The organism is Micromonospora sp. NPDC050980, from assembly GCF_040653835.1.
GTDB lineage: Bacteria > Actinomycetota > Actinomycetes > Mycobacteriales > Micromonosporaceae > Micromonospora.
The window spans coordinates 115,343-201,715 of record NZ_JBFAGS010000004.1; the positions used below are offsets into that span (position 1 = coordinate 115,343).

The 86,373-nt window shown below is 72.7% G+C and carries 87 protein-coding genes and 1 tRNA gene (1 of these 88 running past the window's edge); 32 read left to right on the plus strand and 56 right to left on the minus strand.

Annotated features, from left to right (window positions below; genetic code table 11):
* The 3 genes in view from AB0H28_RS08855 to AB0H28_RS08865 are tightly spaced (at most 57 nt apart) and all read left to right on the plus strand, a layout consistent with a single transcriptional unit that may run on beyond the window.
* Nucleotides 1–226: the 3' portion of an SGNH/GDSL hydrolase family protein gene (locus AB0H28_RS08855; RefSeq protein ID WP_358036154.1), read on the plus strand. The gene continues 587 nt to the left of window position 1, outside the view; the window shows 226 of its 813 coding nt (coding positions 588–813); its start codon lies beyond the left edge, outside the window; its stop codon occupies nucleotides 224–226.
* A gap of 57 nt (nucleotides 227–283) precedes the next feature.
* Nucleotides 284–1,546: an acetyl-CoA C-acetyltransferase gene (locus tag AB0H28_RS08860; RefSeq protein WP_358036156.1), complete on the plus strand. Its 1,263-nt coding sequence runs from the start codon at nucleotides 284–286 to the stop codon at nucleotides 1,544–1,546.
* Between the two features lie 40 nt (nucleotides 1,547–1,586).
* Nucleotides 1,587–3,071 (plus strand): CYTH and CHAD domain-containing protein, encoded by a 1,485-nt coding sequence (locus AB0H28_RS08865; RefSeq protein ID WP_358036158.1) that lies wholly within the window; start codon nucleotides 1,587–1,589, stop codon nucleotides 3,069–3,071.
* Nucleotides 3,072–3,660: 589 nt separating this feature from the next.
* On the opposite strand, the gene AB0H28_RS08870 is transcribed toward AB0H28_RS08865, so the two are convergent.
* The 3 genes from AB0H28_RS08870 to AB0H28_RS08880 form a co-directional block, all read right to left on the minus strand.
* Entirely contained in the window at nucleotides 3,661–3,981 is a 321-nt protein-coding gene (locus tag AB0H28_RS08870; protein WP_358036160.1) for a hypothetical protein, read from the minus strand.
* A 79-nt stretch (nucleotides 3,982–4,060) separates the two neighbouring features.
* Entirely contained in the window at nucleotides 4,061–4,894 is an 834-nt protein-coding gene (locus AB0H28_RS08875; RefSeq protein ID WP_358036162.1) for a Bax inhibitor-1/YccA family protein, read from the minus strand.
* Nucleotides 4,895–5,004: 110 nt separating this feature from the next.
* A tRNA-Leu gene (locus tag AB0H28_RS08880) sits at nucleotides 5,005–5,085 on the minus strand.
* Nucleotides 5,086–5,175: 90 nt separating this feature from the next.
* Here AB0H28_RS08880 and AB0H28_RS08885 point away from each other — a divergent pair.
* Entirely contained in the window at nucleotides 5,176–7,002 is a 1,827-nt protein-coding gene (locus tag AB0H28_RS08885; RefSeq protein WP_358036164.1) for a hypothetical protein, read from the plus strand.
* 31 nt (nucleotides 7,003–7,033) lie between these two features.
* Here the strand turns inward: AB0H28_RS08885 and AB0H28_RS08890 are convergent, their stop codons facing one another.
* The 11 genes from AB0H28_RS08890 to AB0H28_RS08940 all read right to left on the minus strand — a co-directional run bounded on the left by AB0H28_RS08890 (nucleotide 7,034) and on the right by AB0H28_RS08940 (nucleotide 15,991).
* Nucleotides 7,034–8,365 (minus strand): NAD(P)/FAD-dependent oxidoreductase, encoded by a 1,332-nt coding sequence (locus AB0H28_RS08890; protein WP_358036166.1) that lies wholly within the window; start codon nucleotides 8,363–8,365, stop codon nucleotides 7,034–7,036.
* Nucleotides 8,366–8,467: 102 nt separating this feature from the next.
* Nucleotides 8,468–9,028, minus strand: coding sequence for a hypothetical protein (locus tag AB0H28_RS08895; RefSeq protein ID WP_358036168.1), 561 nt, complete (start codon nucleotides 9,026–9,028; stop codon nucleotides 8,468–8,470).
* Nucleotides 9,025–10,389, minus strand: a complete 1,365-nt coding sequence (locus tag AB0H28_RS08900; RefSeq protein WP_358036170.1) for a DUF58 domain-containing protein — start codon at nucleotides 10,387–10,389, stop codon at nucleotides 9,025–9,027. Before AB0H28_RS08900 ends, AB0H28_RS08895 begins: the two co-directional genes overlap by 4 nt.
* Nucleotides 10,389–11,387, minus strand: coding sequence for a MoxR family ATPase (locus tag AB0H28_RS08905; protein WP_358036172.1), 999 nt, complete (start codon nucleotides 11,385–11,387; stop codon nucleotides 10,389–10,391). Before AB0H28_RS08905 ends, AB0H28_RS08900 begins: the two co-directional genes overlap by 1 nt.
* A complete protein-coding gene (locus AB0H28_RS08910; RefSeq protein ID WP_358036174.1) occupies nucleotides 11,387–11,968 on the minus strand; it encodes a hypothetical protein in 582 nt (193 codons plus the stop codon). Before AB0H28_RS08910 ends, AB0H28_RS08905 begins: the two co-directional genes overlap by 1 nt.
* Nucleotides 11,965–12,702, minus strand: a complete 738-nt coding sequence (locus tag AB0H28_RS08915) for a DUF4129 domain-containing protein (protein ID WP_358036176.1) — start codon at nucleotides 12,700–12,702, stop codon at nucleotides 11,965–11,967. The genes AB0H28_RS08910 and AB0H28_RS08915 overlap by 4 nt, the downstream gene beginning before the upstream one ends.
* Nucleotides 12,703–12,722: 20 nt before the next feature.
* Complete coding sequence (locus AB0H28_RS08920; RefSeq protein WP_358036609.1) at nucleotides 12,723–13,436, minus strand: uracil-DNA glycosylase; 714 nt, start codon at nucleotides 13,434–13,436, stop codon at nucleotides 12,723–12,725.
* A 19-nt stretch (nucleotides 13,437–13,455) separates the two neighbouring features.
* Nucleotides 13,456–14,187 carry a dienelactone hydrolase family protein gene (locus AB0H28_RS08925; RefSeq protein ID WP_358036178.1) on the minus strand — a complete coding sequence of 244 codons (732 nt, stop codon included), beginning with the start codon at nucleotides 14,185–14,187 and terminating at the stop codon, nucleotides 13,456–13,458.
* Nucleotides 14,188–14,448: 261 nt separating this feature from the next.
* Nucleotides 14,449–15,444: a hypothetical protein gene (locus AB0H28_RS08930; RefSeq protein ID WP_358036180.1), complete on the minus strand. Its 996-nt coding sequence runs from the start codon at nucleotides 15,442–15,444 to the stop codon at nucleotides 14,449–14,451.
* The gene (locus AB0H28_RS08935; RefSeq protein WP_358036182.1) at nucleotides 15,441–15,773 is read right to left on the minus strand and encodes a PadR family transcriptional regulator; all 333 of its coding nucleotides are present in this window, start codon (nucleotides 15,771–15,773) and stop codon (nucleotides 15,441–15,443) included. Before AB0H28_RS08935 ends, AB0H28_RS08930 begins: the two co-directional genes overlap by 4 nt.
* A gap of 68 nt (nucleotides 15,774–15,841) precedes the next feature.
* Nucleotides 15,842–15,991, minus strand: a complete 150-nt coding sequence (locus AB0H28_RS08940) for a hypothetical protein (RefSeq protein WP_358036184.1) — start codon at nucleotides 15,989–15,991, stop codon at nucleotides 15,842–15,844.
* Between the two features lie 187 nt (nucleotides 15,992–16,178).
* Here AB0H28_RS08940 and AB0H28_RS08945 point away from each other — a divergent pair, with 187 nt between their 5' ends.
* Complete coding sequence (locus tag AB0H28_RS08945) at nucleotides 16,179–16,352, plus strand: hypothetical protein (protein ID WP_358036645.1); 174 nt, start codon at nucleotides 16,179–16,181, stop codon at nucleotides 16,350–16,352.
* A 220-nt stretch (nucleotides 16,353–16,572) separates the two neighbouring features.
* Here the strand turns inward: AB0H28_RS08945 and AB0H28_RS08950 are convergent, their stop codons facing one another.
* The 7 genes from AB0H28_RS08950 to eno are packed head-to-tail and all read right to left on the minus strand — an operon-like array spanning nucleotide 16,573 to nucleotide 21,205.
* A complete protein-coding gene (locus AB0H28_RS08950) occupies nucleotides 16,573–16,950 on the minus strand; it encodes a Fic family protein (protein ID WP_358036186.1) in 378 nt (125 codons plus the stop codon).
* Nucleotides 16,947–17,150: an Arc family DNA-binding protein gene (locus tag AB0H28_RS08955; RefSeq protein ID WP_278107718.1), complete on the minus strand. Its 204-nt coding sequence runs from the start codon at nucleotides 17,148–17,150 to the stop codon at nucleotides 16,947–16,949. Before AB0H28_RS08955 ends, AB0H28_RS08950 begins: the two co-directional genes overlap by 4 nt.
* A 48-nt stretch (nucleotides 17,151–17,198) precedes the next feature.
* Complete coding sequence (locus AB0H28_RS08960; protein ID WP_358036611.1) at nucleotides 17,199–18,128, minus strand: Ppx/GppA phosphatase family protein; 930 nt, start codon at nucleotides 18,126–18,128, stop codon at nucleotides 17,199–17,201.
* A 37-nt stretch (nucleotides 18,129–18,165) separates the two neighbouring features.
* Complete coding sequence (locus AB0H28_RS08965; protein WP_358036188.1) at nucleotides 18,166–18,678, minus strand: amino-acid N-acetyltransferase; 513 nt, start codon at nucleotides 18,676–18,678, stop codon at nucleotides 18,166–18,168.
* Nucleotide 18,679: 1 nt separating this feature from the next.
* Nucleotides 18,680–19,237: a DUF501 domain-containing protein gene (locus AB0H28_RS08970; RefSeq protein ID WP_358036190.1), complete on the minus strand. Its 558-nt coding sequence runs from the start codon at nucleotides 19,235–19,237 to the stop codon at nucleotides 18,680–18,682.
* Between the two features lie 25 nt (nucleotides 19,238–19,262).
* A complete protein-coding gene (locus tag AB0H28_RS08975; protein ID WP_358036613.1) occupies nucleotides 19,263–19,892 on the minus strand; it encodes a septum formation initiator family protein in 630 nt (209 codons plus the stop codon).
* A 29-nt stretch (nucleotides 19,893–19,921) separates the two neighbouring features.
* Nucleotides 19,922–21,205, minus strand: a complete 1,284-nt coding sequence (eno, locus tag AB0H28_RS08980) for a phosphopyruvate hydratase (RefSeq protein WP_358036192.1) — start codon at nucleotides 21,203–21,205, stop codon at nucleotides 19,922–19,924.
* A gap of 211 nt (nucleotides 21,206–21,416) precedes the next feature.
* Here eno and AB0H28_RS08985 point away from each other — a divergent pair, with 211 nt between their 5' ends.
* Nucleotides 21,417–22,109, plus strand: coding sequence for a hypothetical protein (locus tag AB0H28_RS08985; RefSeq protein ID WP_358036194.1), 693 nt, complete (start codon nucleotides 21,417–21,419; stop codon nucleotides 22,107–22,109).
* Between the two features lie 13 nt (nucleotides 22,110–22,122).
* On the opposite strand, the gene AB0H28_RS08990 is transcribed toward AB0H28_RS08985, so the two are convergent.
* The 4 genes from AB0H28_RS08990 to mfd all read right to left on the minus strand — a co-directional run bounded on the left by AB0H28_RS08990 (nucleotide 22,123) and on the right by mfd (nucleotide 29,302).
* The gene (locus tag AB0H28_RS08990; protein ID WP_358036196.1) at nucleotides 22,123–23,742 is read right to left on the minus strand and encodes a DUF885 domain-containing protein; all 1,620 of its coding nucleotides are present in this window, start codon (nucleotides 23,740–23,742) and stop codon (nucleotides 22,123–22,125) included.
* Between the two features lie 90 nt (nucleotides 23,743–23,832).
* Complete coding sequence (locus AB0H28_RS08995; protein WP_358036198.1) at nucleotides 23,833–24,816, minus strand: nucleoside triphosphate pyrophosphohydrolase; 984 nt, start codon at nucleotides 24,814–24,816, stop codon at nucleotides 23,833–23,835.
* Nucleotides 24,813–25,568 (minus strand): hypothetical protein, encoded by a 756-nt coding sequence (locus tag AB0H28_RS09000; protein ID WP_358036200.1) that lies wholly within the window; start codon nucleotides 25,566–25,568, stop codon nucleotides 24,813–24,815. The genes AB0H28_RS08995 and AB0H28_RS09000 overlap by 4 nt, the downstream gene beginning before the upstream one ends.
* A gap of 47 nt (nucleotides 25,569–25,615) precedes the next feature.
* The gene (mfd, locus tag AB0H28_RS09005) at nucleotides 25,616–29,302 is read right to left on the minus strand and encodes a transcription-repair coupling factor (protein WP_358036202.1); all 3,687 of its coding nucleotides are present in this window, start codon (nucleotides 29,300–29,302) and stop codon (nucleotides 25,616–25,618) included.
* A gap of 205 nt (nucleotides 29,303–29,507) precedes the next feature.
* Here mfd and AB0H28_RS09010 point away from each other — a divergent pair, with 205 nt between their 5' ends.
* On the plus strand, nucleotides 29,508–30,416 hold the full coding sequence (locus AB0H28_RS09010) for a cyclase family protein (RefSeq protein ID WP_358036204.1): 909 nt from the start codon (nucleotides 29,508–29,510) through the stop codon (nucleotides 30,414–30,416).
* A 167-nt stretch (nucleotides 30,417–30,583) separates the two neighbouring features.
* Here AB0H28_RS09010 and AB0H28_RS09015 read toward each other — a convergent pair whose 3' ends face one another.
* Nucleotides 30,584–30,775 (minus strand): hypothetical protein, encoded by a 192-nt coding sequence (locus AB0H28_RS09015; protein WP_358036206.1) that lies wholly within the window; start codon nucleotides 30,773–30,775, stop codon nucleotides 30,584–30,586.
* A gap of 7 nt (nucleotides 30,776–30,782) precedes the next feature.
* Nucleotides 30,783–31,823, minus strand: coding sequence for a S66 peptidase family protein (locus tag AB0H28_RS09020; protein WP_358036208.1), 1,041 nt, complete (start codon nucleotides 31,821–31,823; stop codon nucleotides 30,783–30,785).
* Nucleotides 31,824–31,906: 83 nt separating this feature from the next.
* Between AB0H28_RS09020 and AB0H28_RS09025 the strand changes: the two genes are divergently transcribed.
* Together AB0H28_RS09025 and ppc are read left to right on the plus strand one after the other, a co-directional pair.
* Entirely contained in the window at nucleotides 31,907–32,941 is a 1,035-nt protein-coding gene (locus AB0H28_RS09025; RefSeq protein ID WP_358036210.1) for a hypothetical protein, read from the plus strand.
* A gap of 124 nt (nucleotides 32,942–33,065) precedes the next feature.
* Nucleotides 33,066–35,852 carry a phosphoenolpyruvate carboxylase gene (gene ppc / locus AB0H28_RS09030; protein ID WP_358036212.1) on the plus strand — a complete coding sequence of 929 codons (2,787 nt, stop codon included), beginning with the start codon at nucleotides 33,066–33,068 and terminating at the stop codon, nucleotides 35,850–35,852.
* A 68-nt stretch (nucleotides 35,853–35,920) separates the two neighbouring features.
* On the opposite strand, the gene AB0H28_RS09035 is transcribed toward ppc, so the two are convergent.
* Complete coding sequence (locus AB0H28_RS09035) at nucleotides 35,921–36,760, minus strand: hypothetical protein (RefSeq protein ID WP_358036214.1); 840 nt, start codon at nucleotides 36,758–36,760, stop codon at nucleotides 35,921–35,923.
* A gap of 55 nt (nucleotides 36,761–36,815) precedes the next feature.
* On the opposite strand from AB0H28_RS09035, the gene AB0H28_RS09040 reads away from it, so the two are divergent.
* Entirely contained in the window at nucleotides 36,816–37,958 is a 1,143-nt protein-coding gene (locus tag AB0H28_RS09040; protein WP_358036216.1) for a DNA recombination protein RmuC, read from the plus strand.
* A gap of 3 nt (nucleotides 37,959–37,961) precedes the next feature.
* Here the strand turns inward: AB0H28_RS09040 and AB0H28_RS09045 are convergent, their stop codons facing one another.
* Together AB0H28_RS09045 and AB0H28_RS09050 are read right to left on the minus strand one after the other, a co-directional pair.
* Nucleotides 37,962–38,366 (minus strand): hypothetical protein, encoded by a 405-nt coding sequence (locus AB0H28_RS09045; RefSeq protein WP_358036218.1) that lies wholly within the window; start codon nucleotides 38,364–38,366, stop codon nucleotides 37,962–37,964.
* Between the two features lie 37 nt (nucleotides 38,367–38,403).
* Nucleotides 38,404–39,390 (minus strand): 4-hydroxy-3-methylbut-2-enyl diphosphate reductase, encoded by a 987-nt coding sequence (locus AB0H28_RS09050; RefSeq protein ID WP_358036220.1) that lies wholly within the window; start codon nucleotides 39,388–39,390, stop codon nucleotides 38,404–38,406.
* A gap of 84 nt (nucleotides 39,391–39,474) precedes the next feature.
* Between AB0H28_RS09050 and xseA the strand changes: the two genes are divergently transcribed.
* Nucleotides 39,475–40,734 (plus strand): exodeoxyribonuclease VII large subunit, encoded by a 1,260-nt coding sequence (gene xseA / locus AB0H28_RS09055; protein WP_358036615.1) that lies wholly within the window; start codon nucleotides 39,475–39,477, stop codon nucleotides 40,732–40,734.
* Between the two features lie 13 nt (nucleotides 40,735–40,747).
* Entirely contained in the window at nucleotides 40,748–40,960 is a 213-nt protein-coding gene (locus tag AB0H28_RS09060; RefSeq protein WP_358036222.1) for an exodeoxyribonuclease VII small subunit, read from the plus strand.
* A 169-nt stretch (nucleotides 40,961–41,129) separates the two neighbouring features.
* On the opposite strand, the gene AB0H28_RS09065 is transcribed toward AB0H28_RS09060, so the two are convergent.
* Both AB0H28_RS09065 and AB0H28_RS09070 read right to left on the minus strand, forming a co-directional pair.
* Nucleotides 41,130–41,966 carry a hypothetical protein gene (locus tag AB0H28_RS09065; protein ID WP_358036224.1) on the minus strand — a complete coding sequence of 279 codons (837 nt, stop codon included), beginning with the start codon at nucleotides 41,964–41,966 and terminating at the stop codon, nucleotides 41,130–41,132.
* 90 nt (nucleotides 41,967–42,056) lie between these two features.
* Nucleotides 42,057–42,746, minus strand: a complete 690-nt coding sequence (locus AB0H28_RS09070) for a DUF4245 family protein (protein WP_358036226.1) — start codon at nucleotides 42,744–42,746, stop codon at nucleotides 42,057–42,059.
* A 160-nt stretch (nucleotides 42,747–42,906) separates the two neighbouring features.
* Here AB0H28_RS09070 and glpX point away from each other — a divergent pair, with 160 nt between their 5' ends.
* Together glpX and AB0H28_RS09080 are read left to right on the plus strand one after the other, a co-directional pair.
* Nucleotides 42,907–43,938, plus strand: a complete 1,032-nt coding sequence (gene glpX / locus AB0H28_RS09075; protein WP_358036228.1) for a class II fructose-bisphosphatase — start codon at nucleotides 42,907–42,909, stop codon at nucleotides 43,936–43,938.
* A gap of 23 nt (nucleotides 43,939–43,961) precedes the next feature.
* Nucleotides 43,962–44,972 carry a DMT family transporter gene (locus tag AB0H28_RS09080; protein WP_358036617.1) on the plus strand — a complete coding sequence of 337 codons (1,011 nt, stop codon included), beginning with the start codon at nucleotides 43,962–43,964 and terminating at the stop codon, nucleotides 44,970–44,972.
* Here AB0H28_RS09080 and AB0H28_RS09085 read toward each other — a convergent pair.
* Complete coding sequence (locus AB0H28_RS09085) at nucleotides 44,952–45,878, minus strand: NAD-dependent epimerase/dehydratase family protein (protein WP_358036230.1); 927 nt, start codon at nucleotides 45,876–45,878, stop codon at nucleotides 44,952–44,954. The two genes, AB0H28_RS09080 and AB0H28_RS09085, sit on opposite strands and share 21 nt — an antisense overlap.
* 140 nt (nucleotides 45,879–46,018) lie before the next feature.
* On the opposite strand from AB0H28_RS09085, the gene AB0H28_RS09090 reads away from it, so the two are divergent.
* Nucleotides 46,019–46,723, plus strand: a complete 705-nt coding sequence (locus AB0H28_RS09090; protein ID WP_358036232.1) for a TetR/AcrR family transcriptional regulator — start codon at nucleotides 46,019–46,021, stop codon at nucleotides 46,721–46,723.
* Nucleotides 46,724–46,767: 44 nt separating this feature from the next.
* Here AB0H28_RS09090 and AB0H28_RS09095 read toward each other — a convergent pair whose 3' ends face one another.
* The 6 genes from AB0H28_RS09095 to AB0H28_RS09120 all read right to left on the minus strand — a co-directional run bounded on the left by AB0H28_RS09095 (nucleotide 46,768) and on the right by AB0H28_RS09120 (nucleotide 52,113).
* Nucleotides 46,768–47,736, minus strand: coding sequence for an NAD(P)/FAD-dependent oxidoreductase (locus AB0H28_RS09095; protein WP_358036234.1), 969 nt, complete (start codon nucleotides 47,734–47,736; stop codon nucleotides 46,768–46,770).
* A 175-nt stretch (nucleotides 47,737–47,911) separates the two neighbouring features.
* Entirely contained in the window at nucleotides 47,912–48,571 is a 660-nt protein-coding gene (locus AB0H28_RS09100; protein WP_358036236.1) for a rhomboid family intramembrane serine protease, read from the minus strand.
* A 102-nt stretch (nucleotides 48,572–48,673) separates the two neighbouring features.
* Entirely contained in the window at nucleotides 48,674–49,375 is a 702-nt protein-coding gene (locus AB0H28_RS09105; protein WP_358036238.1) for a transglycosylase SLT domain-containing protein, read from the minus strand.
* Nucleotides 49,376–49,676: 301 nt separating this feature from the next.
* Complete coding sequence (locus AB0H28_RS09110; RefSeq protein WP_358036240.1) at nucleotides 49,677–51,083, minus strand: PhoH family protein; 1,407 nt, start codon at nucleotides 51,081–51,083, stop codon at nucleotides 49,677–49,679.
* Between the two features lie 263 nt (nucleotides 51,084–51,346).
* Nucleotides 51,347–51,775 carry a hypothetical protein gene (locus tag AB0H28_RS09115; RefSeq protein WP_358036242.1) on the minus strand — a complete coding sequence of 143 codons (429 nt, stop codon included), beginning with the start codon at nucleotides 51,773–51,775 and terminating at the stop codon, nucleotides 51,347–51,349.
* A complete protein-coding gene (locus AB0H28_RS09120) occupies nucleotides 51,772–52,113 on the minus strand; it encodes a hypothetical protein (RefSeq protein WP_358036244.1) in 342 nt (113 codons plus the stop codon). Before AB0H28_RS09120 ends, AB0H28_RS09115 begins: the two co-directional genes overlap by 4 nt.
* Before the next feature lie 264 nt (nucleotides 52,114–52,377).
* Here AB0H28_RS09120 and AB0H28_RS09125 point away from each other — a divergent pair, with 264 nt between their 5' ends.
* From AB0H28_RS09125 to otsB, 3 genes are all read left to right on the plus strand, one after another.
* A complete protein-coding gene (locus AB0H28_RS09125) occupies nucleotides 52,378–52,818 on the plus strand; it encodes a helix-turn-helix transcriptional regulator (protein WP_358036246.1) in 441 nt (146 codons plus the stop codon).
* 163 nt (nucleotides 52,819–52,981) lie between these two features.
* Entirely contained in the window at nucleotides 52,982–53,335 is a 354-nt protein-coding gene (locus AB0H28_RS09130; protein ID WP_358036248.1) for a hypothetical protein, read from the plus strand.
* A 69-nt stretch (nucleotides 53,336–53,404) separates the two neighbouring features.
* Nucleotides 53,405–54,229 carry a trehalose-phosphatase gene (gene otsB, locus AB0H28_RS09135; RefSeq protein WP_358036250.1) on the plus strand — a complete coding sequence of 275 codons (825 nt, stop codon included), beginning with the start codon at nucleotides 53,405–53,407 and terminating at the stop codon, nucleotides 54,227–54,229.
* 27 nt (nucleotides 54,230–54,256) lie between these two features.
* Here otsB and AB0H28_RS09140 read toward each other — a convergent pair whose 3' ends face one another.
* From AB0H28_RS09140 to AB0H28_RS09155, 4 genes are all read right to left on the minus strand, one after another.
* The gene (locus tag AB0H28_RS09140) at nucleotides 54,257–55,027 is read right to left on the minus strand and encodes an isoprenyl transferase (protein WP_358036252.1); all 771 of its coding nucleotides are present in this window, start codon (nucleotides 55,025–55,027) and stop codon (nucleotides 54,257–54,259) included.
* Between the two features lie 31 nt (nucleotides 55,028–55,058).
* Nucleotides 55,059–56,225, minus strand: coding sequence for a geranylgeranyl reductase family protein (locus AB0H28_RS09145; protein ID WP_358036619.1), 1,167 nt, complete (start codon nucleotides 56,223–56,225; stop codon nucleotides 55,059–55,061).
* 124 nt (nucleotides 56,226–56,349) lie between these two features.
* Nucleotides 56,350–57,195: a hypothetical protein gene (locus AB0H28_RS09150; RefSeq protein ID WP_358036254.1), complete on the minus strand. Its 846-nt coding sequence runs from the start codon at nucleotides 57,193–57,195 to the stop codon at nucleotides 56,350–56,352.
* Between the two features lie 40 nt (nucleotides 57,196–57,235).
* Entirely contained in the window at nucleotides 57,236–59,077 is a 1,842-nt protein-coding gene (locus AB0H28_RS09155; RefSeq protein ID WP_358036256.1) for a phosphoenolpyruvate carboxykinase (GTP), read from the minus strand.
* A gap of 443 nt (nucleotides 59,078–59,520) precedes the next feature.
* Between AB0H28_RS09155 and AB0H28_RS09160 the strand changes: the two genes are divergently transcribed.
* A complete protein-coding gene (locus AB0H28_RS09160; protein WP_358036621.1) occupies nucleotides 59,521–60,057 on the plus strand; it encodes a GtrA family protein in 537 nt (178 codons plus the stop codon).
* Nucleotides 60,058–60,120: 63 nt separating this feature from the next.
* Nucleotides 60,121–60,819 (plus strand): GtrA family protein, encoded by a 699-nt coding sequence (locus AB0H28_RS09165; protein WP_358036258.1) that lies wholly within the window; start codon nucleotides 60,121–60,123, stop codon nucleotides 60,817–60,819.
* Nucleotides 60,820–60,837: 18 nt separating this feature from the next.
* On the opposite strand, the gene AB0H28_RS09170 is transcribed toward AB0H28_RS09165, so the two are convergent.
* Nucleotides 60,838–61,407: a PH domain-containing protein gene (locus tag AB0H28_RS09170; RefSeq protein WP_358036260.1), complete on the minus strand. Its 570-nt coding sequence runs from the start codon at nucleotides 61,405–61,407 to the stop codon at nucleotides 60,838–60,840.
* Nucleotides 61,408–61,545: 138 nt separating this feature from the next.
* A complete protein-coding gene (locus AB0H28_RS09175; RefSeq protein ID WP_358036262.1) occupies nucleotides 61,546–62,427 on the minus strand; it encodes a biotin--[acetyl-CoA-carboxylase] ligase in 882 nt (293 codons plus the stop codon).
* Between the two features lie 72 nt (nucleotides 62,428–62,499).
* Between AB0H28_RS09175 and AB0H28_RS09180 the strand changes: the two genes are divergently transcribed.
* Nucleotides 62,500–64,083: an acyl-CoA carboxylase subunit beta gene (locus AB0H28_RS09180; RefSeq protein WP_358036264.1), complete on the plus strand. Its 1,584-nt coding sequence runs from the start codon at nucleotides 62,500–62,502 to the stop codon at nucleotides 64,081–64,083.
* Nucleotides 64,084–64,152: 69 nt separating this feature from the next.
* Here AB0H28_RS09180 and AB0H28_RS09185 read toward each other — a convergent pair whose 3' ends face one another.
* The 4 genes from AB0H28_RS09185 to AB0H28_RS09200 all read right to left on the minus strand — a co-directional run bounded on the left by AB0H28_RS09185 (nucleotide 64,153) and on the right by AB0H28_RS09200 (nucleotide 67,435).
* On the minus strand, nucleotides 64,153–65,019 hold the full coding sequence (locus AB0H28_RS09185; RefSeq protein WP_358036266.1) for a hypothetical protein: 867 nt from the start codon (nucleotides 65,017–65,019) through the stop codon (nucleotides 64,153–64,155).
* Nucleotides 65,012–65,512, minus strand: a complete 501-nt coding sequence (locus AB0H28_RS09190) for a SigE family RNA polymerase sigma factor (protein ID WP_358036268.1) — start codon at nucleotides 65,510–65,512, stop codon at nucleotides 65,012–65,014. The genes AB0H28_RS09185 and AB0H28_RS09190 overlap by 8 nt, the downstream gene beginning before the upstream one ends.
* Nucleotides 65,513–65,575: 63 nt before the next feature.
* Nucleotides 65,576–66,559, minus strand: coding sequence for a 2-dehydropantoate 2-reductase N-terminal domain-containing protein (locus AB0H28_RS09195; protein WP_358036270.1), 984 nt, complete (start codon nucleotides 66,557–66,559; stop codon nucleotides 65,576–65,578).
* Between the two features lie 132 nt (nucleotides 66,560–66,691).
* A complete protein-coding gene (locus tag AB0H28_RS09200; RefSeq protein ID WP_358036272.1) occupies nucleotides 66,692–67,435 on the minus strand; it encodes a M50 family metallopeptidase in 744 nt (247 codons plus the stop codon).
* A 298-nt stretch (nucleotides 67,436–67,733) separates the two neighbouring features.
* On the opposite strand from AB0H28_RS09200, the gene AB0H28_RS09205 reads away from it, so the two are divergent.
* On the plus strand, nucleotides 67,734–68,486 hold the full coding sequence (locus AB0H28_RS09205; protein WP_358036274.1) for a GH25 family lysozyme: 753 nt from the start codon (nucleotides 67,734–67,736) through the stop codon (nucleotides 68,484–68,486).
* 72 nt (nucleotides 68,487–68,558) lie between these two features.
* Here the strand turns inward: AB0H28_RS09205 and AB0H28_RS09210 are convergent, their stop codons facing one another.
* Together AB0H28_RS09210 and AB0H28_RS09215 are read right to left on the minus strand one after the other, a co-directional pair.
* A complete protein-coding gene (locus tag AB0H28_RS09210) occupies nucleotides 68,559–68,774 on the minus strand; it encodes a hypothetical protein (RefSeq protein WP_358036276.1) in 216 nt (71 codons plus the stop codon).
* Nucleotides 68,775–68,861: 87 nt separating this feature from the next.
* Nucleotides 68,862–70,904 (minus strand): protein kinase, encoded by a 2,043-nt coding sequence (locus tag AB0H28_RS09215; RefSeq protein WP_358036278.1) that lies wholly within the window; start codon nucleotides 70,902–70,904, stop codon nucleotides 68,862–68,864.
* Between the two features lie 91 nt (nucleotides 70,905–70,995).
* Here AB0H28_RS09215 and AB0H28_RS09220 point away from each other — a divergent pair, with 91 nt between their 5' ends.
* Nucleotides 70,996–71,208, plus strand: a complete 213-nt coding sequence (locus AB0H28_RS09220) for an acyl-CoA carboxylase subunit epsilon (protein ID WP_358036280.1) — start codon at nucleotides 70,996–70,998, stop codon at nucleotides 71,206–71,208.
* Between the two features lie 101 nt (nucleotides 71,209–71,309).
* Nucleotides 71,310–71,762 (plus strand): hypothetical protein, encoded by a 453-nt coding sequence (locus AB0H28_RS09225; protein WP_358036282.1) that lies wholly within the window; start codon nucleotides 71,310–71,312, stop codon nucleotides 71,760–71,762.
* 292 nt (nucleotides 71,763–72,054) lie between these two features.
* Here AB0H28_RS09225 and AB0H28_RS09230 read toward each other — a convergent pair whose 3' ends face one another.
* Nucleotides 72,055–72,309, minus strand: a complete 255-nt coding sequence (locus AB0H28_RS09230) for a hypothetical protein (protein ID WP_358036284.1) — start codon at nucleotides 72,307–72,309, stop codon at nucleotides 72,055–72,057.
* An 855-nt stretch (nucleotides 72,310–73,164) separates the two neighbouring features.
* Between AB0H28_RS09230 and AB0H28_RS09235 the strand changes: the two genes are divergently transcribed.
* From AB0H28_RS09235 to AB0H28_RS09245, 3 genes are read left to right on the plus strand one after another with little or no spacing between them, the layout of a single operon-like run.
* Nucleotides 73,165–74,241, plus strand: coding sequence for a S8 family serine peptidase (locus tag AB0H28_RS09235; RefSeq protein WP_358036623.1), 1,077 nt, complete (start codon nucleotides 73,165–73,167; stop codon nucleotides 74,239–74,241).
* A gap of 10 nt (nucleotides 74,242–74,251) precedes the next feature.
* Entirely contained in the window at nucleotides 74,252–74,908 is a 657-nt protein-coding gene (locus AB0H28_RS09240) for a Maf family protein (RefSeq protein WP_358036286.1), read from the plus strand.
* 9 nt (nucleotides 74,909–74,917) lie between these two features.
* A complete protein-coding gene (locus AB0H28_RS09245; protein WP_358036288.1) occupies nucleotides 74,918–75,571 on the plus strand; it encodes an O-methyltransferase in 654 nt (217 codons plus the stop codon).
* A 231-nt stretch (nucleotides 75,572–75,802) separates the two neighbouring features.
* Here AB0H28_RS09245 and AB0H28_RS09250 read toward each other — a convergent pair whose 3' ends face one another.
* The 3 genes from AB0H28_RS09250 to AB0H28_RS09260 form a co-directional block, all read right to left on the minus strand.
* The gene (locus AB0H28_RS09250) at nucleotides 75,803–76,558 is read right to left on the minus strand and encodes an ABC transporter permease (protein WP_358036290.1); all 756 of its coding nucleotides are present in this window, start codon (nucleotides 76,556–76,558) and stop codon (nucleotides 75,803–75,805) included.
* A 17-nt stretch (nucleotides 76,559–76,575) separates the two neighbouring features.
* On the minus strand, nucleotides 76,576–77,535 hold the full coding sequence (locus AB0H28_RS09255; protein WP_358036292.1) for an ATP-binding cassette domain-containing protein: 960 nt from the start codon (nucleotides 77,533–77,535) through the stop codon (nucleotides 76,576–76,578).
* A 94-nt stretch (nucleotides 77,536–77,629) separates the two neighbouring features.
* The gene (locus tag AB0H28_RS09260; RefSeq protein WP_358036294.1) at nucleotides 77,630–78,223 is read right to left on the minus strand and encodes a PadR family transcriptional regulator; all 594 of its coding nucleotides are present in this window, start codon (nucleotides 78,221–78,223) and stop codon (nucleotides 77,630–77,632) included.
* 133 nt (nucleotides 78,224–78,356) lie between these two features.
* On the opposite strand from AB0H28_RS09260, the gene AB0H28_RS09265 reads away from it, so the two are divergent.
* Both AB0H28_RS09265 and AB0H28_RS09270 read left to right on the plus strand, forming a co-directional pair.
* Nucleotides 78,357–80,111 carry a biotin carboxylase N-terminal domain-containing protein gene (locus AB0H28_RS09265; protein WP_358036296.1) on the plus strand — a complete coding sequence of 585 codons (1,755 nt, stop codon included), beginning with the start codon at nucleotides 78,357–78,359 and terminating at the stop codon, nucleotides 80,109–80,111.
* Between the two features lie 118 nt (nucleotides 80,112–80,229).
* Nucleotides 80,230–81,669 carry a GuaB1 family IMP dehydrogenase-related protein gene (locus tag AB0H28_RS09270; protein WP_358036298.1) on the plus strand — a complete coding sequence of 480 codons (1,440 nt, stop codon included), beginning with the start codon at nucleotides 80,230–80,232 and terminating at the stop codon, nucleotides 81,667–81,669.
* A gap of 10 nt (nucleotides 81,670–81,679) precedes the next feature.
* Here the strand turns inward: AB0H28_RS09270 and AB0H28_RS09275 are convergent, their stop codons facing one another.
* Nucleotides 81,680–83,329, minus strand: coding sequence for a DHA2 family efflux MFS transporter permease subunit (locus AB0H28_RS09275; protein WP_358036300.1), 1,650 nt, complete (start codon nucleotides 83,327–83,329; stop codon nucleotides 81,680–81,682).
* Between the two features lie 58 nt (nucleotides 83,330–83,387).
* Here AB0H28_RS09275 and AB0H28_RS09280 point away from each other — a divergent pair, with 58 nt between their 5' ends.
* From AB0H28_RS09280 to AB0H28_RS09290, 3 genes are all read left to right on the plus strand, one after another.
* Entirely contained in the window at nucleotides 83,388–83,915 is a 528-nt protein-coding gene (locus AB0H28_RS09280) for a MarR family transcriptional regulator (protein ID WP_358036302.1), read from the plus strand.
* 62 nt (nucleotides 83,916–83,977) lie between these two features.
* Complete coding sequence (locus AB0H28_RS09285; protein ID WP_358036304.1) at nucleotides 83,978–84,499, plus strand: MarR family transcriptional regulator; 522 nt, start codon at nucleotides 83,978–83,980, stop codon at nucleotides 84,497–84,499.
* Nucleotides 84,493–86,226 (plus strand): ABC transporter ATP-binding protein, encoded by a 1,734-nt coding sequence (locus tag AB0H28_RS09290; RefSeq protein ID WP_358036306.1) that lies wholly within the window; start codon nucleotides 84,493–84,495, stop codon nucleotides 86,224–86,226. Before AB0H28_RS09285 ends, AB0H28_RS09290 begins: the two co-directional genes overlap by 7 nt.
* Nucleotides 86,227–86,373 lie beyond the last annotated feature (147 nt).

Consider the following 86,373-nt stretch of genomic DNA (forward strand, 5'->3'; position numbering starts at 1 on the left):
GATGGCGCGGGCGCAGACGGTGGCTGTGCTCGACGCCGGGGGCACCGTGGTCGACCTGGGCGCCGAGACCGGGCCGGTGTTCCGGGCCGACGCCGGCACGCTCTGCCGCGACGGCTTCCACCCGTCCGCCGACGGCTACCGGGTCTGGGCACACGCCCTGCTTCCGGCGGTGGAGGCCGCCGCCGCGGTGGCGTTCCGGCACCACCGCCGACCGCCCGCGGGGTGACATTTCCCGCCGGCGCGTGGCTTCCACGGAAAGTTACCCACGGGTTAACGTTGGTTCATGCCGATTGAGTCGCCCCGCGACGCCGTCATCGTCGCCACCGCCCGGTCCCCCATCGGCCGCGCGTTCAAGGGTTCCCTGCGCGAGGTCCGCCCGGACGACCTCGCCGCCACCATCGTCCAGGCCGCCCTCGACAAGGTTCCGGCGCTCGATCCGACCACCATCGACGACCTCTACCTCGGGTGCGGCCTGCCCGGCGGCGAGCAGGGCTTCAACATGGCCCGGGTGGTCGCCACCCTGCTGGGGCTGGACGGGCTGCCCGGCGCCACGCTGACCCGTTACTGCGCCTCCTCGTTGCAGACCACCCGGATGGCGATGCACGCGATCCGGGCCGGCGAGGGTGACGTGTTCGTCTCCGCCGGCGTGGAGATGGTCTCCCGGTATGCGCGGGGCAACTCGGACACCCTGCCACCGGAGGCGCAGGCGCTGGTCGGCGGCGGCTGGGAGAACCCGCGCTTCGCCGAGGCGCGGGAGCGGTCGAAGGCCCGCGCGCAGGGCGGCGCCGAGGTGTGGACCGACCCGCGGGAGTCCGGCCGGCTCCCGGACATCTACCTCGCCATGGGTCAGACCGCGGAAAACCTGGCCCAGGTCTACGACATCACCCGCGAGGACATGGACGCGTTCGGCGTACGCAGCCAGAACCTGGCCGAGAAGGCGATCGCGGACGGCTTCTGGGCCCGCGAGATCACCCCGGTCACCACGCCGGACGGCACCGTGGTCGGCGTCGACGACGGTCCGCGTCCCGGGGTCACCCTGGAGGCGGTGTCCGGCCTGAAGCCGGTGTTCCGTCCGGACGGCCGGATCACCGCCGGCAACTGCTGCCCGCTGAACGACGGCGCCGCCGCCGTGGTGATCATGAGCGCGGAGCGGGCGGGTGAGCTGGGGCTCACCCCGCTGGCCCGGATCGTCTCCACCGGCGTCACCGCGCTCTCCCCGGAGATCATGGGCCTCGGTCCGGTCGAGGCGTCGAAGCAGGCGCTCAAGCGCGCTGGCATGACCGTCGACGACGTCGACCTGGTCGAGATCAACGAGGCGTTCGCCGCCCAGGTGATCCCGTCGTACCGGCAGCTCGGCATCCCGGAGGAGAAGCTGAACGTGGCCGGCGGCGCGATCGCGGTCGGCCACCCGTTCGGCATGACCGGCGCCCGGATCACCGGCACCCTGCTCAACGCGCTGCAGTGGCACGACAAGACCATCGGTCTGGAGACCATGTGCGTCGGCGGCGGCCAGGGCATGGCCATGGTGCTCGAACGACTGAGCTGAGGCCGGTTCGCCACGGCGCGCGCCGGGTACCGGAACCCACATGGCGACCGTCGTGGAACGCGAGCGCAAGTTCTCCGGCGATGACGGGTTCCGGCTGCCCGACCTGACCGGGTGCGGTGGCGTCGTGACGGTGTCCGACGCCACCGCCTCGGATCTGGATGCCGTCTACTGGGACACCGACGACCTGCGGTTGCTGCGCAGCGGGCACGCGCTGCGGCGGCGTACCGGCGGGCACGACGCGGGCTGGCATCTGAAGGTGGGCGCCGTCGGGGGTGCCCGGGTCGAGCACCAGTTGCCGCCCGGGGCCACGGACGCCGGCCCGCCGCCCGAGCTGGCCGCGTTGATCCGGGCCGCGTCCCGGGGCCGGCCGGTGACGCCCGCCGCCCGGATCGTCAACAGCCGCCGGGAGCGGCGGCTGCTGGACGCGGACGGCCGGGTGCTGGCCGAGGTCGCCGAGGACGACGTCCGGTCCGAGGATCTGGTCGACGGTGTGGCGCGGACTTGGCACGAGATCGAAGTCGAGCTGGTCGACGGCGACGAGGCTCTGCTCGACGCGGTGGCCGCCCGGCTTGCCGACGCCGGCGCCCGGGAGGTGCCGGTCAGCAAGTCGCAGCGCGCCGTCGCCGGGCGTCTGGCCGGCTTCGACGACACCCCGCCAGCCGGCCCGGCCGGGCCGGTCATCGGGTACGCCCGGGCGCAGCGCGACGCGATCGTCGGCAACCACGCGGCGGCGTACCAGGGGGACGAGGACGCGGTGCACGACATGCGTGTCGCGGTCCGCCGGCTGCGGGCCACGCTGCGCACGTTCCGCGGCCTGTGGGACCGGCGGGAGAGCGAGGCGCTCCGGACCGAGCTGCGGTGGCTCGGCGGCGAGCTGGGGCGGGTACGCGACCTCCAGGTGATGGCCGCCCGGCTCGACGCGGCGGTGCACGACCTGCCGGCCGAGCTGGTGCTCGGCCCGGTCCCGGCGCGCGTCGGCGAGCGGTTCACCGCCGGCCTGGCCGAGGCGACCACCGCGCTGCGGGCGGCCCTGGACGGCGACCGCTACCCCGACCTGCTGATCCGCCTGGACCGGCTGGTCGACGGGCCGACCGGCGTGGTCGACCGCCGCTGGGTGAACCGCCGGATCCGGCGCGCGGTGCGCCGGGCCGACGACCGGCTGGACGCGGCGCTCGCCACCGGCGGGCCGACCGGGGACGTCGCGCTGCACGAGGCGCGCAAGAAGTACAAGGCGGCCCGCTACGCGATCGAGGTCCGCGAACCGTCCGCGGGCCGCCCGGCCGCCCGGCTGGTCAAGCGGCTCAAGGCGGTCCAGGACCTGCTCGGCACCCACCAGGACTCGGTGGTCACCCGGGAGGTGGTGCGCACGCAGGCCCTCCAGGCGTACGCCGAGGGCGAGAACACGTTCACCTACGGCCTGCTGCACGCTCGTCAGGCCGAGGCTGCCGGGCACGACCTGCCGGCGGTGCTGCGCGCCCGGGACCGGGCCCGGCGCCGCAAGGTACGCCGCTGGCTGCGGCGCTGACTCCGGCACCGCCGCCCGGCTCATGGGAATCCAGTCTCGAGGACTGCCATCCGCGCCGTCTTGACCAGGACACGCGCGGAAGGCCGCCGTGCTCGACGGTGTGCTTCCGCCCGCCTTTCGAGCTGACGTCGGAGACGACTCAGGCCATGCCTGCCCGACCGCCGGTCCGCCGGCCGGCCCGTCCGCCCGTCCGCCCGCCCAGCGCGCCCGCCGATCCGCCCGCCGATCCGCCCGCCGGCCCGTCCGCCCAGCGCGCCCGCCGATCCGCCCGCCGATCCGCCGGGCGGGCTGCCCGACGTGGCGCAGACCTCGTGAGCCCGACGGTCGGGCACCGTCGTTCGGGGTAGGCGTAGTCGCCCGGGCAACGCCGACCCCGGCCGGCCGATCGTGGACGCGGGCCGGCGGCGACGCGCGGCCGGGTGAGTCGTTGCTGATATCAGCTCTCAAGGCAGCCGTCAGGGTAGATCTGCCCGGGAGCCCGGGCGACCGGCCGGGCGAGCTCCGACGCTCGGTGCCCTCCGCTTCGGCGGCCGGTCGTCCGAATGGCCGACGACGGCACCACGTTCAGCAGTCCGACCCGCCGGTCGCCCTAGAGGGCGGCGCGGGTACGGGTCACCGCATCGACGGCGCCGGCCAGCACCGGCTCCGGCGGGGCGGCCAGGACCAGATCGGCGGCGACCACCCGGAGCTGGTCGGGCAGGGCAAGGTCGCTGGGCAGCCGGGGCACGTCCCGGCGGGGCTCGCCGGCCGCATCGGCGGCCAGGTTGGCGACCTCCTGGACGAGCTTGTGCACCAGGTCCGCCCGGGACACGTTGCCGCCCTCGGCCGGCGCCGACCAGCGCGGCTGCTGCCAGTGCCCGACCTGTCGGACCAGCAGGGTCACCGCCCGGTCCAGCTCCGCTGCGCTCATCGCCGCCGAGTCTACGGGGGAAACGGCGACGCCCGCCGCCGCGGGAGCGGCAGGCGGGCGGCGCGGGCGGGCGGGACCGTCAGTCGTCGCCCTGGAGGTAGCTGAGCAGTCGCAGGATCTCCAGGTAGAGCCAGACCAGGCCGACCACGATGCCGAACGCGGCGGTCCACGAGTAGCGCTGCGGAAGCCCCATCCGGACCCCCTCCTCGATCTGCGCGAAGTTGAGCACGAAGCTCAGCGACGCCACCACGATGCAGACCAGGCTGAAGCCGATCGCGAGCGGGCTACCGTCACGCAGGTGGGTGTTCACCCCGAACAGCGCGAGCACCAGGTTGACCAGCATGACGCCGAACAGGCCGGCGATGATCGCCACCATGATCCGGGCGAACTTCGGCGTGGCCCGGATGATCCGCGCCTTGTAGATCATCGCCATCAGGAAGAAGACGCCGAAGCTGGCCGCCACCGCCTGGAGCACGATGCCGTCGTAGTAGGCGTCGTACGTCTTGCTGACCATGCCGACGAAGACGCCCTCGACGATCGAGTACGCCACCACGAGCGCCGGGTTCGCCATCCGCGAGAACGAGATGATCAGGCCGAGAACCAGGCCGACCACCGCGGCGCCGATCCAGGCCGCGCCGGTCAGCGCATCCGGCACCAGCACCCAGGCCGCGGCGGCCGAGGCGCCGAGGATGGCGAGCATGAGGACCGTCTTGACGACCACGTCGTCGATGGTCATGGGGGTGACGGCGGGCGGAGCCACCGGCTGTCCGTAGCCGCCCGGGTAGGGCTGCTGCGGCGCATACTGCTGGGGGTATCCGGGCTGACCGTACGGCCCGGGCGGGGCGTACCCGGCCGCCCGCTCACGCTCGGCCGCCTGGCCGAGCCGGGCGAGCACCGGGTTCGTGGACTTCACTTCGCTGGCCTCCCTCAGGGGGTCGTTCGCACGTAGACGTGCGCCTCCAGGGTAGACGGGGCGACCACACCGCGTGCGGCGCGAAGCTGTGGGAAAGCTGAGAGTTCGGGTGCCCGGGGCGGGGGTCGAACCCGCACGCCTCTCGGCAGCCGCTTTTAAGGCGGCCGTGTCTGCCGTTCCACCACCCGGGCGGGTGACACCGGCGCGTCGAGCCGCGGCGGTGCAGATCTCACCGTAGCGGCTCGGCCGCGACACGGCGTACCCCGCCGGTCGCGGCCGTTATGGTCGAGGCCGTGACAAGCGCCGTCCGCACCGCATCCGGACCGGACAACGACCGGGTGGCCCGCCCGTCGGCGGTCACCCGGTGGGTGACGGCCGCCACCCGCCGGCACCGCGCCGACCTGCTGGCCGGGCTGCTGTTCGTGGCGCTCGCCGGCTGGCTCACCCACGGCCTGTGGCCGGCCCCGGGCACCCGGATGCTCGCCCTCAACCCCGCCGACCAGACGCTCTACGAGTGGTTCCTGGCGCTCGACGCACGGGCGCTGCGCGGCGACCTCGGCCTGGTCACCGACCGGCTCAACGCGCCCGACGGGGTCAACCTGATGGCCAACACCTCGGTCCTCGCGCTCGGCGTGCTGTTCGCCCCGGTGACCCTGGTGTTCGGGGCGCCGGTCACGTTCGCCCTGCTGGTCGCCGGCAACCTGGCCGGCACCGCGCTCGCCTGGTATCTGCTGTTCACCCGGACGCTGCGCGCCCGCCGGCTCGCCGCCGGCCTCGGCGCGGCCCTGTGCGGCTTCGGGCCGGGCATGGTCTCGCAGAGCAACGGCCACCCGCACATGACCGCCCAGTGGCTGGCCCCGGCGCTGGTCTGGCTGGTGGTCCGGCTGCTGCGCGCCGCCGACCCGGCGGGCCGGCCGGACGGCCCCGACCGCCGCCGGGTGACCTCCTCGGCGGTCGGGCTGGCCGCCACCGTCACCCTCGGCGTCTTCGTCGGCGAGGAGGTGCTCTTCCTCACCGCGCTCACCCTGGCGGTGCTGGCCGTCGGATACGGGCTGGCCGACCGCGACCTGGCCCGTCGGGCGCTGCCCGGATTCGCCGGCGGGCTGCTCTGCGCCGCCGGGCTGGCGCTGCTGCTGCTGGCGTACCCGCTCCGGGTCCAGTTCGCCGGCCCGCTGGGCGTCGCGGACGGGATATTTCCCGCGGCCTACTTCTCCGCCGACCTGACCGGCTGGACCCGGCTGTCCGCGCTGACGGTCCTCGGCAGCCCGGACGCGGTGCGGCTGACCAGCGGTCCGGCCGAGTTCACCACGTTCCTGGGCTGGCCGCTGCTGCTGGTGGCGGCCGGCTGCGCCCTCTGGTCGCGACGGCGACCGCTGGTGCGCGCCGCCGTGGCGGGGGCGCTGGTGACGGCCGCGCTCGCGCTCGGCCCCGAGGTCGTGGTCGGCGGGGTGCGGACCGGCGTGCCCGGCCCGTACGCGCTGCTGGACGGGCTGCCGGTGGTGGACGGCGCATTGCCGACCCGCTTCGCCCTGGCGGTGCCGCCGCTGGTCGGCACCGTGCTCACGCTCGCCGTGCACCGGGCGCTGCGCGAGCCGGGCCCGGCCCGCCGGCTGGTGCCGTTCGCGGTCGGCGTGGCGCTGCTCACCGTCTTCCCGACGCCGCTGCCCACCATCGACCGGCCGCCGCTGCCCGAGTTCGTCACCGGTGGTCACTGGCGGCAGTGCGTACGCCCCGGCGGGGTGCTGGTGCCGGTGCCCACGGCCACCCCGCAGCAGCCCGGGCCGATGCGCTGGGCCACCGCCGCCGGGGTCGAGTTCGGCATGCCGGAAGGCTTCTTCATCGGCCCGTACGGCCCCGGCGGCACGGCGACCATGGGCACCTGGCAACGGCCCACCTCGGCCCTGCTCGCCGACGTGGCCCGGCTGGGGGTGGCGCCGACGATCGGCGACCGGCAGCGCCACCAGGCCGCCCTCGACGTCGACGCCTGGGGCGCGTCCTGCGTGGCGCTGGCCGACGACGCCCCGCACGCGGAACCCCTGCGCCGGACGCTGGAGGCGCTCCTCGGGCCCGGGACCCGGGTCGCCGACGCGTGGACCTGGCGCTTCTGACCCGGGCGGGACGGGCCCCTCGTCGGACGGCTCAGACGCGCGCCGCGCCGACCGGGGCGGACGCCTCGGAGAACTCCTCACGCGGGTCGTGCAACTGGCCCAGGGCGACCACCTCACGCTTGAGGAAGAACGCCAGCGACCAGTCGACCACCACCCGGACCTTGCGGTTGAACGAGGGGATCCGCGACATGTGGTACGTCCGGTGCATGAACCACGCCGGCCAGCCGGTCATCTTGATGCCGTAGACCTGCGCCACCCCCTTGTGCAGGCCGAGGCTGGCGACGCTGCCGGCGTGCTTGTGTTTGTAGTCGACCGGCTCCCGCCCGCGGACCACGTTCACGATGTTGTCGGCCATCCGGGCCGCCTGCCGCACCGCGTGCTGCGCGCTCGGCGAGCAGAAGTTGCCCGGCTCCTTGGTCAGGTCCGGCACCGCGGCGCAGTCACCGGCGCTCCACGCGCCCTCGACCACCCGGTCGCCGTCCACGATCTGCAGCGTCGGCCGGCAGGTGACCCGGCGCCGCTCGTCGCGGGGGAAGTCGGTGGCGTCCAGCATCGGCGACGGCTTCACGCCGGCGGTCCAGACGATGGTGTCGGAGGGGAAGCTGTCGCCGTCGGAGAGTCTGACCACCCCGTCGACGCAGGACTCCAACCGGGTGTCCAGGCGGATGTCCATGTTCCGCTTCATCAGCTCCTGCACCGTGTAGGCGCCCATGTCCCGATCGACCTCGGGCAGCACCCGCTGGGTCGCCTCGACCAGCACCCAGCGCATCTCCTCCGGCGTCAACTCCGGGTAGTAGCGCAGCGCGTCGCGGGCCATGTCCTCCATCTCGGCGAGCGCCTCGATGCCGGCGTAGCCACCGCCGACGAAGGTGAACGTCAGCGCGCGGCGGCGGACCTCCGGGTCGGTCGTGGCAGCCGCCACGTCGAGCCGGTCCAGCACGTGGTTGCGCAGGAAGATGGCCTCACCGATGGTCTTGAACCCGATGCCGTTCTCGTGCAGGCCGGGGATCGGCAGGGTGCGGGACACCGAGCCGGGCGCGACCACCACGTGGTCGTACGGGATCTCCCGGGCCGGGCCGCTGATCGGCTGCACCACTGCGGTCTTCCGGTCGTGGTCGATCCGGGTGACCGTGCCGGCCACCACCGTGCACTTGCGCAACTCCCGCCGCAGCGGCACCACAGCGTGCCGCGGGGAGATGTTGCCGGCCGAAGCCTCCGGGAGGAACGGCTGGTACGTCATGTGCGGCTGGGGGTCGACGACGACCACCTCGGCCTCACGGGAGCTCAGCTTCTTGGACAGGCGCAGAGCGGCGTACAGGCCAACGTGCCCGGCACCCACGACAAGGATCCGCTTCGGATTCACGTCATCCATCTTTCCCCGGGCGGCTCCGGTAATACCGCGCGAGACCCCCTTCTGTGACGGAGCACAACCGGTGTGACCTGCGCAACGCCACCTGACGTCCCGTCATCTGCGACGCCGCAGCCACCCCAACAGCGCGCTCAGCCCCACCGCGACCAGCAGCCCCGCCACCGTCACCGCCTGCGAGCCGTCGGTCCCGCCGACCCCGCCCAGCCAGGCCAGCACGATGCCCAGCACGGCGCTGGCCAGCACCACCCCGCCCGCGCGGGCCAGCCACCGCAACACCAGGTCCGGATCGATCAGCCCGTCGTAGGGCAGCAGCGCGGCGAGCGCGCAGAGGGTGTGCGCCAGATAGAGCAGCGTGGCCACCGCGAGCAGCCGCCACAGCGCCGGCGGCCGGTCGTAGCCGAGCGTGGCCAGCAGCCAGCCGGCGACCGTCGCCAGCGCGGCGAACGTCGGCCAGATCCGGCGCGGCCCGACCGCCGGCGCCACCGCGGCCACCGCCAGGGCCAGCAGCGCACGCGGGGCCAGCACCTGCACCGGGTACGCGAGCAGCAGGCCGGCCAGCACGACCAGGAAGATGCCGCCGCGCACCAGCAGCGGCAGCGCGCTGACCCGGGCGGCCTGATAGCGCAGCCCCCGAACCCGCTCCACCACACTGTTCATCGGGCCCCCACCCTGGGCGCCGTGGCCAGGCGGGACACGTCGCGCAGCACCTCGTCCAGGCTGCCCGCGCCGGCCCAGCGCACCACCGGCACCCCGTGCTCCCGGAGCTGGCCGATCATCGTGTCCCGGTCCAGCCGCCACAGCCGGTACGCCACCTCGGCCCACCCCCGGTCCTTCGGCACCGGCAGCTCGGCCGGCAGCGTGTCCACCGCGACCACGAACCGCCCGCCGCGGGCCAACCGGGCCAGCATCTGCGCCGAACGCTCGTCCAGCAGCGGGGTGAGCACCACCACCAGCGCGTCCGAGGAGAGCACCTGCGGGCCGAAGACCTGGTCGTACGGCTCGTGCGGGGAGGAGTCGGCCTGCACGTCCAGCAGCCACTCCAGCACCGTGACGTACTGCCGGCGACCGGTGGCCGGGCGTAGCCGCCGAGCGGCCGGGCCGTACTCCAGCAGCGCCACCCGGTCACCCCGGTGCAGGTAGTGCTCGGCGATCGCGGCGGCGGCCCGGACGGTGGTGTCGAGCACCGACGCCGGCCCGCGTACGCCGCCGGAGCGGCCCGCCTCGGCCAGCACGTCCAGCAACACCACCACCTCGGCGTCCCGGTCGGAGAGGGTGGCCGCGACATGCAGTTGACGGGCCCGCAACGACACCCGCCAGTCGATGCGGCGCAGCCGGTCGCCGGGCGCGAAGACGCGCACCCCGGCCAGTTCGCCGCCCTCCCCCGGCCGCCGCGACCGGTGGCCGCCGACCAGGCCGGCGGCCCGGGGCATCGCCTCCACCGCGTCGAACGGCTCGGTACGCGGATAGACCCGGGCCCGGATCGAGTCGGTGATCACGGCCCGGGACACCAGCAGCCCGTCGGCGACAGCGACCCGGACGCCGGCCGGGCCGAACGGGTGCCGGCCCCAGCGCAACGCGGTGCCGGTCAGTTCCAGGTCGACGGCGCTGCCCCGGGGCACCGAGGTGACGAACGGCCGGTCCGCGCCGCCGGAGCGGCTCACGTCCAGCCCGGCGCCGCCGAAGCCGACCTGCTCCACCCGCAGCCAGTGCGACATCCGGGTCCGGACCACCGCCACGTCGTACCCGATCTGGTCCGGGTTGGTGACCGCCACGGTGGCGGCCATCGGCGCGCCCTCGACCAGGTGGGTGTCGGCGACGGCCAACTCCAGTTCCGGCTGGCCGGTCGGCCGGCGGCGCAACCCGTACGCGGTGCCGAGCGCGAACGGCGTCGCCAGCACCACCAGGTCGATCCGGCCGAGCAGCACCGCCGCGACGATCAGCACGCCGGTGAGCAGCACGGCCCGGCCGAGCGCCCAGGTGGGCGCCCAGCCGCCCGCCGGCTCGGTCCCCGCGTCCATCAGCGCCCGGCGGCGTAGCTGGGCAGCGCGCCACTGGCCGGCGCCGGCGTCGAGTCGAGCACCTCGCCGACCACGAACGACGGGTCCACCCGGCGCAGCCACATCTCCGGCCGCAGCGTGACCCGGTGCGCCAGCGCGGGCGCCGCCACCGCCTTCACGTCCTCCGGCACCACGTAGTCACGGTTGGCGAGCACCGCCCGCACCCGGGACAGCAGCAGCAGCGCCAGCGAACCGCGCGGCGACGCGCCGACCAGCACGGACGGGTGCTCGCGGGTGGCCGCGGTGAGCGCCACGATGTAGCGGCCGATCGAGTCCTCGACGACCACGTCCTCCAGCGCGGCCTGCATGGCGCGCACCGTGCCGGCGTCCACCACCGGCTCGATCTCGGCCTCCTCACGGCGGCGGGAGATCCGCCGGCGCAGCACCTCCCACTCCTCGTCGTGGTCGGGGTAGCCGAACGAGACGCGCAGCAGGAACCGGTCGAGCTGCGCCTCGGGCAGCGGATAGGTGCCCTCGTACTCGATCGGGTTGGCGGTGGCGAGCACGTGGAACGGCTCGTCCAGCCGGTAGGTCACGCCCTCCACCGACACCTGCTTCTCCTGCATCGCCTCCAGCAGCGCCGACTGGGTCTTCGGCGGCGTCCGGTTGATCTCGTCGGCGAGCAGCAGGTTGGTGAAGAGCGGGCCGGCCCGGAAGGAGAAGTCGCCGCTGCGCTGGTCGTAGAGGAAGGAGCCGGTGACGTCGGCGGGCAGCAGGTCCGGGGTGAATTGGAGCCGGCGGAAGTCCAGCCCGAGCGCCTGCGCGAAGGACCGCGCGGTGAGCGTCTTGCCCAGGCCGGGCAGGTCCTCCAGCAGCACGTGGCCCCCGGCCAGGATGCCGGACAGCACCAGCTCCAGCGCCTCGCGCTTGCCGACCACGACGGTGCCGACCGCGTCCAGGACGGCCCGGGCGAGCCGGCCCACCTCGGCGGGGGGCATGCTCCGGTCCACGTCGTTCATCAGAGTTTCTCCAGTTCGGCGACGATCGCCGCGAGGTCGCGCGGCGACGGGGGTCGGCGGGCGGGGGTGCCGAGGAACGTCCACAGCGGTTCGCCCAGCAGGGCGCGGGCCCGCGCCGGGTCGGACTCGCGGGTCACGCCGTGGCGCTGGCGCAGCCGCTCGTCGGCCAGCTCACCGAGGCGGGGCAGCACCTGCTCGGTGAACCGTTCCCGGTCGTCGGCGCACCAGTCCAGCGGCCGTTCCCAGCCGTTGATGGCGGTCCGCAGCGCGTCCCGGGCGGACCAGTTCCAGGTGCCGGGCTCCTCACCGGTGAAGGTCCGGGCGCCGGCGCGCGGCGGCGGCGGGGGCGAGAGCGCGGCGGTGACCCGGCGTACGGCGAGCACGGCGAGCACGCCCGCCACGATGATCCAAATCGGCACCCGCAGGCCGACGGCGCGCAGGCCGACCAGGATCACCGCCACGACGGCGGCGGTCACCAGCACGGTCCGCAGCATCCCCCGCGACCGGCCGGGGGACGGTCGTCCGGCCCCGCCGGTGGGCTCCTCGCCGGAGCCGAGCAGGTCGTCGATGCTGGTGCTCATGCGGGGCCGGCCTCTCCCGCCGCCACGGTCGTCAGTTCGCCGCGCAGCCGGCGCAGCGCCGCCCGGGCCTGGTCGCGGGTGCGTTCGTCGACCGGGTGGGTGGCGTAGCGGGCCTCCCGGTAGACGTGCGCGAACCCGTCCAGCACGTCGGCGCTGACGATCGCCGGGATGCCCGCCTCGGGGTCGCCGCGCAGCAGCCGGCTGACCAGTTCGGTGGGGGTGTCACCGGTCTGCCGGGGCACCCCGGCGTCCTCGGCTGCCTCCTCCAGCCGGACCCAGCAGGCGATCACCGCGGTGCGCGGGTCGGTGGCCCGGTCGTCGAGTTCCTCCAGCCCGGCGTCCAGGGCGGCCACCACCTCGCGGGCGGTGCCCTCGGCGGTCCGCCGGGCACGCCGCACCGGCACCGCCCTCGTGGTCCGGCGCAGCGCGCCGCGCACCACGTTGACCAGGACGTAGCCGACGGCACCCAGGACGACCGCGGAGAGCAGCGCCACGGCGGCGGTGCCCAGCCAGTCGGGCACACCGCCCGACGTGGACTCACCGGCCTCCCGCGGTTCGACGGGTATCGACGGCGGCGCCTCGGAGGGATAGTCCGGGACGTAGGGGACGGTGTCCGCCGCGGGCGGGATCCGGCTGGCCCCGATGGCGGAGTGACCGGCGGCGAACGCGGCGACCGCGAGCAGCGTCGCCACCGCGGCGACCGGCCACCATCTGCGCAGCACGCCGTAGACCATCCCACCGCCTCAGGTGTTCCTCAGTCCACCCCGGCCAGGTGTTTCGCCCGGGTGAACACGTCGTCCAACATCGCCGGTGTGAGTCGGCCGGTGAACGTGTTCTGCTGGCTGACGTGATAGCAGCCGAGCAACGCCGGCACGGACTCGCCGGACCAGTGTGCCCCATGGCCGAACGCCGGTCGCGGTGTGGGCGGGCGTCGTCCGTACACCTGGCGGAGCACCGGCCACCACGCGGCCCAGGCGAACGCGCCCAGCGCGACCACGACGCGCAGGGTGGGACGGACCAGTTCGACCTCGCGGTGCACCCACGGCGCGCAGGTGTCCCGCTCGGCCGGGGTGGGTTTGTTGTCCGGCGGCGCGCAGCGCACGGCGGCGAAGACCCGGGTGTCCCGCAGCGTCAGGCCGTCGCCGGCGGCGACGCTCGTCGGCTGGTTGGCGAGCCCGGCCCGGTGCAACGCGGCGAACAGCACGTCGCCGGAGCGGTCCCCGGTGAAGACCCGGCCGGTCCGGTTGCCGCCGTGCGCGGCCGGCGCCAGGCCGAGGATCGCGATCCGCGCGTCCGGCGGGCCGAAGCCCGGCACCGGGCGCCCCCAGTAGTGCTGGTCGCGGAACGCGGCCCGCTTGACCCGGGCCACCTCCTCCCGCCACGCGACCAGGCGCGGGCAGGCGAAACAGTCGCTGACCGCGCCGTCGAGGTCGGCCAGGCCGGTCGCCCGCGCCGCGCGGGCGACCACGTCCGCCGGGGTACGCGACTCAGCCAAGCTTGGCCCGGAACAGTTCCAGGGTGCGGGCCCACGCGGTGGCGGCGGCCCGCTGGTCGAAGTGCTCCGGCCGGTCCTCGTTGAAGAACGCGTGCGCGGTGCCCGGGTAGTCGAACGTCTGGCAGGTGCCGCCGGCGGCCTCGATGGACCGGCTGACGCTCTGCACCCCGTCGGCGGCGGAGAGCCCGTCCGCCTCGGAGCAGTGGATGAGCGCCGCCTTGCCGGCGTAGCCGGCCCAGTCGGCGTGGTCCGCCGCGCTGGCGCCGCCGGGGTGGCCCGCCGCGCCGGTGGGCATGCCCTGCCAGGGCAGGCGCGGATAGAAGCCGGCGGTGGCGACGATCCGCTCGGAGCGCGTGCCGGACCACAGGGCCAGGCTGGCGCCCGCGCAGAACCCGGCGCAGCCCACCTTGCCGGCGACCTCGGGCCGGTCGGCCAGGTATTCGGCGGCGGCGGCGATGTCGCTGGCCGCCTCGTCCATCTGGGCGCTGTTCAGCATCTGCCGGGGCTCGGTCGGCTTGACGGCCGGCCCGCCGTGCCGGAAGTCGGGCGCGAGGGCGACGAAGCCGGCCTCGGCGAAGCGGTCGACCACCGCCTGGATGTGCGGCACCAGGCCCCACCAGTCCTGGATGACGATGACCGCCGGGCTGGCCACACCGCCGGAGGGTATCGCGAGATACCCCTCGCTCGTCCCTCCGTTGCCGGTGAAGCTCACCATCTCGCCCATGGGCCCGTCCTCCTTGCGGTCAGTCAACGTTGGCTGGTCGCACAGTTGGCTGTTACGTGCCGGTAGCGTGCCATGCGCTCACCGGCCCGGGGAAGACGGAAGAACAGTGGCATTCACCTCCTACGGACCGACCGGCCGGGCGGCCTTCCGCGTCCGTGGCGGAGTGCACGGAGACGCCGGTCGAGCTGACGTCGTCGACGACTCAGCTCGACCGGCGTGGGCTCGCGGACGCCCGGGGCGGACCGACCGGCGTGGCCGGGCTCAGCGCGCCGGCGTCGGCGCCGTTGTCTCCGGCGCGGCGGTCGCGGCCGGCGGGCCGGTCGCGGTGGGCGCGGGCGAGCCGCTCGCCGTGGGTGCGCCGGCGCCAGTGGGTGCGCCGGTGGCCGTGGGTGCGGGTGCCGCCGGCACCGGTGGACCGAACGGGGCCAGTTGCGGGCAGTACGGGTAGGCGTTGCGCGGCGCGGGCACGGCGCCTGACGTGTCAATGCAGTTGGGGAAGCCGAGCCGGATCGGCACGCCGTTCTGGTCGAAGAGTTGGGCGTCGCGGATCAGCCGGCCCTGCTGGTCGTAGACGAAGACGTCCTCGACCCGGTCCAACCGGCTGCCCACCGACGCCTCCCGGTAGGCGGTCGTCAAGTCGGAACTGGCGTTGCGGTGCACGTCGACGAGCACCGACATGGAGAAGACCACCAGCACGGCGGTGCCCACCAGGTGCAGTCGTCTCGGCCAGCCGGTGAAGCCGTCGGAGCGACGGCCGAGCCACAGCGACGCGACGACTGCGACGCCCAGCAGCACCAGCCCGCCCGCTGCGCTGCCCTCGAACCGGGGCAGCAGGCCGGACCGGTCACTGTCCGTCATGGCCCCGACGAGCAACGCCGCCAGCCAGGCGCGCAGCAGCCACCAGGCCGGGCGCAGCGAGCGGAGGAAGTCGGCCACCCGGGCGTGCCCGAACAGCGGGCCGAGCTGGCGGTCGAGCAGGCGTACCTGGGTGGCGGCCCGGTCCCGCGCGGCGGCCAGCCGGCGCAGGCGGGCCGGTCGACGTCCCGGCTCCGCGCCGGCCACGGTCCGCAGCTCCGCCGCGTACGCCTCCGGCGGGCCGAGCCGGTCGACGAGCGCGCCGTCGCCCTCGGCGGCCACCTCGGCGAGGTGTTCCGGAAGGTCCTCGGTCAACTCGTCCCGCAGCGCCGGCGGGAGGTCGGCGAGCGCGGCCCGCACCCGGTCGACGTAGTCCGTGATCTCCTGCCCCGTGACGGTCATGCCGCCATCCCCCGATCGTCGAGCAGTGCGTCCATGGTGGTGGCGAACGAGCGCCAGGTCTTGCCGGAGCGGGTGAGCTGGTCGCGCCCGGAGGCGTTCAGCGCGTAGTACTTGCGGTGCGGCCCGGACTCGCTGGGCACTACGTAGGTGGTGAGCAGGCCGGCGGCGAAGAGCCGGCGCAGGGTGCCGTAGACCGAGGCGTCGCCGACCTCGGTCAGGCCGGCCTCGCGCAGCCGGCGGAGGATGTCGTAGCCGTAGCCGTCGGAGTCCTTCAGCACGGCGAGCACGGCCAGGTCGAGGACACCCTTGAGAAGCTGCGTAGTATCCACGCTCCACACACTAGTACGCATTGCGTAATACCGTCAACAACGCCATACCATTTGGTCGAACTCCTTGATCACCGGAGCGGCGGGCGGGCGGTCCACCCGACGAAACGGTCGAACAGTTCCTGCGGGTTCGGGTTCTGTCGCAGCAGGTCTGCGGTGGCGTCGAACAGGCAGGTCGCCATGTAGATCGACAGGGCCACGCGGTCGCACCGGTAGTCCATCAGCAACAACAGTCGGGCCGGCTGGCACGGCCATGGGCCCGCGCACACCCGGCACAGCCAGCGCGGTCGCATCGGCACGTGCGGCCGGACGGCCCGGCGACCGCGATCGGGTACGGGAGAGATTTTCGGCGCTCTCATCCCCCGATCGCGTCGCGCGCTGTTGACTTCGTCAATAGTCTCCGTAGGCGTGTCGGAGATCCGGGCGATGCTCGGCAACGTGTCGCGCCAACGCGCCTCCGTGATCGCCAATCAGCGCAACTTCCCCGAACCGATCGCCGTGCTCGCGATGGGCAAGGTGTGGCGGAAGTCGGACGTCGAGAAGTGGGTACGGGAGCACCGGCCGGACCTGCCGTCCGACTGAACCACCCGAGATCTTGGAGCGAAACGGCCTCTGGAGGGGCGCTCAGCTTCCAAGATCTCCCCCATTCCCGGCATGCAGAAACCCTGCCCACCCAATGGGAGCCTTCCCGGTCCAGCCCGGCGATCATGAGGTGACCGGTGCTGGGCGTCCGGTTTGTCGCCGCCAAGTTCATGATCGACGAGGCGGTGCGGGGCACGGCGGTCAGGCGTTCTGCGGCTAGTCAGACGTAGAGCTTGCGGAGTTCGCGAGCCACGTCGGGAACCTCAGTCATCGTGCCGCTGGCGACCGACATCACGAAGGCCTCGGCCTGGTCGACGTCGACATCCTGGATCGACACCTCGTTGAGGGCCAGGAAGACGCGCAACGCCGCCCAGGCGAGCCGCTTGTTGCCGTCGATCAGCGCGTGGTTCATGCAGACCGAGTGCAGCAACGCGGCGGCCTTGCTCCAGAGATCCGGATACGCCTCTTGGCCGAACACCACGGTGGCCGGGCGGACCACCGCCGACGACAGCAGACCGAAGTCACGAACCTCCGGCGTCTCTCCCAGGACGATTGAGGCGATCTCCACGAGGTCGTCGACCTCAAGATAGTGGATCACTCGGCCAGTCTCCGCAGCAGTTCGGCATCACGCTCGGCAACCTCTCGCGCGAGATCTCGCACGCGAGCTTGGCGACTGCGCGCCGAAACGTACTCCTCCACGGCGACGACGATGGTGGCATTCATCGAACGGTGTTCCTGCTCGGCGAGATCTTTCAACCGTTCGTGCAGCCCGTCGGGAAGATTGACAGTAGTGACCATATGGAAATCATACCGGCCGTAGGCAGGGGCAGAACCCGTCCGAGGAGGCTACGCGAGGGTCCAGGCGATGCCGTCGAGGATGTCGTGCTCGGAGGCGACCACCGACGGCATGCCGGCCCGCTCCATGATCACCCGCAGCACCAGCGCGCCCGCGCCGATCACGTCGGCCCGGCCGGGGTGCATCACCGGCTCGGCCAGCCGCTGCTCCCGGGTGGCGCCGAGCAGGTAGGCGGTCACCGAAGCCACCCGCTCGTACGGGACGCGGGCGTGGTGGATGCGGCTCGGGTCGTACTCCCGGAGCCCTTCGGCCAGGGCGACCACGGTGGTGACCGAACCGGCGAGCCCGACCAGCGTGGCGGCCTCCCGGCCGGGCACGGCGGCCAGCGCCCGGTCCACCGCCGCCGCGATGTCCGCCTCGGCGGCGGCGACCTGCGCCGAGGTCGGGGGGTCGCCGTGCAGGTGCCGTTCGGTCATCCGGACGCAGCCGATGTCCACCGAGACCGCCCCGCGCACCCCGGCCTCCCGGGTGCCGACCACGAACTCGGTCGAGCCGCCGCCGATGTCGACCACCAGGTACGGCGGTTCGGCGTCGGCGGGCAGGCCGCGCACCGCCCCGGTGAACGACAGCCGGGCCTCCTCGTCGCCGGTCACCACCTCCGGCGGCACGCCCAGGGTCCGCTCCACCATGGCCCGGAAGTCGCCGGCGTTCGAAGCGTCACGCGAGGCCGAGGTGGCGCACATCCGCACCCGGTCGACTCCGGTCCTCTCGATCTCCGCCGCGTAGTCGGCGAGCGCCACCCGGGTCCGCTCGATCGCCTCCGGCGCGAGCCTGCCGGTCCGGTCGACGCCCTGACCCAGCCGCACGATCTCCATCCGCCGGCTGACGTCCACCAGCGGCGCCGACGACCCGGCGGACTCCTCCGGCAGGTCGGCGATCAGCAGTCGGATCGAGTTGGTCCCGCAGTCGATGGCAGCCACACGCGCGCTCACGCCGCCACCCTACGGCCCGGCCGGCTCACAGGCGCAGCAGCATCCGGGTGTTGCCGAGCGTGTTGGGCTTCACCCGCTCCAGATCGAGGAACTCGGCGACACCCTCGTCATAGGAGCGCAGGAGCTGCTCGTAGACCGGCTGCGGCACCGGGGCGCCGTCGATCTCGCGGAAGCCGAACGCGCCAAAGAACCCGGTCTCGAACGTCAGCACGAAGATCCGGGCGACGCCCAGCTCGCGTGCCGCGTCGATCAGCTCGGCGACGATCCGGTGCCCCAACCGGTGCCCCCGGCAGGACGGGTCGACCGCCACCGTCCGGATCTCGGCCAGGTCCTCCCACATCACGTGCAGCGCGCCGCAGCCGACCACCGCGCCGTCCGGCGTCACCGCGACCCGGAACTCCTGCACGTCCTCGTAGAGCGTCACGGTGGCCTTGCTGAGCAGCCGCCGGTCGTCGGTGTAGGTGTCCACCAGCCGGCGGATGCCGCGCACGTCGGCGGTCCGGGCGCGGCGGACCACGACCTGGTCGACGGTGGTCATCTCACTCCCCGGCGGGCACGTCCACGCAGGGGCCGGCGGCCCACCACTTCTCCACCAGCGCCAGCGTCTCGTCGCCGAACGGGTTCACCCCCGCGCCGGCGGCCAGCGCGTGGCCGAGATGCACGTGCAGGCACTTCACCCGGCCGGGCATCCCCCCGGCCGAGACACCGGCGATCTCCGGCACCTCGCCGATCGCGTCGCGGCGGGCCAGGTAGTCGACGTGCGCGGCCCGGTAACGGGCGGCCAGCTCCGGGTCCTCGGCGAGCCGGTCGGCCATCTCCTTCATCAGCCCGGCCGACTCCAGCCGGCTGCACGCCGCGGTCGCCCGCGGGCAGGTCAGGTAGAACAGCGTCGGGAACGGCGTGCCGTCGGCCAGGCGGGGCGTCGTCTCCACCACGTCGGGCAGGCCGCAGGGGCACCGGTGGGCCACCGCCCGGGTGCCGCGCGGCGGGCGTCCGAGCTGGGCGGCCACCGCGGCCAGGTCGGCCTCGGTGGCCGGCTGGCGCTCCGGCGGGGGTACGGAGTCCGCCGCCGGATCCTGCGGTGGTACGACGCTCACGGGTTGTGCCTCTCGAAATAACAACTCACTTGTCGGGGCGCTCGGCGTTGGCCGCCTGCACGCTCGACCACAGGGTGTCGTACCAGGGCTCGGGCGCGCTCGGCGCCCCCGGCTTCGCGCCCCGGCCGGCGTCCTTGGCCGCGCCCTCCGGGTCCCGCAGCACCACGAGCGCCGTCTCACCGGGCCGGACCATGAAGAAGCGCTCCCGGGCCTTGGTCTCGACGTAGGCGTCGTCCTTCCACTTGGCCGCCTCGGCGGTCAGGCGCTCGATCAGCCGCCGTTGCTCGGCCTGGGACGCCTCCATCCGCTCGATGTCGGCCTGCTGGTCCAGATAGACCCGGACCGGGTAGGTGTAGGCCAGGGCGAGCGCGATCAGCACCGCGAACAGCACTGTGGCACGGCCGGTGAAGCGCCGGGGTTGGGGTGCGGTGAGCCGCCTGACCGGGCCGCCGGCCGCGCCGCGCCGGGCCGCGCCCGGACGGTTCGCGGAGCGTACGCCCTCGGTGGCGCGGGACGCGCCGGGCGACCGCCCGGCGGCGCGCGGCTGCGCGCGGACACCGCCGTCGCGGGCGGTGGACCGGGCACCGCCCACCCGGCCGGCCTGACCCGGCCGACGGGCGGGCCGCTGGCCACCCGGTGTGCGGCGCTGCTGCATCGTCACACCCCTCCCCCTCAGCGCCGGCCTCAGGCCGAACGGTAACGCGGGAACGCGCCGGCGCCGGCGTACCGCGCCGCGTCGGCCAACTCCTCCTCGATCCGCAGGAGCTGGTTGTACTTGGCCACCCGGTCGGAGCGGGCCGGCGCGCCGGTCTTGATCTGACCGCAGCCGGTGGCGACCGCCAGGTCGGCGATGGTGGTGTCCTCGGTCTCGCCGGACCGGTGGCTCATCATGCACCGGAAGCCGGCCCGGTGGGCCAGGTCGACGGCGTCCAGCGTCTCGGTGAGCGAGCCGATCTGGTTGACCTTGACCAGCACCGCGTTGGCGGCCCGCTCGGCGATGCCCCGGGCGATGCGCTGCGGGTTGGTCACGAACAGGTCGTCGCCGACGATCTGGATCCGGTCGCCGAGCGCGGCGGTCAGCGTGGCCCAGCCGCTCCAGTCGTCCTCGGCCAGCGGGTCCTCGATCGAGACGATCGGGTAGTCGCCGGCGAGCTTGGTGTAGTAGTTGCTCATCTCCTCGGCGCTCTTCGCGCTGCCCTCGAACGTGTAGCTGCCGTTGTCGAAGAACTCGGTGGCGGCCACGTCGAGCGCGAACACGATGTCGGTGCCGAGCCGGTAGCCGGCCTTCTCCACCGCCTCGGCGATCAGGTCCAGCGCGGCGGCGTTGGTGGGCAGGTTCGGCGCGAAGCCGCCCTCGTCGCCGAGGCCTGTCGACAGGTCCTTCTTCTTCAGCACCGACTTCAGCGCGTGGTAGACCTCGGCGCCGGAGCGGACCGCGTCCCGGAACGTCGGCGCGCCGATCGGCGCGATCATGAACTCCTGGATGTCGACGTTCGAGTCGGCGTGCGCGCCGCCGTTGAGGATGTTCATCATCGGCACCGGGAGCAGGTGCGCGTTGGGGCCACCCAGGTAGCGGAAGAGGCTCAGCTCGGCGCTGCCGGCGGCGGCCTTCGCCACGGCCAGCGAGACGCCGAGGATGGCGTTGGCGCCCAGCTCGCCCTTGTTGTCCGAGCCGTCGATGTCGATCATCTTCTGGTCGATCAGCCGCTGCTCGCTGGCCTCGTAGCCGATGAGCTGGTCGACGATCCGGTCCTCGATGTTGGCGACGGCCTTCTCGACACCCTTGCCCAGGTAGCGGTCCTTGTCGCCGTCGCGCAGCTCGACCGCCTCGAACGCGCCGGTGGAGGCGCCGGACGGCACCGCGGCGCGGGCGATCGTGCCGTCGTCGAGCCCGACCTCGACCTCGACCGTCGGGTTGCCCCGCGAGTCCAGGATCTCCCGGGCGACAATTCCCTCGATGGTTGCCACTGAGTCGCTCCTCGTTTGTGTGTTCCGGTCCGGTTCGGGCCGCGACGGTGCGGCTGAGGCAGGTGTTGAACGCAGCGTATCGGTCCCCGCTCCTCCGCATGCCGGTCGGGGCGGGCCCCCGGCGTCGAATGAGACGGACATTCCCGGTTTACCGGTCGTCAACCGGCAACCGGTTTGCGAGAGGTTGCGTCGATCGACAAGGCTGGGCATCATGCCTGCCGCCTCGACGACTCGCCGCGTGCTCGCCGCCTCGATCATCGCGTCGCTCTCGGTCACCGGCTGCCAGACCCTGGACGACGCGGGCGTGGCGCTCGGGCGGGCCGATCTGGTCAACGACCTCGCCGCGCGGATGGACCAGGCGCTGGAACAGACCTGGGCCGCCGACTACCAGCTCGCCGGCGGCCAGACCGCCTCGATCGCCCAGACCGTCAAGCCGCTGCGCTCCACCTACACCTGGCCCGGCGGCAGGATCACGGTGACCCAGGAGGCGGTGACCCGGTGCGCGAGCACCTCCGCCCGCACCTCCTGCACGGTGTCCCCGCCGGTGCTCACCGCCGGCAAGCCGTCGGTGGTCGTCTACGACGAGGCCCGCAAGCAGGGCCTGGTCACCCCGCCCGCGGTGATCCGGCTGCTCACCGACGCGGCGCTGGAGCCCGACGCGGTCATCACCCAGGCCGACACCACCCTCGCCGGGCACCACGCCACCTGCGTGGACGTCGCCAACGCCGGGGAGCGTTTCGCCACCTGCGTGACGAACGAGGGGGTGCTGGGCAGCTTCACCGGCACGCTCGACGGCAAGGCCGCCGAGGTCACCCTGAGTCGCTACACCGAGACGGTCGAACCCGCCACGTTCGACGTGCCGGCCGGCGCCGGCGTGGTGGACCGGCGCACGAAGACGTCCTGACGCCCGCCGGCCCTCACACCCCCAGCAGCGTGCGCAGGTGCCGCGGCGGCGGGCAGTCGTGCGCCAGCATCGAGTCGTGCCAGTCGCGTGCCGCCACCCCCGCCGGCCGAGCCGCGGCGATGTCCGCCATCTCGCTGTAGCCGACGAAGTAGGTGGAGAGCTGGGTGGAGGTGAGCAGCGCGCGCCGCCATTTCCCGGTCGCCTCGCCCTCCTCCTGGAAGCCCCGCCCGGTCATCAGCGCCAGCGCGTCGGCCTCGGAAAGGTCGTCGCAGTGCACGAGCTGGTCGAGCAGCGCGTTGATGGTCATCCGGAGCTGCATCTTGAGCTGCTGCAACCGCACCGGCAGCCCACCGAAACCCAGCCCGGCCATCAGCTCCTCGGTGTAGACCGCCCAACCCTCGATGAACACGCCGGATTCGGTGAGCGCGCGCACCCGGGTCGGGCCGGCGTAGCGGCGGGCGTGGGCGAGCTGGAGGAAATGACCGGGCATCGCCTCGTGCACGGTCAGGTTGCGGATCATGTGGTCGTTGTATTCCCGGTAGAACGACTCGACCCGCCGCGCCGGCCAGTCCGCCGGGGTCGGCGCGATGCAGTAGAACGTCGGCACGTCGGCCGTTTCCAGCGGACCCGGCGCGTCGCAGTAGGCCACCGCCACGCCCCGGGCGAACTCCGGCATCTCCTGGATCACGCACGGATCGTCGACCAGGCTCACCAGATCGTGGTGGCGGACGAAGTCGCTCGCCTCGTCGAGCGTCACCGACGCCAGGTCCACTATGGTGGCGTCGTCCGGGTGCTCCGCGGCGAGCAGGCCCAGCGCGCGGCGTACCGTCTCGTCGTCGGCCGGACCACCGACCAGCTCGACCGCCGCCGCCCGGATCTCGTCGGTGACCCGGTCGAGGTTGGCCCACGCGCGGCGCTGCACCTCGGCGGCGCTCAGCTCGGTGTCGAGCGTGTGCCACAGCCGCGCCTCCCAGCGCCGCCGGCCCAACCGCGGGTCGCGACCCGGGCCGGCGTCCGCCGCCAGCCCCGCCCGCAGCCACCCCACGAACTCGTCGAGCGCGGCGATCGCGGCGGTGGCCGCCGGCCCCACCCGACCCCGCAGCGCCGGCGCCTGCGCGAGCAACGCCGGGACCTCGTCGCGAATCAGCGCCGCCGCGCCGGCGAACTGCCCGACCGCCGTCTCGGCGTGCACCCGCGGCATGTCCCGCAGCGTCGCGCGCGCGGTCGCCAGCGCATCGGGTACGGCATCGAGGCGCCCGGCGAGGTGGCCGAGTCGCTCGTCGACCGGGGCGTAGGGGCGGGCCAGCAACGCGTGCAGCAGCGGACCCGGGTTGTGCCGCAGCGGGTCCCACTCGTGGCCGCGGATCTCGGTGGCCTCGAACAGCCCGCGGTCGACCAGGCTGCTGAGCAGCGCGTGGTCGACGCCCTCGTCGACGTCGAGCACGTCCGGGTCGATCTCGGCGAGCGCGTCGGCCGCGTCGCGCAGCATCGCCTGGTCGGCGGCGAGCGCGTCGGCGGAGAGGTCGGGCAGGCGGTCGTCGTAGCGGTGGTCCCCGGCGGACGTGGCCAACCCGGGCCGGCTCTCCAGCAACGCCTCCACGATCCGCTCGGCGAGCGGTCCGAACGCTTCCATCCCCGAACCCTACCCACCATCACGCCTCGGCGCGGCTGCGAGATCTTGGTACGAAACGGTCCTTCCAGGGGCACTTCCGTACCAGGATCTTCAGGTTTCCGGCGTGGCGGGTTCGGCGGCGCGGACGGCGTCGGCGTAGGCCAGGGCGGCGCGACGCAACGCGGCCTCCGGATCGATGCCGGCCTGCCGGGCGGCGGCCACCGTGGCCAGCAGGCTCGCGCCGAGCCGGGCCTCCGGATCCACCTGCGACCCGGCCAGCGGCGGCGGCACGGCCAGCCCCACCCGGCCGGCGCGGTCCAGGATCTTCGCGGCCAGCGCGAGCGCGGGCTGACTCAACGCGATCCCGTCGAGCACCGAGGCGCGGGTCTTCTCCGCCCGCTTGATCCGCTCCCAGTTGGCCTCGATCTCCTCGATGGTGCCGGCCGGCTCGCCGGCGAACACGTGCGGGTTGCGCCGCACCATCTTGTCGACCAGGCCGCCGGCCACGTCGTCGACGGTCCAGCTCTTCCCCTCCGGGAGGTTCTCGGCCAGCCGGGCGTGCAGCAGCACCTGGAGCAGCACGTCCCCCAACTCCTCGCGCAGCGAGTCGGTGTCGTCGGCGCTTATCGCGTCGTACGCCTCGTAGCACTCCTCCAGCAGGAACGCGGCCAGGCTGCGGTGGGTCTGCGCCCGCTTCCACGGGTCACCTCCCGGGGAGGCCAGCCGGTCCATCACCTCGACCGCGTCGAGCAGCCGGGCGCCCGGCGGGTCCCAGGAGCCGTACATCAGCTCCAGCTCGGCCAGGGACGGTTCGCGGGCCAGCCGCAGCCCCAACTCCCGGGCGAGCGCATCGTCGCCGGCCGGGCCGGCCAGCCAGACCGCGCCGCCGTGCGTGGCGGCGGCGTCGAGCAGCGCCTGCGTCGCGCCCTCGGTCATCACGCGCACCTCGACGCCGGCCGTCCGCACCGCCCGGGTCAGCTCGCCGTCGACGCCGGTGAGGACCGGCGCGGAGCGTACGGCGTCCCAGGCGGCCGAGGTCAACAGGCCGGCCGGCAGCCGGGGCGAGGTGACCAGCAGGACGATGCGCGCGGTCATGCGCCGGGCGCCGCCGACGGCTCGACCACCGGCACCGACTCGCCGGTCTCCGGCTCCGGGGTGGAGATGTCGGTGACCGACGACCCCGGCTCGCCCAGCGGCACGGAGACCGCCGGCACGTCGCCCTTGAAGGTGAGCACCGGGAAGGCCAGCGGACGGTAGCGCGGGTTGACCGAGACGTCGTAGCCGTCGATCGCGTCGGCGAGCGCCTTGCGGGTGGCCAGCGCGGAGCGGAGCTGATCACCGTCGAGCTGGCCGGCGGCGTCGGCGTCGGACACGTTCGGCGGGATGGCGCCGGCGGCCCGGCCGGCGGCGATCACCGCGGCCAGTTCCTCCTTCGTGGGGGCGGTCGACTCACCGACCGGCACGCCGGAGACGCAGGTGTAGAACTCGGCGACCCGCTTCGGGTACGCCGCGTCGGCGGGCAGCCCGGTCTGCTGGGCCACCTGCTCTGCGGTCACCTGGTTCTTCGGCTGGTAGCCCCGGTCGGCGGAGAGCTCCCTGCACACGTCCGACAGCACCAGGGTGGCGACCACCTGGTCTCGGGGCGGCAGCAGCGCGTCGGCCTGCGGTGCGGTGGCCGGCTGGCTGGCCAGGCCGTCCCGGACCTCGTCGAGAATCGAGCTGACCTGATCCTCGGTGACGCGGTGGTCACCGATGTAGGCGGCGACCCCCGGCTCGGTGCGGCAACCGGAGAGGGCGACGAGGCCGACCGCCACGCTGGCGACGGCGACAAGACGGCGTACACGCATGCCGGTCACTCTCTCACGCCCCGAACCCGGCTGTGACGCCGCCCACCTCACCGCGCCCCCGCCTCCGCCGGGACCGGCTCACCCAGAACATCCTTGAGGAGCTGGGCGCACCACTGGAGCAGCGCCTGGTCGCGCAGCGGCTCGCCGCCGACCCGCCGGATGCTCGGCCGGGGCACGCTCACCTGGTCGAGCGCCTGCTTGTAGACCGAATCCGGGTGGTAGCGCTTGAGCCGCATCTGCTTCGAGTCGGGCAGCGGCAGCGGACCGAACCGGATGTGCTTGCCCTGCATCGACACGTCGGCCAGGCCGTAGCGGCGGGCCAGCAGCCGGAAGTTCGCCACCGCCACCAGGTTCTGCACCGGCGCGGGCGGCTCGCCGTAGCGGTCGGTCATCTCGGCCACCACCTCGCCCAGCCGCTCCGCGTCGCGGGCCTCGGCCAGCTTGCGGTACATCTCCAGGCGCAGCCGCTCCACCCCGACGTAGTCGTGCGGCAGGTGCGCGTCGATCGGCAGGTCGATCTTGACGTCGGTCTCCTCCTCGGTGCTCTCACCCTTGAAGGCGGACACCGCCTCGCCGACCATCCGGACGTACAGGTCGAAGCCGACGCCCTCGATGTGGCCGGACTGCTCACCGCCGAGCAGGTTGCCGGCGCCCCGGATCTCCAGGTCCTTCATCGCCACGTACATGCCGGCGCCCAGCTCGGTGTGCTGGGCGATGGTGGCCAGCCGCTCGTGCGCGTGCTCGGTGAGCGGCTTCTCCGGCGGGTAGAGAAAGTAGGCGTACGCGCGTTCCCGGCCCCGGCCGACCCGGCCCCGGATCTGGTGCAGCTGGGCCAGGCCGAGCAGGTCGGCGCGTTCCACGATCAGCGTGTTGGCGTTCGGGATGTCGATGCCCGACTCGACGATCGTGGTGCAGACCAGGACGTCGAACTCCTTCTCCCAGAAGCCGACCATCACCTTCTCCAGCGCCTCCTCGCCCATCTGGCCGTGCGCCACCGCGACCCGGGCCTCGGGCACCAGCTCGCGGATCCGGCGTGCCGCCCTGTCGATCGACTCGACCCGGTTGTGCAGGTAGAACACCTGACCGTCGCGCAGCAGCTCGCGGTGGATGGAGGCGGCCACCTGCCGGTCGTCGTACGCCCCGACGAACGTCAGCACCGGGTGCCGCTCCTCGGGCGGGGTGGCGATGGTGGACATCTCCCGGATGCCGGTGATCGCCATCTCCAGCGTCCGCGGGATCGGGGTGGCCGACATGGCGAGCACGTCGACCGAGGCGCGCAGCGTCTTCAGGTGCTCCTTGTGCTCGACGCCGAAACGCTGCTCCTCGTCGATGATGACCAGCCCGAGGGACTTGAACCGGGTGGCCGCCTGGAGCAGCCGGTGGGTGCCGATGACGATGTCGACGCTGCCGTCGGCCACCATCTCCAACGTCCGCTCGGACTCCTTCGCGGTCTGGAACCGGGAGAGCTGCCGGATGTTGACCGGGAACTGGCTCATCCGCTCGGCGAACGTGTTGTAGTGCTGCTGCACCAGCAGCGTGGTGGGCACCAGCACGGCCACCTGCTTGCCGTCCTGCACCGCCTTGAACGCCGCCCGCACCGCGATCTCGGTCTTGCCGTAGCCGACGTCGCCGCAGATCAGCCGGTCCATCGGGACGGTCTGCTCCATGTCCCGCTTGACCTCCTCGATGGCGGCCATCTGGTCGGGCGTCTCCTGCCAGGGGAACGCGTCCTCCAACTCCCGCTGCCACGGGGTGTCCGGGCCGAAGTTGTGCCCCTTGGACGCCTTGCGGGCGGCGTAGAGCTGAATGAGCTGGGCGGCGATCTCCCGGACCGCCTTGCGCGCCCGGGCCTTGGACTTCTGCCAGTCCGAGCCGCCCATCTTGTGCAGCGTGGGCTGCTCGCCGCCGACGTAGCGGGAGAGCTGGTCGAGCTGGTCGGTGGGGACGAAGAGGCGGTCGCCGGGCTGGCCGCGCTTGCTCGCCGCGTATTCGATCACCAGGTATTCCCGGCTGGCGCCGTTGACGGTGCGCTGCACCAGCTCGACGTAGCGGCCGATGCCGTGCTGCTCGTGCACCACGAAGTCGCCGGCCCGCAGTTCGAGGGGATCGATGGTGTTGCGCCGCCGGCTGGGCATCTTGCGCATGTCGCGGGTGGAGGTGCCCCGGCCGCCGGTGACGTCGTTGCCGGTCAGCAGCACGAACCGCGACGCCTCGTCGACGAAGCCCGCGGTCAGGCAGCCGCAGGAGACGAGCAGCTCGCCGGGGGCGGGCGCGGTGGGCACCTCCTCGGTGAGCCGGGCGCCGAGGCCGGCGTCGCGGAGCACCTCGACGGCCCGCTGGGCGGGACCGTGCCCCTCGAAGACGAGCGCGATCGACCAGCCCTCGCCGGCCCAACGCTTCAGGTCGTCGACCACCCGGGCGGTCTCGCCGTGATAGAGCGGGGCCGGCTGGGCGGCGAGGCTCACCGCGATGGCGTCGTCGGGCGTGACGTCGACCTCTGCGGGCGCGTCCTCCCACGGCTGCCGGGCCGGCGCGGCCTCTTCGACCATAATTCGGCCTCCGCGCCGGTAGCCGGCGCTCCGGACCGAATGAGGGTCGGCCTCGACCAGGCCGAACGGGGCGAGCGTCCACCAGGGCTGGCGCAGGGCGCGGGCTGTCGTGCGTACCTCGGCCAGGGTCTTGAAGGCGGCGGCGCCGAGGTCGACCGGGGCCTGGCCGCCGACGGCGGCTGCGGCCCAGCTCGCCTGGAGGAACTCCTCCGAGGTACGGACCAGGTCGTGCGCCCGGGTGCGGATGCGCTCCGGGTCGCAGAGCAGCACGTGGGTGCCGGCCGGCATGCAGTCGACGAGCAGCTCCAGCGCGTCGGCGCCGATCAGCGCCGGGGCGAGGGACTCCATGCCCTCGACCGGGATGCCCTCGGCCAGTTTGTCGAGGATCTCGGCCAGCTCGGGGTGTTCGGCGGCGAGCGCGGCGGCCCGCTTCCGCACCGACGGGGTGAGCAGCAGCTCGCGGCACGGCGGCGCCCAGAGCTGCGGCACGCCTTCGATGGTGCGCTGGTCGGCGACGGCGAAGGTGCGGATCTCCTCCACCTCGTCGCCCCAGAATTCGACCCGGGACGGGTGCTCGTCGGTGGGCGGGAAGACGTCCAGGATGCCGCCGCGCACGGCGTACTCGCCGCGCTTGGTGACCAGGTCGACCCGGGCGTACGCCATGTCGGTGAGCCGGCGGGCCACCTGGTCCAGGTCGGCCTCTTCGCCGGCGGCGAGCTGCACCGGCTCCAGGTCACCGAGGCCCTTGAGCTGCGGTTGGAGCAGCGACCGGACCGGTGCCACGACCACCCGCAGCGGCCCGCTGCGCCCCTGCGCGTCGGCGGAGTCGGGGTGGGCCAGCCGGCGCAGCACGGCGAGCCGCCGCCCGACCGTGTCGGAGCGCGGCGAGAGCCGCTCGTGCGGCAGCGTCTCCCAGGACGGGAAGACCGCCACCTGCTCCGGCGGCAGCAGGCTGCCCAGCGCCGAGACCAGGTCGTCGGCCTCGCGGGTAGTGGCGGTGACCGCGAGCACCGGCCGCCCGCCCCCCTGCTCGTCGGCGGCGACGGCGGCCACGGCGAACGGGCGCAGCGCGGCCGGTGCGGTGAGGTCGAGCCCGTCGACCTGGGCGGCACCGGAGCGCGCCAGGTCACGCGCCCGGGCCAGCCCGGGGTCGGCCAGGGCGGCGGCGAAGAGTCCGGTGAGCATCAGTGATCACTTCCAGCGCTTGACACACGACGACGACCCCGCGCCCAACCGGACGGGGGTCCCACCCGACCCTATCCCCTCCGACCCCACCCCCGGGTGCGCCGCTGATGCACGGAAAGAGTGGCCTTCGGCGCGCGGATGGGCGCTGTTTCCGTGAATCAGCGGCGCTTCTTGACGAGTGGCGAGGGGCGTGGTGGGTTGGGGTGTGGGTGAGGGTGAGTATCGGGCGGTCTTCGACGCCGAGGTGGTCTTTGTCAACGGGGGCGGGCTGCGTACCGACGGGTTCCGGCTGGACGTGCCCGGCCCCGGGATCACCGACGACGAGTTGAGGGCGCTGCTCGTGCGGCACCTCGGGCTGCTCATGGTCGGCGAGGTGCGGATCAGCAACCGGACCGTGGTCGAGGAGGCGCACAAGGGCGGGCGCGGCGTCGGCCGTGCGCCGTCCGGCGGGCGGCGGCTGGTGGAGCTGAGCCACGACATCACCGACGGCCTGGTCACGCTGCCCGGCTGGCCGGCCCCCCGGATCACCGACTGGCTGACCCGGGAGGCGTCCCGCGAGCGGTACGCGCCGGGTGTCGAGTTCCACGTCGGCCGCATCGACATGATCGCCAACACCGGCACGTACGTCGACACGCCGTCGCACCGCTTCGCCGACGGACCCGACCTGACCGGGGTACCGCTGGACCGGCTGGCCGACCTGCCCGGCCTGGTGGTCCGCGTACCCGCCGGCACCCGGGCGGTGGACCGCCTGCTGCTCGCCCCCTACCAGGTGGCCGGGCAGGCGGTGCTGCTGCACACCGGCTGGGACGCGCACTTCGGCACCGACCGGTATGCCGCACCGCAGGCGCCGTACCTGACCGGCGACGGGGCCTCCTGGCTGGTGGAGGCCGGCGCGGCGCTGGTCGGCATCGACTCGATCAACATCGACGACATGACCCCGGCGGCGGCCGGCGAGCGCCCGGCGCACACCGGGCTGCTGGCCGCCGGCATCCCGATCGTGGAGCACCTGACCGGCCTGGACGCGCTGCCGCCGACCGGTTTCCGGTTCACCGCCGCCCCGCCGCGGGTGGCCGGCATGGGCACCTTCCCGGTCCGCGCCTTCGCCGTAGTCTGACGGCTCCACCCGGTGAGTGGAACGCGATAGGTGTCAAACGGGAGCCGAGACACCCATGGCGTTCCACCGACGGCATCCAGGTGCAGCGGGTGGAACGTCATGGGTGTCAAAACCGTCTCGTGACAGCCATCGCGTTCCACCGACCCGCGTGGTGCGTGGCGAGGTGGTCAGGCGGCGTGGACGGCCGGCGAGGTCAGGCGGCGGAGCAGGCGCCGGGACGCGCGGGCCAGCACCCCGGACCGGGGCAGGTCTAGCGGCCACCGCTCGACCTCCGCGCCGGCGGAGAACTCCAGCAGCAGGCCAGACGCCGAGGTCGGGCCGACGTCCATCCGCCACAGGCCGACGCCGGCCTGGATCACCGCGCGGTCAGTAGCGCACCGCGATCCGCTGTTCGACCGCGTCGACCCGGATCTCCCCGCCGTACGGGATGATCAACTGCGGGTCGGTGTGGCCGAGGTCGACGTCGAAGACCACCACCGGGTCGTCGACGTACGGGCCGATCGCCCGCAGGATCGCCGCCCGCTGCTCCTCGCCCCAGGCCAGCCGCTCCGCCACCGACAGCGGCCGGTCGAAGTTCCATGCCTTGGGCCGGCCCACCACGATCGCCGGGAAGCCGGCGAGCAGGCCGCGCTCGCCCAGGTTCCGCACGATCCGGAACACCTCCTGAGCCGGCGGCATCTCCTGCGAGGTCTCCATGAGCAGCACCGCGCCGGCCAGTTCGGCGGCGGACGGCACCCGGCCGGCGGCGGCCAGCCAGTGCAGGATCTCCAGGTTGCCGCCCCAGGTGCCGCCCTGGACCATCCGGGCCGGCCCGTGCCAGCGCCAGCCCTCGCCCGGAACCATCGGCGGTTCCTCGGTGAGCGTCGCCGGGTCGCGCCAGTCGAGCGTCTCGTCGCCCCACTCGGCGGCCGGGGTCAGGTCGTACCAGTCGGAGGTGAACAGCGCCGCGCGCAGCGAGTCGAGGGTGAGCGGGTGCGGTCGGCCGGGCCGGCCGAGGTGCACCAGCACCGAGCCGCCGTGATAGGCGACGACCCCCAGCCGGTGCAGGTGGTTGAGCAGGTTGGTGTTGTCGGAATAGCCGAAGTAGGGCTTCGGGTTGGCCCGCAGCACCTCGTCGTCGAGGAACGGGGTGACCGTGATCAGGTCGTCCCCGCCGACGGTGGCGAGCACCGCGGTGACCGTCGGGTCGGCGAACGCGGCGGTCAGGTCGCGGGCCCGGTCCCGCGGGTCGGCGCCCATCTGCCGGGTGGTCGGATATTCCACCGGTTCCAACCCCAGCTCGTCGCGGAGGCGGCGCAGGCCCAGCTCGTACACGTGGGGAAAGAGACCGGGCAGACCGGCGGAGGGTGAGACGACCGCGACCCGGTCGCCCGGTCGCGGCTTGACGGGGTAGCGCGGCGTCGTCATGATCCGACGCTATCGGCGCGCACCAGCGATTTCCGCCGCACAAAACCCGCAAATAGGGCACATGCCAGCAATAGGCTGGGCCGGTGAACGACGAGCCGGAGCTGCGGACCCGGGACTGGCTGCCCCGCACGGCGGCGCTGGTGCTCGGCACCCTCGCGCTCGCCAGCGCGTTCATCGCCGCCTACGTCGGCGCGCTGCACAAGCCGGACCCGAAGGACGTGCCGGTCGCCGTGGTCACCACCGACCAGCAGGCCCAGGCCGTGATGTCGGCCGTCCGCGCCCGCACCGACACCATCAAACCCGTCGGGTACGACAGCCGGGCCCGCGCCGTCGACGGCCTGAACGACCGGTCGGTGTACGCGGTGCTCAGCTCCGCCCCCGGCGGGCTGACCCTGGCCGCGGCCAGCGCCGGCGCGCCCGCCGCCACCGAACTCGTCACCGACGTGTTCACCGAGGCCGCCCGGCAGGCCGGCCTGCCGCTGCAGGTCACCGACGAGGTGCCGGTCTCCGACGGCGACCCGCGCGGCCTGGTCCCGTTCTATCTGGCGGTCGGCGTGGTGCTCGGCGGCTACCTGGCGTCCACCGCGCTCGGCATCTCGCTCGGCACCAGCCCGCGCGGCCTGCGCCGGGCCGGGTTGCGGATCGCCACCCTCGCGGTGCACTCCGTCCTGCTCGGCATCATCGGCGCACTCCTGGTCGGGCCGGTGCTCGACGTGTTCGACCACGACGTCGGAACCATCGCGGTGATCGGCGCGCTGGCCGCGTTCGCGGCCGGAATGGTCGCGGCGGCCGTGCAGGCGTGGCTCGGGCTGCTCGGCACCGGCATCGTGATCCTGCTGCTGGTGGTGCTCGGCAACCCCGGCTCCGGCGGCATCTACGCGCCCGAGTTCCTGCCCACCTTCCTGCGCGGCATGCACCGCTGGAACGTGCCCGGTCTCACCACCGACCTGCTCAAGTCCGCGGTCTACTTCGACTGGCGCGGCGGCGGATGGGCGCTGGTCGGGCTGCTGGTCTGGATCGCCGTCGGCCTGGTCGGGCTGCTCACCGCCACGCTGTTCCGGGCCCGCCGGCGGGCCGCCCGGACCGGTCCGGGACGGCACGCGGTCGCCGGGGGGTGACCGGCCGGCGCGTCCCAGAGTGCAGATCATCACGCCGTCCCCCTCCTGCCGTCAGGGCTCACGCGGATACCATCCAGAGGAGTCGGACAGCGCTGTCCTTCGTCCTCGCGTAAGGAGCGCACCCGTGACCGACCAGCACGACCACGACGGCCCCGACGCCGCTCTCCGGGCCGACATCCGCCGCCTCGGCACGCTGCTCGGGCAGACCCTGGCACGTCAGGAAGGGCGCCCGCTGCTCGACCTGGTCGAGGAGATCCGCGCCCAGGTCCGCGCCGACGCGCCGGCCGCGGCCCAGCGCCTCGCCGGGCTCGACGTCACCACCGGCACGAAGCTGGCCCGGGCCTTCTCCACCTACTTCCACCTGGCCAACATCACCGAGCAGGTGCACCGCGCCCGCGACCTGCGCCGCCGCCGCGCCACCCACGGCGGCTGGCTGGACCAGGCCGCCAAGATGATCGCCGAGCGTGGCGTGCCGGCCGAGGAGATCGCCGCCGCGGCCCGGCGGCTCGCCGTCCGCCCGGTCTTCACCGCCCACCCCACCGAGGCGGCCCGCCGGTCCATCCTGTCCAAGCTGCGCGCGGTCGCCGACGAGCTGGACGCCGAGACCGCCAACGCGATCCTCTACGGCGCCAGCGACGAGGGCCCGGCCAACCGCCGCCTCGCCGAACTGCTCGACCTGATGTGGCAGACCGACGAGCTGCGGCTCGACCGGCCGGACCCGACCGACGAGGCGCGCAACGCCATCTACTACCTGCGCGACCTGCACGCCGAGGCCGCGCCGCAGGTCCTCGACGACCTCGCCGACACGCTGCGCACGCTCGGCGTGGAGACCTCGCCGACGGCCCGCCCGCTGACGTTCGGCACCTGGATCGGTGGCGACCGCGACGGCAACCCGTTCGTCACCCCGACGGTCACCCGCGAGGTGCTGCGAATCCAGCACGAGCACGGCATCGAGGCCACCGAGAAGGCGATGGACGAGCTGATCAGCGAGGTCAGCGTCTCCCGCCGGCTGCGCGCCGTCTCGCTCGACCTCTCCGCCAGCCTGGCCAAGGACCTCGACGCGCTGCCCGAGGTGGCGCCCCGGTTCCGCCGGGTCAACGCCGAGGAGCCCTACCGGCTCAAGGCCCGCTGCGTGAAGGCGAAGCTGGCCAACACCCGGGAACGGCTGCGCGCCGGCACCCCGCACGTGCCGGGCCGGGACTACCAGGGCTCGACCGAGCTGGTCGCCGACCTGGAGCTGCTGCGCGCCTCGCTGGCCCGCAACTCCGGCCAGCTCACCGCCGTGGGCCGGCTCGCCTCCACCATCCGTACGCTCTCCGCGTTCGGCCTGCACCTGGCCACCATGGACATCCGGGAGCACGCCGAGAAGCACCACGAGGTGCTGGCGCAGCTCTACGAGGCGGTGGGCGAGGTCTCCGACTACCCGTCGCTGAGCCGGCTGGAGCGCACCAAGCTGCTCGCCGACGAGCTGACCGGCCGCCGGCCGCTCTCCACCCAGGACAGCCCGCTCACCGAGTCGGCCCGCAAGACGTTCGACGTGTTCGGCGCGATCCGCGAGGCGCAGGACCGGTTCGGTCCCGAGGTCATCGAGTCGTACATCATCTCCATGACGCTCGGCGTGGACGACGTGCTCGCCGCCGTCGTGCTGGCCCGCGAGGCCGGCCTGGTCGACGTGCAGAGCGGGCGGGCGCGGGTCGGCATCGTGCCGCTGCTGGAAACGCCGGCCGAGCTGAACTCCGGCGGCGAACTCCTCGACGAGCTGCTGTCGCTGCCGGCCTACCGGGCGCTGGTCGCGGCCCGGGGCGACGTGCAGGAGGTGATGCTGGGCTACTCCGACTCCAACAAGGAGGCCGGCATCACCACCAGCCAGTGGTCCATCCACCGGGCCCAGCGGGCGCTGCGGGACGTGGCCGCCCGGCACGGCGTGCACCTGCGGTTGTTCCACGGCCGGGGCGGCACGGTCGGGCGGGGTGGTGGCCCCACGCACGAGGCGATCCTGGCCCAGCCCTACGGCACGCTGGACGGCGCGATCAAGGTGACCGAGCAGGGCGAGGTCATCTCGGACAAGTACACGCTGCCGGCGCTGGCCCGGGAGAACCTGGAGCTGACCGTGGCCGCCGTGCTCCAGGCCACGCTGCTGCACACCGCGCCCCGGCAGCCGGCCGAGATGCTGGAACGCTGGGACGCGGCGATGGACACGGTGTCGGAGTCGGCGTTCCGGTGCTACCGGTCCCTGGTCGAGGACCCGGACCTGCCGGCCTACTTCTGGGCGTCCACCCCGACCGAGTTGCTCGGCGCGCTCAACATCGGCTCCCGGCCGGCGAAGCGGCCGAACACCGGGGCCGGCCTGTCCGGCCTGCGCGCCATCCCGTGGGTGTTCGGCTGGACGCAGACGCGGCAGATCGTGCCGGGCTGGTTCGGCGTGGGCTCCGGGCTGGCCGCCGCCCGGGAGGCGGGCCTGGCCGACGTGCTCGCCGAGATGCACCGGAACTGGCACTTCTTCCGCACGTTCCTGTCGAACGTGGAGATGATGCTGACCAAGACCGACCTGAGCATCGCCCGCCGCTACGTGGAGACGCTGGTCCCGAAGAAGCTGCACCCGATCTTCGAGAAGATCGAGGAGGAGTACGAGCTGACCAAGCGCGAGGTGCTGGCGATCACCGCCACGCCGGCGCTGCTGGAGAACTCGCCGGTGCTGCAACGCACGCTCGCCGTGCGGGACACCTACCTGGAGCCGCTGCACCACCTCCAGGTGGCGTTGCTGCGGCAGTACCGCGAGTCCGGCGCCCCGGGGCGGGCGGTGGCGACCGCGCCGGGCGGCCGGCGGGCCCCGAACGACGGCACGGCGCTGGAGCGGGCGCTGCTGACCACGGTCAACGGCATCGCCGCCGGCATGCGCAACACCGGCTGAGGTGCAAGGAGGGGCCCCCGCTTAACGCATTCTGCATAGGCGGGGGCCCCTCTTAACACCTGCGCGGGTTAGAAGTCGCCGCCGCCGAAGTCGCCGCCGCCGAAATCACCGCCGCCGAAATCACCGCCGCCGAAATCACCGCCGCCGAAGTCGCCGCCGCCGAAGTCGCCGCCGCCGAAGTCGTTGCCGGCGTAGTCGCCCTGGCCGGCGAAGTCGTTGCCGCCCTGGTCGCCGAAGTCCTGGCCGTCGCCGAACCCGTCCTGGAAGCCCTCCTGGTAGCCGGACTCGTAGCCGTAGCCCGGGTCGGCGAACGCGGGCGAGAAAAGCGCGTCCGCGATCAACATGCCGCCGAGCACGCCGGCGCCCGCGCCCAACGCGGTCTTCCACCACGGCGTCGAATACCAGCCGGCCGGCACCGGCCGGCCCTGCAGGTGACCGCCCGGGTAGTAGTAGGGCGTCCGGCTGCCCGGCTGCGGGCCGGCCCGGAACGTCTGGCCCTGCACGGCGACCTCCCGCTCCTTGGTGAGCATGCCGGCGCCGCGGGCGGCCGCCAGCGGCGGCAGCTCCGGGCCCGGGTCGATGCCCATCGCCGAGCGCGCCGCCCGGATGTACGCCAACCCCTCCAGCGCGGTCTCCCGGGCCAACGCGAACTGGTGTGTCGTGCGCGCCTGCTCCAGCTGCGAGCCGGCCGCGTTGTAGCGCTCGCCCGCGTCGGCCAGCGCCTGGCGGACCGCCGGCTCGTCGCCGTGCAGGTTCATCAGCTGGCCGCCCAGCCGCTCGTACCAGCGCTGCGCCTCGGCGCGGGCGTCCGCCAGCTCGTTCGCCCGCCGGGACCTGCTTCCCCACCGCCAGAACACCAGCGCACCTCCGAGCATCAGCACCAGGAACAGCCACAGGGCAACGTCCATGGCTTCGAACGTACCCAGCGCGCGCACGTCGTACCCGTTTGGCAAGCTCTCCGGCATGAGCTTCTCGACGCTGGCCGTGGTGGTGCTCTGCCTCGCTGCGGGCGGCGCGGTGGGCTGGCTGGCGGCCCGGGCCCGCTCGGCGGCCGACGTGGCCCGGCTGGAGGCCACGCTGGCGGCCACCCGCGCGGGCGAGGGGCGGCTGGAGCAGTCCATGCGGGCGCTCAGCTACGAGGCGACCGCGCAGTCCCAGGAGGCAGTGGCGCGCGCGGTGGCGCCGCTGCACGACACGCTCCGCCGCTACGAGCAGCGCGTCGCGGAATTGGAGCACGACCGGGTCGACGCCTACGCCGAGCTGCGCGAGCAGGTCCGCTCGATGAGCACGGTCTCCGGCGAGCTACGCACCGAGACCAAGCAGCTGGTGGCCGCGCTGCGTGCGCCGCAGGTGCGCGGCCGGTGGGGCGAGCACCAGCTCCGGCGGATCGTGGAGGCGGCCGGCATGCTGGAGCACTGCGACTTCGACGAGCAGGTCACCGCCGCCACCGACCACCAGGGGGTCCGCCCCGACCTGGTGGTGCGCCTGCACGGCGGTCGCTCCGTGGTGGTCGACGCGAAGGCCCCGTTCGACGCCTACCTGACCGCGATGGAGGCGCGCGACGAGCGTGGTCGGGACGCCCAGCTCGACGCGCACGCCCGGCATCTGCGGGCGCACGTGGACAGCCTGGCCGCCAAGTCCTACTGGGCCGCGTTCGACCAGACCCCCGACTTCGTGGTGCTGTTCGTGCCGGCCGACCCGTTCCTCGACGTGGCGTTGCAGCGCGATCCGGCCCTCCTGGAGCATGCGTTCGCCCGCAACGTGGTGCTGGCCACGCCGGCCACGCTTGTCGCGCTGCTGCGTACGGTCGCCTACTCGTGGCGGCAGGAGGCGCTGGCGCGCAACGCCGCCACGGTCCACTCGCTGGCCCGCGAGCTCTATGCGCGGCTGTCCACGCTGGGCGACCACGTGGGCAAGTTGGGCAGTTCGTTGAGCGGGGCGGTGACGGCCTACAACCGGGCGGTCGGGTCGTTGGAGTCCCGGGTGCTGGTCAGCGCCCGCAAGCTGGCCGAGATGGGCGTCTCCGGTGACGAGCTGCCCGCCCCGGCGCAGGTCGAGCTGGCGCCCCGGCAGCCGCAGGCGCCGGAGCTGCGCTCCGAAGCCTGAGTTTCACCCCCGGCGGGCGGATTCGACCACGAACGGGGTGCCCTGCTGGCAGGTGGTCACCATGCCCGGCTCGGGCCGACCGGTGACCTCCACCTCGGCGCCGGCCTTGAGCAGGTCGCGCGGACCGCCGATCAGCAGGTGGTCGTCGAGCAGCAGGCAGTTCGGCTCGACCCCGGCCCGGATGGTGCCGCTGAGCGTGGTCTCGCCGACGCCCGGCGGCGTCGACGCACCGCCCTTCCAGGTCGGGTCCGGGCGGCTCGGGCTGACGCTGGGCACGGGCCCGGGCTGGCTGGTCGCCGGGGTGGCTCCGGTCGGGCCGGGGCCGGCAGGCTCGTCGTCCGGGGCGGCGCAGGCGGTCAGCGCGGCAGCGGCGAGCAGGGCGACGAACACCGTCCGAGGAGTCTTCATGTCGGTTGGACGCGCCGGGCGCCTGATCCGTTCCCGGTCAGCCGCGGGCCGCGGCGGCCTTCATGTCGCGCTTCAGCTCCTGCGGCAGCGAGAAGGTCAGCCGCTCGTCCGCGGTGGTGATCTCCTCGACGTCGGCGAAGCCGCGCTCGGCCAGGTGCGCCAGCACCTGCTGGACCAGGTCGTCCGGCACGCTCGCGCCGGAGGTGACGCCCACGGTGCGGGCCCCGGCCAGCCAGGCGTCGTCGATCTCGTGGGCGAAGTCGACGAGGTGGCCGGTGCGGGCGCCGGCGTCCAGCGCCACCTCGACCAGGCGGACCGAGTTCGAGGAGTTGCGCGAGCCGACCACGATCACCACGTCGCACTCCGGGGCGATCTCCTTGACCACGTGCTGGCGGTTGGAGGTCGCATAGCAGATGTCGTCGCTGGGCGGCGACTGGAGCAGCGGCAGCCGCTGCTTGAGCCGGGCCACCGTCTCCAGCGTCTCGTCGACGGACAGGGTGGTCTGGGAGAGCCAGACCACCTTCTCCGGGTCACGCACGGTGACCTGGTCGACGCTGTCCGGGCCGTCGACGAGCTGGATGTGGGCCGGGGCCTCGCCGGCGGTGCCGATGACCTCCTCGTGCCCCTCGTGGCCGATCAGCAGGATGTCGTAGTCCTGCTGGGCGAACCGCCGCGCCTCGTGGTGCACCTTGGTGACCAGCGGGCAGGTGGCGTCGATCGCCTTGAGCGAGCGCTCCTTCGCCTGGGCGTAGACCTCGGGGGCGACGCCGTGGGCGGAGAAGATCACGGTGGCGCCCTCCGGCACCTCCTCGTTCTCCTCCACGAAGATCGCGCCCTGGGCCTCGAGCGTCCGGACCACGTGCTTGTTGTGCACGATCTGCTTGCGGACGTAGATCGGCGCGCCGTAGAGCTTCAACGCCTCCTCGACGGTCTGCACCGCCCGGTCCACGCCCGCGCAGTAGCCGCGAGGGTTCGCCAGGAGCACGCGCTTGCCGGTCCGGGGAGTCGTCTGCGCATCAGTCACCCGACCATCGTACGTGCGCCCGCAGCGCCCTGCCCCGGCCTGTCGGCGCCGGGCCGTAGGGTGGGCGGGGTGAGCGCGGGTGAGGTGGGTCGGAACACGTCGCAGGAGCGGAACACGTCGCAGGAGCGGAACACGTCGCAGGAGCGGAGCACGTCCGACGAGCCGTGGCCGGTCCGGGTGGTCAGCCAGAAGGTCGGGGCCTGGATCGCCCGGCTCGGCTGGGTGTGGGTCGACGGCCAGGTGGCGCAGATCAGCCGGCGCCCCGGCGCCTCCACCGTCTTCCTCACCCTGCGAGACCCGTCGGCCGACCTCAGCCTGACCGTCACCACCAACCGTGACGTGCTCGACTCGGGCGCGCCGGAGCTGCGCGAGGGCGCCCGGGTGGTGCTGCACGCCAAGCCCGAGTTCTACGCCGCGCGGGGCACCCTCAGCCTGCGCGCGGACGAGATCCGCCAGGTCGGCCTCGGCGAGCTGCTGGCCCGGCTGGAGAAGCTGAAGAAGCTGCTCGCCGCCGAAGGGCTGTTCGACCGGGCGCGCAAGCGGCGGCTCCCGTTCCTGCCCGGCCGGGTGGGTCTGATCACCGGGCGGGCTTCGGCGGCCGAGCGTGACGTGCTGACCAACGCCCGGCGGCGCTGGCCGGCGGTCGAGTTCCGCACGGTCAACGTGGCGGTGCAGGGGCCGAGCGCGGTGCCCGACATCGTGGGCGCGCTCAAGGTGCTCGACGCCGACCCGACGGTCGAGGTGATCGTCATCGCCCGCGGCGGTGGCGGCCTGGAGGATCTGCTGCCCTTCTCCGACGAGGCGCTGTGCCGGGCGGTCTTCGCCTGCCGCACGCCGGTGGTCAGCGCGATCGGCCACGAGACCGATGCGCCGCTGCTCGACTACGTGGCCGACGTGCGCGCCTCCACGCCCACCGACGCGGCGAAACGGATCGTGCCCGATCTGACGGAGGAGGTGCGTCTCATCGGTCAGGCCCGCGCCCGCCTCGAACGGGCCGTGCGTCACTTCGTCGACCGCGAGCAGCACCGGGTCGATTTGCTGCGCTCCCGCCCGGTGCTGGCCCGGCCGCAGGTGATGGTCGAGCAGCGGGCCGTCGAGGTGACCGCGCTGCACGATCGCGCCGGCCGGTGTCTGGAGCACCGGCTGGGCGCCGCCGCGGACGAGCTGCGCCACACCCTGGCCCGGCTGCGGGCCCTCTCCCCGGCGGCCACGCTCGACCGCGGCTACGCCATCGTCCAGCGCGGCGACGGCCACGTGGTCCGCGCCGCCGCCGAGGTGGCCAAGGGCGATCCACTGCGGGTACGCCTCGCCGAGGGCGAGCTGACCGCCACCGTCGACGGCTGATGGAATGGGACCGATGACTGAAGCGACCGAGAACGAGCAGCTCAGCTACGAGCAGGCCCGCGCCGAGCTGGCGTCGGTGGTGGAGCGGTTGGAGGCGGGCGGCACCTCGTTGGAGGAGTCGCTGGCCCTCTGGGAGCGGGGCGAGCAGTTGGCCGGGGTGTGCCAACGCTGGCTGGACGGGGCCCGGGCCCGCATCGACGCCGCCCGGCAACGCCCGCCGGACTGACCCGGCCCGTCCGCAGGTGGCCGGGCCGGCGTGCCGCCCGGGCCGCCGGTGTGGGACCGGTCGAGTTCGGCCCGCGAGCGACCCGCGTCGGCGCGGAGCGGTATACCTCGGAGGAGGTGCCTCCGAGGTATACCGCCGAGGAGTGCCGTCCGCTCCGGACGGATGCCGGTCAGTTGAACAGGTTGTAGAGCTCCGGCGGCGCCTCGACGACCTGGTCGGCCGGGGGCTTCGTCGCGGCGGCGGCGTTGCCGTAGTCGGAGTAGGTGATCTTCACGTCCTGCGCGGCGGTCTGGCCGGCGGCCGGGATCTTGAGCACCAGCTCGCTGAGCCGGCCCTGCGGGTCGACCTCGGCGGTGAACGGCACCGACTGGGCCTGCGCCCCGAGCGCGGTGATCACGGCCGGGTCGAGCGAGCCGGCCTCGGCAGCCTTGGACACGTCGACGGTGCCCTCGTAGCCGCCGTCGCCGGTCTGCCGTACCTCGGTGACACCCCGGGTGAGCACCGCGCTGCCGGCCGGGTCGACCTTGTCGAAGTCGAAGCCCAGCGCCCGGTTGCCCTTGATCCGGTTCTGGTCGAGGTGCTGGTACTTGCCGGTGTTGAGGTTCTTCACGCCGGGGATCTGGCTAGCGGCGGTGCCGCCCAGCTCCAGCTTGACCCAGCTGTCCGGCTTGGCGTGGATGAGGTCCAGCTTCATCATCAGGTCCGACGACGGGTCACCGATCGTCATCCGCATCTCGGCGCTCTGGCTGGGCTCGTGCACCTGCCCCTCGGCGGTGGAGCCGGCCCCCGCCATGGTGAACCGGAAGTTGCCCTCCCGGATCGCGTTCGTCGAGTCGAGCAGCGCCTGCTTGGCCGCGCTCGTGGGCCCCGAGGCGCTGGGGGCGACGCTGCCGGAGGCGCTGGGGGTCGCGGACGCGTCGGAGGTCCCGTCGCTGTTGCAGGCCGCCATGCCGGGAATGAGCAACGCCGCGGCGAACGCGGTGGCGCTGAAGCGTCGAATCTTCACGTCAACCTCTTCGGGTGGGATCGTCCGGGCTCGTGCCCCTTCTCTTCCCTGAAGTGGCGTTGGGCAATCCCGGGTCACCCGATCGGGGCGTCAGCGCAGCGAGGTGGCCAGCCAGCGCAGCTCGCTCTCCCGCGCGTCGCCGACGACGATCACCGTGCGGTTCGGCTCCAGCAGGACGAGCGCCTGCTCGTTGCCGCGGGCGGTGTACCGCTGCCAGCTCAAGCCGTCCGGCAGGTCGACCGGGCCCTGCGGCTGCCCGTCACTCAACTCGGCCGGCAGCAGCTTCTCCGCTCCGACGTTGCTCTGCACGAGCTGCGCGCCCCGCCCCTCGGGCGTCACGTACCCGATCCGCAGCGTCGCGCCGTCCGCCTCGGTCCGGAAGCGGGCGTTGACCGTACGCCAGTCGGAGTCCAGCCCGGTCGGCTGGGCGACCGGAAAGGCGTTGGCCGACCGGGCCTGCTCGAACGCGGGCGCGGCATCGACGGTGACCGGTGAGTCACCGCCCAGGAAACCCCGGTAGAAGGCGATCAGCAGCGCGATCGGCACCAGCAGGACCAGCAGCGACAGCACCATGTCCTTCGGCGACCGCTCGGTGCGGGCCTTCTCCCGGTCCGGCGGTGGCGCCTGCCGCTCCCCCGCGTCCGCGGCCGGTGCGGACGGCTCCACCAGCGCGGGCGGGCCGTCCGGCGGCGATGGGCCGGCGGCGGGCCGCACCGGCGGCTGGCCGTCGGGCGGGGTGGCGTCGGGTGGTACGCGATCGGCAGGCTGTGCGGGTTCCACCCGGCCATTGTCGCAGCCGCACGGGGGAGGTGATCCTGGCCTCCTCCGCCCCGCCGGGGCGGCGAACCTGAGATCGTGTGAGGATCAGCGACAAAACCGGCGGCGGCGACGGCCGCACTTCCGCCGGTCCACCCCGCAACGTCGCGAGGAGGAGGCCGCCATGACAACCACCAGGACGCGGACGCCCCAGGATCTCGACCGTAATCTCGCCCTCGATCTGGTCCGGGTCACCGAGGCCGCGGCCATGGCCGCGGGCCGTTGGGTCGGCCGGGGCGACAAGGAGGGCGGCGACGGCGCGGCCGTCGACGCCATGCGCAAGCTGATCAACTCGATTCCGATGCGCGGTGTCGTGGTGATCGGCGAGGGCGAGAAGGACAACGCCCCGATGCTCTTCAACGGCGAGGAGGTCGGCGACGGGACCGGTCCCGAGGTGGACGTGGCGGTCGACCCGATCGACGGCACCACCCTGATGAGCAAGGGCATGCCGAACGCGCTCGCGGTGCTCGCGGTCGCCGAGCGCGGCGCGATGTTCGACCCGAGCGCGGTCTTCTACATGGAGAAGCTGGCCGTCGGCCCGATGTACGCCGACGTGGTCGACATCGACGCCGGGGTGGCCGAGAACATCCGCCGGATCGCGAAGGTCAAGGGCACCGACACCGCCGACGTGACGGTCTGCGTGCTCGACCGGTCGCGCCACGACGACCTGGTGAAGCAGATCCGGCGGGCCGGTGCCGGCATCCGGCTGATCTCCGACGGTGACATCGCCGGTGCCATCGCGGCGGCGCGCGGCGAGTCGGACGTCGACGTGCTGATGGGCATCGGCGGCACCCCGGAGGGCATCACCGCGGCCTGCGCGCTGAAGTGCATGGGCGGGGTGATGCAGGCGAAGCTCTGGCCGAAGGACGCGGCTGAGCGGGAGAAGGCGCTGGCCGCCGGGCACGACCTGGACCGGGTGCTGTTCACCGACGACCTGGTCACCGGTGACAACTGCTTCTTCGTGGCCACCGGCGTCACCTCCGGCGACCTGTTGCGGGGCGTGCGCTACCGGGCCGGCGGGGCGTACACCCAGTCGATCGTGATGCGCTCCAAGAGCGGCACGATCCGGGTCATCGACTCGTATCACCGCCTGGAGAAGCTCGCCCTCTACTCGGCTGTCGACTTCGACGGGCGCCCCCTGGCCGAGCAGGAGTGACAGCCGGGACCGCGGCGCCGCCGATGCTGTCGGCCGGTCGGCGGATCGCCGGTGTCGGGCTGGCCACCGCCTCCGGCGTACTGGTGGCGCTGCAGTCCCGGATCAACGGCGAGTTGGGCGTACGGCTGGCCGACGGGATCGCCGCCGCGGTGGTCTCGTTCGGTTCGGGCCTGCTGATCCTGCTGGTGCTGGTCCCCGCCACCCCGGGTGGCCGGCGGGGACTGGCCGCGCTGCGTGGCGCGCTGCGCGGCGGCGCACTGCGCCCGTGGCAGTGCCTGGGCGGGGTGTGCGGCGCGTTGCTGGTGGCGACCCAGGGATTGACCATCGGCGCGCTCGGTGTGGCCGTCTTCACCGTCGCGGTGGTCGCCGGACAGTCCGGCAGCAGCCTGCTTGTCGACCGGGCCGGTCTCGGTCCGACCGGCCGGCAACCGGTCACCCCGAACCGGCTGGCCGGCGCGGTGCTCACCGTGCTGGCCGTCCTGCTGGCGGTGGGCGACCGGCTCGGCGACCCGGGTGCCCTGGCGCTGGCTCTGCTGCCGCTGGCGGCCGGGGTGGGTATCGCCTGGCAGCAGGCGGTGAACGGCCGGGTCCGGGCGGCGGCGGGCAGCGCGGTGACCGCCACCCTGGTCAACTTCACCGTCGGCACGGTGGCGCTGCTCGCCACGTTCGCGGTGGAGGTGGCCGTGCGGGGCCGGCCGGCCGGCGGCCTGCCCGGCGAGCCGTGGCTCTATCTGGGTGGCCCGATCGGCATCGTGTTCATCGCGCTGGCCGCCGCGCTGGTCCGGTTCACCGGGGTGTTGCTGCTCGGCCTGGCCACCATCGCCGGGCAGATCGTCGGCGCGGTGCTGATGGACGTGGTGCTGCCGACCGAGGCGTCGCATCCCGGGGTGTGGACGTTGCTCGGCGCCGCGCTGACGTTGGTCGCCGTCCTCGTCGCCGCCTTCGGCGGTAAGGCGGGGCCCCCGGTTAACGCCTCGGGTAGAGGAGGGGCCCCCTCTCAACAACCCGCCCGGTCACGCGGCACGACCGCGTAAGCCGGTGACGATCTCGTCGACGATCCGGTCCAGCGGGGTCGGCTCGACACCGAGCGTGGCGGTGGCGGCGCTGGAGTCCAGCACGAACGGCCGGGCGAACTGGTGCGCGGTCTCGCGCAGTTCGCGGGCGAACGGGTTGACCGCGCCGGCCGCCCAGAGCAGCGGGTACGGCATCCGGGTCAGCCGGGGCGCGGGGGCACCGCCGCGCGCCGCCGTCCGGGCGGCCAGCTCGCCCATGGAGATCGCCGGCGGGCTGGGCACGTGCCAGGCCCGCCCCCAGGCCCGCGGGTCGGTGGCGGCGGCGACCAGGGTACGGGCGACGTCCGGAACGTAGGTCCAGGTGTGCGGCGCGTCCCAGTCGACCGGGAGGAACACCGGCTTGCCGGCGAGCACCCGGGGCAACACCATCATGGCCAGCGAGGTGCCGCCGACGCCGATGTAGTCGGAGCCGCGTACCTCGGTGATCCGGGCCCGACCGGCGTGGTGCGCGGCCAGGGCGTCGGACCACATCCGGTTGCGGACCCGGCCCTTGGTGCCGGTGGCGGCGAGCGGGGTCGCCTCGGTCATCGGCGCGTCGACCGGGCCGTAGCCGTAGAGGTTGCCGACGGTGGCGAGCACCGCGCCGCTGCGTTCGGCGGCGGTCAGCAGCGCGGCGGCCAACGGCGGCCAGTCCGTCGCCCATCTGTGGTAGGCGGGGTTGGCGCAGTTGTGCAGCGCGACCGCGCCTTCGGTGAGCGCGGCGAGCCGGTGGACGTCGCCGGCGTCGGCGGCGATCCGCTCGACCGCCGGGTGCTCGGGGCCGGTGCCGCGCCGGGTGACCACCCGCACCCGCTCGCCGCGCTCGGCGAGCAGGCGGGCGGTGGCGGTGCCGACGGGTCCGGCTCCGACGATCACGTGCAGGGCCATGGCGGGTCCACCTTCTCTGAAGCAGTACTCTAAACAGAGAGCGGCGCTCTCGAAAGAGAGCATGACTCGCGCGGGAGGGGAAAGTCAAGAGCGGTGCTCTCGATTTTGATTGCCGCTCTCATCCGTGGCAGAGTGCGGACATGGTCACTCCGTCGCTCCGCGCCCGGGTCCGCGCCGGCATGATCGAAGAGATCAAGGCCGTCGCCCGTCGCCACCTGGCCACCGACGGCGCCGACCTCTCGCTGCGCGCGGTCGCCCGGGACCTCGGCATGGTCTCCTCGGCGATCTACCGCTACTTCCCCAGCCGCGACGACCTGCTCACCGCGCTGATCCTGGAGGCGTACGACGCGCTCGGCGACGCGGTGGAGACGGCCGACGCGGACGCCGACGTCGACGACCTGCGCGGGCGCTGGTTCGCCGCCTGCCGGGCCGCCCGCACCTGGGCGCTGGCGCACCCCGCCGAGTACGCGCTGCTCTACGGCAGCCCGGTGCCCGGCTACGCGGCCCCCGACGACACCGTCGCGCCGGCCCAGCGCCCCCCGATGACGTTGCTCGGGATCCTGCGCGACGGTGTGACGAGCGGCCGGCTCGCCACACCGGACGAGGTCCTGCCCGAGCCGCTGCGCGGCGACGTGGCCGAGCTGGTCGACCAGACCGCCGTGGCGCTGCCGCCCGCGCTGATGGCCCGCGGGATGGCCGGCTGGACCCAGCTCTTCGGGCTGATCAGTTTCGAGCTGTTCGGCCGGATCAACCGGGCGCTGCCGCACCGCGACGAATACTTCGACCACCAGATCGGCCTGATGGCCGACCTGCTCGGCCTGCCCGGACCGCGCCTCAGGTGTTAAAAGGGGGCCCCGCCTCTACCGAAGGCGTTAAGAGGGGCCCCTCCTTACGTGCCGTCGGAGGAGTGGCCGGGGAAGAGGTGCGCGGTCGGGTCGATGGCTACCGCCGCGTTGTTCACCGCCGTGGCCGCCTCACCGAAGCCGGTGGCGATCAGGCGGACCTTGCCGGGATATTCGGTGATGTCGCCGGCCGCGTACACCCGGGGCAGGTTGGTGGCCATCGCGCTGTCCACCAGGATGTGCCGCCGGTCGAGGGCCAGTCCCCACTCGGCCAGCGAGCCCAGGTCGGCGGTGAACCCGAGCGCGGCCACCACGGTGTCCACCGGCAGCGTCTCGGCGGCGCCGCCGCGCACGGTCAGCTCGGCGCCGGTGACGTGTTCCTCGCCGTACAACCGGCTCACCTCGGCGTTGACCACGACCCGCACCGGCAGGCCGCGGACCCGCTCGACGGTGGCCGCGTGCGCGCGGAAGCGGTCCCGCCGGTGCGCCAGGGTCACCGACCGGGCCAGCGGGGCGAGCGTGGCCGCCCAGTCGAAGGCCGAGTCGCCACCGCCGACGATGAGCACGTGCCGGTCGGTCAACGCGGTGGGCTGCGGCACGAAGTAGACGATGCCGCCGCCGGTGAAACTCTCCGCGGCCGGCAGCGGTCGGGGGGTGAAGCTGCCCAACCCGCCGGTCACCACCACCGCCCCGCAGGCCAGCTGCTCCCCGCCGGCCAGGCCGAGCACCGGCCGCCCGTCGAGGTGGGACAGCTTCTCCGCGCGTACGCCGAGCAGGTATTCGGGGCGGTACGGCGCGGCCTGGGCGACCAGGTTCGCGACCAGTTCCCGGCCCTTGACGGCGGGGAAGCCGGCGACGTCGAGGATCAGCTTCTCCGGGTACATCGCGGTGACCTGCCCACCCGGCTCGGGCAGGGCGTCGACTACGGCCACCGAGAGCCCTCGGAACCCGGCGTAGTAGGCGGCGAAGAGCCCGGCCGGGCCGGCCCCGATCACGGCGACATCGACCTCGCGCATGGCGTACCGTCACTTTCCGCCCGGGACCAACCGGATGATTCCGCCAGGAACCAACCGGACACTTCCGCCAGGAACCAACCGGACACTTCCGCCGGGGATCAGCCGGAGCTGATGCCGACGGTAGGCGGGCGGACGGCCGCGGGCAAGCACGTCATGCCGACGGACGGGCGCGTCGTCAGGGCAGGGTGACCTGCGGTGACCCGAGCCGGTCGGACGTGCCGGTGTCGGTCCGGCGTCGGAACAGGATCGCCGCGACCACGCCACCGAGCAGCCCGAACAGGTGCCCCTGCCAGGAGATCAGCTCGTCGGTGGGGAGGATGCCCAGCAACTGCCAGCCGTAGAGCAGCCCGACCAGCAGCACCACGGCGAAGTTCCACCAGCTCCGCTCCACCACGCCCCGGGTGATCAGGATGCCCAGGTAGCCGAAGATCACCCCGCTGGCGCCGACCACGACCGAGGTGGGCGAGCCGGTGAACCACACACCCAGGCCGCTGACCAGAATGATCACCGCGGTGGACCAGAGGAACCGGCGGGTGCCGGCGGCCAGCACGAACGTGCCGAGCAGGATCAGCGGGATGCTGTTGCTGTAGAGGTGGTTCCAGCCGGCGTGCAGGAACGGCGAGAAGAAGACGCCGTCCAGGCCCTGGATGCGGTGCGGGATGATGCCGGCGGTGACGTCCAGGTTCAGGCTCAACCCGACGTCGAGCGCCTCGATGAGGAACAGCACCGGCACGACCGCGCACATCGCGACGAAGGCCCGGCCGAGCGACGCGTAGAACGCGTCGGTGCCGAACCGGTTGGGGTCTCCGCCGCGAGGGCTGTCCTGCCAGGTCACCCACCAAGAGCTATCAGTAAATGCGGCCGGCCGCCAGTCGAGGGGGCAACGACGGCGGCGGGACGCGCGAGCCTCCGCGCGTCCCGCCGCCGATCGGCCGGATCAGTACCAGCCCTGGCTCTGGGAGTGCTGCCAGGCGCCGCACGGGGTGTCGTAGCGCCCCTTGATGTAGCCGAGACCCCAGGTGATCTGGGTGGCGGGGTTGGTCCGCCAGTCGTCGGCCACCGAGCTCATCTTGCTGCCCGGCACGGCCTGCGGAATGCCGTACGCGCCGGAGCTGCTGTTCGAGGCCTTCGGGTTCCAGCCGCTCTCCTTCGTCCAGAGGCGGTCCAGGCAGGGGAACTGGTCGATCTCGAAGCCCTTGTCCAGCATGACGGCGCAGCCGATCTTCCGGTTGCCGCTGTATTCCGCGCACGAGGCGGGGATCGGTCCGGCGTACGGCTTGGCCTTGGCCTCCGCCGTCGCCTTGGCCTCGGCCTCCGCCGCGTCCCGCTCCTTCTTGCGGTTGGCGGCGGCCGCCTCGGCCGCCTTGGCCCGCTCGGCGGCTTCCTTCGCCGCCGCCGCGGCCCGCAGCTTGGCCTGGTATTCCGCGGCCCGCTGCTTCGACGACCGCAGGCGATGGTCGGCCTGCCGCTCGTGCTGGTAGGTGTATTCGGCCTGGTCGACCATGCGGCCGGCCTGCGCGGTCAGACCCTGCTGCTGGGTCTGACGATCTTCGCCCAGGTAGAAACCGCCGGCAACGCCCACGGAGAGCAGCGCAACAGCGGCCGTACGGGCGCCGAACCGGCTCCACAGCCGACTCACGAAGTTTCCCTTCGTCGGAGGCAGGGACACGACACCACACGTGGTCGGACTCGACCGCGCCCGGGTGCCGTGAGCGCCCCGACCCACCGGTCTCGGCCGGCGCACCGGCGCTCGTGGCTCCCGCCGTCCGTGGCGGAGAATGCTCGACGAGTTCCCGGTGCGAATGGGACTCCAGGCACTGGAGTTGTCGGTGACGCTCGATGGACACCATCGCGCACGGTGCGGCCAGTGGGAAACCGCAGGAGCCAAAAGTGATCTGCGCCACACCAACAATGCGGACGAAGTGGGGCGTAATGGGTCGTCAGGTCGGGATGTCCTCCAGCAGGTCGGTCACCATCGCGGCGATCGGCGAACGCTCCGATCGGCTGAGGGTGACGTGTGCGAAGAGTGGATGCCCCTTCAGCGCCTCGATCACCGCGGTCACCCCGTCGTGCCGGCCGACCCGCAGGTTGTCGCGTTGCGCCACGTCGTGGGTGAGCACCACCCGCGAGCCCTGGCCGATCCGGGACAGCACCGTGAGCAGGACCCCCCGCTCCAACGACTGGGCCTCGTCGACGATGACGAACGCGTCGTGCAGGCTCCGGCCCCGGATGTGGGTGAGCGGGAGCACCTCCAGCAGCCCACGGGAGGTGACTTCCTCCAGCACGTTCTCGTGCACCACCGCGCCGAGCGTGTCGAAGACGGCCTGCGCCCAGGGCGACATCTTCTCCGACTCCGAGCCGGGCAGGTAGCCGAGTTCCTGACCGCCGACCGCGTACAGCGGGCGGAAGACGATCACCTTCTTGTGCCGGCGGCGTTCCATCACCGCCTCCAGGCCGGCGCACAGGGCCAGCGCCGACTTGCCGGTGCCGGCCCGGCCGCCCATCGAGACGATCCCGATCGACTCGTCGAGCAGCAGGTCCAGCGCGATCCGCTGCTCCGCCGACCGGCCGTGCAGGCCGAACGCCTCCCGGTCGCCGCGAACCAGCCGCACCGTCTTGTCCGGCTGCACCCGGCCGAGCGCCGAGCCCCGCGCCGAGTGCAGCACCAGCCCGGTGTGGCAGGGCAGCCCCGCGGCGGCGTCGCAGTCCAGCGCTTCCCCCGCGTACAGCCGGGCGATCTCCTCCTCGGCCAGCTCCAGCTCGGCCATTCCGGTCCAGGTCGGATCGCTGGCCTGGCCGTGCCGGTACTCGTCCGCGCGCAGACCGACCGACGCCGCCTTCACCCGCAGCGGCATGTCCTTGCTGACCAGGGTCACCTCGCGTCCCTCGGCGGCCAGGTTGAGCGCCACCGAGAGGATCCGGGCGTCGTTCGACTCGTTGCGGAAGCCGGGCGGCAGCACGCCGTCGTCGGTGTGGTTGAGCTCCACCCGCAGCGTGCCGCCGGCGTCGTTGGCCGGCACCGGCCGGTCCAACCGGCCGTGTCGCACCCGCAGCTCGTCCAGCATGCGCAGCGACTGGCGGGCGAACCACCCCAACTCGGGATGGTGCCGCTTGCCCTCCAGCTCGGAGATGACCACCAGCGGCAGCACCACCTCGTGCTCGGCGAAACGGTGGAACGCCGCCGGATCGGAGAGCAGCACGGAGGTGTCCAGCACGAAGGCCGGGCCGGCTGGTCGAGGCTCCTCGGTGGCAGCGGCGGCGGCGCGCCGGCTGCGGGTGGTCCGACGGGTCGTGGCGGTCGCGGCCGGGGTCTGGTCGGCACCGGCGGGGGTACGGCGAGTGGTCACAGGCCTGCTCCGCGGATGGGCACCCGGCCACCCGAGTTCCGCCTCTTCCGGTGCCCGGCGGACACGGGGTCGGATGCGGGCCCCGTGCGCGAGGTCGCAGGTCCGGGCTGTCCGGCTGGCCCGGGAAAACCCCGCGCCATGCCTAGACGCTAATCCCCGGGGGCCCGCGCGGCTAGAGGTCCGGGTGGATCACCGACGAAGCCCGCGGGGAAGCGGCCGGGACGCCTGCCCCCGGCGGGCGTCCCGGCCGGTCGGGGTGGGGCTCAGCCGGAACGGCGGACCAGGGTGCCGCCCCTCGGCCCGGCCGCCGACGCGGTGAACGAGGAACCGGTGTACGTGGTGCCCGCGCGGGTGGCCGGTCCACCGCCGAGCTGAGCGGTCGCGGTGACCCGGACGGCCGGGGCACCGGGACGGGCGGTGACCGCGGCCGGCACGGCGGTGCCGCCGAACGGCGTGGACGCCCGCCCGCCCGACGTCACCACGGTCGGGGCGGGACCGGAGAGCGCCGAGGCGATCGCGGCCTGCGCGTCGCGGCGCCGGCGGTTCCAGGCGCCCCGGTCGCCGTCGAAGTAGCCCTGCCGGTAGCCGAACCGGTAACCGATCCGGTAGCTGAGCTGGCCGTGCAGCCGGCCGGCGGCGTAGCAGGTGGAACCGAGCACCAGGACGAGGACGACGGCGAGAAAGGGGCTCACCGCTCGTCCGCCCCGGGCAGCGGGTCGACCACCAGCAGGCGCTCCAGGTCGTCGGTGCTGACCTCCTCGACCAGTTCGACGCTGATCCGGCATCCGTCGAGGATCACCTCGGCGACGGACGCCCGGCGGATCTCGCCGGCGGAGTCGTAGACGCGCACGCTCAGCTCGGGACAGCCGAGGTGGGTGCGCCAGGCGTCCCACTCCGCCCGGTCCCCGACGCTCAGCGAGAGATAGCGGCAGCCTCGGGCGAGGTAGAGGCGCCACGGGGCGCTCAACCCGGCGGACACTCCGTCCGCGATCAACCCGAACGCCTGGGCACGGGTCGCGAGCTCGGTCACGAAACCCCCTCCGCAACTGCGGAGTGACGCATGTGAGCACTCGTCGTCTCAAGCACGTGACACACCGTAAGTTGTCTCATGAGCGTGACAGTATCAGCTTTTCGTCCGTTTGCCGCCGCACTCGCGTCTATCTATTCTGCCCGGGTGACATCCCTCGAAAGCGGTTCTGGATCGTTTACCGGGAAACCCGGATCAGCGTCACGTCGGCGTGACACCAGCGCGCCGAGTCACCTCGGAATGACCGACTGGTCGTACCGTCACGGGGTGAGTGAGACGGCCAACGCACGGAAGATCGCATTCGCCACCTTCGTCCGCCGGGCGCTCGACGACGCCCGGGCCATGCGGGCCTGGAGCGGCACCGAGGTCTCCCGACGCACCGGCGTCTCCCGCCAGACCATCAACCGCTGGGTCCGCGGCGACTGGGCCAGCGACCCGGAGGCCGAGCGCGTGGTCGCGTTCTGCGAGGGGCTGGGCCTCGATCCGACAGTCGCGTTCACGGCGCTCGGCTGGGACCGCACGACCGGCCCCCGCCCCGGCCCCACCCCGCCGCCGATGGACCCGGACGTCGAGGCGCTGCTGCGCCGACTGATCGACCCGGACGTGTCCGACGCGGAGAAGTTCCACATCCGAGAAACCATCCGCTACCTCGCATATCGCCCGACGCTTCCCGGGAATGCCCGAAATAGGGGGAAACAAGCCGGGTAGTTCCTCAGATGGCGAAAGAACCGAAGGTCAGTAGCGATCGTTTCCCCTCGGGGACGGATCGGACCCGCTAGCGTCCACGTTTGTACTGCTAAGGGCTCGTCATCGGCGGGGGGACGGGACACAGCCGAACCCAGCCCTGCGGGACAGAAGGAGGGGTCTGTCCATGACCCTGAAATGGTTGGCAGTCGTGGTCGCGGTGGTGTCGGTGACATCCTGCGTGACCGGCAACGTGGTGGTCGGCGTGCTGAACGGCGGGCAGCTTCCCCTGGTCGTCAATCTCCTCGCGCTCACCACGGCCGGCACAGCGGTGATCCTCGCCGTCGTCGCCGAGTTGCACGACCGGCTCAACGACCGAGTCAGCGCGCTCACCGAGTTCCTGGTGGCGCGGCTCAACGAGATCGAGGCGCACACCGGCGACCGGAACACCGGCTTCGTGGAGGGCTACCTGCTCAGCCACGGGCAGGAGGCGACCGTCGTGCCGTTCGGGCGCCGGGGAAGAGGAGCCGCCGAACGCTGACCGCCACGTCGTACCGACGTCACATCTCGGCCACGAATACGCCGCCCGGCGCGGGGTACGCTGTCGCGCGTGCCGCCGTTGAATCTGGGCAACCAGCCGCCGAAGACCCCGTTGGACGCCGAGAACGCCTGGCGTGCCACCGCCGCCCGCGCGGGTGACGTCGTGCTCTTCTTCGACTTCGACGGCACCCTGGCGCCGGTCGACGACGATCCCACCGCGGTGCGGCCCGCGCCGAAGGTGCTCGCCGCGCTGGAGGCGCTCGCCCCCCGCGTACGCCGGATCGCCATCGTCTCCGCCCGCCCGGTGGAGTTCCTCCGCGACCATCTCGGCGGGCTCACCGGCGTCGACCTCTACGGGCTCTACGGCCTGGAGCACAGCCACTCCGGCGGCGAGACGGTCACCGAGCCGGCCGCCCTGCCCTGGGTGCCGACCATGGCCGAGCTGGCCGCGCAGGCCGAGGCGGAGCTGCCGGCCGGCGCCCTGGTCGAGTTCAAGCGGCTCTCCGTCGCGCTGCACTGGCGCACCGCCCCGCAGCTCGGCGACGTGGTGCAGGAGTGGGGCCGGGCCCGGGCCGAGCGGCTGGGCCTGCGCTGCCAGGCCGGCCGGATGGTGCTGGAACTGAAACCCCCGGTCGACCGGGACAAGGGCATGGTCATCGGCGAGACGGTCCGGGACGCCGGCGGCGCCTGGTATTTCGGCGACGACGTCTCCGACATCAAGGCGTTCGCCGCGCTGCGCGCCCGCGCCGCCGGCGACCCCGACTTCCTCGGCGTCTGCGTGGCCGTCGCCAACCCGGAGACCGGTCACGAGGTGGCCGACGCCGCCGACCTCACGCTCGACTCCCCGGCCGCCCTGGGCGACTTCCTCACCGCCGCCCTTCCCCACCTCTCCTGACCGGCGGGGCCGGGACCGGACGGCGGGTCAGACGCCGTAGCGGCGCTGGCGGGTGGCGTAGGAGCGCAGGGCGCGCAGGAAGTCGACCTTGCGGAAGTCGGGCCAGTTCAGCTCGCAGAAGTAGAACTCCGAATGCGCGCTCTGCCAGAGCATGAAGCCGGACAGCCGCTGCTCGCCGCTGGTCCGGATGATCAGGTCGGGGTCGGGCAGCCCCTTGGTGTAGAGATGCTCCGAGATGTCGTCGACGTCGATCGTGGTCGCCAGCTCCTCCAGCGTGCCGCCCTGCGCCGCGTGCTCCAGCAGCAGTGAGCGGACCGCGTCGGCGATCTCGCGCCGGCCGCCGTACCCCACGGCGATGTTGACCTGGGCCCCGCCGTCGCGGTCGCGGGTGCGCTCGGCGGCGCCCTTGAGCGCGGCGGCGTGCTGCGCCGGCAGCACGTCGAGCGCGCCCACCATGCGCAGCCGCCACGGGTTGCCCTCCTCGGCCAGCTCGCCGGTGAGGTCCTCGATGATCTGCAGCAGCGGGTCCAGCTCGGCCGCCGGCCGGGACAGGTTGTCGGTGGAGAGCAACCAGAGCGTGACGTGCCCGACGCCGGCCGCGTCGCACCAGCGAAGCAGCTCCTTGATCCGCTCGGCGCCCATCCGGTGGCCGTCGTTCGGATCGACGAAGCCCATCTCCCGGGCCCACCTGCGGTTGCCGTCGCACATCACGCCGACGTGCGCGGGCACGGGCTTGCCCGCGAGCTTCGCCGTCAGCCGGCGCTCGTACACGGAGTAGAGAAGTTTCCGCAGAGTCATCACCTTGCAGGGTAGCGACCCGTGGGAAAGATCAGTGCCGCGGTGGCGCATCGCGGGACGGCAGGTCCGCTCCGGCCCGTCGCGGGCGCGGCACCGCGGCGGCGATCGCGGCCAGCGTGCGAACGTCCAGACGGCCGTCGCCGAGCCCCAGCTCCACCACCGTCCGGTAGACCCGCTCGTCCCGGCCGGCCGCGCCGACCACCGCGTCCACCACCCACCGCCGCCGGGCCAGCCAGGCCGCCGCCGAGCTGTGCCGCAGGTGCGTGCCGAGCCGGTCGCGCAGCGCCGCCGCGTAGCGGCGGGCCGCGTCGGCGGGCGCGCCGGCCGCCGACGCCCCGGCCAGCGCGCCGGAGCGCAGCGCGTAGAAGATGCCCTCGCCGGTGAACGGATTGATCAACGACAGCGCGTCGCCGGCCAGCACCACCCGGCCCCGCCCCGGTGCCGGGCGGTGGGTGGAGAGCGGCAGGTGGTGCGCCCGCAGGTCGGTCACCGTGGCCGGATCGGTGCCGGGCAGCAGCGCGGCCATCCGGTCCAGCAGGTGCGCGCGGGTCAGCGGCTCGCCGCGCAGCACCTCCCCGTACCCGACGTTCGCGCGCCCGTCACCGATCGGAAAGGCCCAGGCGTACGCGGGCCAGCGCGCCGCCGAGGTGACGATGAGCTGCTCGGGCGGGCCGGGCGGCGCGGGCGCGTAGCCCCGGATGGCGAGCGCCAGGTGCCGGTCCGGGTTCACCGGATGGCCGAGTGCCCGCCGCAGCACCGAACCGGCGCCGTCCGCCCCGACCACCGCCCGGGCGGCCAGTTCGCCGTCGAGCACCACCCGGTCGGCGGTCACCTCCACCCGGCGTACGGTGTGCCGGCGCAGCTCGGCACCGCCCTGGACGGCGGCCCGGACCAGGCGGGCGTCGAACACCTTCCGGGGCACCGTGTACGCCGGCCGGGGCAACGCCCGGGCCACCGTGCCGCCACCGGGCGCGACCAGGCGCAGCGCGGGCAGGGGCGGATAGCCCTCGACGGCGCCGGTCACCCCCAGCTCGGCGAGGACGTCCAGCGCGTGCGCGGCGACGCCGTCGCCGCACGCCTTGTCGCGCGGGAAGTCGTACCGGTCGAGCAGCAGCACCCGCGCCGCCCCGGCCCGCCGCGCGGCCAGCGCCGCCGCCGCCCCCGCCGGCCCCGCTCCCACCACCACGACGTCCCACACCGCACCACCCACCCGCACATCCTCCCCCGCCCACCCCCGCTCCCGTCCCCACCGCGCCGCCCCACCTCGTTGATCATGAAGTTGGCGGCGATGTCGATCTCCGTCGGTGCCGTCAACTTCATGATCAACGGGGAGGGGTGGCGCGGTGCAGGGACCAGAGGCAGAGGGCGGCGGCGGTGACCAGGGGTGCGCCGTCGCGGATCAGGCCGTCCACGCCGAGCAGCCACCAGCAGAGCGGGAGGTCGAGCGCCAGCACACCGAGCGTCACCACGACCAGCGCCCGCCGGGCCCAACCCTTGCCGCGCAGCAGGAACGCGGTGCAGAACAGCACCGCGTAGCTGGCCGCGATGCCGGCGCCGATCCAGCCCAGCACCGCCGGCACGGCGGCGAGCCCACCGTCCAGCAGCGAACCCGTCGCCACCAGCGCCGGCACCAGCATCAGCGGGCTGTAGGTGAACGCCGCCACCCGGGCGGTGAGCAGCCACCCGCTGGCCTGCGGACGCTTCGGCGCCACCTCGCGCCAGGAGATCGTCCCGCCCTCGACCACCAGACCCTTACGATGGCGGACCAGATGTGCGCGGACCGCGTCGGAGCGGTAGAGCAGCACCACCACGGCGACGCAGAGCGCGGTGAGCGCGGCGAAGCCGAGCAGGCCGGGCAGCGCGGGCACGCCGGCCCGGGGCACTACCAACCGGCCCACCGCGAAGATCGTGGTCACGGCCAGGATCAGCCCGAACGGCCGGGCCGCCACCCGACCGGAGTTGACGTGCCCGATCAACACCAGGAAGCCGAGCGACCGGAGCATCGCCCAACCGGTGCGGACGGCGAGGCCGAACTCCTGCTCCGGGGCGTACCAGTAATTGAGCAGCTCGACCACGACGGTGGCTCCCGCGGTCACGGCGAGCAGCGTGGTCAGCGCCCGGACGGCGGACGGCCGCCGGACCTCGACAGGTTCGGCGGCCGTCCTCATGGCATCCGGTCTTGCCCGGCGCGGGCAATCGGCACACCTGCTACTTCTGCGGCTCCGCGTCCAGCCGGGCGCGCAGCGCGTCCAGCTCGGCCCAGAGCACGCCGGGGAGCTTGTCCCCGAACTTCTCGAACCACTCGGTGACCAGCGGCAGCTCCTTGCGCCACTCCTGCGGGTCCACCTTCAGGGCGATGCGGACGTCCTCCGGGGTCATGTCGAGACCCTCGATGTCCAGCGCGTCCTGCGCCGGGACCATGCCGATCGGGGTCTCCACGGCCTCGGCCCGGCCCTCCAGCCGCTCGATGATCCACTTGAGCACGCGGGAGTTCTCGCCGAAGCCCGGCCAGAGGAAGCTGCCCTCCTGGTCCTTCCGGAACCAGTTGACGTAGTAGATCTTGGGCAGCTTCGCCTCGTCGCCGTCGGTGCCCTTGCCCATCTCGATCCAGTGCCGGAAGTAGTCGCCGGCGTGGTAGCCGATGAACGGCAGCATGGCCATCGGGTCGCGGCGCACCACACCCACCGCGCCGGACGCGGCGGCCGTGGTCTCCGAGGAGAGCGTCGCGCCCATGTAGACGCCGTGCACCCAGTCCCGCGCCTCGGTGACCAGCGGGACGGTGTCCCGCCGCCGGCCACCGAACAGGATCGCGTCGATCGGCACGCCGTTCGGGTCGAAGTAGTCCTCGGCCAGGATCGGGCACTGGGTGATCGGGGTGCAGAACCGGCTGTTCGCGTGCGAGGAGAGCTGCTCGCTCTCCGGCGTCCAGTCGTTGCCCTTCCAGTCGATCAGGTGCGCCGGCGGCTCACCCATGCCCTCCCACCAGATGTCGCCGTCGTCGGTGAGGGCGACGTTGGTGAAGACGGAGTTGCCCCGGTCCAGCGTCCGCATGGCGTTCGCGTTGGTCTTCCAGTCGGTGCCGGGCGCGACGCCGAACAGGCCGTACTCCGGGTTGATCGCGTAGAGGCGACCGTCCGGGCCGAACCGCATCCAGGCGATGTCGTCGCCGATCGTCTCGACCTTCCAGCCCGGGATGGTCGGCTCCAGCATGGCCAGGTTGGTCTTGCCGCACGCCGACGGGAAGGCGCCGGCGATGTGGTAGACCTTGCCCTCCGGCGAGGTGATCTTGAGGATCAGCATGTGCTCGGCGAGCCAGCCCTCGTCGCGCCCCATCACGCTGGCGATCCGCAGCGAGTAGCACTTCTTGCCGAGCAGCGAGTTGCCGCCGTAACCGGAGCCGTAGGACCAGATCTCCCGCGTCTCCGGGAAGTGCGAGATGTACTTCGTGTCGTTGCACGGCCAGGCCACGTCCTGCTGGCCCGGGGCCAGCGGCGCGCCGATGGAGTGCAGCGCGTGCACGAAGTCGGCGTCGTCACCCATCGCCGCCAGGACCGACGACCCCATCCGGGTCATGATTCGCATCGACGCGACCACGTACGGGCTGTCGGTGATCTCGACGCCGAACATGGGGCTCTCGGCCTCGACCGGACCCATGCAGAACGGGATGACGTACATGGTGCGACCACGCATGCTGCCGCGGTAGAGCTCGGTCATCGTCCGCTTCATCTCCGCCGGCGCCATCCAGTTGTTGGTGGGGCCGGCGTCCGCCTCGTCGACGGAGCAGATGAAGGTGCGCTCCTCGACCCGGGCGACGTCCGTCGGGTCCGTCCGCGCGTAGAACGAGTTGGGCTTCTTCTCGGGGTTCAGCCGGATCAGGGTGCCGTTCTCGACGAGCTCGTCGGTGAGGCGACGCCACTCCTCGTCGGACCCGTCCACCCAGACCACCCGCTCCGGGGTGGTCAGTTCCGCGACCTCACGAACCCAGGCGAGCAGTTTGGGGTGGGACGTCGGGGCCTGATCGATACCCCGAACAGCAGCCGGAGCAACCATGTCACATCTCCTTGTGGTCGACGCTGACCGATCTATGGGATGCACGAGTTCTGGCGGGCGAGGCGCCGCCGTTCGTGGAAACCTGGGATTGGGCTCAGCGTAAACCGGGCTGCCTCGCCAGTCAGTGGGACTGGTTGTGAAGAACTGCACAAGGTGCGGCCACGCTGCGGCATCACGATCTGATACCCGCTTTCGCGCGCAGTTTCACGCAAATCCTGCGGTGAACCTCCACCGGGCCGGTCCCTCGAAGCGCGATTCCGTGACCGGCTCCACACATTCGCCTCGCCGGTTACGCTGTGCTCACGGATATCCGGAACGGGTCACCGTCGCGCGACCCGGCGGACCGGTCCGGCGGCCGGGCGCCGAAGTTGCCGCGGCCCGACTCGCCGTTGCAGTCGGTCCGGGTTGGGCGCACCCGGTACTCTCGGCGGGTGGCCGCGACGATGACCGGGGACCAACCGGAGGCTCCGGAGACCCGTCGGGGTCCGATCGGAGCCCTGCTCCACCGCTTCGGTCACCTCATCCACGAGTTGAGCAAGTTCGCCACCGTCGGCGGCGTCGCCTTCCTCGTCGACTTCGCGCTCTTCAACTACCTGTCGAGCGGTCGCGGCATGCCACCGCTGGTCGCGAAGACCGTCTCCACCGTGGTCGCCGCGACCGTCGCCTTCGTCGGCAACCGGTTCTGGACCTGGCGGCATCGGCAGCGCTCCCACCCCGCCCGCGAGTACGCGCTGTTCTTCTCCTTCAACGCGGTGGGTCTCGGCATCGCGGTGGCCGTCCTGGCGATCAGCCACTACGGGCTCGGCGCGCTCTGGCCGCGGGTGTTCCAGACGCCGCTGGCCGACAACATCGCCAGCTTCGTCGTCGGCACCGGCCTGGGCACGCTGTTCCGGTTCTGGTCGTACCGACGGTTCGTCTTCGTCGAGGCGGGAACACTCCCCGTTCCGGCACCGAGCCACGACCGAGAGTCCGGGGCGTGACGCACCGCCCATCCCGATCCGCCGGGCCCAGCCGGCCCTGCCCACTGCCCTAAGGTGTTTCGCATGCCTGGAGTCCGTCTGCTGCCCGAGCGCTGGCAGAAGTTCATCCACGAGGCGCTCAAATTCGGCATCGTCGGCGGCGTCAACACCGTCATCAATTACGCGGTGTTCAATGCGCTGGCACTCACGGTTTTCCGGGACGGTCAACTCAAGGCGACCGTGATCGCCACCGTCGTCGCGACGATCACGTCGTATCTGATGAATCGTCACTGGACGTACCGGGATCGACCGAAATCCGCGCTACGGCGCGAATACATCCTGTTCTTCCTGTTCAACGGCGCCGGTCTGGTCATCGAACTCGGCGTCCTGGCCCTGGCCAAGTACGGCCTCGGCGTGCACGGCCTGCTGGCGTTGAACGTGGCGAAGACCTTCGGCGTCCTGCTGGCCACCCTGTTCCGCTTCTGGTCCTATCGGACGTTCGTCTTCCAGCCGGTGCCGAAGCACGCCGAGGAGACCTGGCACGCCGTCCCCCGGGACGAGTGGGACAACGTCGCCGAGATGGACCCGGTCGCCGAGCTGGCCGAGTCCGTCACCGAACTGGAGGAGGAAGAGCCGCCGCTGGGCGCGAACCGCCCCGGGGGCGAGTACCCGCCGCCGCAGGGTCGCCCGGCGCCCGCCGACGCCGCCCTGGGCAGCGCGCTCGGCGCCGACCTGGACGCCGAACTCGCCGCCGAGCTGCGTCCGCGCCGCGCCCGCCGCTGAGCGGGCGGGCCTTGCGCCTCAGGCCGGGTCGCGCGTCGACTTGCCCTCGGTCATGTCCGCCAGGATCTCGCGCATCTCGTCGTCACCCAGGCTGTGCTTGTCGTGGTGTGCCTCGACCAGTTCGTACAGCTTCGTCTGCACCCGGTCCACGTGCGGCACGTCGGTGAGCACCGACTGACCCCGCTCACCGGCGGACTCGATGGTCAGCGTGCCGCAGCCGAGGAGCCGCTCCACGAACCGTTGGTGCATGGCGTGGTCGTTGATCCGGGTCAGCGGCAGGTCCCGCCGGTTGCGGGAGAACACCCCCTCCTGCAACAGCACCCGCTCGTTCGTGAAGAGGTAGTGCGTGGTGCGCCAGACCAGGAACGGCCACAGGCCCAGCCACAACGTCAGCACCAGGCCGAGCCCGGCGACGGCGTAGACCGCGATCGTGCCGCCGTCGCCGTCGGGCAGCAGGAGCCAGGCGGCGACCACCGCCGCCACGGTGAGCGCCAGCACCAGGATCGGCCGGATCAGTGCCTTCCAGTGCGGGTGCAGGTGCAGCACGACATGCTCGTCCTCGGTGAGCACGTCTTCGGGAAACGCCACTTCGAACCTCCTCGCGGAAACCGGACGCGCTGACCGTAACCGGTCAGCGCGGCCCGGCGGCATCGGCCGCGCGGGCGGCTGCCGGATGTGAGAAGGGGCCCCTTCTCTACCGGAGGCGTTAAGAAGGGGCCCCTCCTTTCACCGGAGGTGGAGGACATCGCCGGCGGCCAGGCGGAGGGGGGCGCCGCCGTCGGTGGTGGCGACCAGGAGTTGGCCGTCGGGGTCGACCCCGGTGGCGGTGCCGTGCACCTCGCGGCCGTCCGGCAGCAGCACCCGCACCCGGCGGCCGACGGTCGCGCAGCCGGCCAGGTAGGCGTCACGCAGCCCGCTGGCCACCGCGTCGCCACCGGCGTCACGCCAGCGCTCGTACCACTCGGCGAGCGAGCGCAGCAGCGACCGCAGCAACGGGTCGCGATCGGTGGCGGTCGCGCCGGCGAGTTGGAGCGAGGTCGCCGGCAGGCCGGTCGGGTTCTCCGGCAACTCGTCGGCACGCACCGTCACGTTCAGGCCCACGCCGACCACGATCGCGGGCGGCTGGGCGTCGCCGTCGCCCGGCACCACCTCGGCCAGCACCCCGGCGCACTTCGCGCCGTCCACCAGCAGGTCGTTGGGCCACTTCAGCCGGGCGTCCAGCTCGGCCAGCAGGCGTACCGCCTCGACCAGCGCGACGCCGGCGAGCAGCGGCAGCCAGCCGTACCCGGTGACCGGCACCGGCGACCAGCCGCGCCCGGCGACCGCCTCGCCGGGTCGCAGCAGCACGCTGGCCGCGATGCCGGCGCGCGGCGGCGACTGCCACACCCGGCCCCGCCGCCCCCGGCCGGCGCTCTGCCGCTCGGCGACCACCACCAGGCCCTCCGGTTCGCCGGCCCGCGCCGCGGCCACCACGTCGGCGTTCGTCGAGCCGGTCTCGGCCAGCAACTCCAGGCGACGCCAGGGCCCGTTCGGCGCGACCAGCGCGCGCCGCAGCCGGGCCGCCGACAGCGGCGGGCGATCCAGGTCGGTGTACGGCGAGCCGGGCATCCGGTCAGCCTACGGCCCGGGTGAGGCGCACTGCACAGCGTCACCCGCCTGAACCATCGTTATATTCCCTGGGTGACTACCGAGACCGGGACCAACATCCACACGACCGCCGGCAAGCTGGCGGACCTGGAGCGACGGCTCGACGAGGCGGTGCACGCCGGCTCGGCGCGCGCGGTCGAGAAGCAGCACGCGCGGGGCAAGAAGACCGCCCGGGAGCGGATCGGGATGCTCCTCGACGAGGGTTCCTTCGTCGAACTGGACGAGTTCGCCCGGCACCGCTCCACAAACTTCGGCCTGGAGCGCACCCGCCCGTACGGCGACGGGGTGCTGACCGGCTACGGCACCGTGGACGGTCGGCAGGTCTGCGTGTTCGCGCAGGACTTCACCGTCTTCGGCGGCTCCCTGGGCGAGGTCTTCGGCGAGAAGATCGTCAAGCTGATGGACCTGGCCATGAAGATCGGCTGCCCGGTGGTCGGCATCAACGACTCCGGCGGCGCGCGGATCCAGGAGGGTGTCGCCTCGCTCGGCCTCTACGGCGAGATCTTCTTCCGCAACGTGCGGGCCAGCGGTGTCATCCCGCAGATCTCGCTCATCATGGGCCCGTGCGCGGGCGGCGCGGTCTACTCCCCGGCGGTCACCGACTTCACCGTGATGGTCGACCAGACCTCGCACATGTTCATCACCGGCCCCGACGTGATCAAGACGGTCACCGGTGAGGACGTCGGCATGGAGGAGCTGGGCGGCGCCCGCACCCACAACGCCCGCAGCGGCAACGCGCACTACCTCGGCACGGACGAGGACGACGCGATCTCCTACGTCAAGGCGCTGCTGTCGTACCTGCCGTCGAACAACCTGGACGAGCCGGTGGTGTTCGACGCGCCCGCGGTCCTCGACATCACGGACTCCGACCGGGAGCTGGACACGCTCATCCCGGACTCGGCCAACCAGCCGTACGACATGCACCGGGTGATCGAGCACGTGCTCGACGACGGCGAGTTCCTGGAGGTGCAGCCGCTCTACGCGCAGAACATGGTGGTCGGCTTCGGTCGGGTGGAGGGCCGCCCGGTGGGTGTGGTCGCCAACCAGCCGATGCAGTTCGCCGGCACGCTCGACATCGCCGCGTCGGAGAAGGCGGCCCGCTTCGTGCGCACCTGCGACGCGTTCAACGTGCCGGTGCTGACCTTCGTCGACGTGCCCGGCTTCCTGCCCGGCACCGGGCAGGAGTGGGACGGCATCATCCGCCGCGGCGCCAAGCTGATCTACGCGTACGCGGAGGCCACCGTCCCGAAGGTCACCGTGATCACCCGCAAGGCGTACGGCGGCGCGTACGACGTGATGGGTTCCAAGCACCTCGGCGCCGACCTCAACTTCGCCTGGCCGACCGCGCAGATCGCGGTGATGGGCGCGCAGGGCGCGGTGAACATCCTCTACCGCTCCGAGCTGGCCAACGCGGACGACCCGGCCGCGGTGCGTGCCGAGAAGATCGCCGAGTACGAGGACACGCTCGCCAACCCGTACATCGCGGCCGAGCGCGGCTACGTCGACGGGGTGATCCCGCCGCACGAGACGCGGACCCAGATCGTCCGGGCGCTGCGGGTGCTGCGCACCAAGCGCGAGACGCTGCCGCCGAAGAAGCACGGCAACATCCCCCTGTAGGTGTAAGGAGGGGCCCCCTGTTAACGCCTCAGGTAGAGCAGGGGGCCCCGCTTAACACGCGGGCCCGGCTCAGCAGCCGGGGTTGGCGGCGGCACACATCCGCTCGGCCGCCAACCGGGCCAGGCCCCGCAACTGCGACTCGCTGCCGTCCGACCCGTTCCGGAGCACGCTGACCAGATCACCGACCCGGACCACCGCCTGGGACGTGACGGACGTGCGGTCGTCGAGCGTCGCGCCGGTGTCCAGGTTGCGGACCTCGCCGACCGTGTGGCGCACCAGCACCGACTCGTCGCCGGCGAAGTCGCGGTCGACCTCCTGCCAGGAGTGGACGGCCTCCGCCCTGATCGTCGCGCCCCGCCATGCCGTGGGTCCGCTCGACCGCCACTGCCGGCACGGCCCGAGCAGTGCGGGCAGCCCGGCGAAGAGTCGGTCGGCCCGGTCCGGCGACACCCGGTAGAGGTCCTGCATGGCGAGCACCTGACCCTCCCGCTGGTCGGCTCCGCCCGGGCGCTCCCGGACGATGGTCACCGAACGCGAGTATCGGGACTGCTCCCATCGCGTCAGCAGTCCCTGGTCCTTCCGGCAGACCGCCAGCATCTCGTCCAGGCGGATCTCCTCGCCCAGACCTGCCTCGTTCCACGGCGTCACGATGGCCGGCCGCAGGTCCACCGGTTGCAGCAGCGCCCCGGCGGGCACCTCGGCGGCGGTCCAGACGGACACCGACGGAACGGCCGGCGCCGACGCCGGTGCGGTGGCACCTCGGCTCGTCACGAACGCGGCCCCGGAGGTGAGCGCCAGCACCGCCACGGCCGCCGCGACCGCCGTACGCCGGCTGCGCCGCCGCGCGCGGGCCCGCAGCTCGGCCGGCTCCGCCCAGCGGACGGCGTGCAGCTCCCGCTGAAGGAGTTCGATGAACGTCGGGTCGTCGTCACGCATCGGCCGGCTCCTCCAGATCCACTACCGCGAGCAGTTCCGCGAGCGCGGAGCGCCCCCGGGACAGCCGCGCCTTGACCGTGCCGACCGGCGCCTCGGTCTCCCGAGCCACCTCGGCGACCGGCATGCCGAGCAGGTAGTAGAGCGCGATGGCGGTGCGTTGCTCCTCGGGCAGCCGTCGTAACGCCGCCACCACCTCGACCGTGTCCGTGTTCGGGGCGGGCACGCTCTCCTGGGCCCCGTGCCGCAGGTAGGCCCGGGCCCGGCTGCGCAGGCTGCGCCACCGGCTCACCGCGATCCGGCTGGCCACCACCCGCAACCATGCCTCCGGGTCGTCGTAGTCACGCACCGTCGACCACCGTTGCCAGGCCCGGATGTACGCCTCCTGCACCGCGTCCTGCGCCTCGGCGAGGTTGCCGGTGAGCACGAAGACGAAACCGAGCAGCCGTTGTCGGCTGCCCCGGTAGAACTCGTCGAACCCGTCGACGTCCGGCACGCTGTCACCTCCCCCGGGACGGTCGCAGGAGACACGCCTGCCGCACCGGGCGCGGTTGCCCGCTCAGCCGAGCAATTTCTCCAACTCGGCGGCCCCGAAGTCGCCGGCCGGGATCCGGTCGCGGACGGCCCGGCGCACGGCGGCCTGCACCGCCGCGTTCACCGGGGTGGGCACCCCGTGCAGGCGGCCGAGCAGCACGATCTCGCCGTTGAGGTGGTCGGCCTCGGCCGAGCCGGCGCCCCGGGCCAGGCTCTGCCAGGTGGAGCCGCCGGAGCGGGGCTCGCCGTCGACCGGCCGGTGCGACACCAGGTCACCCCGCTCGGTGGCCTCCTCCTCGCGGGTGGTGTGCCCGATGCCGGCGGCGGCCAGCGCCGCCTCGCCCTCGGCGCGTACCCGCCGCGACAGGTGTTCGGGCACCTCCCGGCCGAGCAGCGCCTGGAGGCCGTTGCCGAGGTTGGCCAGCAGTTTGCCGTACTTCCAGCGCATCACGTCGTCGCGGACCGGGGCGACGAAGCCGGCGTCGGTCAGGTCGGCCGCGACCGCCCGGCTGGTGTCGTCGGCGCCGGTCGGGTAGCGCCCGAGGTGCAGCATGCCCGGGTGCGGGTGGCCGTTGGCGACCACCACGCCGGGCTCAAGGTGGGTGGCGGGCAGCCACACGCAGACCGGGTGCACCCGGGCGAAGAGCCGCAACGCGGTCGGCTCGTTCGCCACGCCGTTCTGGGCGAGCACGACGGGCAGCCGCTCGGCGGCCGTCCCGCCGCCCTCGACCGGCGCGTCCGCCCAGCTTCCCAGCGCGGCGGCCGTGTCCTGCGACTTCACGGTGAGCACCAGCACGGTGTCGGCCGGCAGCGGCGGGCCATCCGGCCCGGCCACCGCCGGCAGCCGGCGGGTCACCGTGCCGTCGGGTCGCCGCAGCGTCAACCCCCGCTCGCGCAGCGCGTCCAGGTGCGCGCCTCGGGCCACCAGCGTCACGTCCCGGCCGGCCTCGGCGAGGAGTACGCCGATGGTGCCGCCGACCGCGCCCGCTCCGATGATCACGTATCGCATCCGTCCGATTCTGCCCCGTCGAGGCGCGCCCCGCCCGGGCGGCGGCGTGCCGTACCGGGTCAGGAACCGGCCACCGCGTGTGCCGGGCCATCCGCTCGCCCGCAGCGCCGGGTGGAGCCCGACGCGCGGCACTCAGAAGGTGACACCGGCGTCGGCGAGGATCGGGCCGGCCAGCAGCAGCCCGCCGACGACCAGCGCACCGAGGCTGACCAGCAGGAACACCCCGACCCAGAACAGCGGCGGGACCGGCGTGAGCCGCCCGAGCTGGTCGGCGTCGGACTCCGGCATCCGGCCCCGGCTGCGCTGGCGCCGCAGCTCGAAGACCGGCCGCACGCCGCCGAACAGCAGGAACCAGACCGAGGTCCAGGCGAAGACGGCCTGGACCTGCGGCGAGGTGTACCAGGAGACGGCGAGCACGACGCCGCCGGTGACCACCACCGACAGCGCGCCGAAGAGGTTGCGGATCAGCACCAGCATGGCCAGCAGCAACGCCACCGCCAGCCAGAGCAGCAGGGTGATCCGGTTACCGGCCAGCAGCCACGCGCCGCCGAGACCGAGCAGCGACGGCGCGACGTATCCGGCGAGCAGTGTGAGGATCATGCCGGGACCGCTGGGGCGCCCGGCCGAGAGCGTCAACCCGGAGGTGTCCGAGTGCAGCCGGATGCCGTGCAGCCGCCGGCCGGTGAGCAACGCCACCAGCGCGTGCCCGCCCTCGTGCGCGATGGTCACCGCGTTGCGGGCGATCCGCCAGGGCAGCCGGGTGGCGACCACCGCGAGCGCGACGACGGCGGTGAGCACCACCAGCAGCGGGGGCGGGTCCGGCTGGGCGCTGGTCAGCGTGTCCCAGAGCGTGCTGAGGCCGTCGATCGGGGGCATGGGCGGGGAGCCTACCGGCTCGACTCGTGTCGTTCGACAGGCGAAGTCTCATAGCGTGTGAGACTGATCGGACGAGGTGCCCGAACGGAGGTGAGGTCGGTGAGCGCAGCTCCCTGGGAGCCATACATTTCGCACGTGGGTCCGTGGACCGACACCGACTACCTGGCTCTGGGCGAACCCGATGGACCCGGCCACGCTCCGCTGAACACCGTGAAAATTTCTTTGCACCCTATTGCGATCTAGGGTAGTAACCTCCAAAGATGGTCGTCAATCAGTTGACGTCCTCTGGAGGCACACCATGGCCCGTACCAGACTCTCCGTACGCCGGCTTCTCGCCGCCGGCCTGACCGTCGCCGCCACCGCGGTCGCGGCCCTCGTGGCGACCGCCGGACCGGCCGCCGCCGCGACCACTCCCGGCGTCGACGTCTCCCGCTACCAGGGCAGCATCAACTGGACCAGCGTGCGTAACGCGGGCATCCAGTTCGCCTTCATCAAGGCCACCGAGGGCACCAGCTACAAGGACCCGAACTTCAACAGCAACTACACCAACTCGTACTACGCCGGCGTGATCCGCGGGGCGTACCACTTCGCCCGGCCGAACATCTCCGCCGGCTCCACCCAGGCCAACTACCTGGCCAGCAACGGCGGCGCCTGGTCGGCCGACAGCCGCACCCTGCCCGCCGCGCTGGACATCGAGGCCAACCCCTACAGCGGCGGCTACTGCTACGGCCTGAGCACCACCGGCATGCGCAACTGGATCCAGAGCTTCCTCAACACCTACAAGTCCCGCACCGGCCGCTACGCGGTCATCTACACCACGACGAGCTGGTGGAACCAGTGCACCGGCAGTTGGACCGGCCCCTGGGCCAACCACCCGCTGTGGCTCGCCCGCTGGTCGAGCACGCCCGGCGCCCTGCCGGCCGGCGCCCCGGTGTGGAGCTTCTGGCAGTACACCAGCAGCGGCAGCGTCTCCGGGATCAGCGGCAACGTCGACCGCAACTACTGGAACGGTGACCGGAGCCGGCTGATCGCCCTGGCCAACAACACCTGAGCTACGCGCACGACAGCGGGACCGCCCCGATGTGGGGCGGTCCCGCTGTCGTCGTACCGTCTGGTGCTCGCCTCAGGCCCGGCGACGCGCTGTGGTCGCCACGGGCACGGGCGTGGGTCGGCGGGTCCAGCGCCACGCCGCCACCCCGGCGACGGTCAGGGTGAGCACGCCGAGGACCGCGACCGGCGCGGACAGGCCGGCGGCGACAAGCAGCAGGATGGCGTCGCCGAGCGCGACCAGCATCCACAGTGCCAGCCGGGGGCCGGTGTCCCGGTGTCGGTAACCCATGTCGCACCTCCTTCGTCGTCGAGGTGTTCATACCCGCGACTACGGAAAGTCATGCGAACCAGTTTCGCGACGGCGGGACTCCCAGAGTCAGTTCTTGCGGTCCGGCACGAAACCCCTGGTGATGATGTCGAAGTTGGCCAGGTTGGCCTGCCAGTCCTTCGCCGGAACCTCCCAGCGCAGCGCGTAGCCGCGGTTGCTGGCCGTCGCCACGCCCCGGTTACGCACGTGGAACCGGGTGCCGTCGTTGCGCGTCTCCAACCAGTCCCAGTCGGCGCAGGTGCGGTAGTAGCCGTCGCACCGGGTGATGCCGACCAGTTTGTAGTTGTCGACGAGCGATCGCCGGTAGGGCTCCTGCTTCTTCCAGTCGGCGTACGCGTCCTTCTTCGGGCTGTCCGTCCACTGCATGAACAGCACCCGCTTGGCGCCGCCCTTCTCGTAGAGCACGACCTGGTTGTTGCCGGGGCGGGCCTCGAAGCCGTTCGGGATCGGCACCTTGAAGCCATTCGAGCCGGTGTAGTAGGTCCAGCCGGCCGGCAGCACGAACCCGGTCGGCGACGGGCTCGCCGACGGCGTCGACGGACTGGCCGACGGGCTGCTCGACGAGGCGCTCGCGCTCGCCGAGGCGCTGGCGCTGGCGCTCGGCGCGGGCGGGACCGCCGACGCCACCGAGGAGCCGGCGGTCGGCCGGCCGCCGTCACCGTCGTCTTCGCCGCCGCCGTCGTTCAGCAGCGGCACCGCCACCACCAGGCCGACCAGCAGCACCAGGACCAGCGCGCCGATCAGCAGGGTGCGCCGGTTCGGCGCCGCCTTGATCCCCGGCAGCACGGACGCCCGGCCCGTCGACGGCGCGGGGCTGACCGGAGCCGAACTGACCGGAGGCGAGCTGACCGGAGCCGGGCTGACCGGGGCGGAGTCGGACGGGACCGAGCCGACCGTCGCCGGGACCGAGCGCTGGGCGGGCGCGTCGGGGACCGGCTCGCCGTCGAGCCGGGTCTCGTCGAGCGCCGGGGCGTCGTCCACCCGCGTCCCGTCGAGCGGCGGGTCGGCGTCGAGCTTGGTCGTCGGGTCAGCGGCCGGCGGCGTCACCTGCGCGGTGGGGCCCGCGTCGGTCCTGGACGCCGGCACCTTCGCGGTCGGGTCGGCGGCTGCCGCCGTACCTCCGGTGGCGGCCACCCCCGACGCCCCGGTGGCGGCGCGTCCGACCTGGTCGTCGGCCGGGCGCGGCGCCGGCACCAGCGGCGGTCGCGGCGCGCGCGGACCGTTCGGCCCGGGCCGGCGTACGCCGTCCAGCAGCGAGATGCCCTTGGCCCGCCGCCCGGCGGCCTTGCGCAGCATGCGCTCCGCCACCTCGGCGGTGATCCGCTCGTCCGGGTCCTTGCGCAGCAGGCCTTGCAACACCGGCTTGAGCGGCCCGGCGTTACGCGGCGGCGGCATCGGCTCGGTGGCGAGCGCGGCCAGCGTGGCGATCGCCGACGGACGCGCGTACGGCGACTTGCCCTCGACGGCGGCGTAGAGCGTCGCGCCCAGGGACCACAGGTCGGCCTCCGGCCCGGCCGTGCCGTCCCGCGCCCGCTCCGGCGAGATGTAGGCGGGCGACCCCAGCACCATGCCGGTGCGGGTCACGTTCGGGTCGCCGGGGATGGTCGCCAGGCCGAAGTCGGTGAGCACCACCCGGCCGTCCTCGCCGAGCAGCACGTTGCCCGGCTTGACGTCGCGGTGCATGATGCCGGCCTTGTGCGCGGCCTTCAACGCGCCCAGCACGCCGAGGCCGATCTCGACCGCCTTGGCCGCCGAGACCGGGCCGTCCTCGGCGATCGTGTCCTGCAACGACTTCGACGCGACGTATTCCATGACGATCCACGGATCGCCGTCGGTGCGCAGCACGTCGAAGATGCGAACCACGTTGACGTTGTTGAGCCGGGCGATGGCCCGCGCCTCACGCAGCGAGCGTTCCCGCATCTCGCGGCGCTCGTCCGGGGTGAGGCCGGGCGGCGGCACCAACTCCTTGATGGCGACGTCGCGGTGCAGCACCTCGTCCCGCGCCTTCCAGACGCGGCCCATGCCGCCCTGACCGAGCGGCGTGAGGAGCCGATACCGGTCAGCGACGAGTTGGGGAAGTGCGTTCGACATCGCAGAAACGGTACCCGGCCACTCCGACGCGCACACCGCCGGCACGCCACTGCGTGCCGACCGTCGAGTTCGCGACGCGTACCCTTGGGCCATGTCTGCCGAAGAGCCGATGTTCCGGGTCGTCCGTGGCGTGCCCACCGCCGAGGAGCTGGCTGCCCTGGTCGGCGCGATCATGGTCCGCACCCGGCCCGTCGCCGTCGCCGCGCCCTCGGCGCCGTCGCGTTGGGCGCGGAGCGCCCACCCGGTCACCGCGACGCTCACCGCCGGTCCCGGCGCGTGGCGCGCCTCCGGCCTTCCCCGCTGAAACCTTCCCCGAGTACGCGAGCCCGGCGGGGGCTGCCGGGATCACCGTGGAGCCATTAACCTCACTCAGGGAAACCGTGCGGTGACGGGCAGGGAGGTCCGATGATCCCGGAGGACAACCGGCCAGCCGGCTGGCTGCGCGACTACGGCAGCATCGAGGCCGACATCCGACAGATGAGGGAATTCGCCGACCGCCTCCAGGACGAGGTCACCCGCAACTACGCCCCGCACCTGTCCTACATCGCCGACGACATGAAGGCTCCGGTGCCCAACCCGGCCGACGCCTTCATCGAGCTGGTTCAATTCATGCAGGCCCACCACGAGGCGCAGAAGGCCGCGGTCAGCGCCGTGTGGGACCTGGCGCCCGCCACTGGCCGGCTCGCCGACGTCGCCGGCCGGATCGCCGCCCACTACGACGGCGCGGACGCCTTCTCCTCCGCCCGCGTCGCCGACGTCGAGCGAGCGCTCGCCGCACCCGCCACCGCGGTCGCGCGCCCGACCCCACCGCTCGCCGACCCCACCGGCCCCGACCAGGGGCGGGTGGTCCTGCCGTGATCGAACGGGGCGGCGGACGCACCTCCGGGCTCACCGACTGGCGGCTGATGGACGTGCTCAGCATGTGGGCGTGCCTGCACGACCAGGACACCAGCGGCCAGTGGAAGCAGGTCGCCGGCTGGCGCAAGGTGTGCGACCTCGCCCTGGCCCACCTGAGCCGACTGCGGGAATACCGCCGCGGGCTCGCCGAGGCGTGGCCGCCCGAGAGCAACGCCGCCGCCCGGACCTACGTCGGCGAACTCGACCAACTCATCGACCGGGTGCAACGCACCCACGACGCCGCCGCAGCGAACTACGACGCGCTCGCCGCCGCCGCGCGCGCGATCGGCAGCACCCGCGCCGAACTACAGCCGCTCCACGACGAGTACGCGACCAAGCTGCGGCAGAAACGCGCGTACGAGGCGACGATTGCCGACCCGAAAGCGGTGGCGGGCAGTCGACTGCCGGAACGGCCCCCGGTGACGGACGACGACCTGGAGCAGTTGAACATCCGGGCGCGCGGGTTGATGACGGGGTTGAGCGGAGAACTCCAGATGGCCCAGGTCATGCTTCAGCGCCCGCCGATCATTCGTCGGCCCGGAATTGAAACAAGCACCTCTGACGTCTATGGCTCCGAAGCAGCACCTGTCATTCCGCCGATCGTTCCGATAGCACTCACCGCTACGCCACTGAAGCCTACTTCCGCTACAAGCACCGGCGTAACGCACAGTCCGGCTCATGTTCCAACCACACCTAATGCCGGACCCATCCTCGGTGGTGCTGGATCAGCAGCGCTAGCGACTCCGCCTCCGACGGTTACGCCGGGCACTGCGACAGCTCAAGTGCCTTCGCTGGGAGGGCTACTGCCGCCGCTCAGCCCAAGCCCAGGGCAACCTCCACATCCGCCGGAGAGGCGAGTAGGCCTGCCATCCAGCCAAGCCGTTGCAGGTGAAGGTTCACGGACCTCATCGGCACGGCCCATGCAGCCCGGCGGACTGATCGGCCAACCGCCGACAATGGGATTAGGCCAGCCGCCTGCTCGGAGCGGAGGTCCGCGCCGCATAAACCCCGTCGGCGGTGTGATTGGTGGTGGCGGGGCCGGCACTGCGCCTAGTGGATCGGCAGGGTCACGACCTGGACTCGGACGAGGTCCATTAATGGGGCCGCAGCTCAGCCCTCCTCTTTCGGGCATCCCCACCGCCAACGGCCGGGCTTCGCGTCAGCAGGAAAAGCCAGGGGCGTCAGGTGAATGGGACCCGGATAACCCATGGGAAACACGGGAGGGTGTGAGCCCAATCGTCTTGCCTCCGGACGAGGAGGGCCCGATCGACCCTGGCCCAGCAATTGGCCGTAGCAGTTGACTGGGCTCACTACTCGCGCGGCCGCCGCAGCTTTCACTGCCACTGGCATCATTTTTAGTAATATAGTACTCCCAAGCCCTAGCGTCGTTCCACCCGAAATTGCCGCCCAGGTTCGCAGGGATCAGTGGCATCTCAAGTTCCTTAGAGTAAAAGAGGCTCATAGGTTAAGCCGAGGAGCGGGCGTTCTGGTTGCCCTCCCCGACACGGGAGTAGACCGCCATCCAGACCTATCAGAGAATTTGCTAGCAGGCAAGGATCTAGTTGCAGGCCGCCGGAACGCCCTACACGACACAAATAGCCACGGAACAGCCATGGCGGGAATCATCGCTGCACACGGGTCAGGCGACGGACTCGGCGCCCTCGGGATAGCCCCCGAGGCAAAGATCCTTCCCATTGTTTCTTCTACATCCGACAACTATGGCGATGCCGACACTCTCGCGAACGCAATAGACTACGCCGTCTCGCAGCACGTGGAGGTAATAAGCATATCCAGCGCAGGCGTTACGAGCGAAAAGCTGGTACAGGCCGTGAAAAGCGCAGTGGACGCAGACGTCGTGGTCGTTGCAGGTGTTGGCAATGTACCGCGGGCAGCAACCGTCAGCTACCCGGCCGCCCAGGAGGGCGTCATTGCGGTCAGCGGCGTCGATCGCCTAGGGAAGCATGCTGCGATTTCCGTCAAGGGACCAAAAATTGAGGTCGCCGCGCCGGCCGTCGACATCTATAGCACCAGTTTTGGCGGCAAGTATTCGAAGGGCACGGGAACCTCCAGCGCCACTGCGATCGTGGCTGGGGCCGCTGCTCTGATCCGCTCCAAATATCCGCACCTCCCCGCTGCCGAGGTCGCACACCGGCTCACCGCGACCGCCGTCGACAAGGGACCACCTGGCCGCGACGACGAATACGGCTACGGGGTCATCGACCTGGTCGCCGCGCTCACCGCAGACGTACCCCCGATCGGTTTCGAGTCTGCCGGGGTGACGGCGCCGGCGTCGACGGTGGCTGCGCCCGACACCGGTGACGGTGGCGGCACGGCTCGGGGCCTTGCGACCCTCGGTGTGCTGCTGGCCGCCGGGGGCGGCTATCTGATCTGGCGTCGTCGTCGACGTGCCGCCGACCCGCCGCCGAGGATCAGCCGGTAGCGTCGGCGGGGTGTCGACCTCCGTGCCGTTGCGTCTCGTCCTCGCCTCGCAGAGTCCCGCCCGCCGCAAGCTGCTCCAGGCCGCCGGGATCGAACCCGACGTGCTGGTCAGCGGCGTCGACGAGTCGCAGGTGGTCAGTGCTCGGGCCGAGGATTTGTGTCTCGAACTGGCGCGGATGAAGGCTCAGGCCGTGCTCGGCCGGCTGCGTCCCGCGGTGGACGAGCGCACGCTGGTGCTCGGGTGCGACTCGGTGCTCGCGTTCGACGGCGAGATCCTGGGTAAACCGGCCGACGCGGCCGACGCCACCCGGCGGTGGCAGCGGATGCGGGGGCGCAGCGGCGTTCTGCACACCGGGCACTGCCTGATCGACGTGACGCACGAGGCCCGTGCGGAGGCTGTCGCATCGACCACCGTGCACTTCGCCGACATCACCGACGAGGAGGTCGCCGCGTACGTGGCGACAGGCGAGCCGCTGGCGGTGGCCGGCGCGTTCACCATCGACGGGCTGGGCGGGGCGTTCCTCACTGGCATCGAGGGTGACCCGGGCACGGTGGTGGGGCTGTCCCTGCCGCTGCTGCGCCGGCTCCTCGACGAGTTGGGGCTGCGCCTCGTCGACCTGTGGACGAAGGTCGCGCCGGGCGGCCAGGAGGTCGAGCAACTCGGCTAACGTCCGGTCATGACCACGAAGCCGTTGCCGCTGACCCCGGAACTGCACGCCTACCTGGTGGCCCACGGGTCCGCCCCGGACGAGGTCGTCCGGGAGTTGGCCGAGGAGACCCGGGCGGCCCTGCCGGCCGAGGCCGACATGCAGGTCGCGCCGGAGCAGGCGGCGTTTCTGACCTTCCTGACCCGGCTGCTCGGGGTGCGGCAGGCGGTGGAGGTGGGCACGTTCACCGGGCTGTCCGCGCTGGCGATCGCCCGTGGGCTGGCCGAGGGCGGCCGGTTGACCTGCTTCGACATCTCCGAGGAGTACACCGGCGTGGCCCGACGCTACTGGGCTCGGGCCGGCGTCCAGGACCGCATCGAGCTGCGTATCGGGCCGGCCGCGGAGACGCTGCGGGACCTGCCCCGGGAGCGTCACCTCGACTTCGCATTCATCGACGCGGACAAGGTCGGCTATCCGGTGTACTGGGACGAGTTGGTGCCCCGGATGCGTCCCGGCGGGGTCATCGCGGTCGACAACACGCTTCGCGCGGGCCGGGTGCTCGCTCCGGGCAACGCGGACGACCGGGCCATCGCCGCGTTCAACGACGAGGTCGTGGCGGACGTCCGCGTCGAGGCCGTCATGCTGCCGATCGCCGACGGGGTCACCCTGGCCCGGGTCCGATGAGCCGGTTGGCCGAGGTGGCGGCATCCGACCGCTCGGGACCCCGCCATGTCGCCGAGGCGGAGCCGATCAGGACAGCGCCCGCCCCAGCCGCACGGTCAGCAGCACGGCCACCGCGATGAACGCCGCCGGCCAGGGCACCGACCGCGACGCCGGTGCGGCCCGCCGACAGCTCTCGTGAGGGTGAGAAGGGGCCCCTTCTCTACCGGAGGCGTTAACCGGGGGCCCCGCCTTTCACCTCACGCTGCGGGCGAACTGGCGGGCCGCCCAGACGACGCCGGCGACGGCGAGCACGGCGATGATGCCGAGCCCCTGCCAGACGTCGTCGTTGCTTAGGTCGCCGTCGAAGAGCGCACGGGTGCCGTCGACCGCCCAGGAGAACGGGTTCCACTTGGCCACGCCCTGCAACCAGCCGGGCGCGAAGGTGAGCGGCAGCAGGATGCCGGAGAGCAGCAGCACCGGTTGCGCGACGGTGTTCATCAGCGGGGCGAGCGCGTCCTCGCTCTTGACCTTGAGGGCGACGCCGTAGGAGACGGCCGAGGTCATCAACGCGATCAGGGCGAGCATCAGGTAGGCCAGGAGTAGGTAGCCGATGAAGACGCGCAGGTCGAACAGGAGCGCCAGCACGGTGATGATGACGGCCTGCGAGATCAGCGAGACGACGTCGCGCAGGGAGCGGCCCAGCAGCAGGGCGAGCCGGCTGACCGGGGTGACCCGGGAACGTTCGATCACCCCGGCGCGCAGCTCGGCGATCAGGCCGAAGCCCTGGAACAGGCCGCCGAAGATGGCCAGCAGCACAAGCAGGCCGGGCACGAAGATCTTGTACGCGGCGGCCTGCGTCGGCGCGTTCAGCGCCGGCTTGAGCAGCGGGGCGAAGAGGAGCAGGTACATCACCGGCTGGAAGACGCCGACGAAGACCCAGACCGGGTTGCGCAGCAGCAGTTGCGCCTGACGCTGGAAGATCAACCAGGTGTCGCGGGCGAGTTTCATGACAGCTTCTCCGGGGTTCAGGACTCGCGCAGCGAGCGGCCGGTCTTGGTGAGGAAGACGTCGTCGAGGCTGGGGCGGTGCAGCTCGATCGAGCGCAGCTCCAGCCCGGCGTGGTCGAGGCGGCGCAGCACCTGTGGGATGGCGACGGCGCCCTCGTCGACATAGAGACGCAGCCCGCCCTCGTCGACGGTTTCCAGCTTGCTCACGTACGCCTCGGTGTCGAGCATCTCGGCGGCGTGCGGGGTGGTCGCGACGTCCAGGCCGACGACCACCACCTCGCCGGAGATCTCGCGCTTCAGCTCGGTCGGGGTGCCCTCCGCGACCACCTCGCCGTGATCCATGATCGCGATCCGGTCGCAGAGCGCGTCGGCCTCGTCGAGGTAGTGCGTGGTGATGAAGACGGTCATTCCCTCGGTGCGCAGCCGGCGGATCTCGTCCCACATGTGCGCGCGGCTCTGCGGGTCGAGGCCGGTGGTCGGCTCGTCCAGGAAGACGATCTTCGGTTCGTGGATGATGCCGAGCGCGATCTCGACCCGCCGGCGCTGACCGCCCGAATAGGTCTTGCACTTACGGTCGGCGTATTCGCTGAGCTGGAAGGCGTCCAGCGCGCGGGTGGCGCGGCGCTGCGCGTCGGTCTTGGTGATGCCGTAGAGGCGGGCCTGGAGCACCAGTTCCTCGCGGGCGCTGGACTCGTCCCAGGTGCTGCCGCCCTGCGGCACGTAGCCGATCCGGCGGCGCACGCCGGCCGGATCCTTCAGCAGATCGGCGCCGGCGATGGTGGCCACGCCGCCGTCCGGCTCGATGAGGGTGGCGAGCATCCGCAGCGTGGTGGTCTTGCCGGCGCCGTTGGGCCCGAGGAAGCCGAAGATCTCCCCCGCGGCGACGTCGAGGTCGACGCCGCGGACCGCGTCCACGGTCTTCGTCTCGCGACCCGTGCGGGAGCGGAACGACTTCCGCAACCCTCTGGTCTCGATCATCTCTGCTCCTGGTCGTCCGGGCCGGAGTTGCCCGGCCACCGGTGAGCGATTCGCGTCGAGGCTAACGCGATATAGCTCTTGTGGTCAAATTTGATTAGGTCGTGTCACCGTCGGTCCAGCCGGACCATCCCTCCGCACGCTCCATCCCCGCGGGCAGGTACGACACCCCGGCCTCGATCCGCTCCGCGATCCGCTCGCACCAGGCCGTCTCGGCCTCCGCCCGGGCCAGCCACAGCTCGAACATCCAGCCCACGTGCACCGGCTTGCGGGTGCGCACCCAGTCCGAGTCCAGCGACGCGCGCATCGACCCGACGCCGGCGCGCAGCAGGTTCGCCCGATTGCGCAGCGCTGCCGCGGCCTCCTCGCGCGGCAACGCCGGCAGGAACGAGAACGCCACCGCGAACGGGTCCGGTGACTCGTGGAGCTGCCACCACTGCGCCCGCAGCAACGTCTCGAACTCGTCCTCGCCCTTCGCGGTCACCTCGTAGGTGGTGCGGGCCGGACGGGCACCCACCTGCTCGACCGACACCGTCCGCAGCAACCCCTCGTCGGTGAGCTTGCGCAGGGCGTGATAGATCGAACCGGGCTGCACGTTGGCCCACTTGTCCGCGCTCCAGCTCAGCAGTTCGCGGCGCACGTCGTAGCCGTGCACCGGCTGCATCCACCTGACCAGTCCCAGAATCATCATCCGCGTCGCCGACACCGGACAAGCGTAATAACCAAGTTTGACTACAGTGCGGCATCCCACACTGAGCGATCGTTAGGGCCCGCGGCCCGGCCGATACACTCCCGGCATCGACCTCCCGGGAGGAGCCCCCAAGGTGCGCAAGGTCCTCATCGCCAACCGCGGCGAGATCGCCGTCCGCGTCATCCGCGCCTGCCGCGACGCCGGGCTCGCAAGCGTCGCCGTCTACGCGGACTCCGACCGGGACGCCCTGCACGCCACGCTGGCCGACGAGGCGTACGCGCTGGGCGGCGACACCGCGGCCGACAGCTACCTGCGCATCGACAAACTCGTCGACGTGGCGGCCCGGGCCGGCGCGGACGCCGTGCACCCCGGCTACGGCTTCCTCTCCGAGAACGCCGACTTCGCCCAGGCCGTGATCGACGCCGGCCTGACCTGGATCGGCCCCACCCCGCAGGCGATCCGCGACCTGGGTGACAAGGTCACCGCACGGCACATCGCGCAGCGTGCCGGCGCCCCGCTGGTGCCCGGCACGTCGGACCCGGCGGCCGACGCCGACGAGGTGACCGCGTTCGCGGCCGAGCACGGCCTGCCGGTCGCCATCAAGGCGGCGTTCGGCGGCGGCGGGCGCGGCCTCAAGGTCGCCCGCACCATGGCGGAGATCCCGCACCTGTTCGAGTCGGCCACCCGCGAAGCGGTCGCCGCGTTCGGCCGGGGCGAGTGCTTCGTCGAGCGCTACCTGGACCAGCCCCGCCACGTCGAGGCGCAGGTGCTGGCCGACCAGCACGGCAACGTGATCGTCGTGGGCACCCGCGACTGCTCGTTGCAGCGCCGGCACCAGAAGCTGGTCGAGGAGGCGCCCGCCCCGTTCCTCACCGACGCGCAGCGCGCCCAGATCCACGACAGCGCCAAGGCGATCTGCCGGGAGGCCGGCTACCACGGCGCCGGCACGGTGGAATACCTGGTCGGCGCGGACGGCACCATCTCCTTCCTGGAGGTCAACACCCGCCTGCAGGTGGAGCACCCGGTCACCGAGGAGACCGCCGGGATCGACCTGGTGCGCGAGCAGTTCCGCATCGCCGACGGCGAGAAGCTGCGCATCACCGAGGACCCGACGCCGCGCGGGCACGCCATCGAGTTCCGCATCAACGGTGAGGACCCGGGCCGCAACTTCCTGCCCGCACCGGGCACCGTCACCGCGCTGCGGCTGCCGTCCGGCCCCGGCGTGCGGGTGGACACCGGCATCTCGGCCGGCGACGTGATCGGCGGCAACTTCGACTCGCTGCTGGCCAAGGTGATCATCGTCGGCGAGACGCGCACCGAGGCGCTGGAGCGGGCCCGCCGGGCGCTCGATGAGATGGTGGTCGAGGGGATGGCCACCGCGCTGCCCTTCCACCGCCTGGTGGTCCGTGACGAGGCGTTCACCACCGAGCCGTTCACCGTGCACACCCGGTGGATCGAGACCGGGTGGAACAACACCGTCCCGGCCTTCACCGCCGCCGCCGGCCCCGCCGAGGACCCGGCCGAGCGCGAGACCGTCGTGGTCGAGGTGGCCGGCAAGCGGATCGAGGTCGTCCTCCCCGCCGGCCTCGGCGCGGGTACGGCGACCGCCGCGCCCGCCGCGCGGAAGCCGGCCCGCCGCACCGGCGGCGGCAAGGCCGGCGCCGCGGTCGGCGGAGACACGCTCGCCTCCCCGATGCAGGGCACCATCGTGAAGATTGCCGTGGCCGACGGCGACACCGTCGCCGAGGGCGACCTGGTGGTGGTGCTGGAGGCGATGAAGATGGAGCAGCCGCTGCACGCGCACAAGGCGGGCACGGTGAGCGGGCTGGCCGCCGAGGTGGGCGCCGTCATCACCGCCGGCGCCCCCATCTGCACCATCGAGGGTTGAGGAGGGGCCCCTTCTTAACGCCTGCGGTCGAGAAGGGGGCCCTTCTCACCAGCGCAGAGCCGGGTGGTCTGGGCCACCAGCGGCAGCGAGGAGCGCCGCGAGCGGGAATGATGTTCGGGTGCGGTTCCTTCATGGCGCGGTCCCCGCGCACGACCTGACCTACAACGACGTCTTCATGGCGCCCAACCGTTCGGAGGTGGGCTCCCGGCTCGACGTCGACCTGTCCTCCGGCGACGGCACCGGCACCACCCTCCCGCTGGTGGTGGCGAACATGACCGCCGTGGCCGGCCGGCGGATGGCCGAGACCGTCGCCCGACGCGGCGCCGTCGCGGTGATCCCGCAGGACATCCCGATCGAGGTCGTCGCGAACGTCGTGGGCTGGGTCAAGCAGCGGCACCTGGTGCACGACACCGCGATCACACTCGGCCCGACCGATACCGTCGGTGATGCCATCCACCTGCTGCCGAAGCGCGCACACGGCGCGGTGATCGTGGTGGACGACGGTGGCCGGCCGGTCGGCGTGGTGACCGAGGCGGACACCGTGGGGGTGGACCGGTTCGCCCAGCTCCGGCACGTGATGTCCACCGAGTTGCACACGGTGCCGGCGGACGCGGACCCGCGTACCGGATTCGACCGCCTGTCGGCGGGCCGGCGGCGGCTGGCCCCGGTGGTGGATGCCGACGGCCGCCTGGTCGGCGTGCTGACCCGGGCGGGCGCGCTGCGCGCGACGCTCTACACGCCGGCGGTGGACGACCGGAGCCGGCTGCGCGTCGCGGCGGCGGTGGGCATCAACGGCGACGTCACCGGCAAGGCCGCCGCGCTGCTGGAGGCGGGGGTGGACACGCTGGTCGTGGACACCGCGCACGGGCACCAGGAGCGGATGGTGCAGGCGCTGCGGGCGGTCCGCAAGCTCGACCCGGGCGTCCCGGTCGCGGCCGGCAACGTGGTCACCGCGGACGGGGTACGCGACCTGGTCGAGGCCGGCGCCGACATCGTCAAGGTCGGCGTGGGTCCGGGTGCCATGTGCACCACCCGGATGATGACCGGCGTCGGCCGCCCGCAGTTCTCCGCGGTGCTCGACTGCGCGGCGGCGGCCCGCTCACTGGGTCGGCACGTCTGGGCCGACGGCGGCGTGCGCCACCCGCGGGACGTGGCGCTGGCGTTGGCCGCCGGCGCGTCGAACGTGATGATCGGCTCCTGGTTCGCCGGCACCTACGAGTCCCCCGGCGATCTCTACACCGACGCCGACGGCCGGCGCTACAAGGAGAGCTTCGGCATGGCCTCGTCCCGGGCGGTGAGCGCCCGGACCGCCGAGGACAGCGCGTTCGACCGGGCCCGCAAGGCCATCTTCGAGGAGGGCATCTCCTCGGCCCGGATGTATCTGAACCCGCAGCGGCCCGGCGTCGAGGACCTGATCGACGAGATCATTTCCGGGGTACGCAGCGCGTTCACCTACGCCGGGGCACGCACCCTGGACGAGTTCCACGACCGCGCCCTGGTGGGTGTGCAGAGCACCGCCGGCTACACCGAGGGCATGCCGCTGCCGACCAGTTGGTGACCGCGAGGCGTCAAGCGGGGCCCTGTGCTCTACCGGAGGCGTTAACCGGGGGCCCCTCCTTACCCTCGGCGGTGGCCGGGGGCGCCTCGGTGCGCACGCTCGGCAGGCGCAGGCAGGCGAGCAGGCCGATCAGCAGGAACCCGGCCGCGGTGAAGGCCGCGTAGCGGGTGGCGTCGGAGAAGGCGGCCTTCGCCTCCTCGGCCACCGGCGCGGTACGCGGATCCGCCGCCAGCCCGCTGATCGCCGCGCCGGCGCTCTCCTTCACCGCGGTCACCACCTGGTCCCGCCCGGCCGGGTCGAGGCCCGGCTGGTCGGTCAGCCGGTCGCCGAGGAGCCCGCCGAGGCCGGCGAAGAGCACGGTGCCGAGCACCGCGATGCCCAGCGCCGAGCCCACCTGCCGGGCGGTGCTCTGCAGTCCGGAGCCCTGCCCGCTGCGGCGTACCGGCACCTCGGCCAGGGAGACGCCGGTGAGCTGGGCGGTGGCCAGTCCGACGCCGATGCCGTAGACGAAGAGGAACGCCACCGGCGCCCACCAGCGGGTGTCCGGCGCGACCACGAGGCCGAGCCCGGCGACGCCGACCAGTTCGGCGGCCACGCCGAGCTGCACCACCCGGGCCGCGCCCCAGCGTTGGGTCAGTGGCGCGCCGATGCCGCTGGCCAGGAAGCTGCCGACGGCGAGCGGCAGCAGTGCCAGACCGGTGCGGAAGGCGCTGTAGCCGAGCACGTTCTGGAACCACAGCGGCAGCGCGAAGAGCAGGCCGAACTCGCCCAGGCTGACGATCGCGGCGGCGAGGATGCCGGTGCGGAACGAGCCGATGCCGAACAGCGACAGGTCGAGCAGCGCGGCCCGGCCGGCCCGGTTGCGGCGGACCTGATGGGCCAGGAAGACGCCGAGTGCGGTGAGCCCGGCCAGCGCGGCCACCGGCACCGGGGAGATCGAGGCGGTCCAGTCGAGCCCGAAGAGGCTGAACGGCCGTTCCCGCTCCCACCAGCCGTAGGTGCGCCCCTCGATCAGCGCGAACACCACGCCGGTCATGCCGACCACGGAGAGCAACGCGCCGAGCAGGTCGACGCCGCGTTCGGCGCGGTCGTCGCGGGACTCGGCGACCATCAGCAGGGTGCCCACGATCACGGCGAGGCTGACCGGGACGTTGATGCCGAACGCCCACCGCCAGGAGTACGTGGTGGTGAGCCAGCCGCCGAGCAGCGGCCCGAGCGCCGCCGCGCCGCCGATGGTGGAGCCCCAGACGGCGAACGCGATGCCCCGCTCCCGGCCGGTGAAGTTGGCGTTGAGCAGGGAGAGCGAGGTGGGCAGCATCATCGCCCCGCCGATGCCCTGGAGCACCCGGGCGCCGATCAGCGCCGCGCCGGACCCGGCGAGCGCCGCCAGCACGCTCGCCACCACGAAGACGCCCACCCCGGTGACGAACATCCGCCGCCGCCCGGACCGGTCGGCGAAGCGGCCGGCCACCAGCAGCAGGGCCGCGAAGACCAGGGTGTACGCCTCCTGCACCCACTGGGCGTCGGTCGAGGTGATGTCCAGGTCCCGGATGATCTGCGGCACCGCGACGTTCACGATGGTGGCGTCCACGATGATCATCGCGACGCCGAGGCTGATGGCGAGCAGCCCGAACCAGCGTCCGCGCCCGTCGCTGCGCATGGCACCCCTCCCGCTTTTAGCTAGATTTTCTAGCTACCCGAGATGCTAGCTTTAACCCGTGGAGGGGTCGCCGTCAACCGGAGCGGCCGGGCCCGCCGGCCCACCGCCGAGCAGCGAGGCCGCCCGCGCCCTGCGCGAGGTGCTGCGGATCGCCGGGGACACCCGGGCCGCGCTGGCCCGCCGGCTCGGCATCGGTGCGACCGACGCCGCGGCCATCGACCACCTGGTCTCCAGCCCCGAGCCGCTGGGCCCGGTCGAGCTGGGCAACCGGCTCGGCATCCGGTCCGCGTCCGCCACCACGCTCGTCGACCGGCTGGTGCGGGCCGGCCACGTCGCCCGCGCCCCGCACCCGCACGACCGCCGACGGCTCAGCCTCCAGGTGACCGAGCACGCGGTCGGCGAGGTGCTGGAGGCGCTGCGCCCGATGCTCGTCGGGGTCGACCGGGCCGTCGCCCGGCTCACCCCCGAGCAGGCCGAAGCCACCGCGGCGTTCCTGCGCGAGGTCGCGGACGTGATGCGCGACTACGTGGCGACCGCCCCGGACGAGCCGACGCAGCCCCGGCGCACCGGCGCCGACGGCGGCTGAGGTGATTCTCAGAAATTAGTTTGGGGCCTGATGATTCGGGCGCTAATCTGACGCTCGTGAACATGGGACCGCTCGTCCGCTTCCCCGACGCGCTGCAACACGCTCCGCTCGGCCGGCTCGTCTCCATCGCCGGCCACGTCGTCGAGCAGCACTGGGGGCGCTACCTGGCCGAGCACCACGGCCTCACCTCCGCCGGCATGCGCGTGCTGATGATCCTGCTGCGCTCCGGCGACGTCACCCACCGCGACATGGCGGAGTTGTGCTTCGTGCGGCCGGCCACCCTCACCGGCATCGTCGACACCCTGGAACGTGACGGCTTCGTCGTCCGCCGACGCAGCCCCGAGGACCGCCGCACCGTCCAGCTCACCCTCACCGACAAGGGCCAGGAACATGCCCGACGAATCATCGACAAGATCCACAGCGACACACCGCTGACCTCCGTCGACGCCGACCCGGCCAAGCGCGCGGTGATCCGCGAGTTCCTGACCGAAATCATCACCGGCATGTCCGACGGGGACCTCCGTCGGTTGAACCGGGACAGCGAGTCCGACACCGAGTCGCCAACGGGGAGACATCCGTGCTGATCCGCCTGCTCCGCACCCATCTACGCCCGTACCGACGACTACTGGCCGCCGTGGTGGCGTTCCAGTTCGTCGGCACGATGGCCTCGCTCTACCTGCCCAGCCTGAACGCCGACATCATCGACCGGGGCGTCGCCCGCGGCGACACCGACGAGATCCTGCGTACGGGCGGGTGGATGCTGGTGGTCAGCCTGCTCCAGGTCGCCTGCTCGATCGCCGCCGTCTACCTCGGCGCGAAGACTGCGATGGGCTTCGGCCGGGACGTCCGGGCCGCCCTCTTCGGGCACGTCAACCGCTTCTCCGCCCGAGAGGTCGCCCGGTTCGGGGCGCCGTCGCTGATCACCCGCAACACCAACGACGTCCAGCAGGTGCAGATGCTGGTGCTGCTGAGCTGCACCATGCTGGTGGCCGCGCCGATCATGAGCGTCGGCGGCGTGGTGATGGCGCTGCGCGAGGACGTCGGGCTCTCCTGGCTGATGCTGGTCTGCGTGCCGGTGCTGGCCGTCGCGCTGGGCCTGGTCATCCGCCGGATGGTGCCGGGTTTCCGGCTCATGCAGACGCGCATCGACACGGTCAACCGGGTGCTGCGCGAGCAGATCACCGGCATCCGGGTGGTCCGGGCCTTCGTCCGCGAGCCGTACGAGACCGACCGCTTCCGGGTGGCCAACACCGACCTGACCGCCACCGCGCTGCGCATCGGCCGGCTCCAGGCGCTGATCTTCCCGATCGTGATGCTGGTGCTCAACGTCTCCAGCGTCGCGGTGCTCTGGTTCGGCGCGGCCCGGGTCGACTCCGGTCAGATCCAGATCGGCGCGCTCACCGCGTTCCTGCAATACCTGATGCAGATCCTGATGGCGGTCATGATGGCCACCTTCATGCTGATGATGGTGCCCCGCGCGGCGGTCTGCGCGGAGCGTATCGAGGAGGTGCTGGACACCGACTCGTCGGTGGTGCCGGCGCCCGCACCGGTCACCGAGGTCACCGGCCGCGGTGAGCTGGAGCTGCGCGACGCGGGCTTCCAGTACCCCGGCGCCACCGCGCCGGTGCTGCACGACATCTCGTTCACCGCCCGCCCGGGCCGGACCACGGCGATCATCGGTTCCACCGGCGCCGGCAAGACCACACTGCTCACGCTGATCCCCCGGCTGGTCGACCCGACCGCCGGCGCGGTCCTGGTCGACGGCGTGAACGTGCGGGACCTGGCCCCGGACGAACTGTGGCGGCGGATCGGGCTGGTGCCGCAACGGCCGTACCTGTTCAGCGGCACGGTGGCGAGCAACCTGCGCTACGGCAACCCGGAGGCCACCGACGCGGACCTGTGGGCGGCCCTGGAGATCGCCCAGGCGCGCGACTTCGTCACCGAGATGCCCGGTGGGCTGGACGCGCCGATCGCGCAGGGCGGCACGAACGTCTCCGGCGGCCAGCGGCAACGCCTGGCCATCGCCCGCGCGCTGGTACGCAAGCCGGAGATCTATCTCTTCGACGACTCCTTCTCCGCGCTCGACCTCGGCACGGACGCCCGCCTGCGGGCCGCCCTCAAGCCGGTCACCGCGGACGCGGCGGTGGTGATCGTGGCCCAGCGGGTCTCCACGATCGTCGACGCCGACCAGATCATCGTGCTCGAGGACGGGGGTGTCGTCGGGATGGGACGGCACGCGGAGTTGTTGGAGAACTGCCCGACGTACGCCGAGATCGTGGCGTCCCAGCAGACCGCGGGGGTGCCCGCATGAGCGAACGCACCGAGCGCAGCGAGGGCCGTGAGAGCATGCCCGACCAGCACCGCATGAGCGAACGCACCGAGCGCAGCGAGGGCCGTGAGAGCATGCCCGACCAGCACCGCATGAGCGAACGCACCGAGCGCAGCGAGGGCCGTGAGG

Bases quoted from the DNA above. Each gene is read 5' to 3' on its own strand.
- AB0H28_RS08860 (WP_358036156.1), top strand. From the start codon at position 284: ATGCCGATTGAGTCGCCCCGCGACGCCGTCATCGTCGCCACCGCCCGG.
- AB0H28_RS08865 (WP_358036158.1), top strand. From the start codon at position 1,587: ATGGCGACCGTCGTGGAACGCGAGCGCAAGTTCTCCGGCGATGACGGG.
- AB0H28_RS08870 (WP_358036160.1), bottom strand. From the start codon at position 3,981: ATGAGCGCAGCGGAGCTGGACCGGGCGGTGACCCTGCTGGTCCGACAG.
- AB0H28_RS08885 (WP_358036164.1), top strand. From the start codon at position 5,176: ATGGTCGAGGCCGTGACAAGCGCCGTCCGCACCGCATCCGGACCGGAC.
- AB0H28_RS08895 (WP_358036168.1), bottom strand. From the start codon at position 9,028: ATGAACAGTGTGGTGGAGCGGGTTCGGGGGCTGCGCTATCAGGCCGCC.
- AB0H28_RS08900 (WP_358036170.1), bottom strand. From the start codon at position 10,389: ATGGACGCGGGGACCGAGCCGGCGGGCGGCTGGGCGCCCACCTGGGCG.
- AB0H28_RS08905 (WP_358036172.1), bottom strand. From the start codon at position 11,387: ATGAACGACGTGGACCGGAGCATGCCCCCCGCCGAGGTGGGCCGGCTC.
- AB0H28_RS08910 (WP_358036174.1), bottom strand. From the start codon at position 11,968: ATGAGCACCAGCATCGACGACCTGCTCGGCTCCGGCGAGGAGCCCACC.
- AB0H28_RS08915 (WP_358036176.1), bottom strand. From the start codon at position 12,702: ATGGTCTACGGCGTGCTGCGCAGATGGTGGCCGGTCGCCGCGGTGGCG.
- AB0H28_RS08925 (WP_358036178.1), bottom strand. From the start codon at position 14,187: ATGGGCGAGATGGTGAGCTTCACCGGCAACGGAGGGACGAGCGAGGGG.
- AB0H28_RS08930 (WP_358036180.1), bottom strand. From the start codon at position 15,444: ATGACCGTCACGGGGCAGGAGATCACGGACTACGTCGACCGGGTGCGG.
- AB0H28_RS08940 (WP_358036184.1), bottom strand. From the start codon at position 15,991: ATGGACTACCGGTGCGACCGCGTGGCCCTGTCGATCTACATGGCGACC.
- AB0H28_RS08955 (WP_278107718.1), bottom strand. From the start codon at position 17,150: ATGGTCACTACTGTCAATCTTCCCGACGGGCTGCACGAACGGTTGAAA.
- AB0H28_RS08965 (WP_358036188.1), bottom strand. From the start codon at position 18,678: ATGACCACCGTCGACCAGGTCGTGGTCCGCCGCGCCCGGACCGCCGAC.
- AB0H28_RS08975 (WP_358036613.1), bottom strand. From the start codon at position 19,892: ATGCAGCAGCGCCGCACACCGGGTGGCCAGCGGCCCGCCCGTCGGCCG.
- AB0H28_RS08985 (WP_358036194.1), top strand. From the start codon at position 21,417: ATGCCTGCCGCCTCGACGACTCGCCGCGTGCTCGCCGCCTCGATCATC.
- AB0H28_RS08990 (WP_358036196.1), bottom strand. From the start codon at position 23,742: ATGGAAGCGTTCGGACCGCTCGCCGAGCGGATCGTGGAGGCGTTGCTG.
- AB0H28_RS08995 (WP_358036198.1), bottom strand. From the start codon at position 24,816: ATGACCGCGCGCATCGTCCTGCTGGTCACCTCGCCCCGGCTGCCGGCC.
- AB0H28_RS09000 (WP_358036200.1), bottom strand. From the start codon at position 25,568: ATGCGTGTACGCCGTCTTGTCGCCGTCGCCAGCGTGGCGGTCGGCCTC.
- mfd (WP_358036202.1), bottom strand. From the start codon at position 29,302: ATGCTCACCGGACTCTTCGCCGCCGCCCTGGCCGACCCCGGGCTGGCC.
- AB0H28_RS09020 (WP_358036208.1), bottom strand. From the start codon at position 31,823: ATGACGACGCCGCGCTACCCCGTCAAGCCGCGACCGGGCGACCGGGTC.
- AB0H28_RS09035 (WP_358036214.1), bottom strand. From the start codon at position 36,760: ATGGACGTTGCCCTGTGGCTGTTCCTGGTGCTGATGCTCGGAGGTGCG.
- AB0H28_RS09040 (WP_358036216.1), top strand. From the start codon at position 36,816: ATGAGCTTCTCGACGCTGGCCGTGGTGGTGCTCTGCCTCGCTGCGGGC.
- AB0H28_RS09045 (WP_358036218.1), bottom strand. From the start codon at position 38,366: ATGAAGACTCCTCGGACGGTGTTCGTCGCCCTGCTCGCCGCTGCCGCG.
- AB0H28_RS09060 (WP_358036222.1), top strand. From the start codon at position 40,748: ATGACTGAAGCGACCGAGAACGAGCAGCTCAGCTACGAGCAGGCCCGC.
- glpX (WP_358036228.1), top strand. From the start codon at position 42,907: ATGACAACCACCAGGACGCGGACGCCCCAGGATCTCGACCGTAATCTC.
- AB0H28_RS09080 (WP_358036617.1), top strand. From the start codon at position 43,962: ATGCTGTCGGCCGGTCGGCGGATCGCCGGTGTCGGGCTGGCCACCGCC.
- AB0H28_RS09085 (WP_358036230.1), bottom strand. From the start codon at position 45,878: ATGGCCCTGCACGTGATCGTCGGAGCCGGACCCGTCGGCACCGCCACC.
- AB0H28_RS09090 (WP_358036232.1), top strand. From the start codon at position 46,019: ATGGTCACTCCGTCGCTCCGCGCCCGGGTCCGCGCCGGCATGATCGAA.
- AB0H28_RS09095 (WP_358036234.1), bottom strand. From the start codon at position 47,736: ATGCGCGAGGTCGATGTCGCCGTGATCGGGGCCGGCCCGGCCGGGCTC.
- AB0H28_RS09130 (WP_358036248.1), top strand. From the start codon at position 52,982: ATGACCCTGAAATGGTTGGCAGTCGTGGTCGCGGTGGTGTCGGTGACA.
- AB0H28_RS09140 (WP_358036252.1), bottom strand. From the start codon at position 55,027: ATGACTCTGCGGAAACTTCTCTACTCCGTGTACGAGCGCCGGCTGACG.
- AB0H28_RS09150 (WP_358036254.1), bottom strand. From the start codon at position 57,195: ATGAGGACGGCCGCCGAACCTGTCGAGGTCCGGCGGCCGTCCGCCGTC.
- AB0H28_RS09155 (WP_358036256.1), bottom strand. From the start codon at position 59,077: ATGGTTGCTCCGGCTGCTGTTCGGGGTATCGATCAGGCCCCGACGTCC.
- AB0H28_RS09160 (WP_358036621.1), top strand. From the start codon at position 59,521: ATGACCGGGGACCAACCGGAGGCTCCGGAGACCCGTCGGGGTCCGATC.
- AB0H28_RS09165 (WP_358036258.1), top strand. From the start codon at position 60,121: ATGCCTGGAGTCCGTCTGCTGCCCGAGCGCTGGCAGAAGTTCATCCAC.
- AB0H28_RS09175 (WP_358036262.1), bottom strand. From the start codon at position 62,427: ATGCCCGGCTCGCCGTACACCGACCTGGATCGCCCGCCGCTGTCGGCG.
- AB0H28_RS09185 (WP_358036266.1), bottom strand. From the start codon at position 65,019: ATGCGTGACGACGACCCGACGTTCATCGAACTCCTTCAGCGGGAGCTG.
- AB0H28_RS09195 (WP_358036270.1), bottom strand. From the start codon at position 66,559: ATGCGATACGTGATCATCGGAGCGGGCGCGGTCGGCGGCACCATCGGC.
- AB0H28_RS09200 (WP_358036272.1), bottom strand. From the start codon at position 67,435: ATGCCCCCGATCGACGGCCTCAGCACGCTCTGGGACACGCTGACCAGC.
- AB0H28_RS09205 (WP_358036274.1), top strand. From the start codon at position 67,734: ATGGCCCGTACCAGACTCTCCGTACGCCGGCTTCTCGCCGCCGGCCTG.
- AB0H28_RS09210 (WP_358036276.1), bottom strand. From the start codon at position 68,774: ATGGGTTACCGACACCGGGACACCGGCCCCCGGCTGGCACTGTGGATG.
- AB0H28_RS09215 (WP_358036278.1), bottom strand. From the start codon at position 70,904: ATGTCGAACGCACTTCCCCAACTCGTCGCTGACCGGTATCGGCTCCTC.
- AB0H28_RS09220 (WP_358036280.1), top strand. From the start codon at position 70,996: ATGTCTGCCGAAGAGCCGATGTTCCGGGTCGTCCGTGGCGTGCCCACC.
- AB0H28_RS09225 (WP_358036282.1), top strand. From the start codon at position 71,310: ATGATCCCGGAGGACAACCGGCCAGCCGGCTGGCTGCGCGACTACGGC.
- AB0H28_RS09230 (WP_358036284.1), bottom strand. From the start codon at position 72,309: ATGACCTGGGCCATCTGGAGTTCTCCGCTCAACCCCGTCATCAACCCG.
- AB0H28_RS09245 (WP_358036288.1), top strand. From the start codon at position 74,918: ATGACCACGAAGCCGTTGCCGCTGACCCCGGAACTGCACGCCTACCTG.
- AB0H28_RS09250 (WP_358036290.1), bottom strand. From the start codon at position 76,558: ATGAAACTCGCCCGCGACACCTGGTTGATCTTCCAGCGTCAGGCGCAA.
- AB0H28_RS09255 (WP_358036292.1), bottom strand. From the start codon at position 77,535: ATGATCGAGACCAGAGGGTTGCGGAAGTCGTTCCGCTCCCGCACGGGT.
- AB0H28_RS09260 (WP_358036294.1), bottom strand. From the start codon at position 78,223: ATGATGATTCTGGGACTGGTCAGGTGGATGCAGCCGGTGCACGGCTAC.
- AB0H28_RS09275 (WP_358036300.1), bottom strand. From the start codon at position 83,329: ATGCGCAGCGACGGGCGCGGACGCTGGTTCGGGCTGCTCGCCATCAGC.
- AB0H28_RS09285 (WP_358036304.1), top strand. From the start codon at position 83,978: ATGGGACCGCTCGTCCGCTTCCCCGACGCGCTGCAACACGCTCCGCTC.